This window comes from Sulfitobacter alexandrii (assembly GCF_001886735.1).
GTDB classification, from domain to species: Bacteria; Pseudomonadota; Alphaproteobacteria; order Rhodobacterales; family Rhodobacteraceae; genus Sulfitobacter; species Sulfitobacter alexandrii.
Window position 1 is genome coordinate 2248020 of record NZ_CP018076.1, and the last position, 114674, is coordinate 2362693.

The window sequence follows — 114674 nt, forward strand, 5'->3', positions numbered from 1 at the left end:
GCGGGCACAGCGGCAAGGGCACACCGTCGGTGTCGTAGAGATCGCCCAGCACGACACGCGTTCCCGGCTCCCAGCTTTGACGGATGTCGTCCCCACGCCAGCGCAGTTCCATGTCGGGCATCCCATCGCGCACCATGGCGTGCGGCGCGTCCAGCAGCAGATCCCGGTCGTAGTGCACGCCGAAGGTCGCGCGGGCAAAGCGCGTGTCATTGTCGCCGATCTTCGATCCCGGCAGGTACTTGCCGCGCGGGATCGACAGGTGGTCGACGAAGAGGGCGCGAAGTCGGTCAGTCATGGCAACCTCAGTTCAGGGTGACGCGCACGGGAAGACGCTTGATCCCGCCGACGAAATTGGATCGGACGAAGGCTTCGGGCCCCGCCGGTTCGATGCCCTTGATCCGCTTGACCAGTTCTTCGAACAAAACCCGGACCTCGAGCCGCGCCAGATGCATCCCGAGGCAGACATGCGGCCCGCCCTGCCCCCACCCCAGCTGGCGGTTCGGTTTGCGCGCGAAGGTCAGCCTGTAGGGATCCTCGAACATTTCCTCGTCCCTGTTGGCCGAAACGAACCAGTAAAGCACCTTGTCCCCGGCCCTGATCTGCTGGCCGTGGACCTCCACGTCGCGGGTTGCGGTGCGGCGGAAGTACGTCGCGGGCGATGCCCAGCGCACGATCTCGTCCGGGGCCGTGCCCCACACCTCGCCCGATTTCATCTCTTCCAGCAGACCCGGCTGACGGGCCAGCGCCTGTATTCCGGCGGCGATGGAATAACGCGTAGTATCGTTGCCCGCCGCCACCAGCAGGCAGAAGAAATTGCGGAACTCGGTTTCGGAAATCGTCTCGCCGTTCTCGTCCGGCTTCAGGATCAGGTGCAGGATGCCGCTTGTATCGCCCGCCGCGTTCTTCTTTTCCATCAGGTCGCGGGCGTACTCGTAGAGCTCCGCCCCCGCGGGAGAGTTGAAGGGCATCAGCCGGTAGGCGTCGGTGTCCAGCTTGTCGGCCACGTGGTCGGTGAAGTCGGGGTCGGTGTTGGCCATCAGCGCATCCCCCTTGTCCACCAGCCAGGGCAGATCCTCTTCGGGGGTGCCGAGGATCTGGCCCAGCATCCGCATAGGCAGTTCGCGGGCGATCTCGCGGGTGGCGCAGAATTCGCCTTTCTCAAGGGCCGCATCTAGGATCGGGTGGCAAAGGTCGCGGATCTGATCCTCGAAGCCCGCCACCACCTGCGGAGAGAATGCCTTGGCCACCTTCATGCGCACCTTGCGATGTTCGCTGCCGTCCGTTTCCTGAAAGGTGCGGCGGGCCATGTATTCTTCCGGCGTCTGATCCTCCATCCGGATGCCCTGCGCGGAGGTGAACGTTTCCGTCTCGCGGATCATCTGCACGATGTCGGCGTGCCGCGTGATCGACCAGTACCCCTTGCCCTGGTCGAAGTCCGACCAGTGGCAGGGCGCTTCCGCCCGCATCCGCGCGAAGGTGTTGTAGGGCGCGCCGAAGGCGAAGCTGTCGTGCTTGCCCAGGTCGGCGTGCCCGTCGTCTTCAGGAACCCAAATGGTCATAGCTGCGTCTGCGCCTTTGCTGTTTGGTCTTGATTTCGAAATGCCGGGTGCGGCGTCCGGCGATGCGCCGGGCGAAGCGCCCGGAGGACTTTCGCGCAAGGCTGCGCCGGTCGGTCGGCACCCAATCCCGCCAGACCCGCCACAGGGTGCCCGCGACGATCACGACGATCAGCGCGAACAGGATGAAGGCGATGGGCCGGTCGATGAAGTCGAAGGGCGTGTTGACCCGGTTCATCGACGCGCGCAGCTTCACCTCCATGATGCCGCCCAAGACCATCCCCAGCACGATGGGCACGATGGGCAGGTTCAGCCGCTTGAGCACGAAGCCGATCAGCCCGAAAACCGCCGCCACCGCGCAATCCACCGCCGAGTTGCGGATCGAATAGACACCGACGAAACTCAGCAGCAGGATGCACATGCCCAGAAAGCGGTTCGGGATCTTGGTCAGGTAGACGAGCCACCCTGTCGACACCAGCAGGAAGGCCACCACCAGCACGTTCAGCACCAGCAGGGCCAGATAGAGCGCCACGACGAAATCCATCTGGTAGAGGAACAGGCCCGGTCCCGGCACCACGTTGTGCACGTAGAAAACCGACAGCATCATCGCGGTCAGCGCCTCGCCGGGGATGCCCAGCGCCAGCAGCGGGATCATCGCGGCGGCGGGCACCGCGTTGTTGGCGGTCTCCGACGCGATGAGCCCTTCGGAAGATCCCTGCCCGAAGGCTTCCGGCGTCTTCGACAGTTTGCGCGCTGACGTGTAGGACATGAACTGCGCGGTGAACTCGCCCACGCCGGGTATCATGCCCATGACGACGCCGAAGGTGGCGGATACCGTCGCGACGCGCGGATGTCGCGCCAGTTCCCGGAAGCCCTGGAAAAGCGATCCGCGCGACTTGCTCAGGCGCACTTTCTCGTCGTCCATCGTCAGCAGCAGCAGGGCCTGGCTGAGCGCGAAAAGCCCCAGCACCACGACGATCAGGTTCACGCCGCTGGCCAGCCACGTCTGGTCGAAGGTGAAGCGGCGTGTGTATTTCACCGGTTCCAGCCCCACGGTGGACAGGAAGATGCCGAAACCCGTCAGGGCCGCCGCCATCAGCATCTGGCCGCGATGCGCCACGATCACGAGGATGATGCCCAGCAGCGCCGCAAGGAAGATCTCGCGCGAGCCGAACATCGGGGCCACCTTGGCCAGCAGCGGCGACAGCAAGATCAGGCAGACGACCGAAAAGATGCCGCCGAAGAAGCTGGCCGAATAGGCCAGCGACAGCGCGCGCCGCCCTTCGCCTCGCAGCGTCATCGGGAAGCCGTCGTAGGTGGTCAGCGCGTTCACGGCCGTCCCCGGCGTGTTGATGAGGATGGCCGGGATCGCCCCGCCGAACATCGACGATCCGTAAATGCCCAGCAGGACCGTCAGCCCCACGATCGGATCGAGGGAGAACGTCGCCGGCAGAAGGATCGCGATGGCCACCGCGGGGCCGACGCCGGGGATCGCACCGATGGCGACCCCGCCGATGGATCCGACCAGCAGGGCGACGATCACGTCCCAGCGGGCCAGCACGTCCACGGCGGAAAGAAGAAGGTCCATCACAGGTACAGGATGAAGAAGCTGCGCAAGGGAGCGGGCAGCGGTTCATAGATCATGGCGCCGGGGATCTTGACCCCGAGCAGCCCCTTGAAGAGCGCGACCATGCCGATCGCGAAGAAGAACGCGGCCCAGTAGTATCCCGCCCCCCGGTAGCCCAGTCGCCAGACCAGCGTGAAGCCGAACAGGATGCTCATCGGCAGGAAGCCCACGATGGGCACAAGGAACACGTAGGCCATGAACCACAGCACGTATTCCAGCGGCTCCAGCCAGCGCCACACCTCGACCCAGTCGAGCCTGTCGGGACGGCGTCGGCGCATCAGCCAGAAATGCAGGGCAAAGCTGCAGACCATGAGCGCGATGGCCACGCCGGGCCAGAACCGGGGCTGCGCCGCAAGCGAGTCGGAGTCGGCGATCCACTCCGTCTGGGTGGTGATCTGCGACAGCAGCAACAGGGACAGCCCCAGCGCGCCCAGGATGAACGGGGCCTGCCCAGCGACGCGGGTCCTGGCCTGCAGATCGGATTCGATGCTCACATCATGCTCCCGGAAGGAATGGGAGGGGCCGCTGCGGCCCCTCCGGCCGGATCAGTTCAGCGTTTCGCCGATGGTGCTCAACGTGGCCTTGTCCGCCTCGATGATTTCGGCACTTTCGGTGGCGTCCTTCCAGTAGACCAGCGCGCCGGTCTCTTCGGCCACCTTCTGGGCGCGCTCGCTCATGACCGTCTTCTCCGCCACGGCGGCGATCTTGGCACGCACGTCCTCGGGGGTGTCCTTCGTCACGAAGAGCCCGTTCCACAGGGCGATGTCCAGATCACCGTCGACCTCGCCGATGGTGGGGGTCTCGGGGATCTTGCTGATCCGCTCGCCGGTGATGGACACCAGCACCTTGACCTGATCGATGCAGGGCAGGATCAGCTGAAGCGTGGTGTTGATCACGTCCGCATCGCCGGAGGCCAGCGTGTTGCAATCCAGCGCGTCGAAGGCCGCGTCCGCCGCCCAGTCGAAGTCCATCTTCTTGGCCAGCGCCTTGGTCACCTGCGTGGGCGTCAGGACGTCGCCGAAGTGGCCCAGCACGACGTCGTTTTCCTTGGCGTAGGAGGCCAGTTCCTCCATCGACGAATAGGGCGCATTGCCCGAGGTCGCGATGACGAAGGGATAGGTCAGGAAGATGCCGATGGGATCGAACTTTTCCGGGGTGAGTTCCGGAATGTCGATCTCGTGCCCGATCAGCGACACCGCGGGCACGAAGGACCCGATAGTATAGCCGTCCGCCGGTGCGGTCGCCACGTCGATGGCGCCGGGGAACGGGCCACCACCGCCGCCGGGCTTGTTCACCACGGCCGCCGCCACGCCGTATTCCTTCTGGAAATCCTCGGCGATCATGCGCGTCAGCACGTCTTCGAGGTCGCCCGGAGGCCACGGTACGATGAAAGTCACGGGTTTTTCGGGGTACTCGGCAAGCGCGGGGCCAGCCAGGCCCAGCGTCAGCGCCGTGATCGTTGCGGTCAGAACCGTTTTCATGAAGTGCTCCCTGTCGATTTTCTGGATGGTTCATTATACGAACCATTGGTTTGAAATTCTTGACTTTGACGTGTCCCCTGTCAACACTTCTTTTCACGGCACCCTGGCCAAGACCCGGCCGCAGCCGAAAATCGCCCGTTTACGGGGCGCGTGCGCGCCCTGCCCGCTGCCTCAAGGAGCTTTCGATGGATCAAGGCCGAATCGCCGAACTGAGGGACCTTCCCGTGCCCCCTGCCCGCCACCTGATCGACGGTGCGCCGGTCGCCGCCTCGGACGGGGGAGAGATGGAGGTCCGCTCGCCCCTGAACGGCGCGGTGCTGACGCGCATGGCGAAAGGCACCCGTGCCGATGCCGACAGTGCCGTGGCGGCGGCGCGGCGGGCCTTCGACGGCGGTGTCTGGGCCGGGCTGGCCCCCTCGGCGCGCAAGGCGGTGATGCTGAAATGGGCAGACCTGATCGAACGGAACGCGCTGGAGCTTGCCGTGCTGGGCGTGCGCGAGAACGGCACCGAGATCGGCATGGCGCTCAAGGCCGAGCCGATGTCGGCCGCCGCGACCATCCGCTATTACGCCGAAAGCATCGACAAGCTTTACGGTGAAATCGCGCCGACCGCCCCCGGCACGCTGGGGCTTGTGCACCGCGAACCTGCGGGCGTGGTGGGCGCGATCGTGCCGTGGAACTTTCCCCTCATGATCGGGGCATGGAAACTGGGACCGGCGCTTGCGGCGGGTTGCAGCGTCGTGCTGAAACCGGCGGAAACCGCGTCGCTGACCTTGCTGCGCATCGCGGAACTGGCGCTGGAGGCGGGTCTGCCGGACGGCGTGCTGAACGTCGTGACCGGCCCCGGCAGCGACGTGGGCGCGGCGATCGCGGAGTCGATGGACGTGGACGTGCTGGTCTTTACCGGCTCGGGCCCCACGGGGCGGCGGCTGCTGGAGGCATCGGCGCGGTCGAACCTCAAGCGGGTCTATCTGGAACTGGGGGGCAAGTCGCCCAACATCGTCTTTGCCGACGCGCCGGACCTGGACGAGGCGGTCAAGGTCGCGGCGAACGGGATCTTTCGCAACGCGGGCCAGGTCTGCATCGCGGGGTCGCGCCTGCTGGTCGAGCGCAGCATCCACGACACCTTCGTCGAAAAGCTGGCCGCCTTCACCGAAACGATGAAGGTGGGCGACCCGCTCGACCCCGGCACCGCCTGCGGGGCGGTCAATTCGCAGGCGCAGCTTGAACGCAACCTCGCCTTCGTGGAGGAGGCCCGCGCGCAGGGCCGCACCATCGCCACCGGCGGGTCACGCATCCTGACGGAAACCGGCGGCTATTTCATGGCGCCCACCGTCGTGACCGGCGTGCAGCCCGACGACCGCATCGTGCGCGAAGAGGTTTTCGGCCCGGTGCTCGCCGTGCAGGCCTTCGATACGGAGGACGAGGCCGTGGCGCTGGCCAACGGCACGGACTACGGTCTTGCCGCGGCGGTCTGGACCGCCGACCTGAGCCGTGCGCATCGCATGGTCCGGCGCATCCGCGCAGGGCTGGTGCACGTGAACACCTATGGCGGCTCGGACCTCACGGTGCCGCTGGGCGGCGTGGGCCAGTCCGGCAACGGGCACGACAAGTCGCTGCATGCCTTCGACAAGTATCTCGACCTCAAGACCGCGTGGATCAAGCTATGACGGACCGCACCATTCTCGTGGTCGGCACCTACGACACCAAGGACGACGAACTGACCTACATCGCCGATGTGATCCGGGCGCAGGGCGGCGGGGTGGTGACCATGGATGTGAGCGTCCTTGGCGACCCGGCGAACCCCACCGACATCTCCAAGCACCAAGTGGCCGAGGCCGGGGGACATTCCATCGCCGAAGCCATCGACAGCGGCGACGAGAACACGGCGATGCAGATCATGGCAAAGGGCGCCGCCACAGAAGCCCTGCGGCTTCACCGGGCGGGCGAGGTGCACGGCGTGATCGTTCTGGGCGGCACGATGGGCACCGACCTCGCGCTCGATGTCTGCGCCGCGCTGCCGCTGGGGGTGCCGAAATACATCGTCTCCACCGTCAGCTTCTCGCCCCTGATCCCGCCCGAGCGGCTGGCGGCAGATGTCCAGATGATCCTCTGGGCCGGGGGGCTCTACGGGCTGAATTCCGTCTGCAAGGCGTCGCTGTCGCAGGCGGCGGGCGCGGTACTGGGCGCGGCCCGCGCGGTCGAGCCGCCCGCGCGGGACCGCCCGCTGATCGGCATGACATCCTTTGGCAAGACTGTGCTGCGCTACATGGTGGCGCTGAAACCCGCGCTGGAAGAGCGCGGTTTCGAGGTCGCCGTGTTCCACGCAACCGGCATGGGCGGACGCGCCTTCGAGAGCCTCGCGGCAGAGGGCGCCTTTGCCGCCGTGATGGATTTCGCGCCGCAAGAGGTGGGCAACCACCTGATGGGATCGACCATCAGCGCGGGGGCCGACCGCATGACGGCCGCCGGGGCCGCCGGCATCCCGCAGATCGTCTCGACCGGCTGTTACGATCTTGTCGATTTCGTGGGCTGGCAGGAGCCGCCGCCGCGCGTTGCCGGTCAGGAGGTGCACGCCCACAATCGCCTGCTGTCCTCGGTGATGATGACGGCGGAGCAGCGGCGCGAGATGGCCCGCACCCTGTGCGCCAAACTGGCGCGGGCCACCGGGCCGAGCGTGCTGATCCTGCCCGAGCAGGGCGGCAACGAATGGGACCGCCCCGGCGGCCCGCTGTCGGACCCGGAGGGGCTGGCGGCCTTCGTGGCCGAGATCGGGGCGCACTGCCCGGACGGCACGCGCCTGATCCCGCTGGATGCGCATATCAACGACGATGCCTTTGCCGCGCAGGTGCTGGAAGTCTTTGACGGCTGGATCGCTGACGGCACGGTCACACGGTAGACTCGCGCGGCGCCGGACTTATTGGCGCGTGCGGGCTGCCAGACCTTCCAGCACCTGATCCAGCAGGCGGGCGTGGACCGCGCGGCGGGCATCGGGGGAGGATGCGCAAAGCGCGGGATCGCCGCCGTCCTCGCGCAGGATCCTTGACCCGGTCTCGGTGCAGACGGCAAAGGCATCGGCGGGCGCTGCATCCGGAATGGCAGCCAGCGTCGCCCCGTCGGGCGCGGGGCCGCCCGGCGCACCCAGCCGGACGATATGTGCCGGGGCGCTCATCCGCCCCATGCCGTCCTGCCATGCCGCGCGGTATTCCGGGGCAACCGCGACGACCGAAGCGACACGCGGATCGCCACGCATCCGGTCAAGCCGGTCCCGCCGCACATCCGCGAGTGTGCGGCCCTGCCGTTCCAGCCAGCCGCAATCCGGTCCCCCTGCCCCATCGCAGGACGCAGCAAAGATCGCCGGATCGATCCGGGCGCCCCCCGCCAGCAGTGCAGCCGTTCCGCCGAGGGCGAAACCCACCACCGAGATACGGTTCGTGTCCACATGCCGGGACCAGACCGGATCCGACAGGACCCTGTCCATTGTGGCGACGATATCACGGGGGCGCTGCCATATCTCGTCCACCGCATCGCCCGCCCCGGTGACGCGCGGGCCATTGACTTCGACCGCGATCATATCCCTCCGCGCGAGCGCGGCGCTCAGCCAGGCGCCCGAGTCCGTCGCCGATCTGAGCCCCCCGTGCGAGACGATGACAAGCGGCAACCGCCCGGTGGGAAGCGGCGCAGCGGGGGCGGCAGTGGCGCCACGAAAGACCGCGTTGCCGCCGACAACCTCGGCCGCCTCGGTATCGGACGGATACCAGATCGTCAGGTCGATCTGTCGCTCCGGCCCACCGACCTGCGCCAGACGCGCGACGCCCGGTGCAGGCTCGGCCACGGCGATCAGGGGACAGAGGGCCAGCAGCAGTAAGACAAGATATTTCATGAGGCCTCCGCAAAGTGGAACCAATTGCGTCCACATGGCCCGAACGGCGCGGACAGCGCAACCGGGTGACGGCCCACCCGCAGGGGGCGCCGGGGGCGGGAATTCCTTTGACCTCCCCTTGCGCCGGGGGCACAAGGCAGCATGGCAAAACCGACCAAGACTTTCACCTGCACCGCCTGCGGCGCGTCCTACAACAAGTGGTCCGGGCGCTGCGACGCCTGCGGCGCGTGGAACACCATTCAGGAGGACACGGGCATTTCCGCAGGGCCGCCCAGCAAGTCGCTGGGCGCCCGGCGCGGATCGGCGATGACGCTGACCGATCTCGGGACGGAGGAATCGCCGCCGCCGCGCAGCAAGAGCCGGATCGAGGAACTGGACCGCGTGCTGGGCGGCGGGCTCGTACCCGCCTCGGCGATCCTCGTGGGGGGGGATCCGGGGATCGGCAAGTCCACGCTGCTGTTGCAGGCCGCGGCGCAGTTCGCCCGCAACGGTTTGTCGACGATCTATGTCAGCGGCGAAGAGGCCAGCGCACAGGTCAGGATGCGGGCGCAGCGGCTGGGGCTGGCGGACGCGCCGGTCAGACTGGCAGCCGAGACCAACCTGCGCGACATCCTGACCACGCTCGACAAGGAACGCCCGCAACTGGCGATCATCGATTCCATCCAGACCATGTGGGCCGACAACGTCGAAAGCGCGCCCGGCTCCGTCAGCCAGGTGCGCGCCGCCAGTCACGAGCTGACCGCCTTCGCCAAGCGGACCGGCACCTCCGTCATCCTCGTGGGTCACGTCACCAAGGACGGCCAGATCGCCGGCCCCCGCGTGGTCGAGCACATGGTCGATACCGTCCTCTACTTCGAGGGCGAGCGCGGCCACCAGTTCCGCATCCTGCGCGCGGTCAAGAACCGCTTCGGCCCGGCGGACGAGATCGGGGTGTTCGAGATGACGGGGCGGGGACTGGCAGAGGTCGGCAACCCCTCGGCGCTGTTCCTGTCAGAGCGCGGCCAGCCCTCAGCCGGATCGGTCGTCTTTGCCGGTATCGAGGGCACGCGGCCCGTTTTGGTCGAATTCCAGGCGCTGGTCGCACCTTCGCCGCATGCGCAGGCCCGACGCACGGTCGTGGGCTGGGACAGCGGGCGGCTCGCGATGATCCTCGCGGTGCTGGAGGCGCGCTGCGGCATCCCCTTTGCAGGGCTGGACGTCTATCTGAACGTGGCCGGCGGCATGAAGGTGTCGGAACCCGCCGCCGATCTCGCGGTTGCCGCCGCGCTCCTGAGCGCGCGCGAGGATGTCGCCCTGCCCGCCGAAACCGTGGTTTTCGGGGAAATCAGCCTCTCCGGTGCGCTGCGTCCCGCCAGCCAGACTGAAAACAGGTTGAAAGAGGCGCAAAAACTTGGTTTTACCTCCGCAATCGCGCCCGCAGGGGGCAAGGCGGTTGGAACGACGGGCATCGCGCTCAATCAACTGGGCGATCTGACCGGATTTGTCGGTGAAATATTCGGCGCGGGATAGCGCCCAGCTACGAAGGCAGGCAGCAGATGGAAGGCTTTACCATTATCGACGGCGTGGTGGCGCTGGTCATCGTGCTATCGGCGCTGTTGGCCTATGGCCGCGGGCTGGTGCGCGAATTGATGGCGATCGTCGGCTGGGTCGCCGCCGCCGTGCTCGCCTATCTCTTTGCCCCGCAGGTCGAGCCGTTGGTCCGCGAATTGCCCGTGGTGGGCGAATTCCTCGCCGACAGCTGCGAATTGTCCATCATCGGTGCCTTCGCGATCGTGTTCGCCGTGGCCCTGATCGTCGTGTCCCTGTTCACGCCGCTGTTTTCCTCGCTGGTCCAACGCTCCGTCCTTGGCGGGCTGGACCAGGGGCTGGGGTTCATCTTCGGCGTGGCGCGCGGCATCATCCTCGTGGCCATCGCCTTCTTCGTCTATGAGACCGTGATCCCCGATCAGGAATTCACCATGGTCGACGACAGCCGGTCGGCGACGGTCTTTGCCCGCTTCACCGACCGGATCGAAGAGCAGAACCCGGAGAACGCCCTGGGCTGGATCACCACCCGTTACGAAGAACTGGTGGGCAACTGCGGCGCCTGACGCTTCGCGGGCGCGCTTAACACTCTGTTAGACAGGCCGTCGTAGGGTTCTGCGGCAAAGGAGCAGCCTGATGTCAGAGTCCGACCCCTACGCCCATCTCGATCACGTCGCCGCACCGCTCTTCGTGCTGGAAATCGACACGCGCGGCCTGCCTGTCTATCGCGCGTTCAACGCCCATGCGCGTGGCATCAGCGGGCGGCCCCTTTCGGACTACCTCGGCCGGACCGCCGCCGAGGTTTACGACACCGCCTACGGTCGTACCGCGCTGGCCCGGCACTGCCAGGTGGCCGAAGCGGGCACGGCGCTGACCTACGAACTGCAACTGCCGCTGGCGGGCGAGGTGCGGCAAGTGCGGACCACGCTGTCTCCCGAGCTGGATGCACAGGGACGCGGGCAACGGCTTTTCGGTACGTCGCTGGACATCACCGACCAGACCCGCGCGCGGGAGGCCAAGGTCTCCTACGACACGGCAGCCTCCGAGATGGAGCAATTCGTCGCCATGGCGGCACACGACCTGCGCGCGCCGATGCGCAACGTCACCATGCTGGCAGAGGTGCTGCGGCAGGATTTCGTCGATCACGGAGATGGCAAGCTGGAAATGATCGACATGATGGACGGCATCGCCGAGAAGACCATGAAACTGATCGACGACATCCTCGCGCACAGTCAGTCGGTCGAGCTCGAGCAGACAGAGGCGCTGTGCGACCTGTCCGAAATGACCTGCCTGATCTGCGACATCCTCGACCCCGAAGAACGCCATCAGGTCACCGTCACGCCCGCCACCCTGCTGACCGACAAGACGGCGCTGCACATCGCGCTGCGCAACCTGATTGAGAACGCCGTGAAGCACGCCGGGCGCCTGTCGCTGATGCTGGACATCTCGGTCGAGGAACGCGCGAACGGCTGGATCGCCGTGACACTCGAGGACAACGGCAAGGGCTTCACCGAGGCGGCAACGAGGCTGATGAACGGCGGCAGCTTCCGGATCGACGGTGGATACGGGCTTTTCGGGGTGCGGCGGATCATCCGTGCGCGCGGCGGCATGATGAGCGCGCGCAATTCCGCGATCACCGGTGGCGCCATCATCAGCTTCACCCTGCCCGGACGGATCGTCGCCTGCAGCGATCTGCCCGGCGCGCCACGGGCCGAACTGAGGAACGACAACGCGGGTGAAGGGCTGCTGCGGCAGGCTTAGATCCGGCGGCGGCAAGGCCCGGTCCACAGTCACAGGTTTGAAACAATCCCGCCCGGCAAGCGGGCGGCGGGGTGACACTGGCGGTCAAGAGCCCTACATAGGCGGCAAGCCCAACCGGATTCGGAGCTGCCCGCCGTGACAAAGCCCACTTCCAAGATCATGCCTCCCGCACACCCTTTCGACACGTCCTACCTCAGGGACGGGGACGACGAGGACAAGCTGAAGGAGGAATGCGGCATCTTCGGGGTGGTCGGCGTGGCCGACGCCGCGAATTTCGTGGCGCTGGGGCTTCACGCGCTGCAACACCGGGGTCAGGAAGCGGGGGGCATTGTCTCCTACCAGCCGGAGGCGGGGTTTCAGTCCGCCCGGCGCTTTGGCTACGTCCGCGACAACTTCACCAGCCAGGCGGTGATGGAGACGCTGCCGGGCGAGCTGGCCATCGGCCACGTGCGCTATTCCACGGCCGGGTCCAAGGGCCAGACCGCGATCCGCGACGTGCAGCCGTTCTTCGGCGAATTCGCCATGGGCGGCGCCGCCATCGCGCATAACGGCAACATCACCAACGCCAACGCCCTGCGCCGCGAGCTGATCGAACGCGGCTCGATCTTCCAGTCCTCGTCGGACAGTGAATGCATCATCCACCTGATGGCCCGTTCCCTGCAACGCAACGTGCCCGAACGCATGGAAGACGCGCTACGGCGGGTCGAGGGCGCCTTTTCGGTGGTCGCGATGACCCGCACCAAGCTGATCGGCGTGCGCGATCCGCTGGGCGTGCGCCCCCTGGTGCTGGGAAAGGTGGGCGATGGCTGGGCGCTGAGTTCGGAGACCTGCGCACTGGACATCATCGGCGCCGAGTTCGTGCGCGAGATCGAGCCCGGAGAAATGGTCGTCATCACCCCGAGCGGCGTGGAAAGCCATTTCCCCTTCCGCCGCCAGCCGTCGCGGTTCTGTATCTTCGAACACGTGTATTTCAGCCGGCCCGACAGCATCCTCGGCGGTCGCTCGGTCTATGAAACCCGCGAGAACATCGGCCGGGAACTGGCCAAGGAGAGCCCGGTCGACGCCGATCTGGTCTGCCCGGTGCCGGACAGCGGCACACCGGCGGCGATCGGTTACAGTCTCGAATCCGGCATCCCCTATGCCATGGGCATCATCCGCAACCAGTACATGGGCCGCACCTTCATCGAACCGACGGAGCAGATCCGCAACATGGGCGTGCGCCTGAAGCTGAACGTGAACCGCGCCCTGATCAAGGGCAAGCGGGTGATCCTCGTCGACGACAGCGTGGTGCGCGGCACCACCAGCCGCAAGATCAAGGAAATGATCCTCGACGCCGGCGCGGCCGAGGTCCACTTCCGGATCGCCTCGCCACCGACGGCGTGGCCCTGTTTCTACGGCGTGGACACGCCCCAGCGCGAGAAGCTGCTGGCCGCGACCATGTCAGAAGACGAGATGCGCGATCACTTGCAGGTCGACAGCCTCAAGTTCATCTCGCTCGACGGTCTCTACCGCGCCGTGGGCGAGGCCGGGGGCCGCGACTCCAAGTGTCCGCAATACTGCGACGCCTGTTTCTCGGGCGAATATCCGGTCACTCCGGCGGACAAGGTGAACGAAGGCTTCAAGATGAAGACGGCAGCGGAGTAATCTGCTGCCGCTTTCTGTCAGCTGTGGCTGCCATCATGGCAGGATGCAGCACGCCCCCGCCCCTCTTCTTGCCGTTCTGAATACTTGGCCGGCGCCCGCGCGTGACGCGCTGTGGGCGTGCCGTGCGTTGTTCTTTCAGGCTGCGGACCGCGTGGGCGTTGCCCCGCTGGAGGAAAGTCTCAAGTGGGGACAGCCCGCCTGGCGGCCCTCGAAACCGCGCACCGGCAGCACGCTGCGCATGGACTGGTCGCCGCACGATCCCGACCGGATCAGCTTCCTGATCGACTGCAAGACCGATCTTGCCGCCCGGATGCGGGACATCCACCCCGACATGGGGGACAACGACGGTCGCCGCCGGATCACGTGCGACCTGGGGCGGGCGCTGCCCGAGCAGGCGGTCTCTCACCTCGCGGAAATGACCTTTTGCTACCATCTGTCGCGGCGCGGATCGCGCGGCTTCGGCTGAAGCCCGCGCAGCCTTCGGCAAGGCTTGGCTGATCCGCGCCCGGTCCCCTTCTGCCTCCGGCGCGACCTTGTTAGCTGGCCGTCTGAACAGAGAATCGGCAATCCGCGCAGAGGCACGAGATGAGCAACACGGACACACAACACCCCACCCCGCGCAACGTGGCTGACCTTGCCACCACCGAAGCACGGCTGGATCGCACCGCCCTGATCGGCATTTTCGGCAGCGAGACCGCGCCGGGCGCTCTGGTCCGGACACCCAACGGCCGGATCACCCGCGTCGGCCTCGGCGATACGGTCGCCGGCGGCACCGTCGCCGCCATCGGAGAGGGCCAGCTGGTGCTCAACGTGCGGGGCCGCGCCAAGGCATTGAAACTGCCCCAGGGCTGAGCGGCCTATTGACGGCGGGCCTGCATCAAGGCACATGGCGCGCATGACAAAGACCGCATTGATCACCGGCGCCTCGCGCGGCCTTGGGGCCGCCCTGGCGGAGGCGCTCTGCGCCAGCCACCACATCATCGCCGTGGCCCGGACCACCGGCGCGCTCGAGGAGCTGGACGACCGTATCCAGGCGCGGGGCGGTTCGGCGACGCTTGCGCCCATGGACGTGACGACAGCGGACGCGATGGCGGTGCTCTGCCGCGGCATCCACGACCGGTGGGGCAGCCTGGACCTGTGGTGTCACACGGCTGTCCATGCCGCGCCGCTGGCGCCGGCAGACCATGTCGATCCCAAGGACATGGCCAAGTCGGTGTCCTGCAACGTCACCGCGACCGCGACGCTGATCGCCTATGTCTCGCCCCTGCTGGGGCCGTCCGGACAGGCGGTGTTCTTCGACGATCCCCGCGCGGGCGCGAAGTTCTTCGGTGCCTACGGCGCGACCAAGGCGGCGCAGATCGCGATGGCGCGGTCGTGGGCGGCCGAAACGGCCAAGATCGGACCCAAGGTTCACGTGCTGACGCCGGAACCGATGCCCACCGCGACCCGCGCCCGCTTCTTTCCGGGCGAGGACCGCACGGTGCTGGCCGATCCCCATGCCCAGGCCGCTGCGGTAATCGCGCAACTCTGACGGGGGTTCCCCGGACAATATCCCCGACCCGTCCTTGCCGCTCGCGCGGGCCTCGCCTATCAAGGGCAAAAGGGCCTTTTTATGCGCATTCTCATCACCAACGACGACGGCATCGACGCACCCGGACTGGCGGTCCTCGCCCGCATCGCGGAAGATATCGCGGGCCCGGACGGCGAGGTCTGGACGGTCGCCCCGGCGTTCGAGCAATCGGGGGTCGGCCACTGCATCAACTACGTCAAGCCCACCATGATCAGCAAACTGGGCACGCGCCGCTATGCCGCCGAAGGGTCTCCGGCCGACTGCGTGCTGATCGGGGTGCACGACGTGATGAAGGACAGCCTCCCCGACCTGGTGCTGTCCGGCGTGAACAGGGGCAATAATTCGGCTGAGAACACGCTTTATTCGGGCACCATCGGTGGCGCGATGGAGGCAGCGCTTCAGGGGTTCCCGGCCATCGCCCTGTCGCAGTACTACGGCCCCGACAACCGTGACCTCGACGACCCGTTCGAGGCGGCAGCGACCTTCGGCGCCGACGTGGTCCGCCGTATTCTCGATGCGAACCCGGCCGAAGACGGCGCCTATTCGCTGTTCTACAACGTGAACTTTCCGCCCGTGCCGGCAAAGGCAGTCAAGGGAACGCGGCTCGCGCCGCAGGGCCGCCGCCCCGGTGTCGTGCACGGAACAGAGCCGCACACCTCACCTTCCGGGCGGCGGTTTTCATGGATCAAGGGGGGTGACCAGCGGGTCATGGCCGCGCCGGGAACCGATGCGGCGGTCAATCTGGACGGATATGTTTCGGTCACCCCGATGCGGGCGGACCTGACCGCGCACGAGATCATGGACCAGTTGGCAGGCATCGATACGTGACCGACGAGGAACTGTCAGAAGCCGAACGCAAGATGCAGTTCCTCTATGCGCTGCGCTCCAAGGGGGTGACGGACAACCGTGTCCTGAACGCGATGGAAACGATCGACCGGGGCCCCTTCATCAAGGGTCTTTTCGCGCAACGCGCCTACGAGGACATGCCGCTGCCGATCGCCTGCGGACAGACCATCAGCCAGCCTTCGGTCGTCGGGCTGATGACCCAGGCGCTGGAAATCTCGCCCCGGGACAAGGTGCTCGAGATCGGCACCGGCTCGGGCTACCAGGCGGCGATCCTCAGCAAGCTTGCGCGCCGGGTGTATACCATCGACCGGCACCGCCGGCTGGTGCACGACGCGCGCGCGATCTTTGAACAGATGGACCTGAACAACATCACCGCGATCACCGCCGACGGCAGCTTTGGCCTGGTCGAGCAGGCGCCGTTCGACCGGATCATCGTCACGGCCGCGGCGGAGGATCCGCCCAGTCCGCTGCTCGCACAGCTCAAGGAAGGCGGGATCATGGTCCTGCCGGTCGGCCAGTCCGACGCGGTGCAGCACCTGATCCGTGTGCGGAAAACCGCCCATGGGCTCGAATATGACGAAATGCGGGCCGTTCGCTTCGTTCCGCTGCTCGAAGGGTTGGGCAAGGACACATAATTGGGCTATAAACGGCCCAAATCCCCGGATCGACACGGGGGAGGACAGATGAGGACATGCAGATGCGCCATTCATTCATGCGCCGCCCCCTGCGGCTGAGCGTCCTGGCGGGCTCCAGCGCGGTCTTGCTGGGCGCCTGCGCGAACCAGCCGCTCGACTTCGATCTGCGGGGAAACCTGGGCAATTTCACCACCGCACAGGCTGCGACGGCGCCTCTCGCGGACCGGCCCACGCCCGACAGTCGCGGTGTCATCTCCTATCCGAACTACCAGGTGGCCGTTGCCCGCCGTGGCGACACGCTTGCCGATGTGGCTGCGCGGGTGGGCGCAAGCACCACGCAGCTGGCCAGTTACAACGGCATCGACCCCGCCGTGCCGCTGCGCAAGGACGAAATCATCGCCCTGCCCAACAGGGTGGGTGAAGCGGCCCCCGCGCCCAGCGCCTCGGGCGGCCCGGTGGACATCTCCTCGCTCGCCGGGAACGCCATCGACCGCGCACCGGCAAGCCCCGGTGTCCAGACCGCGACGCTGGCCCCCGCCAGCCCCGCACCGGCCCCCGCTGCAACCGTCCAGACGGGCAAGGAGCCGATCCGCCACCGTGTCGAACGCGGCGAGACCGCCTATACCGTCGCGCGGCTCTATTCCGTGCCGGTCAAGGCGCTGGCAGAATGGAACGGGCTCGGCGCCGATTTTGCGGTGCGCGAAGGCCAGTTCCTGCTGATCCCCGTGCCACAGCAGAACCCGCCCAAGCGCAATCCCGCGACCGGGGCGACCCAGGCCGCGGCCCCTGCACCGGCACCGGCCACCAGCATGCCGGGCGAAGGCAGCCCCACGCCGACGCCCCCTTCCGCCAAGAAGCCCCTGCCGCAGGACGATACCGCCAAGCCCCTGCCCCCCGCCGCCACGGCAGCGCCCAAGAAACCTGTCGCCGACGTGGGCGAGACCACGGTCAAGACATCGAGTGCCAAGATGGCGACACCCGTGCAGGGCAGCATCATCCGGGGCTACGCAAAGGGCAAGAACGAGGGCATCAACATCAAGGCCGCCCCCGGCGCCGCGGTCAAGGCGGCGGACAAGGGCACCGTTGCGGCGATCACCAAGAGCGCCGACGGCGTGCCGATCGTCGTGGTCCGCCACGAAGACAATCTGCTGACGGTCTATGCGAACGTGACCGACGTGAGTGTCGCGAAAGGCGATACCGTCAGCCGCGGACAGCAGATCGCCAAACTGCGCAGCGGCGACGACGCCTATGTGCATTTCGAAGTGCGCAAGGGCTTCGACAGCGTGGATCCGTCCCCCTACCTCAACTGAAGGCCCGCGCCGGGCCGCCGGCCCGGCAGGGCAAAATACCCTGAAATTGCCCCGCATTTGACTTAAACGTTCAGGTTTCGCCGCAAGCCTGCCGCGTTGCCAAACTAGACACAATCCAACGCAAAGAATTGCGATTGGATTTACGATGCCTGTCCACTACGGCTACACCAACACGATCTTCGGAACCCAGAGCACGATCAACGGCTCTGCGTTCAACTACAACTTCGCCCCACCGACGGGTGCGACCTGGCGTTACACGGGGCCGGACACCTATTTCGTCGTCGATGAAAACGACGGGGCGACGCAGTTCAACGGCGATCCCACCAACGAGATCGTGTCGCCGCAGGAACGCTTCGGCGGGATCGGGCGGCAGACCACCGACGTCAACGGAACACCACGACAGGTCATCTACGACTATACCTTCACGGTCACGGACGGCACGACGACCTGGCGGGTGGCCGTGATCGACGTCGATCTGAACAACGACAACGACGTGGAAGACGCCAACGAGGACGGGTTCTACCTCGTCTTTCCCGACGGGATGCCCCCGGCCGACACCAACCTGCGCACCGGCGGGATCGTCGACAACAGCGACCTGATACCGCACGCGTCGTTGGGCGGCACGGTTGTCTGCTTTGCCAGCGGTACGCTGATCGAAACCGACAAGGGCCCCCTGCCCGTCGAGAGCCTGTGCCCCGGCCAATTGGCCCTGACCCGTGACGGGGGCCTGCAACCGATCGCATGGATCGGCGCGACATCGGTGCCGGCGCAGGGAGATCTCGCCCCGATCGTGATCACCCGCGGCACCCTGGGCAACGACCGCGATCTGGTGGTCTCTCCGCAGCACGCGATCCTGCTTCAGGACTGGCGCGCAGATTTCTTCTTCGGACAGGAAGAAGTGCTGGTCCGCGCCAAGGATCTGCTGGGGCATGACGGCGTGTACCGGCGCCCCGGCGGGCGTGTGCGGTACTATCACGTGCTTTTCGACGCCCATCACCTGATCCGGTCCGAAGGTCTGTGGACCGAAAGCCTTTATCCCGGCGACATGACGCTGCACGCGGTCAACGAAGCGGCAGGGCAGGAAATCAGGACGCTTTTTCCCGATCTTGTCGCCTACGGGCCCAAGGTCGCGCCCTGCCTGCGTGCGTTCGAAGCCGGGCTGCTGGCGGCCTGACGTCAGGCGATGGCGACGCCCTTGCGGCCCGCCAGATCGGTGAAGTACTGCCACGCCACCCTGCCCGACCGCGCGCCCCGCGTCGCCTGCCACTCGACGGCCTCCGCGCGGAGAGTTTCATCGTCGACCGGCACGCCGTAGGCATCGCAGTAGCCGCGGATCATCGCCAGGTACTGGTCCTGATCGCAGGCATGAAAACCGAGCCAGAGCCCGAAGCGATCGGAAAGAGAGACCTTTTCCTCGACGGCCTCCGCCGGATTGATGGCGCTTCCGCGCTCGTTCTCGATCATGTCGCGCGGCATAAGGTGCCGCCGGTTCGACGTGGCATAAAGCACGACGTTGTCCGGCCGCCCTTCGATCCCGCCGTCCAGAACCGCCTTGAGCGACTTGTAGTGCGCATCGTCGTGTCCAAAGCTGAGATCGTCACAGAACAGGATGAAGCGCTGCGATGCGCCCCGCAGGAGGTTCAGCAACCGTCCGACCGAGGGCAGATCCTCCCGCTGGAGCTCGACCAGGCGCAGCGCTTCGTGCGATGCGTGAACGTCGGCGTGTATCGCCTTGACAAGGCTCGATTTTCCCATGCCCCGAGCGCCCCACAGCAGGGCGTTGTTGGCCGGCAGTCCGGCAGCGAACTGCCGCGTGTTGGCCAGCAGCGTGTCGCGCGACCGGTCGACGCCGACCAACAGGTTCAGCGCCACCCGCGAGACCTGCGCGACGGGTTCCAGCCGGTCCGGGCCGGTGTGCCAGACAAAGGCCGTCGCCGCGTCGAAATCGGGCGTGGGCATCGCGGCGGGCGCCATGCGCTCCAGCGCCGCCGCGATGCGGTCCATGGGATCGTCTATCACTTCAGGTCGTCCTCGTCGTCTTCGAGATGCTCGTCGAACGCATCATCGTCGTCGTAGTAGCCATCGGCGCGCAACTGTGCCTCACGCTTCGATTCCACGCGGCTGACAAGGAAGATCGACACCTCGTAAAGGCCGTAGACCACGACGAACAGGATCAGCTGCGTCACCACGTCGGGCGGCGTGACCAGCGCGGCCAGCAGCAGGATGCCGACGACGGCATACTTTCGCACGTTGCGAAGGCCCTCGGTGCTCACCAGCCCCGCCTTGCCCATCAGGGTCAGCAGCACCGGCAGCTGGAAACACAGGCCGAAGGCCACTATCATCTTCAGCGTGATGTCGAGGCTTTCGTTGACCTTGCCGTTGAAGACGATGTCGATCCCGCTCTTGCGCGCGTCGCCCTCGACCACCAGCGCCGTCAGGTAGGACGCGGCGTCGGAGAACCCGAGAAAGAACTGCATCGCCAGCGGCACGACGACGTAATGCGCAAAGGCCGCGCCCAGCAGGAACAGGGCGGGAGAGGCGATGAGGAACGGCAGGAAGGCGCTTTTCTCGTTCTTGTAGAGACCCGGCGCGACAAAGCGCCAGAGCTGCGTGGCGATCACGGGAAAGCTGACGGCCAGCCCCCCCACCATCGAGATGCGCACGAGGGTAAAGAAATACTCCTGCGGCGCCGTGTACTGCATCACCGGGTTCGGGTTGCCGAGATCACGCATCGTGTTCTCGATCGGCACCAGCAGGAAATCGAGGATCGTGCTGCCGAAGGAAAAGCAGATGATCATGCCCACGATGAAGGCGAGAACGGACCGGATCAGCCGGGTCCGCAACTCTGCCAGGTGTTCGATCAGCGGCGCTGCGCTGTCGTCGATATCGTCGGTGGCGCTCATCGGTTACTCTTTTTCGGCAGGCTTGGCCGCGGGTTTCTTGGCTGCGGGCTTCTTGGCGGCAGGCTTCTTCGCCGCGGGCTTCTTCGCCGCGGGCTTCTTCGCGGCGGTTTTCTTCGGGGCCGGCTTCGCCTCCTGTGTCGCCGGAGCTTTCGCGCCGGCCGGTTTCTTCGCCGTCGGGGCCTTTTCGGCGGCCGCCGGTGCTGCCGGTTTCGGCGCGGAAGCGGACGCTTCTTCCTCCAGCGCCTCGGCACGGGCCATCGCCTCGGCCGCTTCGCGCTGTTTGCGCTCCGCGGCGGCGCGGGCGGTCTGGGCCTGGATCTTCTTCACATCCTCGGCCCGCTGGGCGGCCAGCTTGCCGGTCTCGCTGTCGGGGTCGATATTGGTCAGCGACTTGGTCGCCGACTTTACCCCGTCCATCGCGGTGCCAAGCGGATTGGTCGCCGCCTTGAGCGAGGTGTTCAGGTTCGACGATATCTCGCGCATGCCGCTGCTGTCCGCGGCGTCGTTCATCGCATTGGTGAACTCGCGCGCCATGCCCTTGGCCTTGCCCACGAACTGCCCCACCTTGCGGAACAACACCGGCAGGTCCTTGGGGCCCACGACGATCAGCGCCACGATGCCCACGACCAACAGCTCGGTCCAGCTCATATCGAACATGGGTGGTTACACCTTGTCCCGGTTCACGCCCTTGTCGGCGACCCGGTCGGTCCGGGGATGGGTGCCGGTGTCGGTATGCTTGGGCAGTTCGGCACTGTCGACCTCGTCGACCTGCTTCGTCTCGTTCTCGCCCTCGCTGATACCCTTCTTGAAGCTCGTGATCCCCTTGCCGACTTCACCCATCAGGCTGGAAATCTTGCCGCGCCCGAAAAGCACGAGCACGACCACCGCGATCAGCAAAAGACCGGGCAGGCCAATATTGTTCAACATGTCATCTCTCCCGTTGTCGGGGGGAATCCCCCAGTCGCCTGCCTTGTTACGGAAAAGCCGCGTCGACGGCAAAGCGCAAAGGCCGCGCCGCGTCCGGACCACCCGGTCGCAAAACCGTGACCGCTGGGCTTGATGCGGCCTCCTGACAGGTTTATGTCAGTTGCAACCCGGAAAGACCTTTCGATGCCCCGTTCCGACCGCCTGTTCGACCTTCTGCGCCTTCTGCAGGACGGTGCGTTGCACCGGGCAGAGGATCTGGCCAGGCGGATGGGGGTTTCGGTACGGACGATATACCGGGACATGGATCGGCTGGCCGCTTCGGGCGTGCCAGTCAAGGGGTCGCGCGGGGCGGGCTACGCGCTCGAGGACGCGATCACCCTGCCGCCGCTTACCCTGACCGCAAAGGAACTGGAGGCGCTGAACCTCGGCCTTGCCATCGTGGCACAGGCGGCGGACGCGGAGTTGCAGACCGCGGCGGACAGTCTGGCCGACAGGATCGACTCGGTGCTGCCGGCACAGGCAATGGCCGCCGCCGAAGCGTGGAAAACAGCGTTGAGCCCCTTTGCGGACCCTGCGCGAAACCTGACGCATCTGTCGCTTCTGCGGCCCGCCATCCGCGCGCGCCAGAAGGTGGCGCTGACCTACACCGCCGACGACGGCTTCGTCGCCCGCCGCACCGTGCGCCCGCTGCACCTGGAATACCGGGGCCGGGTCTGGGCATTGACGGCCTGGTGCGAGGGGGTCGACCGCTTCGGCCTCTTTCGCCTCGACCGGATCGAGACGGCAGAGGCGCTGCCGGAACTTTTCGTCGATGAGCCGGGAAAGCGGCTGGCGGACTACCGACCGACGGCCGGGACGCCCTGAATCCCGTTTCCGACGGCTATTTCAGCCGCCATGCGCCGCGCTGATCCGGCAGGAAGGCCTCGACGCTGGCCTGCGCGATGACGATCACCTCGACGCCCGCGCGAACGTTCAGGCCGCCGGGGACCGCGCGGACCTTGGCCTTGCCACGCGGCAACAGGGCCGCCAGTGCATCGGTATCGACCTTGTCCGGTTCCTGCACCGCCACCGTCACCTGAACACGCATCTGCGCAGGTGACAGGCCGGTCGCCTTGAAAAGGGGCAGCGAGGAGTGTCGCATCGCATCCTCGATCGCCCTTGCGCAGGCCTTGGTGTAATCCATCCCGTGCAGGTCGTTGCCCATGCCCATTTCGATGATGATCCGCTGCTCAGTCATCGGCCCGCTCCATGTCGAAGGCGATGGACAGGGCGACATTCGCCATCATCGTCGGGTTGCCCTCTCCCTCCGGGCGCGGCACGTCCAGCCCGCCCGAATGCAGGTTCACGGTGACCTCGCCATAGGGAAAGACGGCGCGCAGCGCCTCGGGGTCGACCTTGTCGGGCTGCTGCACACCCACGTCGAGGGTGATCCGCATGTCGGTCTTGTCGAAACCGAAAAGCTCGGCCAGGTTGATCGAATTGTGCCACAGGGCATCCCTGACCGCGCGCAGCGCGGCTTCGGTGTAATCGCCCCGGCGCAGGGACGATCCCATGCCGAATTCCACCATCAGAGTCTCAGGCATCGCGGCCTCCTGTCACCGGGAAAACAAAACACTTGTCGCGCCGGACCGTCAGCCACATGACCGAGCCGGGCTGCGGCAGGAACACGTTGGGCACCGTCGCCTTGAGCCGCAGGTTGTCATGATCGAGCACGAATTCCACCAGCGACTCGTTGCCCATGAACCGGGCCCGTTCCACCACGGCGCGCGCTGCCGTGCCATCGGTGGCGGTGGGCCGCGGCCCCTGCCCGCCACGGTCGAAATCAATGCGCAGGTGCTGGGGCCGGAAAACGATGTCCACGTCCGTCCCGTCCGGCACGCCCGGCGCAAGGAACTGGCCGAAAGGGGTGTCGGCCAGCGCCCCTTCGACACGGGCGCGCAGCAGGTTGGCGTCCGAGAAAAAGGCGACCGCGGCCCGGTCCACGGGACGGGTGTAGACGTTGTAGGGCGCGCCCTGCATCACGATCCGCCCGTCTCGCATCAGGGCGATCTCGTCGGCCATGCGCATCGCCTCGTCCGGCTCGTGCGTGACCAGAAGCACCGCGGTGTCCTCTTCCTTGAGGATGCTCAGCGTTTCATCCCGGATGCCATCGCGCAGCCGGTTGTCCAGCCCCGAGAACGGTTCATCCATCAGCATGATGCGCGGGCGCGGCGCGAGGGCGCGGGCCAGTGCCACGCGCTGCTGTTCGCCGCCCGATAGCTGGTGCGGGTAGCCGTCGATGAACCGCTTCAGGTCCACGCGGTCGAGCAGTTCCTCGATCCGGGCGCGCTTTTCCGCGCGGGTCCCCTTCTTGAGGCCGAAACCCACGTTGTCCGCCACGCTGAGGTGCGGAAACAGGGCGAAATCCTGGAACATGAGGCCGATCTCGCGCCGTTCGGGGGGCACGCGAAAGACCGTGTCGCAAATCAGCGCGCCGTCCACGTGAATGGTGCCGCTGTCCTGCATCTCGACCCCGGCGATCATCCGAAGGGTGGTCGACTTGCCGCACCCGGAAGGGCCGAGCAGACAGGTGACCTGCCCCGGCATGATGCGCAATGACACGCCATCGACAACGGGGCGGCCGTTGTAGGATCGCTTCAGGTCCTTGATCTCTAGTCGGGGAACTGCGGCTGTCATGGGTATCCGATAAAATCGCTCGGAGATCAGCTATCAGCCCGGCCCGGTCCCCGCAAGCACCGCCGCGCGCCCTCACGCCGTGAGGTCGAAGTCGGCCGCCGCGACATCGGCCCCGTTGACCTGAACGGTCACGCGGTGGGGGCCGGGATGGAGGGTGAAGGTGGTCGCGTCCCCCTTCATCCTGTGGGCCTTTTGCAGGATCAGGGGCCGGCCCGCCTCGATCCGCGTCGCCCTGAGCTTGAAGACCTTCTCGGTATCGTTGCCGCCGGGGCGGGCAAATCGCAGCCGGTAATCCACCACGACGGGCAGGTCCACCGATGCGGTCAGTTCCAGCGAGAACGCGAGCTTGCCACCGATGGAAACGCTGCCGCTGTCCAGCGCCAGTACGGCGTTTACCGGAATGTCGCGCCGGTATCCCAGCAGATCGAGTGCGGCCGGATCGCCGCGCTTGATCAGGGTGCGCAGGGCGTGCCGGGTCATCCAGGCCAGTTCGCTGTCGTCCTGCTTGCCGGCTTTGCGCCAGTCGCCAAGCCGCTCCACCACCCGGTCCGGTTGCTTTTTGGCGATGTCATTCAGGTGGTTGGCGACCGATCTTGTCACGTATCGCGTCGGGTCCGTATGAAGCCGATCCAGAAGCGGCAGGGTCTGATCGGCGGTCAGATCGACGGCCCGCGCCCAAGGCAGGCGCGGCCGTGTGCCTTCGCTGACGAGGCGGCGGACGTGATAATTCGGGTCTTCGGACCAGCGCAGCAGCCGGTTCAGCGTCTGCTCCGGCCAGCGGTTCAGGAAGGGACGGATGTAGAATTCCATCGAGAACCGCTGCGTCGCCGCGTGGAGAAGATCCAATGCTCTCTCGCGGTGATGTTCCAGCCCGTGCCGCACCGCAAGGATACCGGGCACCGCATGAACGAAATGGCCGAAATCATCGTCCCGCAGGGCCGGGTCCAGCGGTGGCGGCATCATGGCCTCCAGCTGGTCGGCCATCAGCGGGAAATCTGGGGAAAGCTGCGGCTCGAGGCAATCGGCCATCCACTCCAGCCGTTCGAGCAGACCACGGTCGGCGAACCCGGCCAGCACCTCTTGTCGGAACGGGCCCGGGTCGAAACCCGGCAGGCCGGCGGCGTATTCTGCCGCCAGCCTGCCGATGCTGTCCGCGTTGAACAGGTGATCCTTGAGCGAGAACGCCTCGGCCACCGCGCTAGAGCCCGACCCCGCAGGCGCGGGTGATCGGCACGATGTCGCGTTGCAGGCGCAGACCCGCCGCCGCGTGGATGCGCGCCGCCAGACCGCCGAAATCGGCGGCAGCGCGCAGGCGTGCGGCCTTCGCCGCCCCGTTTTCGACCGCGCGCACGTAGGTCTCGGCGGCGGCGCGGCCCTTCATCCGTTCAAGCTCGCGCAGCGCACAGCCAGAGGCCGCCCGGCGCGCGGCGCTCCACCGCGCCCCGGCCGGATCGGCGCCCATCACCGTCAGCATCCGGGCATCGATCGCGCCCTGCGCCGCTTCGAGCCGCGGGAGGAGGTCGTCCGCCCGCAGGGGTTGCGTCGCGAGGCACACGACCGCGACGCAAAGCGCCAGCTTGCCCATACGCGAGGCCCCGGTCACATGGTGATGTTGGTTGCGCCGCCATCCAGCAGCAGGTTCTGACCCACGATGAAACCGGCGTGCTGCGAGCAGAGGAAGGCGCAGGCGGCACCGAATTCCTGCCGCGTGCCGTAGCGCCCTGCAGGAATGCCCGAGGCGCGTTCCTTGCGGGCCTCCTCCAGCGTGATTCCCTTGGCCTTGACCACGCTCGCGTCGAGCGAATCCGCCCGGTCCGTGGCGTGGATGCCCGGCAGCAGGTTGTTGATCGTCACCCCCGACCCGGCGACCTGCCGCGAGGTGCCCGCAACGTAGCCGGTCAGCCCCGTCCGCGCGGAATTCGACAGGCCCAGCACGCCGATGGGCGCCCGTACGGATTGCGAGGTGATGTTGACCACCCTGCCCCAGCCACGGTCCATCATGCCGGGCACCAGCGCCTTGATCAGCGCGATGGGCGCCAGCATGTTCGCGTCCAGCGCCGCGATGAAATCGGACCGGTCCCATTCGTGCCACATGCCGGGGGGCGGACCGCCCGCGTTGTTGACCAGAATGTCGATCTCGCCCGCGGCGTCGATCAGCATCTTCTGGCCGTCCTCGGTCGACACATCGGCCGCGACCGTCTTCACGGATATGCCGTGATCCGCCCGCAGGCGTTCGGCGGCAGACTCCAGCGCCTCGGCGCCCCGCGCGTTCATCACCAGGTTCACACCGGCCTCCGCCAGTGCCTCGGCACAGCCCAGCCCCAGTCCCTTGGACGATGCGCAGACCAGCGCGGTTTTTCCCTTGATCCCCAGATCCATATCCGATTCCTCCTGATTGCTCGGCACAGACCTACCACGCCCTGCGCCGGATGCCAGCAAAACACCCTGCGCTTGACCCAACCCCGTCACAATTCTAGCTTATTCCACCGGGCAGTCCGCCTGCAGTCAGAGGTAATAATGGCCCGCTCCCGTCCCGCTCCAGCGCAATCCGTTCCCGTCTACAGAGCCGACGATGTGCGGGCGACCGACGGCGCGAACATGGGCGATGCGCTTTCCTTTGCCGCCGAGCTGATGCTGGACGACATCTACGAACTCCCCTACGGGGCCGCCCCGCTCCGGCTGTCACTGCTGCCCTCCGCGGGCAGCCGGTTCACCGTCGCCGAGGACAGCGAGGTCGGCACCACCGGTTCCGCCCTGCACCTGGACAGCGCGCTGATGTTCATGTCGCCCGACGGCCAGACCCAGGAGGCGCTGCTGCTGGTCGAGGTCGACGCGGAAGGGACGGCATCGGAAATCTTCCTGCTGCCGATGGCGCAGCTTCTGCCGCAGACCGAATACCGCCTTGTCGGCATCGACACCGAACAGCAGCGCCGGAAGTTCGCCGAGGTGGGTTGCGTTTCCTTCACCCGTGGCACCCACATCACCCTCGGCAGCGGCGAACAGCGGCTGATCGAAGACCTCGTGGTCGGCGACAAGGTCCTGACCCGCGACGACGGCGTGAAGGCGGTGCGCTGGATCGGGCAGAGTACCGTGCGCGCGGTGGGCGACTTCGCCCCGATCCGCATCGCCGCCGGAACCCTGAACAACGAGAACGACCTCATCGTCAGCCCGGACCACCGGCTGTTCATCTACCAGCGCACCGACGAAGTCGGCGCCGGCCGGTCCGAATTGCTGGTCAAGGCGCGCCACCTCGTCAACGGCTACACCGTCACGCTGCTGGATGGCGGCTTTGTGGACTACTTCCAGCTGCTCTTCGACAGCCACCAGATCATCTATGCCGAAGGGATCGCGGCGGAGACCATGTTGATCGACACGCGCACCCGCGCGATCCTCCCCGACGACCTGTCCCAAGCGCTGGGTGACGTGATCCCCGGCCACTCGGACCTGCCGCACGCGGGGCTCGACGTGAACGAGAAGCTGCTGAAACGGCCCGACGCCGCCGAACTGCTGCGCAAGGCATCGACCCGCTGAGAACCATCGTCCAGGCGTGAAAAAGGGGGCCCGGACAGGCCCCCTTGTCGGTCGCGCGACGTGTCTTTCGGCGATCAGAAAATGAAATCCGTCGCATCCAGATCGTTGCGGTCGACCCCCTCCAGCAGGATCGTGTTGCCGCCGCCGGCGTCGATCAGCACGTCCTCGCCGACCTGCGTGACATGGTTTGTCAGAAGGTCGTCCAGATCGCGGATCGAAGAGACAAGCCGCAGGTCGATCCGTTCGAACACGTTGTTGGCATCGAAGTCGCCGATCGTATCCTGCCCGAAGCCACCGCCGAAGTCGGCAAAGACGAAAATATCGGCATTGAAAGCGCCGACCAGACGGTCGTCGCCGGTGCCGCCGATGATCGTGTCGAAGCCCGCGCCGCCCGTGATCTGGTCGTCGTCCGCGCCGCCATCGACCAGATCGTTGCCCTGCCCGCCAAAGATGCGGTCGTTGTCGCCTTGGCCATACAGCCGGTCATCGCCCAGCTGCCCGAACAGCGCATCGGTGCCGAACCAGCCGTAGCCCACGTCATCGTCGTCACCGCCGAACAGCCGGTCGAAACCGTTACCGCCCAGCAAGGTATCCTCGCCCTGCTCGCCGAACAGGTTGTCGGCCTGGTTCCCGCCGTTCATGAAGTCGTTGCCGGCACCACCCAGCATCAGGTCGAACCCTGCGCCGCCATCCATCGTGTCGTTGCCGGTATCGCCGAAAAGCTGATCTTCCTGGATGCCGCCCTCGATGACGTCGTCACCGGCACCGCCGCGCAGCGTGTCGTTTCCGGCGCCGCCGTCGATGGTGTCGTTCCCTGCCGCGGCGGCCACATCGTCATTCCCGGCAAAGGCAGTAATGTCATCCGCGCTTTCGCTGCCCACCATGAAATCGGAGGTTTCCTCGCCGAAGAGGTACAGCTCGCCGCTGTCGTCAGGCGTTGTCACGTCATCCGCAAGGAAATCGCTGGACAGCAGGATGACCCACATGCCGCCAAAGTTGGCGATGCCCATGGCGTTGTAGTCCAGACCGATCAGCGCCTGCGAACCCGCGGTCGAGTTGCTGAGGTACGAGAACACCTGTTCGATGGTGCCGCCGGAGTTCCATGCCGCAAGAATCTGGGTCTGCGACAGGTCGATCCCCTCGGCGTCGGCGATGGCATCCAGAGCCTCGCTGTAGCTCTGGCCGTTGGTCAGCATTTCTGCCCAGGTGGTGGCGTTCGCTGCAGAGGCCACGCCGAAGGGGGCTTCGGCGCGGTTACCGATCCAGTCCACCGCGACGCGGTTGGCCAGTGCCGAAAGCGCCGCGTTGAAGGCATATTCGCTGCCGTCGGTCCGCTGCTCGTTGATGTAGGCGGCGAGGTCGGCTTCGGGCGTGGTCACGCCATCACCGGGCCGCGACCCCAGGTCTTCGGTGAAGACGCCGATGTCGAACAGGTTCGCCGGGTTGTCGATGGTCACGTCCAGCGCGAGGTCTGCGGGCGCCACGACGGTCCCCTGATCGTTGATCTGGTGGCCCTGGTTGATCCCTGTCGAAAGGTAGTAGGCCAGTGCGCTCACGGCCGCGCCGGAGGCCACGGCGTCTGCGGCATCCGCGTAGGTCGCGAGGTAGAATTCCGCGTCGAAGATATTGGCGGAAATGTCCACGTCACCCGCCGCAGCATCTACGCCGATGAGGTCGCCCGGCTCCACGCCCGCGTTCTCGAGGTTGGCCTCGTTCAGCAGGTCGTCATACCAGCCATTGGCGGCATTGCGCACGCCGCTGCTGAGCCCGAAGGTATAGATCAGCCCGGTGACAAAACCGCCCAACACACCCGCAATCGGTGTTCCGACAAGGGAAACGCCAGCGGTGACTGCGCCCGTCGCGGCCATGCCGGTGAACATGTCCACGATCTCGATAAAGGCCTGCCGCGGCGCATCGTTGGAGTTGTAGACGTTGTCGATCCTGTTGCCGATGTCCAGAACCAGACCAAGCACGCCGAAAGCCTTGCCGATCTTGCCGAGGATCCGCGCCGCGTCGTCGGCGTTGTCCATGTTCTCGACGACCAGTTCGAACATCGCGTATTTCTTGGCGTTGAAGTCGAAAACCCCCGCGTTGGCCACGCTGGCGAAAAGATCGTCGATCAGATCATCCTCGGGCAGGCGCGTGGGCGGGTTCACGTCCACGATCACCGAATAGGGTGCCGCGTCGGTATAGCCCGGCAGCGCGCTGAGCTGGATGATGTTGACACCCTGTTCGAAGGTCACGGCCAGTTCCCGAACGTCGTTGGGATTGTTGTTCAGGAAGACCCGGATCGTCCCGGTCAACTGTTCGTTGGCGGTAAGACGGATGTAGTCTTCGGTGTCCACCTCGCTGACGGAATCCGAAAAGAAGTACTCGGTATCCGCCTCGATCACCCCAAGGTCGCGATCCACGCCCGCGGGCACGGCATCAAGCAGCGCGATGCTGGGCGGCTCCAGCACATCGACCGGCTCTCCGAAGATCACGGTATCGACCGAAAAACCGGCCGCATCGAAGCTTTCGTCGATCACCGCGATCGAGGCGATGCCGAGGTCGGAGGCGAATTCGAAATTCAGCACTCCAAGCGCGTCGTTATTCACCACGTGCACGACATTTCCCGAAGCGTCGCGAAATTCGACACGGGTACTTCCGAGATTATCGAAATATCCCACGTCCATGCTGACGTAATTGACCGGGTTCTCGAAATACAGAAACACCGGCCCCCGATAACTGGTATTGGCCGCGATCACCGGCGTATTCGGCTGCGCACCGTCGCTGACGATCTGCCCCACGGTCGTGACGGTATTGTTGTCGAATTCGAACGTCGGATTCTGGGTGAACCGGGGCTGCTCTGAAAAGGTAATGGTGGTGGTGACCGCGGGCACTTCGGTGACCGGGTCCTGTTCGAGCTGAGCTTGGGGCATGGTAGTTCCTTTATTCAATGATACTTCAGGGTGTTACCCGTGAGTTTTCGAAATGGGTTGGAAGAATACGTGGGGCGACCGATGACCCGACCCGCACATCGGGATGCGCAGGCAGAAGAATTTCCAACGAATATGTCATCAGAAATCTCCCCCCGAAGAAATCCGCATTCAAATCAACGCAGAGGGGGGATTACATCCTGCGGAAAATCGCGGGAACACCCCAGACAATAACCAACCCGATGAACCAAAAAACCGCTATCTTCATCATAACGGAAGACTGGTCATTCGATAAACCCTTTCCGCTCAGCGCCGCGACGACGAGCAGAAGACCCGAGGCCAGATACGCGAAAAGAACCAACTTATCCGCAAAAAACTGCATCGCGGTTCCATCCGGAAAATAGGCCGAAAGGCACCTCAATATTGCCAATACGACCGCGCTGATCAAGAAAAAATACAACATTTTCACCTCCCCCCGAAAGAGACGGCATCAGGGCAGAGCAATGCCGACCTGTCAACCCGTTGTTACGAGGGGAATTCTCCCGGCTGTCAGTCCTTCAGCCGGTCGACGATGGATTGCGCCGTGACCGCCCCGATGATGGCGCCCTCCTCGACCACGCCGAGGCAGGTTTCCTCGCCCCCGAGCCGTTCGATCAGGCTCGAGACCGGGGTTTCGGCGTCGACCGAGGGATGATCGCCGGGGCGCGCATCGCCCATCACGTCGCGGGCCGTCAGCACGCCCAGCGGGTTCATGTTGGCCACGAATTCGGCCACGTATTCCGACGCGGGGTTCGAGAAGATGTCGCGCGGGGTGCCCACCTGGACGATCCGCCCGCCTTCCATGATCGCGATGCGCCCCCCCAGCTTGAACGCCTCGTCCAGGTCGTGGCTGACGAAGATGATGGTACGCCTGAGGTCGCGCTGAAGCTCCAGCAGCTCGTCCTGAAGCCGTGTCCGGATCAGGGGGTCGAGCGCCGAAAAGGGTTCGTCCATCAGCAGGATAGGCGCTTCGGTGACGAAGGCACGGGCAAGGCCGACACGCTGCTGCATGCCGCCCGATAGTTCGCCCACCTTGCGGTCGGCCCAATCGGAAAGCCCTACGAGGGCGAGCTGCCGATCTGCCCGCTCCAGCCTTTCGCCGCGGGGCACGTCCGCCAGTTCAAGCGCCAGCGCCACGTTCTCGCGCACGCTGCGCCAAGGGAGCAGGCCGAACTGCTGGAACACCATCGACACGCATTCGCGCCGCACACGGCGCAGATCCTGCGCCGAGCAGCCCTGCACGTTGGCCGACCACTTGCCGTCGTCCACGGTGACCGACCCGCGCACAACCGGGTTCAGCCCGTTCACCGCGCGCAACAGCGTGGACTTGCCCGACCCGGAAAGGCCCATCAGGACGAGGATCTCGCCCTCGGCCACCGACAGGGTGCAATCGTGCACGCCCAGCACCTGCCCGGTGGCCGCCTCGATCTCCGACCGGCTCTTGCCCTCGTCCATCAGCGGCAGCGCCGCCTCCGGATCGTCCCCGAAAACGATGGAGACCCTGTCGAACTCGACCGCGTTCGTCATTTGTCACCCACCCGCAGCATCCGGTCGAGCATGATCGCCACGACAACGATGATCAGCCCGCTTTCGAAACCCAGACCCGTATTGACCTGGTTGAGCGCGCGCACCACGGGCACGCCCAACCCGTCGGCGCCCACCAGGGCGGCGATCACGACCATGGACAGCGACAGCATGATGGTCTGGTTCAGCCCGGTCATGATCTGCGGCAGGGCATAGGGCAGCTCGATCTTCCACAGGGTCTGGCTGGGCTTCGCACCAAAGGCCTGCGCGGCCTCGAGCAGGGCCTTGGGGGTGGAGGATATCCCCAGTTGCGTCAGGCGGATCGGGGCGGGAAGAACGAAAATGACGGTCGCGATCAGCCCCGGCACCATCCCGATACCGAAGAAGACGATGGCCGGGATCAGGTAGACGAACGTGGGCAAGGTCTGCATCAGGTCCAGCACGGGGCGCATCACGCGGTACAGCGCTGGCCGGTGAGCGGCGGCGATGCCGATGGGCACCCCCACCCCCATGCAGACCACGCAGGCCGACAACACCAGTGTCAGGCTTTCCGTGGTTTCTTCCCAGTAGTCCTGGTTGAGGATGAACAGGAACCCGACCACCACGAAGGCGACGGTCTTCCAGTTGCGCTGTATGAACCAGGTCAGCACCGCGAAAAGCGCCACGATGAGCAGCGGATTAGGTGTCTGCAGACACCACAGCACCACTTCGATCAGACGCTCCATGAAGCGAGACAGCCCGTCGAAGAACCAGCCGCCGTTGATCTGCAACCATTCGAACGCCGCCTCGGCGGCATCGTCGATGGGAATCTTGTTTTCCGTCAGCCAGTCCATCCGCGCCGCCCCAGAAGCCCCCGATCCATTCGCTGGAAAAGCCCACCCCGGCAGGGATGGGCCGTTTTCACGCCGTAGCCGGCCTTACTCCAGCTCGGCCTTGACGGCCGCCATGGCATCGCCGCCGTCCTTGGTGATGACGCCGTCGAGCCATCCGTCGAGAACGCCGGTGTTGGCCTTCAGCCAGGCTTCGGCCGCATCTGCGGGATCCTCGCCGTCGTCGAGGATCGCCCCCATGATCTCGTTCTCCATGGCAAGCGAGAAGGACATGTTCTGAAGCAGTTTGCCCACGTTGGGACATTCCTCGACGTAGCCGGCGCGCGTGTTGGTATAGACGGTCGCGCCGCCGAGGTTGGGACCGAAGTAGTCATCCCCGCCTTCGAGATAGGTCAGCTCGAAATTCGCGTTCATCGGGTGCGGTTCCCAGCCAAGGAACACGATCGGCTCGTCCCGGCGGGTCTGCCGCTGGACCTGTGCCAGCATCCCCTGCTCTGAGCTTTCGACCACCTCGAAGTCCTTGAGACCGAAGGCGTCCTCCTCGATCATCGACTGGATCAGGCGGTTGCCGTCGTTGCCGGGTTCGATGCCGTAGATCTTGCCGTCCAGCGCATCGGCGTTGGCGGCGATGGCATCGAACGAGGTGATGCCGAGGTCCGCCGCCGCCTTGTTCACCGCGAGGGTGTACTTGGCGCCCTCGAGGTTGGCCCGGACCGTGTCCACGCTGCCCTCCTCGCGGTACTTGGCGATATCGGCCTCCATCGTCGGCATCCAGTTGCCGAGAAAGACGTCGATGTCCCCCGAAGCCATCGAGGTATAGGTGACCGGCACCGACAGGATCTTGATGTCGGTGTCATAGCCCAGCGCTTCGAGTACGGTCGTCGCCGCGGCCGTGGTGGCGGTGATGTCGGTCCAGCCGACATCCGAGAATGTGACGGTGTCGCAGTCCGCGGCGGCGACCGACGCGCCGAAAGTCGCGGCAAGTGCCGTGCTGGCAAGCAGATGTCTCATGTGATGGAATCTCCCCTTGTGTCGTTCATGATGGCACAAGATGATGCCATAAGCCCCGAGGTTGCAACCGATCAGCGCAAGACACCCCCGTCACGCCCGCGCAACCGGGACGATTTCAGGGGCCGCGAGAGCGTTCGCCGGGATCGAGGATGGTGGCGGAGGCTTAGTCCCCATGACTGCGCCGAAACGATTTCAAAGCAGGTATGAATTTCAGCCGCATATGATTATTCCACGTCTTGTGCATTCCGACGTGGCCTCGCATAATCATAGCAATAACGGGGGCTTATTGGGTGGCTGAAATCAAAAATTTGAACTTAAGGCAACAAGTAAGCGGGCGGAAGAATCCTTGTCCACCGCTTTCATCTGAGCGGCCACCAGACGGGGCAAGCATACAGAAGGTCACGCCCAATGTCTCCGACGACATGAACCTAGAGAAACATAGCCTAACCAGCCTTGATGACGCCGGCCGCGCAGAGCTCGACCATGCTAAAGGGTCTTTGGACGAAACTTTGGCCGAGCCTTTCGGGTGGTTTGACGACCGGCGGGCGGGGGCGCTGACCGAAAACGAAAGTCTAGGCACAAAGCTAACTGACTAGCGCGCTTCAAATTCGGTCGGGCACAGGTCCATAATTCGGGCTGTAATAGGATTTGATCGCAGCAAATCACATAGCTGCTCCGGATCAAAAGCTGGATGCGATTGCAACATATATTTTGCGACGACGCGAAACCGAAGGAGATCCCAGTCTTCCAGCGTTGCCTCGGGGCAGAAGGGCCAGATCATCCAGAGCGGGGCTTCTTGGGCGACGTCTTCGTCATGCCATTTTTGGCAAAGCAAGCGTGTGCTTATGGCAGTGATATGAAGCGCAAAATAGGTCTGCATCACCCAGGAGACCTGCGACATATTCAGAGGATCGGCGCGTCTGAACAGGTGAAGATCCTTAAGTAGGTAATCTCCGTCTTCATTGCGCACCATCCAGAAATTCCCGATCAAACGATGTTTACGGGCTAGCTCCAAAGCAATCTCGCTATTTCTGATGGTCATTGCGCGATAGGTCTGCACATCTCCCTGCGGAGGTTTGACGGAGTCGATCCAGGAGGTCCTCCAACCATAAACCGTGAACCAACTGCTATGACCATTTTGGTGCACCTGCCCGTAGCCGAGGCAGGGGACCGTTGAAAAGCCGAGTTTGGTCAATAGATGGCTCATCCGATATTCGGTGACAGCCTGCTGCATTGACGATCCGCCAACATAGGCACCGTCATGGCCGCTGGCCACATCCATCATCGCCCGCCCGTCAAAATCAAAGAGAGGGGCGACAGGACCTCGTTCGAGGTAGGTGCCGAACTGGATCGCCGACCCGTTTAACCCAGCACCTTTGATCTTAATCCTGTCAAACCGCTGAAACTCATAGGGAATATAGATGGACCGTTCTCCGGTCTGTTCAAACTGCGAAATCCGTCCTGAGAACCACTTCTGACAAAGCTCGCCCACATCCTCTGGCATTTCACGGCATTGGACATAGCCCGTGTTCTGTACGGAGAGCGTTGCGGCAGTGTCCTGTTTTGGCTTTTTCGATAAAAACGGCCACATCATATAGGCGTCCTAGTGAAAGCGATACGTAGTGTTCAAGTTTCAAAAAGCGCCTGGGTAAATTCAATCAGTGCCTGATGGCATGTCAAATTGCCTGCATGACGATAGTTCTCTGCGATGGTGTCTGACGTGGATCGATCAAAGGGATCGAGAAAAAACATCCGTTGCAAGCAGTAGACCCGCATCGGGCGGTGCACATCGCCGGGAAGCGGGGCGTGCCGTGCCCAGATCTCTTTGCGCCGCGGGGCCATCAGGCAAGCCTGTTCAAGCGCGCGGGAGGCGTCTGAATCAAGGCCCATCGAAAGCTGAAAAGCCATGAGCCGATGCAAAATATCGGCGTTCCCCGGATCTATTCGGGCAGCCTTGGTAAGCATGGAAATGCTATGCATCACCTCGGTGGTAGACCGCGTGCCACTTCTAATATCGGCAAGATTACAGTATAGGCCGGGGGCCTCTGGAAATTGCTCGAGCGCATCCAGGATGAGGGCATCGGCCTGAGGTTTGTCCGTGCTTAAAGTGGCCAGCGCTTGTTTTTGCAGTTGTCGGGCTCTAAGTATTTTTTCGCCTTCTTTCAGGCTTTCCCAGCGTTCCAAATGAAGTAGAGCGGCAAGGTCATTGCGCAACTGGGGCAGGCTGTCTGGATCGAATTCCTCCTTGCGCATCGCGAGGGCTTTTTCCGTAGCGACACGACGTCCTTCAAAGGCGCTGTTGACCACCTGTCTCAGCTGTTGTGAACTACCAAAATAGGGGAAGAACAACCCTCTGACCCGTCGACGGGCCCGTTTGGCAATGTCCTGCCTCAAAGCTGTTGCACTGCCGGGGTAGCGGTGACGAATCCTTATTCGCGGGTCAGATACTATCTCGATTTGCCCAGTCAGGCTGTTTTTCAAATAGGTGTCTTCACCGATCCTCATCCCCGTCGGGAAGTAACCGAAATCCTCAAAAACGCTTCGATCCAAGGACAAGCTGTAATTTTGATCCTGAAAAACCATGGAATTTGGGCTGCGGCTGGAATGCAAAAGCAAAGCGGCAAGAGATTGATGAATGTTTTCTGGTGTTTCCGGTTCTACAAAGGCTGAAACCGCACGGGCACCCTGTCTGTGGAGTTTTTGTCGGGTTCGGATGTTTTCGGCGCACACAGTACAATCTGATGCAAGAAAACTGACATACCGCCCCTTGCTGGCATCGATGCCGACATTGCGCGCAGCGCCCGCGTAAAGACGGGTGTCCGTGGTGATCAGCCTGATGTGGTCACGGTAGGGGGCCATCAGCCCTATGATGTCACCGCCACCGGAATTCACGACAGTTATTTCTGGAACTACGGATTGCTGGAGCAAGCTTTCAACAGCGTCGATCACTTCGATCGGCGCGCCTAGGCTGAGCACGACCACAGATGTGTCACAATCCTCGATCCGACTCCCTTCAATCAAGGCTGCTGGTCCATCAATCCAACGCTGCCAGAGCGTCGAAGAACTTGAGCGACGCAGTAAACGGCGTTTTGGGAGGCTGTCCGCCAGAGTTTGGTACAGCAAGCTGCCGTTTGCCAGCGTCTCGATTTCGGCAAGGCATTTTCGAGCTTGCGTAACCAGTCCCAACTCCTTTTGCGCACGGCAAACGATCACGCGGGCCATCAGCGCTTCCGGGTCTTGCACCCTGATCGGCTGCGCCAACTCCAAAGCGCGGTCCCACAAGCCAGCGCGCGCGGCGCAATCTGCCGCCCATAAAGTGATATCCGGGTGTGTCGGGAAGTTCTTGAGAATGTCCAAGGCGACATGCATCGCATTTTCATACCCGCCCAAGCGCCACGTGTCTTGGAGGCGCTTCGTCTGGCTCCGAAGCGGGTCGGGTGCCAGAGGTCCTGGATCGTGCTGCAATTCAGGTGACGCCCAAGTTCCACCATCTTCCGTGTGAGCCGGGGAGAATGATCGGTCAGCTGGGATGGTTTCCAATACCTGACCGCGATCATCATCCAGGTAATCATAGCCTAGGGGCTGGCTGCTTCGATCTGCGTCCAGTTTGGCATAAAGATCACGACGCATTTTGCGTCGCAAAGGCGTCGCCATCCGCAAATGGTAAAAATTCAATCTGGATTGGCGCTGATGCAGGCCTAATGCGTTTCTTGTCCAGCTTCCATGGAACCGCTGTCGCTGCGGTTCCATGCCCGGCAAGCAGGGGTAGAGCCGAATGCGTTGGCGCAAGCCCCAAACCCCGTCCGTTCGATAGCTGTCAGGTGAAAACATCTCTCGGCATTCAAACGTCCATAGAACGGGTCCGAAGTCTTTGGTCATCGGGCCGATCTGGTAGGCCAATCCGTCCTCAAACCGCTCATCCGGGTCGACCGCAAAGATCCAATCCGCCCCCAAAGACCGCGCCTTATTGAATAGGGCGCTCTGACGTGAGGTCTCTTCGCTAAACAGGTCCAAAAGATCGGCCTCGCGGTCATCCCACGCAACATAGCCGTGTATCGCGGGCCCAATGTTCTCTAGCAGACCGTCGACAAGATGGGCGTCATAGCGAAAAGAGAAAGCGGCGATCACCATTGGTGAACCGGGCGAAGGCGACCGCAGCATTTGCGACTTTAGCGGGCCTTTGTCAGCTTTCACAGCCGGGGAGGACGCGGCAAGAAGCGCGGGGATGCCTTTTGCCTCCTGATAAGCGCGATCCACGAGGTCATAGACCCTGCTTTCCGCCAGCAAATCAACTCGGGCTGCGGCCCAATCAACTGAGGAAGGTCTTCGTTTCGCCTTTAGGCGCCGGGTTTCTTCGATGAGGAGATCGACCTGCTTCTCCAGTTTATAGCAATCCGGCAAAGCGCTGCTGAACGAAAGCGCCTGCTTTCGTGCCCGCGCATACCCTGCTTCAATGGCATCGGCCAGCTGCTCTGGCGATCTTTTGATCGGGTAATCGCGGCCAGAAAAATTCGCATTGGCACTTTCTGCGAAACTGGAAGTCTCTTGTTCCAGACCAAGCCATCCAGGTCCCTGAAAGTGATCATAGCAGAAAACCGGTCGGCCAGCGCGCAACCCATACTGAACAGTTTTCCCGATCGTTACGACCGCATCGTGATCCTCCAGATCATAGGGGCGCACCCGACGGAAATCGGCCTGTCTTCCGATACGATAGACCTCAATTCCGCGGTCATATAGGAGCTCGAATGCGTTTGACAGTTCTGGGGGCAGATGGCTGGAAACAGACAGAATGCGTGTCAGGCTCTTTTTCGGTTTCGAGCTTAGCGAGAATTCAGCTGGTGCAGGGTTTTCAAACAGCCTGACATCTTTTGCCCCAAGGCGCGCCAGGTCGTTTTTTGTTTCAAGACTGTTGGCGAATGTAATGTCGCCCAGCAAGCGCTGCGCCACCAGCCCGGGGGCCTCAAACGGCTCAAAGGGAGACAGGTGGAAGTAGGCAAAGATCGGACGGTTTTCGCCGAAGAGAGCTTCGGGGCTTTGAAAACACAGGAAGCGCGAAACGGCCTGATGAAAAACCAGAACCAGATCAAATTCAGCGAGATCAATCTTGTCTGGTGTTGCGATGATTGGCATCCATTCGCCGAGAGCCCGGTAGGCAAAGTTGGGGTTCAGGAATGGGGAGTAGAGACGCACGTCCATGCCGCGACGACGCAAGTCTTCAAATAGCTCAGTAACAACCAGTTCCGACCCAGCCCATTCGTGGAAATGATGTGTACAAATCAAGACACGCAAGGCTGAATTTGAAGCTGTCTCGGTCAACTCAATCGTCTTTTCCGTCAGGCGATCTGTGCAAGGTTAAAATAAGGTCAAATAAACGGTCGTTGTAAAAGCGCCCTCATCAGAAGCGTTATGGCAATGCCCGAGAGGACGGCAACACACTCTCGAGTTTCCGTGAAATCCAAAGTCGCCAGAAGACTATGAGTAACATTGCCAAAAATGCAAGCGCCGCGGAATCTTGATCGACCCGTTCTGACTGATACAGATGGGTTGCAAGCGCACCATCGCCCATTGGTCCACCGGGAGGAAAGTTTCGGGAGCTGGTCAGAAGTAGCTGAGCTTTTGTTTATACCGGTGAGACTTCACTTGGAACACTAGATCATTTGGCGCGTGCTGAATGAGGAACCGGAACGGAGTTTCGTCGGTTCGGTCAGGGATGGCCAAGGGCAACCTCTGAATCTTTGCTGAGGCCACGTCCTACGCATCGCGGGCGTCGGTCAGCCGAGAAGCTGCCGCTTGCTAAGTTCGCGAACCGCAGTGACCGCCGAAGGGCCGCTATGCGAACGAAGTCGGCTTTCGCTGTGGCAGCCCAAGGTCGGCTCTGAAATGTCCGTCATGTCAAAAGCCTCGGTTATCGTCGCGTTCAGATACTGCAAACTACGGGCAGTTGTCTGAGGGGACACCAAGAAGTCGCCAAAGCTCGGGGCGCGGCACGGAGCGTCTGTTTCTTGATCGAACCTCTTTGTTGCATCCGCATCGAAGGTCCGGAACCGGTTGTTGAGCCACAAGATCAGGGGGCTACAGCGAACGGCTGCTTTCCGTCCATTTTCGCTATTTGCACTCGATAAAGACCGTGAAAGCCGACGCTTCTTCCGCTAGTTCAACTGGGCTCTTGGGTTCGTCGGAATAGCCTAAGATTGGGTCTACCCCGTTCTGGGCCAGAAACAGCTTTGCTATCTCACCACGAACCGCGAAGTTGACGTTCTGCGGCACGTCGCCAAAGACTTCAGTTGCTTTGACCGCATCCAGTTTCGATACCACTACGCCAACAACATCTCCGTTCGGACCTAAGAGTGGGCCGCCTGAATTGCCACTTTGAACTGGTGCGGTAACCTGCATCGTCATTGCGTCTCCGCCTAGTCCTTTCAAAGAAGATACGGAGCCTCTGGTTACGTTCAGTCCACTAAGCAAACCGGCATATGGATACCCCACAGCAGTGATGTCTGAGTTCAACTTGGCCGGACTATTGGAAAACACGGCGACCTCAGCGTCTCCTTCAAAGTCCGTCCTAAGAATAGCTAGATCGAACTGGTCAGATGATGACAGTAACTCAGCAGCGTTCCCGTCGACGAAAAGGCGAGCGCACCCTTGGACTACGTGAGCATTGGTTAGAACATGCCCCTCCTCTGACACAAAGAAACCAGTACCAGAACCTTCTCGAGGGGCTGTCTGTGGTTCGGTCGCGTTCGAACCAACTGATGCACTTTGGGACTGCTCTTCGTCGTCGCTGGCATCCTGCAATATGGCGACAGTCTTGACTATTGCGTCTTCAAGACGGCCACCTTCATCGATTGAAAGTGCCGGAGTATGCCCAAGTTCAATGCTGGCTGTTACAGCGTTAAGAACTGATCTGTCGCTTCGATCTGCTGATAACATCACCGTCGACCATGCCCCGTCTATAAAGTTGGAGCGCGTGTAGAGTGTCGAGCCATCGCTCTTTGTTCCCGAAGAAACCGCAAAGTTGGTTTTTCTTACCGTATAGGGCTCTGTCGAAAGCGCGTGGCTGTTGATTGTGAATTCATGGAGGCTCCGGGTCTGCTTGTTGTTGTGTCGACCAATGGAAATCGAAACCGAGCTCCCGTAGTGCCTGAAGTTCAAGAAGTGCTCCGTAGGAGGGTCTTGGATCACCGTCTTTTCAGGCCACAACAGAGACAGCCGAAGAGCAGGAAAATATCTCATGCTCCAGCCATCTGTTTCATATCGATCTAGCAAGGACATCGCGAGGAAGGCCAGATGCCATTCTTCGTAAGGAGTTCCAAACTCACGTCTGGAGTACTGCTCCAAGGCCCGTTGGCTTATCTTGCCCCAGGCTCCGTCCAAAAGGCCATTGTAGTCACCCTGAAAAGCCAAAGCCGCCTGAATGAAACGCTTCTCGGAGCGTGAGAGAGCATTTGTGTCGAAGTCGCGAAGCAGCGTTTGGTACTGCTGCGCAGATACAGTTTGAGGGGCGACCACAAGTGAGGTCACTGTCAAGATGATGCAAATAATGCGCTTCATGATAGGCACTCCAACTACCGCTTAAGCTGACACACTACCGACCGTTCTGGCAATCGCGAGAAGAAGGTTGGACTATTTGAAGACGCTTGGTTGAAGGCACTTGGAAACGCGCAGACTTGGTAGAGGCAACGCTGCATTTGGGTTCAAGCTCCACCGTCCAGCAATGCAGTTCAAGTGTGTTGAAGTGAGGCTTTTTGTTATCGGATGCTTCGGTGGAGCCAAAAGGCTCAACAAAACAAAAAGTTTTCAGGCTTTGGTTTTTAGGTGTGGCGAACGTGTGTGGTAACCGTGTGTGGTTCGGCGTTACGCGATCGGAAGAAACCGTAGCATTAACAAAACCTTATGCGCCACTGAACGTATTGGCGGAGGCTCAGGGATTCGAACCCTGGGGACGCTCTCACGCCCGCCGGTTTTCAAGACCGGTGCAATCGACCACTCTGCCAAACCTCCGCGATGCCCTCTCCTAGTCTGCCGCATTCGATTCGGCAAATGCCCAGAGGGGCCGCGATCCCACGGGGAAATTTGCCGATCCTTGCAGCCCAGCCTTTTCAGGCTGCCGCTTGCACGTTAGAGTGCGCAAAACCCCCGCAAAGGGGGTGTTGAGCGTTGCCGCGCGCGCGGCAGGAAATGACCTACGAAGGTCGGCAGGCAAGGACCAACACAGATGAGCAGGCTTCACTTTCGCTCCGACATTCGCGCAGGTCGCGCCACCCTGATGGCGGGGCTGGCCCTGTCGATGGGACTGCTGGCAGGATGCGAAGACACGGGCCAGTTCGGATTCCTCAAACCCAAGGCGGAGGCCGGCGCGACGGGGGCGCCCCGCTCTACCCGGCTGGTCGAGCGCGATGTGGAGGCCCCCGAGGTCTTCAACGTGACCGATCAGGGTCTCTGGGACGGGCGGCCGTCGCTCGGCGGTGTCTGGGTGGCGCATCCCGACGTGACCGAGCCGGAGCGGGTGATCATCCGCAACGAGGCGAACGGCAAGTTCGTGATCGGCGCCCTGTTCCGCCGCGAACGCGAATTGCCGGGGCCCAAGCTGCAGATGTCCTCGGATGCCGCGGCGGCCCTGGGCGTGCTGGCCGGCGCGCCTGCACAGCTGAACGTCGTGGCGCTGCGCCGCGAGGAAGCGGAGGAAGCCGCCGAGGCCGAAGCCGCGGCGCAGAGCGTTCAGGCGCCCGCCGAGGTGACGGAAACCACTCTGGCGCCCACCGCGTCCGAGGGCCAGGCGGGTGCACCTGCCGAGGTACCGGCCGCCGCGCAGCCCGTGCCGCCCGCGCCCAAGCCCGCCCCTGCCCCGAAACCTGCGTCCAGCCTGGGCAAACCTTTCGTCCAGATCGGCATCTTCAGCGTCGAGGACAACGCGGAGCGCGCGGCCAAGCAGATGCGCGGGGCCGGGCTGCTCCCGACTGTCAAGAAATCGGAAATCAACGGCAAGCCGTTCTGGCGCGTCGTCGTCGGCCCGGCCTCCAGCCAGTCCGAACTCAACACCCTGATCGACAAGATCAAGGGCGAGGGTTTCTCGGACGCCTACGCCGTGTCGAGCTAACACAGGAGTCAAAAAAGACCATGATCCGCCATATCGCTGCCTGCCTGGCGCTGATCCTGTTCAGCCTTCCCGCCCAAGCCTTCGAAACCAAGGCGAGCGCGGCCTATGTCTATGACCTGACGACCGGCACGGTGTTGCTGGCCAAGAATGCCGACCAGCCGCTGCCGCCCGCGTCGATGTCCAAGCTGATGACGCTCTACATGGCGTTCGAGGCACTGGAGAACGGCCGGCTGGAACTGGACGACGAGCTGCTGGTCTCCGCCGAGGCGGCGGCCTACGGCGGTTCCACCATGTTCCTGCAGCAGGGGGAGCGCGTCTCGGTCGAGGATCTGCTGCGCGGCATCATCGTCCTTTCCGGCAACGACGCCTGCGTGGTCCTGGCCGAGGCGCTGTCCGGCACCGAAGCCCGGTTCGCCCGCGACATGACCACCCGCGCCCAGCAACTGGGCATGACGAATTCGACCTTCATGAACTCCAACGGCTGGCCCAAACCGGGGCACCGCATGTCCATGCGCGACCTGGGGCTGGTGGCCACCCGGCTGATCACGGACTTCCCCCAGTTCTACCCGATGTTCGCGGAGAAGGAGTTTCTCTTCGACGAGAACGAGGCCGCCAATCGCTACAACCGCAACCCGCTGCTGTCGCTCGGCATCGGCGCCGACGGGCTCAAGACCGGGCACACCACCGAAGCGGGCTACGGCCTTGTCGGTTCGGCCAAGCAGGGTGACCGCCGTGTGGTCTTCGTGATCTCGGGGCTGGACACCGCGGAAGCCCGCGCGCAGGAATCCGAGGCCATCGTGAACTGGGCCTTCCGGCAGTTCTCCGAACGCACGCTGGGCGAGGCCGGCACCCGCATCACCGAAGTGCCCGTCGCCCTGGGCGCCGTCCAGACCGTGGGGCTGGAGCTGAAGGACACCCTGACGATGCTCACGCCCTACACCGGCAGTGCCGAGGTCAAGGCCGAGGCGATCTATCAGGGGCCCTTCAAGGCGCCGATCGAGAAAGGCGCGGAAATGGGTGAACTTGTAATCACCCGCGATGGCCTGCCCGAGGTACGGGTGCCGCTTGTCGCGGCCGATGACGTGGCGCCCGGCGGCTTCATGATCAAGCTGGCCGCTGCGGCCCAACACCTTCTGGCGCGCCTCAACGCAGGTCCGCAGGAAGCCTCGTGAGCGGCCAGGGGCTGTTCATCAGCTTTGAAGGGATCGACGGGTCGGGCAAGTCCACCCAGGCCAGGCTGCTGGCCGAGAACCTGCGCGAGCTGGGCCACGAGGTGGTTCTGACGCGCGAGCCGGGCGGTTCGCCGGGCGCCGAGGAAATCCGCGCGCTGGTGCTGCAGGGCGATCCCGACCGCTGGTCGGCGGAAACCGAGATCCTGCTGTTCACGGCGGCGCGCCGCGACCACGTCGAACGCACGATCCGCCCGGCACTGGCGGCGGGCAAGGTGGTCGTCTGCGACCGGTTCGCGGACTCCACCCGCATGTACCAGGGCATGTCGCGCGGCGACCTGCGGGGCGTGGTGGACAGCCTGCACGACCTGATGATCGGCATGGAGCCCGACCTGACCATCCTGATCGACATGGACCCCACCGAGGGGCTGAGCCGGGCCCTGTCCCGAAAGGGACTGGAAGAGCGGTTCGAGGATTTCGGGGAAACGCTGCAACAGGCCATGCGCGCGGGATTCCTGGCACTGGCCGAAGAGTACGCCCAACGCTACCGCGTGATCGACGGCGCGCGCGGCATCGACGCGGTGGCCGCCGACGTCCTGTCCGTCGCGACCGATTTCGCAGCGTCCCGGCAGGGCTGATCCCCGCCAGTCGTTGAAAAGGCAAAAGGCCCCGCGTGCGGGGCCTTTCCTTTTGTCCTGTATGCCTGAGCTCAGTCGCGTTCCAGCACGAAGGTGCCGCCGCCACCGATCACGATCGGTGCGCCGCCGGGCTGTTCGGTCACCACGACCGTGGCAGGGCCGACCGCCGCCTGCGCCTGACCACCGCCGATCGGGCCGAGGAACGATCCGCCGAGGCCCAGATACACGTTGCCGATGCTGCCGCTGACCGGGTCGGCGAGCTGACCGCCCATGTTCAATGTGAAGGTGTTGGTGACCACTTCGGTGGGCGCGCCGGGGATCGGCGGTACGCCGGGGGGCAGAATGATCGGCTGGACCTGTTCGCTCAGGACCGAAGGGGCGATCCCGTTCGCGCTGTCCAGCGTGCCATCGAGGGTAAAGGCATTGCCGCCGATTTCACCGCGGAAGTTGGTCGCGGTGCCGGCGATGGTTTCGTTGTCGAAGTCCGCCTGCACTTCCAGATCGCCGAGCGCGTAGCCCTGGGTGGCCGCCTGGTCATTGGTGGTGACGTTCAACAGCGTGTTGCCGCGGAAGGTGCCCTGCCCCACGAGTTCCACGCTGGTCGGCGCAAGGCTGGTGGTGTTCTGAAGCTGGTCGAACTTGGCGTCGTATTCCGCGCGTGTCGTGGCCGGGCCACCGCCGCCGCCACCACCGCCGCCGCCGATCGCGGCGCCATTGCCGTTGCCCAGGCAGGCGGCCAACGACAGACAGGACGCACCCAACAGACCTGCCCGCAATATACTTTGATACTTCACTGGAAATTCCCCTTTGTGGCTCTTGAACACAATCAGATGGACGCCGCGCTGACCTGCACTGAATACGCGGAGGACTGGCGAAACCATGGCATCAATAGCCCTGTGAAGCGGCTTGCGGTCACTCCCCTAATCGGGGGAGAAACCGCCCTATTCGCCCATTGCAACTTCCCGGCCTGTCGGCATTTCCTACCGCAGGTTGCAGGGTCGCCGCCCCACCCCCTTCCAACCGCCGTGATCCGTGCTAAACGGAAGCCATGAGCGACGATGCCCTTCCTCCCGATCAGCTGGCCGGTGCGCCGCACCCGCGCGAGACGCGCGTGCTGGTCGGCCAGTCGGAGGCCGAGGCCGGGTTTCTCGACGCCTGGAACAGCGGCAAGCTGCACCATGCGTGGCTGCTGACCGGTCCGCGCGGGGTCGGCAAGGCGACGCTCGCCTGGCGCATCGCCCGGTTCCTTCTGGCCACGCCCGATCCCGATACGGACGGCATGTTCGCACCCGAGGTGCCCGACACGCTGGAGATCCCCGCCGACCACCCCGTCGCGCGCCGTGTGGCCTCGGGCGGTGAAGGCAGCCTGAAATCCGTGATCCGGACGGTGAACCCGGAAACGAAACGGATGCGCAAGCAGATTGTCGTGGACGACATTCGCGCGCTGAACGGTTTTTTCCAGTTGTCCGCGGCCGACGGCGGTCGCCGGGTCGTCATCATCGACGCCGCGGACGAGATGAACGTGAACGCCGCCAACGCGCTGCTCAAGATGCTCGAGGAACCGCCCGCCCGTGCGACGCTCCTGCTGATCAGTCACCAGCCGTCGGGCCTTCTGCCGACGATCCGGTCCCGCTGCCGCACCCTGCGGCTGGGCACGCTGACACCGGACGAGATGGCGACGGCCCTGTCCGCCTCTGACGTGGCGGTCGAGGGCGACCCGGCGGCGCTGGCGGAGCTTTCGGGCGGGTCGGTCGGCGGCGCGCTGCGACTGTCGCTGATGGGCGGCCTGACGATCTACGCGGAACTGGTGGCGTTGCTGTCCTCGGTGCCCCGGCTGGACCGCGCCCGCGCGATCAAGCTGGCCGAAGCGGCGGCCCAGCGCGGCGCCGAGGAAAAGCTGCTGCTGCTGTTCACGCTTGTCGACCTGATGCTGGCGCGCCTTGCCCGCACCGGCGCAACCGGCGCCCCCCCGCGGTCGAGGCCGCACGGGGCGAGGCCGAAGCGCTGGCCCGGCTGGCCCCCACCCCGCAGCAGGGCCGGATCTGGGCCGATCTCGCACAGGAGGTATCGGACCGGGCGCGGCACGGGCTGGCAGTCAACCTTGACCCTGCCGCCCTGGTCCTAGATACCCTCCACAGGATCGCAGAACACGCGCCCCGATAGGAAGACACGCATGACCCCCCAGATCACCGACAGCCACTGCCACCTCGATTTCCCCGATTTCGCAGGCCAGTTGCCGCAGGTCGTCGAACGCGCGGCAGAGGCCGGCGTGACCCGCATGGTCACGATCTGCACCCGGCTGCGCAACGAACCCGCCGTCCGGGCCATCGCGGAAAGCCACGCGCCCGTGTTCTACGCCGCCGGAACGCACCCGATGTCAGCCGCCGAAGAACCGCTGGCCAGCGTGGACGATCTGCTGGCGCTGACCCGCCATCCCAAGATGGTCGGCATCGGCGAGACCGGGCTCGACTACCACTACACCTCCGACAGCGCCGAGATACAGAAGACATCGCTGCGCGTGCACATCGCCGCGGCCCGTGAGAGCGGCCTGCCCCTGATCATCCATGCGCGCGATGCCGACGACGACATGGCCACGATCCTGTCCGAAGAATACGCCAACGGGCCCTTCGGCTGCGTGATGCACTGCTTCTCCTCGTCGGCGGCGCTCGCCCGTACCGCGCTGGACCTCGGCTTTTATCTCAGCATGTCGGGGATTACCGCGTTCCCGAAATCGGATGCCTTGCGCGACATCTTCGCGGAGGCGCCGCTGGACCGGATACTGGTGGAGACCGACGCGCCCTACCTCGCGCCGCCGCCGCACCGGGGCAAGACGAACGAACCGGCCTTCACCGCCCATACCGCGCGGCGCGCGGCCGACACCTTCGGCCTCGACTACGCCGAATTCGCCGCCCGCACGCAGGCAAACTTCGACCGGCTGTTCAGCAAGGCCGCGCGCTACGAACGGGCTGCCTGATGGCCGAGATGCGCGTGACCATCCTCGGCTGCGGATCGTCCGGCGGCGTCCCGCGCCTCGGCGGCCAGTGGGGTGACTGCGATCCGGCCGAACCGCGCAACCACCGCCGCCGGTGTTCGGCACTGGTCGAACGGATCACCGACGCGGGCACCACGACCGTGCTGATCGACACTTCGCCCGACATGCGCAGCCAGCTTCTGGATGCCGGCGTGGGACGGCTCGACGCGGTGCTCTATACCCATTCCCACGCCGATCACGTGCACGGCCTCGACGATCTGCGGATGATCGTCATCAACATGCGCGCGCGCCTGCCGGTGTGGGCGGACGCCCCGACGCGCGCGGCCTTGATGGAACGCTTCGGCTATGCCTTCATCCGGCCCGAAGGCTCGATGTATCCGCCCATCCTCGAGATGAACGACATCGCGGGCGACGTGACCATCGACGGCCCCGGCGGCGCGCTGACATTCGCCTCCTTCGAGGTGAACCACGGCGGCATGGACGCCCTAGGCTTTCGCGTGAACGACGTGGCGTACCTGCCCGACGTGGTGCGCATTCCCGAGGCGGCGTGGACGCAACTTGACGGGCTGACGTGCTGGATCGTCGACGCCCTGCGCCGCGATCCCCATCCGACCCACAGCCACCTCGCGCAGACCCTCGACTGGATCGACCAGCTGAAGCCGCGACGGGCGGTCCTGACCAACATGCACAACGATCTCGACTACCGCACCCTGGCCGCCGAGACACCCGACCATATCGACCCGGCCTACGACGGCATGGTGCTGACCTTTCCGCTCGGCTGATCCGCCTTCCGGGCCTTGACCCATTCCAAAGGGGTGCCGGGGCCCGAGCCCGCGGCTGACCCGCAATGCGAAAGCCCTGCACGTGCAGAACCTCCTCGATGTCATCCTGCCCGTCTTCCTGGTGATCGGGTTCGGCTACGTGGCCGTCTGGCGCGGCCTGTTCCCGGTGGGGGGCATAAGCGGCGTGATGCGGTTCACGACGAACATCGCGATTCCCTGCCTGCTGTTCCAGGCGATCTCGAGACTCGATCTCGGCAATGATTTCGACCCGGCGCTGCTGATCAGCTTCTACGCGGGGGCGACGATCTGTTTCGCGCTCGGCCTGTTCGGGTCGCGCCTGCTGCTGGGCCGCCCTTGGGAGGACTGCGTCGCGATCGGGTTCTGCTGCCTGTTTTCCAACTCCGTCCTGCTCGGCCTGCCCATCTCCGAGCGCGCCTACGGCGCGGACTCCCTGACCGGCAACTATGCGATCATCGCGTTTCATTCGCCGTTCTGCTACGGGGTCGGGATCACGGTGATGGAGGTGGTGCGCAACCGGGGGCAATCCTTGACCCGCCTTGCGGCCTCGGTCGGGCGCGCGATGTTCCGCAACGCGCTGGTGGTGGCGATCCTGGCAGGGTTCGTGGTCAATGCCACCGGTCTGCCGATCCCCGGCGTGGTGGACGACGCGCTGTCGCTGGTGGTGCGCGCCGCGCTGCCCGCGGCCCTGTTCGCGCTTGGCGGCGTGCTGATCCAGTACAAGCCCGAAGGCGACAAGATCGCCATCGCGATGGTCTGCGCGATCACGCTGCTGGTGCATCCCGCGCTGGTCTGGAGCTTTGGCAGTGCCCTGTCGCTGCCGCAGGACGCCTTCCGTTCCGGCGTGCTGACGGCAGCCATGGCGCCGGGCATCAACGCCTACATCTTCGCTGACATGTACGGCAGGGGCCGCCGCGTGGCGGCGTCCTCGGTGCTCATCGCGACGGCCAGCTCGCTTCTGACGATCTGGCTATGGCTCGAGGTTCTGGCCTGACCGCCTGCCCCGTCAGCCTGCCCACTGGCCCCCGCCATCCATGTCGACCACCGTGCCGGAAAGGTAATGCACCTTCGGGCTTGCCAGCAGGACGGCCAGTGCCGCGACCTCCCGTGCGTGGGCCGGCCTGCCGAAAGGAAACCTGTCCGGGTCGAGCAGTTCCTCCCAGCGGTCCGCGTCGCCGAAGCGGTCGCGCGCGGCGGCGCGCAGCCGATCGGTCATCCGGTCGGTCCGCGTGGCCGAGGGGTTGATCCCGAAAACCCGAACACCGTCCTGCGGCGTTTCCGCCCCCAGCGCATTGGTAAAGCCGATCAGCGCCGCGTTGCCCGCCGCCCCGATGATGTAGGAAGGCCGCACCGCCCGGCCGCCCATGCCGATGATGTTGATGATCGTCCCCGCGCCCCGCGCTCGCATCCGGGGCGCGTAGAGCATGCAAAGATGTATGTAGCCCCAGACCTTGAGATCGAACCCCACGCGCCAGTCGTCCATCGTGCGCTCGGACAGCGGGCCGGACTTGATAGCCCCCGCGTTGTTCACGAGGATATCGACGTCCGGCAGGTCGTCGAACAACGCAGCGCGCGCGGCATCGTCGGAAAGGTCGGCGGCGTGGCAATCCACCACCGCGCCGCTGTCTGCGACCAAGGCCTCCCGTGCCGCACTGAGGGCGTCCCGGCTTCGCGATACGAGCGTCACGCGCGCGCCCTCCGCCGCGAAGGCCCGCGCGGTTTCCAGCCCGATCCCCTTTGACGCGCCGGTCACCAGCACGTGCCGTCCCTTCAGTTCAAGATCCATGCGGCCCTCCTCTCGGTCCTTACACATAGCTGTGACCTATTGCCGCTCTTGTGTCCATCGGGGCCTCGCGACCTAGGTCTTCGTGTCAAGCGGCGCCGCGACATCGACACAAGTGCGTGCCGGATTGAAAGGGAGCGACCTGCCGGTGGCAAAGATAGTCAAGATCGTTCTGGGCCTGTGCCTCGTGGCCGCTTTCGCGGCCGGCGGCGTCTGGGGCACCCGCCTGCTTCTGGCCGAGGACGGCAACGAGGACAGCGGCCAACCCGGGTCGCAGCTGACACGTGTCGGCGTCGCAACCCCGCAGGAACGCACAATCGATCGGGACATATCGGGCGTCGGCACGCTGCGCGCCGTCCGCGCGGTGGAGCTGATGCCCGTCGCCTCGGGACGGGTGACCGAGGTCGCGATCGTCTCCGGCGCGTCCGTGACCGAGGGCGAGGTGCTGCTGCGCCTGGACGACCGCGCCGCCCAGGCGGCGGTCATGGAAGCGGAGGCGACACTGGGCCAGACCCGCAGCGATTTCCAGCGTTTCGAGGAACTGGGCGAAAGCAACGCGGCCGCGGAAGCGCGGGTGGAAGAAGCCCGCGCCGCCTATCTGCGAGCCGAAGCCGCGCTCGCCTCGGCCCGCGCGACACTGGAAGACCGCACGCTCCGCGCGCCTTTCAGCGGCATGCTGGGGCTGGTGGACGTGGAACCGGGCAGTTTTCTCGGGCCGGACAGCGTCATCACGACGCTTTACGACCTGAGCGCGGTCGAGGTGCGCCTGTCCCTGCCCGAGCGCTACTTCGATCAGGTGCAGGCGGGACAGGCCGTCACGCTGCGCACCCCCGCCTACCCGGATGACACCTTCGAGGGCACCGTCGCGGTCCGCGCCCCCGAGATCGACCTGTCGGCGCGGAGTTTCGACGTGCGCGCGCGGCTCGACAATCCCGACGGGCGGCTTGTGGGCGGCATGTTCGCAAACGCGCGCCTTGTGCTCGATACCTACGAGGCGCTGGCGATCCCGGACGATGCGATCATCAGCGAAGGCATGACGACCTTCGTCTATACCATCGCGGAGGACACCGCGAAACGGACGGAGGTGGTGGCCGGCGGGTCGGTCGACGGGCTCACCGAGGTGCGCGAGGGGCTGTCTGCGGACGACCGCGTGGTCGTGGCGGGCTGGGACAACCTGACCGACGGGGCGCAGGTCGAGATCGACGAACAGACCTCGCAGGAAGCATTGAATTGACGCTCTCGGACCTCTCCATCCGCCGCCCCGTTCTGGCCACGGTGATGTCGATCCTGATCGTCGTGATCGGCGTGGCCGGGCTGATGCGAATGCCGGTGCGCGAACTGCCCAACACCTCCACCGCGCAGATCACCGTCAGCGTCCCCTACATCGGCGCCGGACCCGGCGTGGTGGACAGCGAACTGGCCACCGTGATCGAGGGTGCGATCTCCTCCGTGGCGGGGATCGACAGTATCTCCACCGAATCCGAACTGGGGGGATTGCGTACTGTCATCACGTTCGAGCAAGGCCGGGACATCGACCAGGCCGCCTCGGACATCCGCGCCGCCGTCCAGTCGGTCACGGGCGACCTGCCCGCCGAAGCGGAGGAGCCGCAGGTCGAGAAGAACAACAGCCAGGGCGACCCGATCATCTGGATGACCATGACGTCGGACAGCCTGTCGGCGCCGGAGCTTACGGATTACGCGGACCGCTTCATCACCGACCGGCTGGAAACCCTGTCCGGCGTCGCGGCGGTTCAGATCTACGGCGACCGGCCCTATGCCATGCGGGTCTGGCTCGACCCCGATGCCATGGCGGCCCGTGGCGTGACCGCGAACGAGATCGCGGCGGCGCTGCGTGCCAACAACCTCGAACTACCCGCGGGGCAGCTCGAAAGCGACTCGCGGACCTATCTGCTGCGGACCCAGACCCGGCTGACGAGCGTGGCGGAGTTCGAACAGCTGATCGTCCGGTCCGATGACGGTGGCCGCGTGCTCTTGGGCGACGTGACGCGGGTCGAGATCGGCACCGAAAGCGACAACAGCGAATTTCGCGCCAACGGTGAAACCGCCATCGGGTTGGGCGTTCTGCGGCAATCCTCGGCGAACACGCTGTCGATCTCCAGCGCGGTTCGGGCCGAGGTCGAGGACATCGCCACCCAGCTGCCCGGCGGCACCGAGTTGAACATCAGCTCCGACGACGCTGATTTCATACGAAATTCCATCCGGCAGGTGCTGACCACGCTGGCGATTTCCGTCGCCATCGTCGTCGCGGTAATCTACCTGTTCCTGACGTCGATCCGGGCCACCATCGTGCCCGCGGTGTGCATCCCCATCGCGCTCGTGGGGGCCTGCGCCGGCATCGCCATCGCGGGTTTTTCCATCAACACCCTCACGCTCTTTGCGCTGATCCTCGCCATCGGGCTGGTGGTGGACGACGCCATCGTGGTGCTGGAAAACATCGAGCGCCGGATCGAGGAAGGCGACACCCCCGGCGAAGCCGCGCGGTCCGGCGCGAACCAGGTCTTCTTTGCCGTCGTCTCCACGTCGGCGGTGCTGATCTCGGTTTTCGTGCCGCTTTCCTTTCTGCAAGGTGAGCTCGGCAAGCTGTTCCGCGAATTCGGCGTGACGCTGGCCATCGCGGTGGCTTTGTCCACCTTCGTGGCACTTACCCTCTGTCCCGTGATCGCGTCGCGGGTGCTGACCAAGGGCATGAACAAGAGCCGCTTCTCGCGGCTGGTCCAAAAGGTGACCAAGAGCACCTCGAACGGCTATCGAAACCTGCTGACGCGGGCCATCGGCGCGCCCCTGGCCGTCCTCGCCATCGCCGCCGCCCTCTCGGGGATGTCCTGGACGCTGTACCAGCAGCTTCCGTCACAGCTGACACCCGATTCCGACAGGGGCATCTTCTTTGTCTCCGTGCAGGCCCCGCCCGGTTCCGCACTCGGGCTGACGGACGCGGCGGTGGATAGGGTCGAAGAGCTGATCGCGCCCTATCGCGACCGGGGCGTGGTGGCCGATACCATCGCCATCGTCGGCCAGTACGGCGAAACCGGCCGCGCATTCGTCGTGACCATCATGACCCCCTGGGGCGAGCGCGACATGGGCCCGCGCGATGTTCTGGCCGAGTTGCGGCCGAAATTCGCCCAGATCACGACCGCCAACGTGCGCAGTTTCGCCCCGTCCGGCTTTGATGCGGGCGGCGGTTCGGGCCTTGAACTGATCGTGACGGCCCCCAGTTTCGAGGAAGCCGCCGACTATTCCGGCCGAATGGCGGATGCCCTGCGGAGCGACCCGGATTTCGTCGGCGTCCGCCGCAACTACGAGGTCAACACGCCGGGGTACGACATCGACGTGAACCGCGAAATGGCGCGCGAGATCGGCGTCGACGTGCGCACCATCTCTGACGCGGTGCGCACCTTCTTCGCCTCCGCCGAGGTGACCGAGTTCATCTCGCGCGACCGCCAGTACCCGGTGATCCTGCAGGCCCCGGACGCGCGCCGCGCCGACACGGACGACCTGCGCAATGTCAACGTGCGGGTCTCGAGCGGTGCGCTGGTCCCGCTGGACGGGCTTGTCACCCTCGAACGGCGCGCCTCGGTCGCGGCCTACAACCGGTACAACCGCCAACCCAGCGTGGAAATCTCGGCCTCGCTGGCCGACGGGGTGGACCTCGGCTCCGCAATATCCAAGGTCGAAAGCCTCGCAGGCGACCTGCCCCCCCAGATGCAGATCTCCTACGCCGGTCAGGCGCAGAGTTTTCAGGAAACGTCCGGCGGGATCGCGGTGACCTTTGCGCTGGCGCTGCTGATCGTGTTCCTTGTCCTCGCGGCGCAGTTCGAAAGCTTCATCCAGCCCGTCGTGATCCTGTTGTCGGTGCCGCTGGCAGCGGCGGGGGCGCTGGTGACATTGTTCCTGCTGGGCGAGGCGATCAACATCTACACGCAGGTCGGCATGGTCATGCTGATCGGGCTGATGGCCAAGAACGGGATCCTCATCGTCGAATTCGCCAACCAGCTGCGCCGCGAGGGGTGCGACGTGCGCGACGCGGTCATCGAGGCGGCGGCTGTACGGCTGCGGCCGATCCTGATGACCGTCATGTCCACGGTGCTTGGCGCAGTGCCGCTCGTCCTGTCCAGCGGTGCCGGGGCCGCCAGCCGGTTTTCCATCGGCATCGTGATCATCGGCGGGTTTCTCTTCGCCTCGATCCTGACCCTGTTCCTGACGCCGGTCCTCTACGATCTGCTGCAATGGAACCGGAACACGGAAGATACCGATGCGGCGACCGACGCGGAACCGGCCGCGAACTGAACGGTGTGCCGCCGGCGCCTGCAGGTCAGGGGGTCGTTTCGCGCCACAGGATTTCGTAGGGAAACCGCGTGACCGGGTCGTCGATATCCGACAGGACCTGCCGTGCCAGCAGTTTCTGGCCCGCGGCAACCCCCATGGCGCGTGTATCCATCTTGATGGTCGTCAGCCGGGTATCGAGGATCGACGACAGTTCGAGGTTGTCGAACCCCGTGATGGCAACATCCGCGGGAACCGACAGGTTCATGCGCCTGCATTGCAACTGTACCCCCAGCCCGAGGATATCGTTGGACACGATCGCATCGATGCCGGGTGAACGCCTGTACATCTCGTCGAAGGCGCGCGCGCCGTTCTCGATGGCGAACTGCCCGTGCGCGATGTGCTGATGCAGGATCGGCAGGCCCGCATCGCTCAGCGCGGCCGAGTAGCCCTTCAACCGCTGCCTGACGCGGTCGTTGCCATCGGTCGGGGCGGAAATGAAGCCGATGTTGCACCTGCCCCTGTCGATGAGACCCTTGGTGATTTCGTAGGAAGCCGTGAAATTGGACAGCCCGACCGCCATGTCGATGGGTGGCGCATCGCATTCAAGCAACTCGACCGTCGGCGTTCCCGATCTTTGCAGCATCTCCCTTGTCCGGTCGCTGTGAAGCTGACCGACAAGGGCAATGCCGGAAACGTTGTAGGCGAGGAAACGCTCGACAAGCTGTTCTTCTTTCTCGACCGAGTAGCCGTTGTGGGCGATCAGAAGCATCTGGTTCGCCGCTTCGGTCACCGACGTCAGCCCGGCGACGATCTCGGAAAAGATGGAGTGGTCGATCGTCGGCACGATGACCGCGACGAGGTTGGTCCGGTTGGCCGAAAGGCTGCTGGCCGCAGGGTTGGGGAAATATCCCGTTTCCGCGACGGCGCGCGAGATACGCTCCCGATTTTCCGCCGTGATCGTGTCGGGCGTTCTGAAATACCGCGAGACGGTCTGGGTCGACACGCCGGCCATCCGCGCGACGTCACGCATCAGGACCTTGGCCTGCCGCTGCTTCGGCCGACGGTAGCGGATGCCGTCTTCTTCCATCTCTTTCCCCGGCGAAACGACCGCACCCCAAAGGGGAAAAGGTCATCAACACTGATGTTGACAATAGCAAAGTTACCGGTAACTTCAATAATCAATGCCCTTCCCCGCGCGTCCCCAGGGCCCGGGCACATCGGCGGACAGACTGCCTGAACGTTCCACAAAGACGAGAGAGGTCAGAACTTGCGCGTCGCCATCGCCAGCTTTGAATATGAAGGAAACAGCCTGTCGCTCCGGATCGACCGGAGGGAGGACTTCGAACGCAAGGGATTCCCGAAAGGCGCGGACGTGCTTGAATTCGCATCGGGCAAACGGACCGCCCTGGCCGGAGGCATCGGCATCCTGCAGGAGGCCAACTGCGACCTTGCGCCGATACTGGCGTGCAAGGGCGGTGCCGGCGGTCACGTGGACGAGACGTTCTTTCAGGAAACATTGTCCGAGATCCTCGATGGCATCTCCGCGCAGATGCCCCTCGACGGGGTTTACCTCGCGCTGCATGGCGCCATGATCTGCGGTGTCGAAAAGGATCCCGAGGGTGCCATCCTGCAGGGGGTCCGGAAAATCGTCGGGCCGAAGGTGCCGATCGCGGCAAGTCTTGATCTTCATGCCCATGTGACGGATCGGATGGCCGCCAACGCGGATATCATCGTCGGATACGAAACCTACCCCCACGTGGACGCCTTTGAAACCGGTCAGAAAGCGGCAAGGCTGCTCGTCGGGGCGCTGCGGGGCGAAATCGCGCCGGTCACACGCATCCGCAAGTACAATGCCATCCTGCCCGTGCTGGGCGGCGCAACGCTCGACGGTGCCCCCATGGCCGAGGTTGCCGCGGCGGCGCGGCGGTTCGAAGAGGATGGGAAGGCCCTGAGTGTCAGCTATTTTCCGGTCCAGCCCTGGCTGGACATGGCCGACGTCGGCATCACCGGCCTCGCCGTGACGGACGGGAACCCGGAAGCGGCAGACACCATCGCGCAGAACATTCTGGACGAGATGTGGGACCGCCGGAGGGACTTCGAGCTTGAGGCGATGACGGCGGACGAGGCGGTGCAAGCTGCCTTGCGGTCGGACGCCAAGACAACGCTGCTGGTGGATGCGCCCGACAGTATCGGCGGCGGCGCAGCGGGCGACGCCCCTGCCCTGCTCTCGGCCATCCTGAAACTTGCGCCCGATACGCCGTCCGCGGTCTGCATCTACGACCCCGCAGCAGCACGGCAGGCTTTCGAGTTGGGAGAAGGCGGCGAAGCCGAGTTCCGCATCGGCGCCTGGCTGGATGACCGCTGGCATCAGCCGGTCAGCGTCACCGCACGTGTCGAAAGCCTGCACGACGGGTCATTCACCTACAGCGGCGGCCCCGCGGCGAACCTCACGACCACCCTGGGGCCTTCCGCCGTCCTGCGGGTCGGCGGCCTGCGCATCCTGTGCGTCAGCCATGCCATCTACGAGCACACGGACGAACATTACGCCGCCTGCGGCATCAACGTGTCGGAGTGTCGCCTGATCAGCTTCAAGAACCTCATGAACTTCCGCAAACTCTTGTCCGAGGATGTCGATTTCATTGCCATCCACGGCCCCGGCGGCACGCCGTTGCGGCTGGAGGACGTCGCATGGGAAAATCGCACGCGACCGTTCTGGCCAGCCGACGACGAGGCCGCGCCAAAACCAATCTAATCAGCCGACAGCACGCCGAAAGGCGTGGAAAAGAGCATAAAACAGAGAGGAAATCCAATGATCAAACGTCGTACCCTGCTCGGCGCCGCCGCAGCTTCACCGTTGCTTTCACTGCCGGCGTTCGGCCAGTCCGCCGGCAGCTCCGTTCTGAAATACGTCCCCGCATCGAACCTGACGATACTCGATCCGGTGTTCACGCCGGCAGCCGTGTCCGTGACCCACGGATACTGCGTGTTCGATACGCTCTACGGCGTCGACGCCGACCAGAACCCCCAGCCCCAGATGGCCGAAGGCCACAGTGTCTCGGATGACGGTCTGGAATGGCGGATCACGCTGCGGGACGGGCTGAAGTTCCACGACGGCGAACCGGTGCGGGCCCAGGACTGCGCGGCCAGCCTCGCCCGCTGGGCCAAGCTCGACCCCTTCGGTCAGGCGCTTGGCGCGGCGACCGAAAGCTTCGGTCACGCGGACGACAAGACCATCGTGATCAAGCTGACTCGCCCCTTCGGTCCGGTGCTCGACGCCATCGGCAAGCCGCATTCGCGGCCCGCCTTCATGATGCCCGAACGGCTGGCGACCACCGATCCGCAGACCCAGATCACCGAGATGGTGGGCTCGGGCCCCTTCCGCTTCGTGGCGGACGAATATGTTTCGGGCGATCGCGTGGTCTACGAGAAATTCGCCGACTACATCCCGCGCGAAGGCGAGGCCGAATGGACATCGGGCGGCAAGCAGGTCAACTTCGACCGGCTCGAGTGGCAGATCATCCCCGACGATGCGACGGCGATCGCCGCGATCCAGGCGGGCGAGGTCGATTGGCTGGGCGCGGTGCTCACGGACCTGCAACCGGTCATCGAGGCAAGCCCGGACGTCAACCTCCACCGCACCGACCCCTACGGCATCATGCATGTGGTCCGCTTCAATCACCTGATCCCGCCTTTCGACAACGTCGAACTGCGGCGCGCGGTGCTCAAGGCGGTGGACCAGGTGCCGTTCCTGCAGTCGGTGGCGGCCAATCCCGACGACCGCGAAGAATGCCTCGCCTTGTTCCCCTGCGGCACGCCGGGGGTCGAACAGGTCGGCGAAGGCATCATGGGCAGCCTCGACGTCGAGGCCGCGAAACAGGCTGTGATGGATGCGGGCTACAACAACGAACCGGTTGTCATCCTGAATCCCACCGACATTTCCTCGATCCACCCGCATGGTCTGCTGATCGCGGATCTTCTGGAAAAGATCGGCTTCAACGTGGATCTGGTCGACACCGACTGGGGCACCGTCGTGCAGCGGCGGGTGTCCAAGGAAACCGTCGAAAACGGAGGCTGGAACCTCGCCGCGACGAACTGGCCGGCAATTTCGATCAACAACCCCGCCACCAATGCCACGACCCGCGGCCTGGGTGAATCCGGCTGGTGGGGCTGGTACGAGGACGCCGAGATGGAACAGCTCGTGGTGGACTGGCTCGCGGCGGAAGACCCGGACACGGCGGCCAAGCTCTATCTCGATATCCAGAACCGCGCGATCGACCAGGTTCCGACACTGCCGCTGGGTCTGTCCTACAGGTCTGGCGCGGTCCGTGCCGATCTGCAAGGCGCCCTGCAGGGGTCGGTGGACATGTTCTGGAACATCCGCCGCGGCTGACGCGGTGACGAAAGTGGCACCGGCGGAACCCTCCGCCGGTGCCGGCCACTAGTCCCACCTCGACGCCCCCGAACGGACGGGGCCCAGGAGCACCATGACCGGCTATATCCTGCGACGCATTCTTGCGACCGTTCCGGTCGTGGCCTTCGTGATGCTCTTCGTCTTCTCGCTTCTCTACATCACGCCGGGCGACCCGGCGGCGATCCTCGCCGGCGACCAGGCGACACAGGCCGAGATCGAGGCCATCCGAACCGATCTCGGTCTTGACCGGAGCTTTCCCGTCCGCTTTCTCGAATGGTCCGGAGGCGTCTTCCGGGGCGATTTCGGCACGTCGATCTTCACGCAACTGCCCGTCTCGACCATGATCCTGCAAAGGGTCGAGCCGACATTGTCGCTGATGATCGTCACCATGATCATCGCGATCACCGTGGCAGTTCCGCTCGGCGTGCTGGCCGCCTGGAAACACGGCAGCCTGCTGGACCGGGCCATCATGCTTTTCGCGGTGCTCGGATTTTCGGTCCCCGTCTTCGTCATCGGCTACGTGCTGGCCTGGACCCTCGCACTGCAACTGGGGCTGCTGCCCGTGCAAGGATACACGCCCTTCGCCGAAGGCCCGTGGCCCTGGCTGCGCAGCCTGCTGCTTCCGTCGTTCACGCTTGCGACCTTCTACATCGCGATCATCGCCCGCATCACGCGCGCCACGATGCTGGAAACCCTGCAACAGGATTACATCCGCACCGCGCGGGGCAAGGGCGCTTCGGATTTCGCCGTGCTTTTCATCCATGCCCTGCGCAATGCATCGGTCCCGATCGTCACGGTGATCGGCATCGGCATCACGCTGGTCATCAGTGGCGCCGTGGTGATCGAAAGCGTGTTCGCGCTTCCCGGTCTTGGCCGGCTGATCGTGGATTCGATCCTGCGCCGCGACTATCCGGTGATCCAGGCGGTGATCCTGCTGTTCAGCTTCGTCTACGTGATCATCAACCTGCTGATCGACCTGAGCTATACCGTCATCGACCCGAGGATCAGATATTGACCCGCCCTTCTTCGACCCCGGAAAACTTCGTCGCCGCCCGGCAGATGCCTGTCGTGATCCCGGTGCGGCCCGCGCGCAGCGCGTTCATGCGAACGCTGCGACGTCATCCGACGATGTGGCTGGGCGGCGCCCTGCTGGGCCTCATCGTCGTCATGGCGGTCTTCGCGCCGCTGATCGCCACGACGGACCCGGCCGCCCTGAACCCTGCCCTGCGGGTGCAGTCGCCCTCGCCCGAAGCGTACTTCGGGACCGACATGCTCGGCCGCGACATCTTTTCGCGCACCGTCTACGGCGCGCGGGTATCGCTGATCGTCGGGCTTGGCGTGGCTGTTCTGGCCTCCGCCATCGGCATGGCCATCGGCCTGCTCGCGGGCTTTACCCGCTGGGCGGACGGCGTCATCATGCGGATCATGGACGGGATGATGTCCATCCCCGCCATCCTGCTGGCCATCGCCCTGATGACGCTGATGCGCGGGGGCTCCATCTTCAACGTGATCCTCGCCATCACCCTTGCGGAAATACCCCGTGTCGCCCGGCTCACCCGTTCGGCGGTGCTGTCGGTGCGGGAACTGGCCTACGTCGAAGCGGCGGTGGCCTGCGGCACGTCGAAACTGGGCATCATCCGGCAACACATCCTGCCCAACACGATTGCCCCGATCACGGTGCAGGCGACCTACATCTGCGCCTCTGCGATGATCACCGAAGCGATCCTGTCCTTCATCGGCGCGGGGCTGCCCACCTCCATACCGTCGTGGGGGAACATCATGGCCGAAGGCCGCGCCCTGTGGCAGGTGAAACCCAACATCGTCTTCTTCCCCGCCATCTTCCTGTCCATCACGGTTCTGGCGGTAAATCTTCTGGGGGACGGTCTGCGGGACGCGGTCGATCCCCGCCTCGCAAAGCGGGTGTGAGCATGGCCCTTCTCGATGTCACCGATCTTCAGGTTCATTTCCAGACGGATCGCGGCGTGAACCGCGCGGTCGATGGGCTGTCCTTCTCCATCGACCAGGGCGAAGCGCTGGCGATCGTCGGGGAATCGGGCTGCGGCAAGTCCGTCACGTCGATGTCGGTGCTGCGCCTGCTGCCCATGCCGCCCGGCAGGATCGCCGGTGACATCCGGTTCCGCGGTGAAAGCCTTGCCAACAGATCGGAACGCGAAATGCGCCGCCTGCGCGGCGGCGAGATCAGCATGATCTTCCAGGAGCCCATGTCATCGCTCAACCCCGTCTACACCATCGGGCGCCAGATCGGCGAGTCGGTGCGCCTGCACACCGGGGCCAGCCAACGCGAGGCGCGCGAACGCGCCATCGAGATGCTTGGCCTCGTGGGCATTCCGTCGCCCGAAAAACGGGTCGACGAATACCCTCATCAGTTGTCGGGCGGCATGCGGCAGCGCGTGATAATCGCGATGGCCCTCGCCTGCGATCCTGCCCTGCTCATCGCGGACGAGCCGACAACAGCACTCGACGTCACCATTCAGGCACAGATACTCGACCTCCTGCGTGACCTGCGGGAACGCACCGGCACCGCGATCCTGCTGATCACCCATGACCTCGGCGTCGTCGCGGAATTCGCTGAGCGCGTGCTGGTGATGTACGCGGGCCGAAAGGTCGAGGAAGCGAGCGTCGCCGACATCTTTGCCCGGCCCCGCCACCCCTATACCCAGGGCCTGATGAATGCCGTGCCCAAGCTGGGCCGGGCCCGGCGTGACGGCACGCCGGAGAAACTGAGCGAGATTCCGGGCCGGGTTCCCGACCTCACCCAAGATATCCCCGGCTGCGTCTTCGCGCCCCGCTGTCCCCGGGCCGAGGCCGTCTGTTCCCGGATCGATCCGGCGCTCGAGCAGAAGGCGAAAGGCCACTTCGCCGCCTGTCACTTCGCGCCGCGGGAAACGGAGAAAACCGATGCGTGATCTGCAGGAACCCGCGGCGCCGCTTGTCGAGGTGGAAAAGCTGATCAAGCACTTCCCGATCCGGGGCGGTCTTCTCGGCCGGCAGGTGAATGCCGTCAAGGCGGTCGACGGCGTCAGCTTTTCCGTCCGTCAGGGCGAGACCCTGTCGCTCGTGGGGGAATCCGGTTGCGGCAAATCGACGGTAGGGCGCTGCGTGGCCCGGCTTCTCGATCCCACTTCGGGCGAACTGCGGCTGGACGGCGCGCGTATCGACCGCCTGCCGGAGGCCCGGCTGAAGCCTTTCCGCAAGCGGCTGAACATGGTTTTTCAGGATCCCTTCTCCAGCCTCAATCCCCGCATGAACGTAGAGGCGCTCGTCTCCGAACCGTTGCGCAGCCACGGCATCCTCTCGGGCCGCGCGAACCGCAGGGCGCGGGTTTCCGAGCTCCTGGAGCTCGTGGGGCTTTCACCCGACATCATGGACCGGATGCCGCACCAGTTCTCGGGCGGTCAGAGACAACGCATCTGCATTGCCCGCGCGCTCGCCTCGGAGCCGGATTTCATCGTCTGCGACGAGGCGGTTTCGGCGCTGGACGTGTCCGTTCAGGCGCAGATCATCAACCTGCTGATGCGGCTTCAGGCGGAGCTCGGCGTTGCGATCCTGTTCATTTCGCACGACCTCGCCGTCGTCGAACATCTCAGCGACCGCGTCGCGGTCATGTACCTGGGACGCATCATGGAAATCGCCGGGCGCGACCAGCTGTTCAGCGCGCCGGCGCATCCCTACACCAAGGCGCTGCTGTCCGCCGTGCCCCTGCCCGATCCCGCCGCGCGCCGGGAAAGGGTGATCCTGAAGGGCGAGGTGCCGAGCCCGATCAATCCGCCGAGCGGCTGCCCGTTCCGGACGCGGTGCCCGATCGCGCAGGACATCTGCGCCCGCGACCGGCCCGAGCCCGTAGAATTCCGGCCCGGACAGCGCGTCGCCTGCCATTTTCCGGGCTGACGGTCCGGACCGCCGTCAGGCGCTGGTGTCGAGGCAGGTGTGGATCCCGGCCACGACGAAGCGGACGTAGGTCTCTATCAGTTCGGGCTCGAGCGGGTGAAAGTCCGAGTCGTCCTCGCAGAACCGCATGAAGAGAAAGGACCGCGCGCCCATCATCATCGCGGCGATGGCCTCGACCTGACGGGCGTTTGGCACCCCATCGCCCAGGATCCGCCGGAAAGACCGCATGTACCCGCGGATCAGCAGTTCCACGTGGCGCTTGTAGGCGGCCGGCGCGTGCTGGGTCGCCTCGTACATCACCCGGTAGATATGCGGATGGCGCACGAGGTAGTCGATGTTGGCCGTGATCCCGCGGCGCTCGACCTCTTCCAGCGTTTCGGCGCCGCGCACCGCGATCGCGATCTGGGCGACCATCTCCATGCCCAGTTCGGGCAGCAGGACGTCGAACAGTTCCTGCCGGTTCTTGAAATGCAGGTAGAACGCCCCGTGAGAGATGTTGGCAAGCTCGGTCACCTTGGCGATCGAACAGCCGGCATAGCCTTTGGTGCCGACCAGATGACCGGCACTGTGGATGATCGCAAGGCGCGTTTCCTCGTTGCGCTTCTGCTGCGCTGCCGAGATGGCGCGCGGCTTTGTCCTAGTTGCCTTCGTCACTGCGTCTTCGCTTCCAGACTTCCTGCTTGCGTTCCGGATCGGACAGCCAGTCTATGCGAGAGCCCGCATCAAGGCCAGCCACCATCACGACCCCGGGCCGGCAACCTGTTGCGATATGCGCTTGCGCAGGATGTCCTTGCGCACCTTTCCCGAAGCCGTGCGCGGCAGGTCGTCGACGTATTCGACCCTTTCGGGGCATTTCTGACGGGCAAGCCCCAGCTCGCCCAGGAACGCGGCAAAGGCCGGAACATCGGGGCGCGCATCGCCGGCGGGGATCACGTAGGCGCAGACGGTCTCGCCCAGCCTGTCATGCGGCATGGACACGACGGCGGCCTCCGTCACCGCGTCGTGCTGGTGCATCGCGTCCTCGATCTCCTTGGCGGACAGGTTTTCGCCGCCCCGGATGATCAGGTCCTTCTTGCGGCCGGTGATGAGCAGACCGGCATGGTCCACGCGCCGCCCGATGTCCCCGGTCAGGAAGTATCCGTCGGCGCTGAAGGCGCCCTCGCGGTCCTCCGGGCGCAGATAGCCCAGGAACTGGGCCGGCCCCCGGGCAAGCACTTCGCCCTCCCCTTCGGACACGCTGTGGCCGGCATCGTCGACAAGCTTGACCTCGTAGTCGACGACCTCGCCATCCGTGTCACTGGCCAGCTCCGCGTTGCGGTCGCCCATGTAGCCAAGCGTCACCACGGGCACCTCGGTGGACCCGTAGACCCTGAAGGCGCAGGTGTTGGCAAAGGTCTTGTTGGCCTTGCGGATCAGCCCGGGCGGCACAGCGGCACCGCCGCAGCCGAAGATGCGCAGGCTGGGCAGCCGCGACCCCGCCCGTTCCGCCGCGCCGACCAGTTCGGCCAGAAAAGGCGTGGCGCCGATGGTCGAGGCGACACCGTAGGTATCGATGATCCCGACCGCGCGATCGGCATCCCACTGGTCCATGAACACGGTCCTCGTCCGCTGTGTCAGCGGCCACTCGATCCCGTAGCTGAAGCCGGTGACGTGGGTGACCGGAGACGGCATCAGGGTCCAGTCGTCCGGCGCCAAACCCCAATGGTCGAAACAGGCCAGAAGGGCGCGGGCGACGGTCTCGTGACTGTGCAGCACGCCCTTCGGCCTGCCCGTGGTCCCCGAGGTATAGAGGATCATCTTGGCCGCCTCGGGGCGCTGTTCCGGCCAAGCCACATCGTTTCCGGCAGGTTCCAGCAAAGCGTCGAAGGACAGCATCCCGTCGCGCGGCGTCCCGCGCACTACGACGACATGTTCCAGCGCCGGCAGGTCGGGGCGCAGGTCGGCCACCATCCCGGCATAGTCGATACTGCGGAATTTTTCCGGGATGAACAGTGCCTTGGCTTCGCAATCGGCCAGGATCAGCGCCAGTTCCGCGTTGCGATAGATCGGCACGACCGGGTTCACCACGAGGCCCAGAAGCACGCAGGCGATGTCCAGCACCACCGTCTCGGTCCAGTTCGGCAGCTGGAAGCTGACCACGTCGCCTGCCCGCAACCCCATGTCGTGCAGATTGCTCGCGAGCGCCTCTGCCTGCTTCAGGGCGGCACCCGCCGTCAGCCGCGTGTCGCCTTCGACCCAGAGCACCTTGTCGGGAGAAGCCGAGGCGATCTCGCGTATGTCGTCGGCGATGGTCCGGTTGCGCCAGATGCCGGCCTCGCGAAAGCGGGCGATCCGGTCGGCGGAGGGTTCGACGCTGGTCAGGTTTTCCTTGATCGTCATGTCTGTCTCCCTAAAGCACGAGATATCGGTCGACGAGATCGCCGTTGCGGTCGAAATCTCCCCAAGAGCCGGAAAAGACCACAGATCCCACATCCAGAAGATACAGCCGGTCCGTCGTCTCGCGGGCGAAGTCGATGTTCTGCTCGGTCACGATCAGGGACCGCCCCTCCGCCTTGCGGATCGCGTTGATGGTATCGGCCAGTTCATCCACGATCACGGGGGCAAGCCCCTCTGCCGGTTCATCCAGCATCAGCAGGCGTGGCCGCGCGATCAGCCCGCGTGCGATGGCGACCATCTGCTGCTGCCCGCCCGACAACTGGAAGCCCAGCCGGGACAGCAGCGGCCCCACCATCGGCAGAAGGTCCACCACCTCGTCCAGCGTGTAGGGTTTGCGACCGTCACGCGCGGCGAAAGCGCCCATCTCGATGTTCTGGGCCACGGTGAGCATGGGAAAGATGCGCCGGTCCTCGGGCACCAGCGCCATGCCCATCCGCGACCGGGCAAAGGCCGGCTGCGCGCCCAGCGGGGTCTCGGCAAAGCGGATGCTGCCCTCGGTCCGGGGATCGGCGTTCAGCAGCGACTTGAGACAGGTGCTCTTGCCCGCGCCGTTGCGTCCCAGCAGGGCGATGCTCTCGCCCGCCGCGAGGTCGAGGTCGATCCCGTGGAGGATGTGGCTCTCGCCGTAGAAGGCGTTCAGATTGCGCACTTCAAGCATGGGCATTCCGTCCCAGGTAGATTTCCCGCACCATCGGATTACGGCGCACTTCCTCCGGCGTGCCGGACACGACAAGTTCGCCGTAGTTGAGTACCGACAACCGGGTGCCGAGCTGGAACACGACGCCCATGTCGTGTTCTGTCAGGATCAGGCTGATGCCGTTTTCCCGGATGATCCGGTCGATCAGCTTTACCGCGGCGGTGCGGTCGGTCGGCGACATGCCGGCGGTGGGTTCGTCCAGCATGAGGATGCGGGGCCGCAGCGCGAGGCTCATCGCCAGTTCAAGCCGCTTGCGGTCGCCGTGGCTGATGGCCGAGGCGGGCGTATCGCGCAGGTTGGCAAGCCCCAGTTCGTCCAGCATCCGCGTCGCTTCCCCGATGACCTCGGGCGTGGCCGAGATGCGCCAGAACCCCGGCTTGCGCCCTTCGAAGGACTGCCGCGCCTCCACCGCGACCGCGACATTGTCGAGCGCGGTCATCTCGTGGAACACCCGCGCCACCTGAAAGGACCGACCGACACCGCGCCGCACGCGCTGGTAGCCCGCCGTCCGGCTGATGTCGTCTCCCTCCATCACGATCCGGCCCGCCGTCGGGCGCAATTCACCCGAAAGCACCTTGAACAGCGTGGTCTTGCCCGCGCCGTTGGGGCCGATGATCACGTGCCGCTCGCCTTCCTCCAGCGTGAGGGAAACGTCCTTGAGCACCTTGATCTGCCCGTAGTCGAGGTGGATCCTCTCGGCGGACAGGAACGGTCCCGTCATGGCTTTTCCTCCTGTCGGCTGCGCGTCGCGGCGGCCCTGCCCCCCAGATAGATCGTGCGCAGCAGGCCGAGGACGCCGCCCGGCACCGCCAGCACGACCGCGAGCAGCAGGCCGCCGACCATCAGGTCGGAAATGCCGACCAGCGCGCGCGTGTTGTATTCCAGCAGGCTGAACAGGATCGCGCCGACCACGGGGCCAAAGAAGAACGCGGTGCCGCCCAGCAGGGCAAAGAGCAGCGGCTTGGTGGACTGGCTCCAGTGGGCGAGATCCGGGGTCACGATCTGCGCCCAAGGCGCGAACAGCGCGCCCGCCAGTGCCGTCGCCGCCCCCGAGAGGACAAGCGCCTGCAACCGCTTGGTGTTCACGTCCGTGCCCAGGAAGTCCGCGCGCATCGCGTCGGACTTGACGGTTTGCATGGCCCGGCCGAAGCGGTTGGACCACAGCACCCAGAGCACCGAAATCAGCAGGGCGCAGAACACGATGATGAAGCAGTAGTAGGCGTCCCCCTCGCCGAGGTCGATGGCGAACACGCCGAAGTCGAGACTGGGTCGGAAGACCCCGACCATCCCGTCATTGCGCCCCAGAAAGCTCATCTTGGTAATCAGGACATGGATCAGCTCGCCCACCGCCAGCGTGATGACGGCAAAGTAGACCCCGCTGGACCGGCGCAGCGCGAGCAGGCCGGTGACAAGCGCCAGCAATGCCCCCGCAAGCCCGCTGAGCGCGATCATCAGCAGGAAAGGAACCTGCGGGAAGGTCGTGATCATGTAGCCGGTCGCATAGGCGCCTGTCGCAAAGAACATGGCATTGCCGAAAGACAGGATGCCCGCCTTCTGGAAGGCGATGTTGAAGGCGATGCCGAAGACCATGTTGATCGCCACGACACCGCCCAGAAATACGATCCCGCGGTTGGCGACGTGCGGCAGGACGAAGCCGCCGAGGACGAGAACCGCCATGATCGCGAAGAACTGCGCCGGGTTGATGCGGGTGATGCTCATGCCGTGGCCCTTCCCAGCAATCCCTCGGGCCGGATGATCAGCACCGCCGCGATCGTGGCGAAGAAAAGCACGCCCGGGTATCCCGGCAGGTAGGTGGCGCTGATCGCCTCGACAAAGCCCAGAAGGATCGACGCGATGAATGCCCCCCGGATCGAGCCCATGCCGCCCACGATCACGACACCGAAGGCCTGCAGGATGAAGATGCCCGCAAGGTCGGGCGAAAGGCTCTGGTTCGCGACCAGCAGCCCACCCGCCAGACCCGCCAGCGCAAAGCCCACGATCATGGTCCAGCGGTAGACCGAGGATACGTTGATACCCAGCACCTGCGCCATCCACGGATCGGCTGCGATGGCCTGAAGCGTACGGCCGACGGTGGTATGGTTAAGCACGAGCTCGAGCACGATGAACGCCACGACGCCCGACACCACCACGAAGATCGAGAAATGCGGCAGGATCGCCCCGCCGGCGAACAGCACGCCCAGCAGGCTTTCGGGCGGCGACACGCTGAGGTAGTTGAGCCCCCAGACCAGCTTGACGAACCCGTCGCACACCAGCAACAGCGCGTAGGTGGCGATCAGCACGTAGACACCTTCGAAATTCTTCAGCCTTCGGAAGATCACCTGATCCACGACCGCGCCCGCCGTCCCCATGGCGGCAGCGGCGGCGATGGCCGCCATCAGGTACGCCCAGAGCGGAATCGAGACGCCGAACTGCTCGAGGATCGTGTAGGCCACGTAGGCCCCTATCATGAAGAACCCGCCGTGCGAGAAGTTGAGCACGTGCAGGATGCCGAATACCAGTGTCAGGCCCGAAGCGATGAGAAATGTCGCCATCGACCAGATGAGCGCGTTGAAGACAATGGTGATCAGATCGCCGGTCATGGCAGCCCCTGTTGAACGGATTGCGGAACGGCGGCCGCCCGGAACGGGCGGTCGCCGCGCCTTGGGGAGATCAGTTGGCCGTGCGCAACTGCACCGCCTCGCCGGGAGACGCCGGTTCGATCACGGTATTGCCGTCGACCTTGACGTAGTCGGTGACCGCGTAGCCTTTCTCGGTATCCGGCTTCGGCTCGATATAGATCAGCTCCACGTCCTTGATCGCCTGGTTGTCCTCGGCGCGCATGGTGCGTTCGCCCGTGACCGTCTGCCACGTCAGACCCTTCAGGCCCGAAATCACCGCCTCGGTGTCGGCGGAACCCGCCTTCTCGATCGCCTTGGCATAGGCATAGATCCCGGAGTGGGCCTCGGCCAGCCAGCCCATCGGGGTGGTGTCGCCGGTCAGCTCCACGTAGTCGGCATAAAGCTGATCGCTCATCTCGTTGCCCTTGTTGGTCTCGTGGTACCAGTGGATGCCGGTCCAGTGCGGCGGCGTCTGCGCGCCCAATGCCCCGGCCACGATGAATTCATTGGCGGAATCCATCAGGATACGGTCCTCGAAAAGCCTGTAGGGTTTGGCCTGCTGGAACAGCGTGACGGAATCCCCCCCGTAGGTGGAATTGTAGATCCCCTTGGCCGGCGTCCGTGCCGCTTGGGTGATGAAGCTGCGGTAGTCGCCCGCGCCGTAGGGCACGATGATCGGGTCGATGATCTCGGGCTCGACACCGGCGAACTGGGGGTAGAATTCCAGCAGACCGTCGACGAAGACCGCCCAGGTGGTCCGCCCGTACTCGTGGTCCGGCACGATGCCGGTCCAGCTCGTGACCTCGGGCTGACGTTCTGCCATCAGCTGGGCCTGGGCGCGCATCCGCATGTAGGGCCCGTCGCCCGGGCGGAACACGTGCCGATTGTAGTTCTCGTGGTTGATCTTTTCCGACCCCGCGCCGCAGGTGATGACGACGCCGCCTTCCTGCTCCATCAGCGGGCCCATCGCCAGCGCCACCGCGGACGAGATGGTGCCGATCTGCAAATGCGCCCCGAGACCGATCAACTCGCGGGCGGCCGCCGTGGCGTCGGCGGGATTGGCCCTGCTGTCGCGGGTTTCGAGGACCAGTTCGCGCCCCATCACGCCGCCTTGCGCATTGATCTGGTCCACCGCGATCTTGCAGCCGTTCAGGACGAAACTGCCGATGAACTCCTGCGGCCCGCTCAGCGCGGTGACGACGCCGATGCGGATCGGATCGCCGGATTGCGCCCAGGCCGCCCGACCAAGGAACGGCGCGGTCAGCGCCGTTGCCCCCAGCCCGCCGATGACGGTTCTTCTTTTCAACTGTGTCATGTCTTCCTCCCTGTGAATGGTTGCACCGCCGCTGCGCGACGGCCCGTCCCCGCACCCCTCCCCGGTGCGCGGCCCGGTTATTGCCCGGTAAATTTCGGCTCTCTCTTGTTGCGGTAGGCATCCACCGCCTCGCGGTGGTCCGCGCTGACGTTTGACACGGTCTCATAGGCGATGCCTGCGTCGAACGATGCATGCATCGCCTGCTTGAGCTGCAGGTTGGTCGCGACCTTGGTCCAGACGATGGCCTTGAGCGGCCCGTTGGCGAAGCGGTCGGCCAGTCCATAGACCTCGTCTTCAAGCGTCTCTGGCGGCACCGCCTTGGTGATGAGCCCGATCCGTTCGGCCTCTGCGGCGGTCATCAGCTCGCCGGTCATGAGATAGTACTTGGCCTTGGCATAGCCGATGTTCTGCGGCCAGAGCACGGCACCGCCGTCGCCCGCGACCAGCCCCATGACCACATGCGGATCGCCGATCTTGGCCCGGTCGCTGGCGATGATGACGTCGCACAGCAGCGCGATGGTGGCCCCGAGACCGACCGCATGACCGTTCATCATGCAGATCACCGGCTTGTCGAGATCCAGAAGGCTGAACACGATGTCGCGCGCCTCGCGCCCGGTTTTTTCGAACTGGGACGGATCGTCGATCCCCTCCTGCATCCAGTTGATGTCCCCGCCGGCGGAAAAGGCCTTGCCCGCACCCGTCAGCACGATCACGTCCACGTCGTCGTCCTGACGCAGATCATAGAAGATGCGGGACACTTCGCGGTGCAGGACCGCATCGGTCGCGTTCATCTGGTCGGGTCGGTTCAGCGTCACGGTCATGACGCGGCCCTTCAGGCCGCAGCTGATCGTCTTGTAATGGTCGTAGTTCATCCCAGTCTCCCAATCATTCCGCTTCCTCGGGCCGCAACCGCCGATACCTTTCCTGGTACCAGTCGGCGTCCCCGAACATCGTTTCACTCAGCATCAGGCGGCGAAAATACCGGCTGACCTTGAGATCGTCAGTCATCCCGATTCCGCCGTGAAGCTGAACCGCTTCGCGTGCCACGAACTGCGCGGCACGGGCACAGACGACCTTGGCCAGCGCGGTCGCCCGCGCCTGCCCCGCCGTCCCCCGCGCATCGAGCGCCGCTTCGAGGGTGGCCTGCGCTTCCTCGTAGTGCATCAGCATGTCGACCATGCGATGCTGCAACACCTGGAATGCCGACAGCGGCTGGCCGAATTGCTTGCGTGTCTTCAGATAGGCCTCCGTCTCGGGCACCAGCACGCCCATGGCCCCGATCGCCTCGGCACAGACCAGCAGCGCCGCATCGTCCAGCACCGCGGCCACGTGATCGGTCGCATCCGCGCCCCCGGTCAGGTCCGCGTCGGGGTCGAGCCGGCAGTCATCGATGTCGACGGTGCACAGCCGCCTCTGATCCACGGCGCGATGCTGGGTCCGGGTCAGCCCGTCCGCATCGGGCCGGACGGCGAGAACCGCCATCCGCCCGGTGTCGTCGCAGGCCGTGACCAGCAGGACATCCGCACCCGATGCATCCAGAACGGGCGCCTTGGCCGCGCTCAGGAACAAGCCACCGTCGCGCCGGGCCACCGTACTGGCCCCGAGCGCACGTTCGAACCCCGCGCCCTGCTCGAAGTGACACAGGACCGCCGTCTTCCGGCCGCCGACCACTTCCGCAAGCAGGGCATCGGCCGCCGGCGTCTGCAGGCGCGCCAGAAGCGGCGCGGCGATCCCGCCGACGGACAGCACCGGCTCCGAGATGACACCGCGGCCCACCGCTTCCATGATGCCTGCCATCTCGGCCAGATCGCCGCCGATACCGCCCTTGTCCTCGGGCACCATGGCCCCCAGCCAGCCCAGCCCGGCGATGTCCTCGTGGCGCGCCGCAACGTAACCGGTTTCAGTGTCCCGGCCCGCCTTCTCGCGGTCCTCGCCATAGGTTTCATCCACCCATTTGAAAGCATGATCCCGCAGGACCTCGGCATCTGTCAGTTCCGTCATCGTCAAAACCCGAACCTCGCCTTCGATACGATGTTGCGTTGAATCTCGTTCGACCCGCCATAGATGCTGGCCGCGCGCTGGGTCAGGTATTCGCGCAACAGCCCCGACATCTCGGCGTTCGGGTCGGGCGCGCGATTGCCCCGGTCCATGTCGTCGATCCCTTCGAGCGGCATGCCCGAACGGGCCGCGACACGCGTGGCCAGCGCGGTGATGGATTGCAGAAGTTCCGAGCCACGGATCTTGAGCAGCGATGCCTCGAACCCCGGTTGCTGGCCTTGGGCCGCCCGCTTGAGCAGCCGCGTGCACGAGGCCTCCAGTGTCTCAAGCGCGATTTCCGTCTCGGTGAAGGCATTGGCGAAGTGCGGCACGTCCAGCAGCGGTTTCCCGCCTTCGCGAGCCTCGGAAGCGATGCTGCGGACCTGGTCCAGCAGACGCCGCGACTTTCCCGTTTCCGCAACGATCAGCCGTTCGGTGGACAGCAGGAACTTCGCGATCTCCCAGCCGACGCCTTCGGCCCCGACAAGGTTCTCCACCGGCACCTCGACGTTCTCGAGGAAGACCTCGTTCACGTGGTGGCGCATGTCCATCGTCATGATCGGCCGCACGCTCACACCGGGCTGGTGCATGTCGAGAAGCAGGAACGAAATGCCCTTTTGCGGACGATCCTCGTCCGAGGTACGCGCAAGGCAGAACATCATGTCCGCCCAGTGCGCGTAGCTGGTCCAGAGCTTCTGGCCATTCACGACATAGGTGTCGCCCTGCCGTGTCGCGCGGGTCTTGAGCCCGGCGAGATCGGACCCTGCCCCCGGCTCCGAGTAGCCCTGACACCATGCCGTCCGTGACGCGATGATGTCGGGCAGAAACCGCTGTTTCTGCGCGTCGGTGCCGTATTCGGCGATCACCGGGCCGACGTAGGCGGGACCGAAAGGCAGGATCCATGGTGCCCCCGCCTCGGCCAGCGCCTGTTCGAAGGCGTACCGCTTGAGCGGCGACCATCCCGCGCCGCCGTCCCGCTCGGCCCAATGCGCGCAATACCACCCCTTCTCTTCGAGGATCTTCTGCCAGCGGACATAGTCGTCCTTCTGCAGTTCGGCGTTCAGGTGAACCTTCTCGGCGATATCAGCGGGCAGGTGACCCTCGACGAAGGAGATGACTTCCTTCCTGAAATCCGCAAGCGACTGAAGCGTTTCCATCGTTGCGCCCTCCCAAACACAATAATGATTCATGAATCAGTAATCACGACAACGCGCGATCTGTCAACCGCCTTGCGAGCCTTGCGGCTCCGAGCCAAGGGCGCGATCCCGACGCGCGTCAGTGCCGGCGCCGCACCCGGACCCGCCCCGAGGTCAGACGCAAGCGCCCGTCGACACCCGCGCTGGCCGCGAGGTCGCAATGCTTCAAATCAAGGAAATCAAAGTGGTGCGGGTGAAGGGACTCGAACCCCCACGCCAAAGGCGCCAGAACCTAAATCTGGTGCGTCTACCAATTCCGCCACACCCGCACACGGCCGGATTTCGGCCTGAGGCGCTGATTACCAAACCCCACCCCGATAGGCGAGAGGAAAAACCCGGCGCGCCGGTCCAAAAAAAGGCAAGACATTAACAAGTTGTTGTCATATGTTCGGGATAACCTGAGGCAGGTACAGATAAGAAAGAGACGCCCATGAAACCGAACACGGTCGGGCGCGTAGGCGACAATGATCGCCATGCGGGCCAGTATTCCCCCTATGCCGTCCTGGATACAGGACTGGTCCAAGGTGCCATGTTGCTTACCCTCGACGGTGAGATACCAGTCGAATTCCTGTCCATCGGGGACAAGATCATCACCCGCGACACCGGCATTTCCAAGGTCATGCACATCCAGCGCAGCACGCGCGTCGTTCATCAGATCGGGCTGTCCGCGGGGTCGCTGGGCCATACACGGCCTGAACGCGACGCGATCCTCGCCGGGGACCAGATGGTGCTGATCCGCGACTGGCGCGCGCGGGCGCTGTTCAACTCGGAACGTGCGCTGGTGGCGGCACGGGCGCTGGTGGACAACGAATTCATCACCGACCTGGGCACGTCGGAGACGACCCTGTTCCAGATCTTCTGCGACAGCCCGCATATTCTTTATGCCGACGGGCTGGAACTGGGCACGGCCGACGCCGCCAAGGCGCGCGGCGCGGTCCTGCACGCCGCCTAAAGTCCCAGTTCGCAAAACACCTGCGGCAACTGCTCCGGCAGATCTTCCGAGATCAACCCGGGACCGAAGCGGCGCGCACATTCCACATGCAGGTAAACGGCCAGTTCGGCGACAGAAAGCAGGCCCGCGCTTGCCTGTGTTGCCGCGAGACCAGCGATCATGCCCGCCAGCACATCCCCTGCCCCGGCGGTCGCGAGCCACGGCGCTTCGCGCCCGTAGGCCGCCACATGCACCGATGCGCCCCCTTCAGGGTTGGCGATGACCGTATCCACACCTTTCAGCAGGATGATGCAGCCCGCGCGTCTTGCCGCCTCACGCACCACGTCGACCTTGGACCTGCCCTGCCGCTGCGAAGAGCCAAGATCGGGAAACAGCCTCTCGAACTCCCCTTCATGGGGCGTCAGGATGGTGCGGGCATGGGTACGGGGAAACAGCGAGGCGGGGTCTTCGGCGAAACTGCTCAGCGCATCGGCATCCAGCACCACGACCGGATCGCGCCGATGCCGGGGCCCTGCGCGGCGGGCCAACGCCTCCTGCACCAATTTCCGCGTGCGCGGCGTCACGCCCATCCCAGGACCCATGCAAAAACCTGTCACCCGCGCGTCGGCAACATCGTCCAGCGGCACATCCTCTTTCAGGGCGCGCAGCATGATCGCGTCCAGTTGGCAGGCGTTTTCGATCAGCGCCGCGGGCGGGCAGAGCACTGTCACCAGACCCGCCCCGGTCCGCAGGGCGGCACGGGCGGCCAGACGTCCCGCACCGCCCTGCCCGACACCCCCCGCAAACACCATCACATGACCGAAATCGAACTTGTGGCCCGCTTTACCGGGCTTGGCCATGACTGACTTCAACCACGTGCGCGGCTCGATCGCGCGCCCGCGAAAGACCGGTTCGACCAGCCGGATCCGCTCCGGATCAGGTTCCTCCATGATGGATCGCCGCTCCGGCGCCGTATCGCTCAGGCCTATGTCCACGGCGCGCACCTCGCCACACAGGATCGGTCCCTTGGCAAGGTAATGGCCCGGCTTGGGGCTGTGGAAGGTCACGGTCAGATCGACCGTGTTCATGGTTGCGCGCCCTGCCTTGCCCGACGGTTCCGGGGCGTCAGTATCGCTGGCAATCATGCCGGTATCGAGGTTCAGCCCCGAAGGGCAATCGACTGCGACGCGCCTGATCCCGTGCGACTGTTCCCACGCCGCCATCGCGTCTGCGTCCAGTACCTGCGCGACCTCACCGGGGACCGGGCGCGACAGACCGATACCAAAGACCGCATCGATCCAGACATCCGGGCGCGGGCCGGTGAAAACGGTCGCGGCGTCCAGCGCAAGCACCGGATCCTCCGCCGCCCAGAGGTCGTGATTGTGCCGCGCGTCCTCGGGCATCCGCGCGGGATCGCCGAAAAGGTGCAGCCGCACCGTCCAGCCCATCGCCCGCAACAGCCGCGCGATGACAAAGCCGTCGCCGCCGTTGTTGCCCGGCCCGCATAAAACCACGGCGCGGTGCGGGTCGGCGGCAAGCGCTGGCCATGCGGCCAGAACCGCGTCCACCACGCCCTTGCCCGCCCGTTCCATCAGGTCAAGCCCGGTTGCGGCACCCGACTGGATCGCCTCTTGTTCGATCGCACGCATCTGTGCGCTGCTGAGAAGTTCGGTCATGCTGCGCCCTCGCCTTGCACCCCGGGATTTCAAAAGTGCCCGGAATTTAATCTCTTTGCCTGTTTTAACGCCACGCCCTGCGGATTACCCTGCATCCGTGCCGTTCGGGTCGGACCTGTTATGGATTCCCCCGGGCAAAATGAAATGCCTTTGCAGGCCAAAGCTTTCCTCGAAAAGGGACCGTCATGAAAAAGATCGAAGCGATCATCAAGCCTTTCAAGCTCGACGAAGTGAAGGAGGCGTTGCAGGACGTCGGCGTCCAGGGTCTCTCCGTGATCGAGGTAAAGGGCTTCGGGCGCCAGAAAGGGCACACCGAACTCTATCGTGGCGCCGAATATGTCGTCGATTTCCTGCCCAAGGTGAAGGTCGAGGTCGTTCTGGACGACGACCAGGTCGACGCGGCCATCGCGGCCATCGTCGAGGCCGCCAAGACCGAGAAGATCGGCGACGGCAAGATCTTCGTCACGCCCGTCGAACAAACCATTCGCATCCGCACCGGCGAGACCGGCTCGGACGCGTTGTAAACTGCACTACCTGCCAAAAGGATTACAGCCCATGAGCACCAAAGACTTCCTCAAGAAGATCAAGGACGAGGACATCGAATATGTCGACGTCCGGTTCACCGACACGCGCGGCAAGCTGCAGCACGTCACCGTCGTCAGCGACGAGGTGGACGAGGACTTCATCGAAGAGGGTTTCATGTTCGACGGCTCCTCCATCGCGGGCTGGAAAAGCATCGAAGCGTCCGACATGAAGCTGATGCTCGACGTCGACAGCGCCTACGTCGATCCCTTCTACGCGGAAAAGACGATCTGCGTGCACTGCTCCATCGTGGAGCCGGACACCGGCGAAAGCTACGAGCGTGACCCGCGCGGCACCGCGGAGAAGGCCGAGGCCTACCTCGTGTCCTCCGGCATCGGCGATTCGGCGTTCTTCGGCCCCGAGGCCGAATTCTTCCTGTTCGACAATGTCCGGTTCTCCAACTCGATCAACAAGGTCTCCTACGAGGTCGACGCCTCCGACGCCTCCTGGAACACCGATACCGACTACGAGATGGGCAACATGGGCCACCGCCCCGGCCTCAAGGGCGGCTACTTCCCGGTGAACCCGGTTGACGAAGCGCAGGACCTGCGCGCCGAGATGCTGTCCACCATGAAGCGTCTGGGAATGAAGGTGGACAAGCACCACCACGAGGTCGCCTCGTGCCAGCACGAACTCGGCCTGATCTTCGGCACCCTGACAAAGCAGGCGGACGAACTGCAGAAATACAAGTACGTGATCCACAACGTGGCCCACGCCTACGGCAAATCCGCGACCTTCATGCCCAAACCGATCTCGGGCGACAACGGGTCGGGCATGCACGTGAACATGTCGATCTGGAAGGACGGCAAGCCGCTCTTCGCCGGTGACAAATACGCCGACCTGAGCCAGGAAGCCCTGTGGTACATCGGCGGCATCCTGCGCCACGCCAAGGCGCTGAACGCCTTCACCAACCCGTCGACCAACTCCTACAAGCGCCTGATCCCGGGCTTCGAAGCGCCCGTGCTGCGTGCATACTCCGCGCGCAACCGGTCGGGCTGCGTGCGTATTCCGTGGACGGAATCGCCCAAGGCAAAGCGGGTCGAGGCCCGTTTCCCCGATCCGGCGGCGAACCCCTACCTGTGCTTCTCCGCGCTGCTGATGGCCGGTCTCGACGGCATCAAGAACAAGATCGATCCGGGCGAAGCGATGGACAAGAACCTCTACGACCTGCCCGCCGAGGAACTCGCCGACATCCCGACCGTCTGCGGCAGCCTGCGCGAGGCGCTGGAGGAACTGCAGGCCGACATGGACTTCCTGCTGGCCGGTGACGTGTTCACCCGTGACCAGATCGAAGGCTACATCGAGCTGAAGATGGACGAAGTGCACAAGTACGAGCACACGCCCCATCCGGTCGAATTCGGCATGTACTATAGCTGCTGATCGCGCCCGCGTTTCAGTGCGACATCCGGGCATCCCTTCGGGGGTGCCCTTTTTCGTGACAAGTCTTCCAGAATTGACCCGAAGCCGGTCACAATTCGACCCCAATTGATCCCGATACCGTCAAGCAACGGTTAACGGCGACGGGGATACCTCCGGTATGAGCAACGCAGCAAACGAAGCGGCCTTCGCCAGCCGGATCGGCCGTATCGAGAAACAGGCCCGCAGGACGGCACGGTCCCGGCGCACACGCCGCTCCCGCAGTCTCGGCAGCTATCTCGTCACCCCGCTGATGCTGTGCTTCTTCATGGCGGGCGGCACCGTTTATGCTTGGGACGCGATGGACCGGCCCACCGACACGCCTCTCGAGATGGCGAGCCTGCTGACCGCGCGCATGCTCTCCTACTAGGCCGGCTACGGCGCCGCCGCTTGCCCTTTCCATGACGGCCCTGCCGGGCTAAGCTTCGGATCAAGTCAATTGCATCTGAACGACACCAACCGGCCGAGGATCATCATGCGCCCATTCCGAACACTTGTCATTTCCCTGAGCGCCGCGGCCGTTTTCGCCGTACCGGGCATCGCCGCGACCTGCGGCAACAACGCCGGCGGCTTCAACGCGTGGAAGGCCGCCTTCGCCAACGAGGCCCGAGCGGCGGGCGTCGGGCAGCGCGGGCTCGATGCGCTGGCCGCGGCGAGCTATGCATCCAGCACCATCGCGGCCGATCGCAACCAGAAATCCTTCAAGTACTCGCTGTCCAAGTTCATGCAGGTGCGCGGGGCCGACACGATCGTCGCGCAAGGGCGCAAGCGCAAGGCGCAGAACCCCGGTTTCTACCAGTCGCTCGAACGGGTCTACGGCGTGCCTGCCGGGGTGCTGCTCGCGATCCACGGCATGGAAACGGGCTTCGGCGGCTTCATGGGCAACTCCTCGGTCGTCTCCGCCATCACCACCCTCGCCTACGACTGCCGCCGCTCCGCCTTCTTCGTGCCGCATGCCATCGGCGCGCTGAAACTGGTGGACCGCGGGGCCATCACCATCAACACCCAGGGTGCCAAGCACGGTGAGCTCGGCCATACCCAGTTCCTGCCGGGCAACGCGCTGCAATATGGCGTGGACGGCAACGGCGACGGCCGGGTCGATTTCTACAATCAAGCGGATGCCATGGCGTCGACCGCGAACTTCCTCCGCCGCAAGGGCTGGCAGCCCGGCCAGGGCTACCAGGAAGGCCAGCCGAACTTCCGCGTCATCAAGCAGTGGAACGCCGCCACCGTCTACCAGCAGGCCATCGCGATCATGGGCGCCCGCATCGACGGCTGACAAGATGCCACACCGCGCGCCACGGGCCCGACATCGGCCGTGGCGCGCCCCTGATTTCTTTTTGCCAAAAATACTCAAAAGCCACAGTGCCCACAGGTGCTGCGCGCAGGCACTTGCGCAGGGCGGTCCCGCCCCCTATCTGGGCATCAGGGTCAGGCCCCTGCCGTCCGCATTCCGGTGAAGTCCTGAGTTTCGATCTACCTTCCTTCAATCTCGCAGGATTGATGGGCAACGCGGACCCCCAGATCACCAGGCGAGACGGAGTGTAGAGATGAATACCCCTTCCCGTGACGTCCTCAAGGCGCAGGCCAAACGCCTGCGCGCCGACATGGCCGCGCGCGGCCAGGCCCTCAGCCACGCCGAGGCGCTGGAAACCGTGGCCCACCAATGGGGCGCGCGCGACTGGAACACGCTGGCCGCCCGCACCGCCAACAGCCACCCCGGCTGGGCGCCGGGCCAGCGCGTGACCGGCCGCTACCTCGGCCACCCCTTCGTGGGCGAGGTCAAGGCCGCGCGACAGTCCTCGTCGGGCTATTGGGCGCTGACCCTGCGGTTCGACAGGCCGATCGACGTGGTGACGTCGGACCTGTTCAGCTCGTTTCGGCGGCAGGTCAACACGACGGTGAACGCCCACGGCCAGTCACCGCAGAAAACTTCTGACGGGCAGCCGCACATGGTGCTCGATCCGATCTGAGACCGTCGCGGCGCGCGGGTTCAGCCCCCGCGCCGCACGACATGCGTGTGGATCGCAAAGACGACCGCCCGGCTTTTGGGCATGCGCACCACGCACTGCCGCTCCGCCCGCACGAACAGGCGTGGCAGGTCCGCGTCCTTGCGGGCGGGCTGGTGCAGGTCGCTGTCGCCGTAGGGCAGCCGGTTGAACCGCCACAGCGGGCGGCCGGGCTGTACCCCGTCGAAAAGGCGCTGCACCCGCCGCGCCAGGGCCGTATCGTAGGCCGCCACCGGCGCATGGATCTCGACCAGGGGGCGGCCGGCCTTTTCCGCCAGCCGCCAGTTCGCCGGAAAGCACAGGACCGCCGCGATCAGGACATGCGCGTCACCGCACTTGTCCAGCACGCAGATGTCCTGCTGCAAGAGCCGGCCCAGCGTCAGCAGCGGCGCGTCCCGATCCACCAGAACCAGGCGCCCGTCTGGGCAACGCACACGGTCGCGGTCCAGCACGAAACCCAGCCCCGGCAGCAGCGCCAGCGCCTCGTCCAGCACCTCGCGCGTGGGCACGCGGGCCTCCGGCGGATCCCACAGCACCGCGTCCGGACGCTCCGCCAGCAGGGCCACCCGATAGGCCATCTGCTCGGCATAGCGCTCGTCCACACGCAGCCAGTCGTCCGCGCCGCAGGGCGCCACGCCGGGCAGCGGCCGGTCCCGGTCCATTTCCGGCGGCAGGCGGGTGTGCAGGATCTCTCTCATGTCCGCGCAACCTAGCCGCAGCCCCCGCCCCTGTCCTGCGAAAACGACACGGCAGGGCGTCGGAAACCGGCAAACCCGGTGGGCGCGCCTGCCGCATCATGCCGCAAACAGGAGGGTCAACCGATGAACCTGCATTTCCGCGACACCCGCAAGATCGATCCCGCACAGGGGCTGATGCTCGGCGATGGCACGCCCAACGACGGTGACCGCGTCGAGATCGGCCCGACCCGCCTCGCCTTCGACGAATGGGCCGCGGCGGGCCTCGACCTTCCCGATCTCGACGCGATGCGCCGGTTCCGCTGGGAACGGCTGACCGCGCAGGTGGCGGCGCGCGGCCTTGCCGGACTGCTCCTGTTTGATCCCCTGAACATCCGCTACGCCACCGACAGCACCAACATGCAGCTCTGGAACACCCACAACCCGTTCCGGGCGGTCCTGCTCTGCGCCGATGGGTACATGGTGATCTGGGACTACAAGAACGGCATGTTCCTCAGCGCCTTCAATCCGCTGGTGCGCGAGCGGCGATCGGGGGCGGACCTTTTCTATTTCGACCGGGGGGACAAGGTGGACGTGGCCGCCGACACCTTCGCGAACGAGGTGCGGATCCTCTGCGCGGAACACGCCGGCGCGGGGAACAGGCGTATCGCGGTGGACAAGGTCATGCTGCACGGCCTTCGCGCGCTCGAAGCGCAGGGATTCACCGTCGTCGACGGCGAGGAGATCACCGAGAAGACCCGCGCGGTCAAGGGCCCCGACGAGATCCGCGCGATGCGCTGCGCGAGCCACGCCTGCGAAGTGTCGGTCCGCGCGATGGAGGATTTCGCCCGGACCCATGTGCCCGGCGGCGCCGTGACGGAGAACGACATCTGGGCGGTCCTGCACGCGGAGAACATCCGCCGGGGCGGCGAATGGATCGAAACCCGGCTGCTTTCCTCCGGTCCGCGCACCAACCCGTGGTTCCAGGAATGCGGCCCCCGCGTGGTCCAGAACAACGAGATCGTCGCCTTCGATACGGACCTCGTCGGCAGCTACGGGATCTGCGTCGACATCAGCCGCAGCTGGTGGATCGGCGACGCCAAGCCGCGACCCGACATGATCTACGCGATGCAGCACGGCGTCGACCACATCATGCAGAACATGCAGATGCTCAAGCCCGGCGTGATGATACCGGAACTCACCGCCGGCACCCATGTGCTGGATCCGCAGTACCAGAAACAGAAGTACGGCTGCCTGATGCACGGGGTGGGTCTCTGCGACGAGTGGCCCCTTGTCGCCTATCCCGACAGCGCCGTCGCGGGGGCCTACGATTACCCCCTCGAAGCCGGCATGACCCTTTGCGTAGAGGCGCTCGTCTCGCCGGAGGGGGTCGATTTCTCGATCAAGCTCGAGGACCAGGTGCTGATCACCGAGGACGGTTTCGAACGGTTGACCCAATACCCCTGGGACGCTGCCCTGATGGGCATGTAGGGGGCCCGCGCACGGGCGAGACCTACTGGCCGAGCGCCTGCGCCAGATCGTCCTTGAGGTCGCCCACGTCCTCGATTCCCACGGACAGACGCAGCAGACCTTCGGGAATGCCGGTGTGCGGCTCAATCGTGTGCCGATGCTCGACCAGGCTCTCGACCCCGCCAAGCGACGTTGCCCGGTGGAACAGCTTCAACCGTCCTGCCACGCGCAGGGCCGGCTGCGCGCCGCCCTTGACGACGAAGGACAAGAGCCCGCCGAAGCCGCCCCGCATCTGGCGCGCGGCCAGTGCGTGACCGGGATGGCCGGGCAGCCCCGGATACATCACTGTCTCCACCTGCGGGTGATCCGCCAGGTATTCGGCCAGCGCCATCGCGTTGCGCGACATCTCCCGCATCCTCAGCGGCAGCGTGCGCATGCCCCGCGTCAGCAGCCAGGCTTCCATCGGTGCCATCACCGCGCCCGCCATGTCGCGGTCCTCTCGGATCATCCGCCAGGTCTCGCTCTGCGGACCCGAGGCGCACAGCGCCCCTGACAGGACATCGGAATGCCCGTTGATGCCCTTGGTGGCGGAATGCATCACGATGTCCGCGCCAAAGGACAGGGGGTGGCTCAGAACCGGGCTGGCCGCCGTGCCGTCAACAACCAGCTGCGCGCCGACGGCATGCGCCGCCTCGGACGCGGCGGCGATGTCCACGATCCGCAACCACGGGTTCGACGGGGTCTCCACCCAGGCGATGGCGGGCCGATGTTTCGCGCAGGCGGCGGCAAAGGCCTCCGTATCGGACGCCTCGACCTCGTGCAGCGCAATGTCCCGCCGCGCGCAGAACGCCCGGATCCAGGCGGTGGTGCCCCAGTAGATCTGGCTCTGCACCAGCACGCTCGCCCCGTTGGGTACGGTGCGGAACACCGCCGCGACCGCGGCCATGCCCGATGGAAAAAGCAGCGTGTCCGCCGCGCCCTCCAGCCGGCTCAGCAACCGCTCGGCCACGCGCACGTTCTCATTGTGCGACCGAAGGTAGACATTGCCGGGCACCATCGGCGCATAATCCGCGTCGCGCGCAAAGGTGGTGGACAGGTGCACCGCCGGCACCACGCCGCCGGTTTCCGCGTCCGTCGCCCCCGCCGCCTGCGCCGCCAAGGTGGCCGGTTGCAATTCTTTGTCTGGCGAGTCGGCCATCGGGTGCCCCTTCGGTTGGATTGCGTGGCCCCTTGCTACACGGCACCTTGCGCCCCCGCCAGCCCCGTTCACGGCGGGGCGCGGCGCGTCACAGCGGCGTGACACGGGCTTGCGCCGACGGCGGCGGAGCGCCAATCTCGACACGACAGTCAGGAGCACGCATGGCCACAGAACGCATCACCTTCCCCGGCCATGACGGCAACACCCTCGCCGCCCGTCTGGACCTGCCCGAGGGGCCCCACCTCGCCACCGCGCTCTTTGCCCACTGCTTTACCTGCGGCAAGGACATCCCGGCCGCCCGCCGGATCGCCGCGCGGCTCGCGGGCATGGGAATCGCGGTGCTGCGTTTCGATTTCACCGGGCTCGGGCATTCCGAAGGGGAATTCGCGAACACCTCCTTCACGTCGAACGTCGCGGACATCGCTGCCGCCGCCCGCTACCTCGACGGGCGCGGGATGGCCCCCGCCCTGATGATCGGGCATTCGTTGGGGGGTGCCGCCGTGCTCAAGGCAGCACCGGACCTGCCCGAGGTCAAGGCGGTGGCAACCATCGGCGCCCCCTTCGACCCCGGCCATGTCACCCATAACTTCGCCGAGGCGCTGCCGAAAATTCGCGCCGAAGGCTCCGCCGAAGTGACCCTGGGCGGCCGCCCGTTCCGCATCGGCCGCACCCTGGTCGACGACCTGGACCAGGGCGCGCTGGGGCCGACGCTGGACCGGATGACCGCGGCCCTGCTGGTGCTGCACGCACCCACCGACGACATCGTCGGCATCGACAGCGCCAGCCGGATCTTTCTTGCCGCCCGGCACCCCAAGAGCTTTGTCAGCCTCGACGGGGCCGATCACCTGGTGTCGCGCGCGCGCGACGCGGAATACGTGGCGGGGGTCATTGCGGCATGGGCGGCGCGCTACCTGTCCCTGACCCCGCCTGCGCCCCCCCGGGCGCGCCCGAGGGCATCGTGCGCGTGGCCGAGGCGGACGCGAACGGCTTCCTTCAGGACATCAACAGCGGCCCCTACCACCATGTTCTCGCCGACGAACCGCATGCCTACGGCGGTACCAACAAGGGAATGACGCCCTACGGGTTCCTGTCTGCCGGGCTGGGCGCCTGCACCTCCATGACCATCCGCATGTATGCCCGGCGCAAGGGCTGGGCCCTCGATCACGTCAGCGTCGACGTCAGCCACAACAAGGTGCACGCGCAGGACGCCGAAACCGGGTCGGGCGACAAGATCGACACCTGGCAGCGCCGGATCCGCCTGACCGGAGACCTCGACGCGGAACAGCGACAGCGGCTTCTGGAAATCGCCGACAGATGCCCGGTGCACCGGACGCTCGAACGGACCTCCCGCGTAGTGACGCAACTGGTCGACTGACCGGCCCCGCCGCTTGTCCTTGCTGCCCTGTCGGTCTATGGACCGCGCAAACGTCTTCTCTCCGGACAGGTGCCCCATGATCCCACGCTATTCCCGCCCCGAAATGGTCTCCATCTGGTCGCCCGAGACCAAGTTCCGCATCTGGTTCGAGATCGAAGCCCATGCCTGCGATGCGATGGCGGACCTCGGCGTGATCCCGCGCGAGAACGCCGAAGCGGTGTGGAAGGCGAAAGACGTGGAATTCGACGTGGCCCGCATCGACGAGATCGAGGCGGTGACCAAGCACGACGTGATCGCCTTTCTCACGCATCTGGCCGAACACGTGGGCAGCGACGAGGCGCGCTTCGTCCACCAGGGGATGACCTCTTCGGACGTGCTGGATACCTGCCTGAACGTGCAGCTCGTCCGCGCCGCCGATCTTCTGATCGCGGATGTCGAGGCGCTGCTGGCCGCGCTCAAGCGCCGTGCGATCGAACACAAGGACACCCTGCGCGTGGGTCGCAGCCACGGCATCCATGCGGAACCGACGACCATGGGCCTGACCTTTGCCCGCTTCTACGCCGAGATGGACCGCAACCTGCGCCGCCTGCGCACCGCGCGCGAAGAGGTGGCGACGGGCGCGATCTCCGGGGCGGTGGGCACCTTCGCCAACATCGACCCGCGCGTCGAGGCGCATGTCTGCGACAAGCTGGGACTGATACCGGAGCCGATCAGCACGCAGGTGATTCCCCGCGACCGGCACGCAGCCTTCTTCGCGGCCCTCGGCGTCGTTGCCTCCTCGATCGAGAACGTCGCGATCGAAATCCGCCACATGCAGCGCACCGAAGTGCTGGAAGGGGCCGAATTCTTCTCCATCGGGCAGAAAGGGTCGTCGGCCATGCCCCACAAGAAGAACCCGGTCCTGACCGAGAACCTGACCGGCCTCGCCCGTCTGGTGCGGATGTCGGTGATCCCGGCGATGGAAAACGTCGCGCTCTGGCACGAGCGTGACATCTCCCACTCCTCGGTCGAGCGGATGATCGGCCCGGATGCCACCGTGACGCTCGACTTCGCGCTCGCGCGGCTGACCGGCGTGATCGACAAGATGATCATCTTCCCCGAGAACATGCTGGAAAACATGAACAAGTTCCCCGGCCTCGTGATGTCGCAGCGCGTGCTGCTGGCACTGACGCAAGCCGGCGTGAGCCGCGAGGACGCCTATGCCATGGTCCAGCGCAACGCGCTGAAGGTCTGGGAACAGCGCACGGATTTCAAGGAAGAGCTGCTGGCGGATGCCGACGTGGTCGCGGCGCTTGGCAAGGACCAGATCGAAGAGAAATTCGACATGGGTTATCACACCAAGCACGTGGACACGATCTTTGCCCGCGTGTTCGGCGACCCGGCCTGAGGGGGGGTAATCCCCCACCCCGCGCCCGGCAAGTGGGCAGAACCGCTCCGAATTGACGCAGCGGCACCGTAATTCTTTGAAATGTTGCGCGCTCGGTGTAGATTTGAGCAATCAACCAAAAGGAGACGGACCATGAAGATCAAGACCCTTGCGATTGCCCTTGCCCTCACCGCCGCGCCGAGCCTCGCGCTCGCCTCCGGCTGCATGTACGGCAAGGAGAAACAGGCGATGTCCTGCGCCGCCGGCACGGCTTACGACAGCGCCACCAAGACCTGCCTGCCGCTCAGCACCTGAAAAGCGGCCACTTGAAAGACCAGCGGGCGCCGTCGCGTGCGGCGCTCTTTTCGACGGGCGCGGGTCGGCCGCCCGGACGTTCACGCAACAGTGTTCGGGGGCCCTGCGCTTTTTGCTCGCCCCGTCACGCTTTCCATCGTGTTAATCAGTATGACAGTCACAGAATACGCGGAGTTTCTTCCATGAAGGCCCTGATCCTATCCACCGCCCTTGCCCTTCCCCTCGCCACCACTGCCGCGCATGCCGCCGGCGGCGGCAACGAGACGGCACCGAAGAAGCCGAAATGCGAGACCGGACAGGTCTACGACAAGGCGACCAAAACCTGCATCGTCGCCAAGGACAGCCAGCTCGACACCGACACCCTGTACGAGACGGTCCGCGAACTGGCCTACGCCGGCCGCTACGCGGATGCCCAGGTGATCCTTGCCGAGATGCCGCAAGACGATGACCGCACGCTCACCTATCTCGGCTTCACGCACCGCAAGATGGGCCATGCAGAAGCGGCGATGGGCTATTACCGCGAGGCGCTCGTGGTCAACCCGGACAACGTGCTGGCGCGTTCCTACATGGGCCAGGGGTTCGTCGAGGCGGGCAATGTCTCTGCGGCGCTGGCGCAACTCAGGGCGATCCGGGCTCACGGCGGCACCGGCACATGGGCCGAGGCGTCGCTGCGGCAGGCCATCGCCACAGGGCGCACTTTCAGCTACTGATTTCAGGCTTCCTTCACTCTTTGCTGTCACAAGCGCCCCGTGACAGAAAGGGACAGCCAGATGAACGACATGGTGCCGATCGGCTCCATTTCTCCGCTCGCGACCTCCTCGGAAACGACGGGCGCGCCGGTCACTCTCAGCCGGCGCGCCAAGGCCGCCGTCGTCGTGCGGCTGCTGTTGAACGAGGGCGCGGAACTTCCGCTCGAGGATCTGCCGGACGACCTGCAGGTGGCACTCACCCAGCAGATGGGGGAAATGCGGTCCGTGGACCGTGACACGCTGGCCGCCGTGGCCGCCGAATTCGCCGCCGAGATCGAGCGCATCGGCCTGTCCTTCCCGGCCGGCATCGCCGGCGCGCTCGAGGTGCTCGACGGCAGGATCAGCCAGCAGACCGCACTCCGCCTGCGCAAGGAAGCCGGTGTGCGCCAATGGGGCGATCCCTGGGCCCGCCTGCGCGAACTGGGGGCGGACCGTCTCCTGCCCGTCCTGCAGAACGAAAGCGTGGAAGTCGCGGCCGTGATGCTGGCCAAGCTGCCGGTTCCCCTTGCCGCCGACCTGCTGGGCCGGCTGCCCGGCCCCCAGGCGCGGCGGATTACCTACGCGGTGTCCCTGACCAGCGCGGTGACCCCCGACGCGGTGGACCGGATCGGCGTCGCACTGGCGATGCAGCTTGACGCCCAGCCCCCCCGCGCCTTCGACAGCGACCCCGTGGCGCGGGTCGGGGCGATCCTGAACTCATCCAGCACGCTGACGCGCGACGACGTGCTGACCGGGCTCGACGAAACCGACCAGGGCTTTGCCAACGCCGTCCGCAAGGCGATCTTCACCTTCGCCAACATCCCCACCCGCGTGGCCCGACGGGACGTGCCGCGCCTCCTGCGGGAGGTGCCGCCAGACAGTCTGCTGACCGCCCTTGCAGGCGCGGAGGCGGCCGGTTTCGCCGCGACAAGGGACTTCATCCTCGACAACATGTCGGGCCGCATGGCCGACCAGTTGCGCGAGGAGATCGCCGAGGCCGGCAAGATCAAACCGGCGGACGCAGAGGCGGCGATGACCGAGGTCGTGGGCACCATCCGCCGGATGGAAGCGGCGGGGGATCTGCTCTTGCTGACGGAGGAAGACGCCGAGGACGCCGACTGAGCTTGCGGGCTGCCGGTCTTGTTGTGCCGCGTCGCGCGGGCTATGTCAGACCGACCCGTCCCAAAGACCCGGATCCATGCCCGCCTCCTCTCCCGCCCCCTCCAGCTTCATGCGCAAGCTCGGTCACTACATGACCAACGCCCTCGCGGTGGGGATCATCCGTTGTGCGCTTGCCCTGCCCTACGAGACCCGGGTGCGCTTTGTCGGGGCGCTGATGCGCCGGGTGCTCGGGCCGGTGGCCGGATACCGCCGGCGCGCGCTCGACAATCTCGGCCGGATCTGCCCGGACCTTTCGCCGGAACGGCGGCGCGAGATCGCGGCGGGCTGTCTCGACAATGCCGGCCGCACCTTCATCGAGAATTATTCGGCGGCCGACTTTCCGGCGCGCATGTCCGGGATCACACCCGAAGGACCGGGCCTCGCCGCACTGGAAGAGGCCGCCGCACGCGGCCAGCCGGTGATCCTGGTCACCGGCCACTTCGGCAACTACGAGGCCACCCGTGCCGCGCTCGTCGCCCGTGGCCACGCGATCGGCGGTCTCTACCGGGACATGAAGAACCCGTATTTCAACGCGCATTACGTCAAGACGATGGAAGCCTTCGGCGGGCCGGTCTTTCCACAGGGGCGGCGCGGCACGGCGGGTTTCGTGCGCCACCTGCGCGACGGCGGTCAGCTTGTCTTGCTGTTCGACCAGCACGTGCAGTTCGCGCCGATCCTCGACTTCATGGGCGCGCCCGCGCGCACGGCCGTCTCGGCGGCGGAACTCGCCCTTCGCTACGATGCGCTGCTGATCCCTTTCTACAGCATCCGGCAGCCCGATGGCGTCAGCTTTCGCAGCGTGATGGAATCGCCCGTGCCGCACAGCGACCCGGAAACGATGACGCAAGCGCTGAACGACAGCCTGAGCGCGCGGGTGCGCGCCAACCCCGAGCAGTGGTTCTGGGTCCACCGGCGCTGGCGCCCCGACGAATAGCCGCCCGTCCGACCTCAGCGAAGCCGCTGGGCCGCGAGGATCGGGCCGGCCTCGGCACCTTGAAGGATCACGACCAACGGCTTGTCGCCGGTGACATCCGCCGTCATCGAAAGCGGCGCCTGACCGTCCCACTGCCCCAGTACCTGCCAGCCCTCGACGATATTGGCATAGGTCAGCGTCTTGCCCCGGTTCTCGCCCCGCTCAATGGCCGTGGTCCGCGTGGGCGTGTACCGCAGCATGTGAACCTGCACCGGCCCGGTCAGGGCACCACGCGCCTGCGCCTCGATGCGCAGGGTGTCGCCGTCGCGCGCGATTTGAAGCGCCGCGGGCGCGGGGCGCTGGCTGTGGTCCGCGATGGCCTTGCTCAACTTCATCGGTTTGGCACCCACGATATCGGTCTGGCCCTGCACGATCATCTCGGGCGTGTAGACGGACTTGCGCCCTGCCTGATGCGCGTATGTGCGCTGCCGCTCCGCGTGCGCCGGATCGCCGAAGGGATCCTCCCAGCCGATGTAGTCCCAGTAGTCCACATGCAACGCCAGCGCGATCACGTCCTCGCGCTCCGCCAGTTCCTCGAGGATCGCATCGGCCGGCGGGCAGCTCGAACACCCCTGCGAGGTGAAGAGTTCCACCACCACCGGGCTCTCCTGCGCGGCGGCGTGCTGCGCGGCGGCCAGACACAACGCGGTGACGAGGGGCAGCAGGTGTTTCATCTGATTCCATTCGGCAGGTAAGCGACCCGGCCAGTAGTATCCACGCCCTCCTGAAATAACCAATCAATGTTTCTTGAAACGGAGAAGCGCCGGGAAAGCGCGCTCCAGTATACAATAGTATACAATTTATGGCCGACGCCGGGGATTATCATTGAAACGCGGACGGCAATAGGCCATCTAGGCGTCAAGCACTGCCACCTTTCACAGCCAAGGGAGCCCCTCCATGACGATTCACGTCGGTCAGGACACCGCCAAGACCCGCAAGACCCTCAGCGCGGGCGATCAGAAGATCGCCTATTATTCCATTCCGGCGGCACAGGAGGCCGGGCTGGGCGATTTCACCAAGCTGCCCGCCGCGCTCAAGGTCGTGCTGGAGAACATGCTGCGCTTCGAGGATGGCAAGACCGTCACGGTTGACGATATCAAGGCGTTTGCCGAATGGGCGGCCAAGGGCGGCAAGAACCCGCGCGAGATCGCCTATCGCCCCGCCCGCGTGCTGATGCAGGATTTCACCGGCGTTCCGGCCGTGGTGGACCTTGCGGCGATGCGTGACGGGCTCGTGGCGCTGGGGGGCGACGCGGACAAGATCAACCCGCTGAACCCTGTCGACCTCGTCATCGACCACTCGGTCATGATCGACGAATTCGGCAACCCGCGTGCCTTCCAGATGAACGTGGACCGCGAGTACGAGCGCAACATCGAACGCTATACCTTCCTCAAGTGGGGCCAGAAGGCGTTCAACAACTTCCGCGTGGTGCCGCCCGGCACCGGCATCTGCCACCAGGTGAACCTTGAATACCTCGCGCAGACGATCTGGTCGGACAAGGACCAGAACGGCGAAGAGGTCGCCTATCCCGACACGCTGGTCGGCACCGACAGCCACACCACCATGGTGAACGGCATGGCCGTTCTGGGCTGGGGCGTCGGCGGGATCGAGGCCGAGGCGGCGATGCTCGGCCAGCCGATCTCGATGCTGATCCCCGAGGTCGTCGGCTTCGAGCTGACCGGCAAGATGATCGAAGGCACCACCGGCACCGACCTCGTGCTGAAGGTCGTGGAAATGCTGCGTGAAAAGGGCGTGGTGGGCAAGTTCGTCGAATTCTACGGTGACGGTCTCGACTCCCTGCCGCTGGCCGACCGGGCGACCATCGCCAACATGGCACCCGAATACGGCGCCACCTGCGGCTTTTTCCCGATCGACAACGAAACCCTGCGCTACATGCGCACCACGGGCCGGGACGAAGACCGCATCGCGCTGGTCGAAGCCTATGCGCGCGAGAACGGCATGTGGCGCGACGAGACCTATGCGCCGGTCTATTCCGACACGCTGAAGCTCGACATGGGCACCATCGTTCCCGCGATCTCGGGCCCCAAGCGCCCGCAGGATTTCATCGCGCTGACCGAGGCGCACACGGCGTTCAGGGACTACGTCAAGGGGGTACGCTCCGGCAAGGACGCGTCGGCCAAGGAGGAAGTCCGCTGGGAAGGCGAAGGCGGCCAGCCCGAACCGCGCGAGATCCCCGGTGACGAGGGCAACCACCAGCGCGGCTACGTGGCGACCGAGGACGGCAACTACCAGATCCACGACGGCTCCATCGTGATCGCTTCGATCACGTCGTGCACCAACACCTCGAACCCCTATGTCATGATCGGGGCCGGCCTGGTGGCGCGCAAGGCGCGGGAGCTGGGCCTGACCCGCAAGCCCTGGGTCAAGACGTCCCTCGCACCCGGCAGCCAGGTCGTCAGCGCCTACCTAGAGGCCGCGGGCCTGCAGGAAGACCTCGACGCGATCGGGTTCAACCTCGTGGGGTACGGCTGCACCACCTGCATCGGCAACTCCGGCCCGCTGGAGCCCGCGATCAGCAAGGCGATCAACGACTACGACCTGATCGGCACATCGGTGCTGTCCGGCAACCGCAACTTCGAAGGGCGGATTTCGCCGGACGTGCGCGCCAACTACCTCGCCTCTCCGCCGCTGGTGGTGGCCTATGCACTGGTGGGCGACATGAACGTGGACCTCGCCGGTGGTGTCATCGGGCAGGACAAGGACGGCAACGACGTCTATCTCAAGGACATCTGGCCCTCGACACAGGAAATCGCGGAGCTGGTGGAACAGACCGTCACGCGCGAAAGCTTCCAGGAGAAGTACGCCGACGTCTTCAAGGGCGACGAGAAGTGGCAGTCGGTCGAAACCACGGATGCCAAGACCTACGACTGGCCGCCGCAGTCCACCTACGTGCAGAACCCGCCCTACTTCCAGGACATGTCGCCGGAGCCGGGCAAGATCACCAACATCGAGAACGCCCGCGTCCTCGCCGTGCTGGGTGACATGATCACCACCGACCACATCAGCCCGGCGGGATCGTTCAAGGAAAGCACCCCCGCCGGCCAGTACTTGGTCGAACGCCAGGTGCCGGTGCGGGAGTTCAACTCCTACGGCTCGCGCCGCGGCAACCACGAGGTGATGATGCGCGGCACCTTCGCGAACATCCGCATCAAGAACGAGATGCTGGACGGCGTCGAGGGCGGTTACACCAAGGGCCCCGACGGCGAACAGACCTCGATCTTCGACGCCGCGATGGCCTGGCAGGAAAAGGACACTCCGCTGGTCATCTTCGGCGGCGAACAGTACGGCGCGGGCTCGTCCCGCGACTGGGCGGCCAAGGGGACGGCCCTGCTGGGCGTCAAGGCGGTCATCGCGGAAAGCTTCGAGCGGATTCACCGGTCCAACCTCGTCGGGATGGGCGTCATCCCCTTCGAGTTCACGAACGGCGACACCCGCAAGACACTGGGTCTGACCGGCGAGGAAACCGTGAGCATTTCCGGGCTGGACACCATCAAGCCGCTCCAAGAAGTGCCCTGCGAGATCACCATGGCCGACGGGTCCAAGAAGGAGATCAAGATCAAGTGCCGCATCGATACGGCGATCGAGATCGAATACATCGAGCACGGCGGCGTGCTGCACTACGTGCTGCGCGATCTTGCCAAGGATGATGCCATCGCGGCGGAGTAATTGCCGCTAAGGAGCGATCCTGTTCTGGCCCGCCGCGTTAGTCGCGGCGGGCCTTTTCGTGGGCGGGAATGCCCGCGTGCCGACCCATCCGCGGATCGGCTATTGCTTAATTCGGGTAAATTTCATGGGAGGCGTGCCGGATGAAAGTGGCCCTTGTCACCGGGGCGGCGCGGGGGATCGGCCGGGCCATCGCCCATGATCTGGCGACCGATCATGCCGTCGCCATCACCCATCACGGCACGCCGCCGGATGCGCTGCTGTCCCAAAGGCCGGCGGTGCAGGCGATCCGGGCCGATCTGAGCGACCCTGCGAGCGCGGACCGGATCATCGACGCGGTCATCGCCCAATTCGGGCAGCTTGACGTCATCGTCAACAACGCGGGCGCGATCGAGATGGACGACGGCGATCCGGCGCTGAACCACGCGGTCAACGTGGCGGCCCCCATGGCCCTTCTGCGGGCTGCCCTGCCCCACCTGTCGCCGGGGGCCTGCGTGGTGAACATCTCGTCGGTGAACGCGGTCTTTCCCGCGCGGGGCGCGGCCGCCTATTCCGCCAGCAAGGCCGCGCTCAATACCTGGACCCGTGCCATGGCCAAGGAACTGGGCCCGCGCGGGATCAGGGTGAACGGCGTGGCACCCGGCGCCATCGAGCGGCCGGAGCCCCCCCGCCCGCCTGATCTGATCGCCGCTTTCGTCAACGAGACTGCGCTGGGGCGCATCGGCGTGCCGGAGGACGTGGCGCGCGTTGTCCGTTTTCTGGTGTCGGATGCCGCGGGCTTCATCACCGGCGAGACGATCACGGTTTCCGGCGGATACAGGCTCTGACCCGACGCGCGGCGCGACCTGCCGATGACGGCAGGCGTCAGCCCCCCTCGCGCGCAGCGTTCAGCGCGGGCAGGAACCGCTGCTCGTAGTCGCTGCCGACCAACGGCCCCGCAAATCGGAACAGCACCGTGCCGTCGCCATCAAGGATGAAGGTCTCGGGCGGGGCCGTCACGCCCCAGTCGATCGCCGTGCGCCCCTGCGGATCGAACCCCACCCCGACAAAGGGGTTGCCGTCGTCCTGCAGGTAGTCCCGCGCGTTGCCTTCCTGATCCTTGAAGTTGATGCCGACGATGGGCATGCCGTCCTCCGCCATCTGCAACAGCTTGGGATGTTCGGCCCGGCAGGGCGGACACCAGCTGGCCCAGAAGTTGACAAGCGTGACCTCGCCGGAGGCGAGCATGTCGGCGGTGGCGGGCGTGAAGCCCTCCAGCGGGGCCTCCGGCACGCCGGGCGCGGCCTGTCCGACAAGCGTGGAGGGCAGCCCCTCAGGATCGTCGCGGAACATGCCGACGGCGGCGAGGGCCACGAAGCCGGCAAAGACCAGCGGCGGCGCGATCATCAGGGGTTTAACCATGGCGTCCGGTCTCCCTTTCGGCGGCGTCGAGCGTGGCGCGGGCGGCGCGGCCCCGGCGCAGCGTCCACAGCACGAGCACGAGCAGCAGCAGCAGCGACACCGCGTAGGCCGAGAGCACCTCGACCGCGTATTTTCCCAGATCAGGCATCATGCGGCCCTGCCCACCCGTGCGCGCAGCGCGGCCGCGCGGCGCAGCCGGATCTCGGTGCCTGTCCGGTAGAACACAAGCGCCACGAACAGCAGGCCGAAGCCCACCATGCTCAGCACCAGCGGGTAGAAGAAAACGTCATCGACGCTGCGCCCGCCGGTGGCCACCGGCACCGAGGTGCCCTGGTGCAGGCCTTGGTTCCAGAACCGCACGGCATAGCGGCTGAGAACGGCGAATACCGAGCCGACGAGGCACAGGATGGAGGTCAGGTCGGCGGCGGTGTCGGGATCCTCTATCGCCTCCCAGAGGGCGATGTAGCCGAGGTAGAACAGGAACAGGATCAGGAAGGACGTGAGCCGCGGATCCCAGGCCCACCAGGTGCCCCACATGGGCTGGCCCCAGATCGCGCCGGTCAGCAGCGCGATGACCGTCATCACCACGCCCACGGGGGCGGCGGCCTTGGCGGCCAGCGCGCTGACATGGTGCCGGCGGATCAGCCAGATCAGCGAGGTCACCAGCATCATGAACCACGCGTTGATCGCCATCAGGGCCGACGGGACGTGAAGGTAGATGATCTTGACCGTCGATCCCTGCCGGTAATCGTCGGGCGTGCCGAAGAAGCCCCAGGCCAGCCCGACGGCGACGCAGGACAGCGACACGACCCAGAGCACGGGCTGGACCCGCGCGCTGAGGGTGAGGAACTTCACCGGATTTGCATAGCTCCAGATCGACATGCGGTACTCCTACTCTGCCGCGCGGCGCTGCTCAATACACGACGGCGCGACGGATTGACCGGTGCCACGCATCCTCAGCGCAGCCCGATGCGCAGCACCGCCGCCGAGGCGAAAGGCATCAGGGCGATGGTGGCGCAGGTGATCCCGGCCAGCATCAGCAAGGGGGTGCCGACCTCCTGCCCTGCGGCACCGCGCCGGGCGACCTCGGCCCCGAAGATCAGCGTCGGCACGTAGAGCGGCAGCACCAGCAGCGACAGCAGCAACCCGCCGCGCTTGATCCCCACGGTCAGCGCCGCGCCGAAGCAGCCGATGACCGACAGCGCGGGGGTGCCCAGAAACAGCGAGACCACCAGCCAGAGGTAGCCCGCCGGCGCGAGGTTCAGCAGGATCCCCAGCACGGGCGCCAGCAGCACCAGCGGCAGGCCGGTGGTCAGCCAGTGGGCCAGCGCCTTGACGCTCAGCGCGGCTTCGAGCGGGAGGGGCGCCGTGGCGAGCAGATCGAGGGTGCCGTCCTCGAAGTCCAGCGCGAGGAGACGGTCGAGCGACAGAAGGCAGGCGAGCAAGGCCCCCAGCCACAGGACACCCGGCGCGATGGCCTGCAAGAGGTCGGGCTGGGGGCCGACGCTGAAGGGGACCAGAACCGTGACGATCAGGAAGAAGGCGAGCCCGAGGCCGAAGCCGCCCCCGGCACGGAGCGCGAGCGCCAGATCACGCCAGAGCAGCGCCCTCACAGGAAGGCCTCGTCGCTGGCCCCGGCACGGGTGGTGGCATTGGCCCGGAAGGGCGCGATGTCGAGCACCGTCGCCTCCAGTCCGAGGTCGATGTGGGTGGCGATCAACGCCGATCCGCCGCGGCGCAGGTGGGCGCGCACCGCATCCGCAAAGAGCGCCACCGCGCCGGTGTCCAGCGATACGGTCGGTTCGTCGAGCACCCATACGGGCCGCCCGGTGACGAGCAGCCGCGCTAGGCCCAGCCGGCGTTTCTGACCGGCGGACAGCGTACCGGCAAGGCGGTCGGCCAGCCCGTGCAGGTCGAAAGCGTCCAGCGCGGCGCCGATGTCCTTTGTGCCGAAGACACGCGCCCAGAACGCGAGGTTCTCGGTCACCGTCAGCATGGCCTTCAGGCCGTCGGCATGGGCGGCATAGGCCACCCGGTCCTCCGCCCCTTCGATACGGCCCGCCAGCACCGGTTGCAGCCCGGCGACGGCGCGCAGCAATGTCGTCTTGCCGGCGCCATTCGGTCCGCGCAGGATCAGGGCCTGCCCCGGTTCCAGCGCAAAGCCGACGCCGGTGAGCACCGGCAGACCGCCCCGTGCAACGGCAAGATCGGTGGCGCGCAGGGTCATGGGGTGCGGGTCAGACCGGCAACAGCGCGAGGGCGATGCGGCGCCCCTCGCTCAGCAGGACGTTGTAGGTGCGGCACGCGGCGGGAGAGGCCATCGCCTCGACCCCGATGCCCACCGCATCCAGCGGGCCGGTCAGCGTTTCCGGCAGGTGGTCGATGTCCGCCCCGGTCCCTACGAAAAGCACGTCGATCTGCCCGCGCAGGGCCAGCAGCGGCTCGAGATCCTCGAGCCCGTTCCACGCGCGGATGCCCTCCGGACCCACGATCAGCGGTCCGTGTATCACCTCGCCGCCGATGCGGAAGAATCCGGGGCCGTAGCCTTCGACGGGTTTGGCATCGTTAAAGACGATCTCGTTCAGGCGCATGTCACATCCCTTTCCATATCGGCAGCCCGATGATAGCCGATGCGGCAATGACGATATAGGCCACCAGCCGAAAAACCCGTTCGGCCGCCGGATCGAACAGCATGGCCCCGAGGCGGTTGGCGATCAGGTTGGGAATGCCGATGAGCAGGCCAAGGACTATGATCTCCCATACCATGAGGCCGGTGAGCCAGAGCACGGCGAACAGCAGGATGTCCACCGCCAGCAAGTAGAGCAGGAAATTCGCCCGGATGGTGGCGATCGGCAGGCTGCTGGCCATGTAGAGCATGATGACCGGCGGACCGGGGATACCGGAGAAGCCCGTCATGAAACCGCCGAGCGCCCCGGTGGCCACGGTCAGGCGACGGGTTAGCGTGCCGCGGTAGCGCCAGCCGGAAACCAGCAGCGCCAGCAGAAGCAGCACGACGCCCGAGATGAACCAGCCGAACCCCTCGGGCGAGATGCGCGACAGGCACCACAGGCCCAGCGGCAGGGCCAGAACGACCCCGATCATCAGGAGCCCCACGTCGCGCGGCGCGCCGTCACGCCATGCGGCGCGCAGGTTCGGCAGCGGACCCAGCAATTCCGTGGCGGCCAGAAAGATGACCGCCTGCACGGGGCTGAGGACGGAGGCCGCGACCGGCATGATGATCATCGCGGATCCGAAGCCGGTGAAGCCCCGGATCAGGCCCGCGACGATGACCGCCGCCACCAGCCAGACCAGACCCGCGGTCGATCCGGCGGCGGCGAGGACATCAGGCATCTATGTTGGCGTATTGGTTGCCCGCGTTGGCGTCCGGCTTCGACCAGTCCCGCTTGACCCCGAGATAGAGCACGACGTTCTTGGCCACGTAGACGGAGGAATAGGTGCCGACGACGACGCCCCAGGTGATGGCAAAGACGAAGCCGCGGATCACGTCGCCGCCCAGCACCAGCAGGGCGATCAGCGCAAGCAGCGTCGTGCCCGAGGTCATGATCGTCCGGCTCAGGGTCTCGTTGACGGACAGGTTCATGACCTCGCGCAGCGGGCGCTTCTTGTATTTTCTCAGGTTCTCCCGCAGGCGGTCGAAGATCACGACGGTATCGTTGATCGAATACCCGATGATGGTCAGGATCGCCGCGATCACCGGCAGGTCGAAGCGGATCTGCAGAAGCGAGAATATCCCGACCGTCAGGATGACGTCATGGAACAGCGCCGCGACCGCCCCGACCGAGAACTGCCACTCGAAGCGAAGCCAGATGTAGATCAGGATCGCGCCGAGGGACGCAGCCACCGCGATCAGCGCGGTGGTGATCAGCTCTCCCGAGACCTTGGGGCCGACGGATTCGACCGAGGTGAACTGGATGTCGGGAGCCACCGTCTGCAGGGCGGATTCGATGCTGGCGATCAGCTCGGGGGTGGCCGATTCCTGGCCTTCCTGCGACTGGATCCGCACCATGGCCACGTGGCGGGTGCCGTCGCTCGTGGGGTCGTAGACTTCGGAGATCGTCACATCGCCCAGTTGAAGCGGGTCGAGCGCGGCGCGGTATTCCGCCACATCCACCGGCGCGTCGCTGGCGGTGCGCAGGCTGGTGCCGCCCTGGAAGTCGATGCCGTAGTTCAGGCCCATGACGAACCAGACCACCAGCGCCAGGACCATGGCCACGCAGGACGCGCCGAAGGTCGCTGGCGCGTACTTGAAGAAGTCGATGCTCGTGTCGTCGGGAATCAGTCTCAGGCGCATGTCAGACCTCTATCGTCTTGGGACGGCGGCGTTCGAACCACATGACCACCATGAGGCGCGTCACGAAATAGGCGGTGAAGACCGATGTCACGATCCCGAGGCCGAGTGTCACCGCGAACCCCCGCACCGGGCCGGAGCCGAGCGCGAAAAGGATCGTGGCAATGATGAACGTGGTGATGTTGGCGTCGAGGATGGCGCTGAGCGCGCGTTCGTAGCCCAGCGAAATCGCCCGCGCGGGCCCCTTTGCCGTTTTCAGTTCTTCGCGGATGCGTTCGAAGATCAGCACGTTGGCGTCCACCGCCATGCCCACGGTCAGCACGATCCCGGCGATGCCCGGCAGTGTCAGGGTCGCGCCGATCAGGCTGAGCAGGCCGAAGATCAGGCCCACGTTGATGATGAGCGCGAGGTTCGCGAAGAGACCGAAGAGGCCATAGGTCACGCCCATGAACAGCAGCACGGCCGCAAAGGCCACCGCCGTGGCGAGCTTGCCCGCATCGATGCTGTCCTGTCCGAGTTCCGGGCCGATCGTGCGCTCCTCGACGAAGGTGAGCCCCGCGGGCAAGGCGCCCGCGCGCAGCAGCACCGCGAGATTGGTGGATTCCTCGACCGTGAAGTTGCCGGTGATGATGCCGGACCCGCCGGGAATGTGGCTCTGGATGACCGGGGCGCTGATCACCTCGTTGTCGAGCACGATCGCGAAAGGCGAGCCGATGTTCTCGGCCGTGTAGTTGCCGAACTTGCGCGCGCCGGTGGTGTCGAACCGGAAGCTGACGGCGGGCGATCCATTCTGGTCGAAGGACGGCTGCGCATCCACCAGTTCCTCGCCGGTGACGACGGGGGCGGTTTCGACGGTGTAGTATTCGCCCTCGTTGTCCAGCGACGGAAGCAGCGAATTGCCGATGCCGGGGCTGGCGTTGGCGTCCGTGCCGCGGCTGATCACGGGGTTGAAGGTGAGCTGCGCGGTGGTGCCGATGATGTCCTTCAGCTCGGAAGCCGAGCCGATGCCGGGCACCTGGATCAGGATGCGGTCCGCGCCCTGCCGCTGGATGGTGGGTTCGCGGGTGCCGACCTCGTCGATGCGGCGGCGGATGATCTCGAGGCTCTGCTGCATCGTGCGCTCGTCGGTGGCCTGCTTTTCGGCCTCGGACAGCGTGATGGTGATCAGCCCGTCGTTGCCCGACACCTCGATGTCGCTGGCCCCCGCGCCGGTCAGGGTCTGGACCGGGCGCGACAGGTCACGGACGATCTGCAGCGCCTCGGGCATGACGGAGGGGTCCTGCAGCCGCACCTGCAACTGGCCGTCCGGCGCCTCCTGCCGGCGGACCGGCGTCAGATCGCGCAGGGCATCGCGCACCTCGGGCCATGTGGCTTCCATCCGGCTCTTGTAGACGTCCTGCACCTGCACCTCGGCCAGCAGATGCGCACCGCCCCGCAGGTCGAGACCGAGGTTGACGAGGCCCGACGGCATCCATTCGGGCCAGAGCGCCAGCTGCGCGTCGAGTTCGGGGGTCGCCCCGCCCTGTTCGATCGCGCGGGCGGCATCGTTGTGCTGCTCCACGGGGCCGTAGAACGCGTTCGGAAGAGCCACCCAAAGTCCCGCCACGCAGGTCAGGATGATGAGTATGCGCTTCCACAGATCAATCTGGAGCATGGTTTGGCCTTTGCGTCTCGGCGTGGGCCGGCGGAATTACTTCGCCGGTTCGGTTTTGGACACCACGGTGGCGATGGTGGACTGGACCACGCGGACCTTGACGCCGTCCGCGATTTCCACCTCGATCTCGCCGTCTTCCTTGACCTTGACGACCTTGCCGATCAGCCCGCCCTGCGTCACCACCTGGTCGCCGCGCCGCAGGCCCGCGACCATCGCCTGATGTTCCTTGGCCTTTTTCTGCTGCGGACGGATCAGCAGGAAATACATGATCGCGAAGATCAGGATCAGCGGCACGAATTGCTCAAAACCTTGCATGGAGATGGTCCTTCTGGGTGGGGCCGGCCGACCCCAAAGGCGCGACCGCGAATTTGGCCGGAACCTAAGCGCGGCACAGCATATGTGCAAGGCGGAAAGGGCAATGAATGGGTGGACAGATGGGCGCAGGGCGGGTGATCCTGCGTGAGGTTGTTAGGGAACGCGCTCTTGGACAGGAAAGAAATCAGCGTGCGGGCGTGGTTCGGCCTCGCCGATAAGTTCGACTGGCACAAGGCCCGCGCAATCGGGCCGCTGATAACGGTCGCGGGAACCCTGATCGTCGGCGGGCTTTTCTGCCTCGCGATTGCGGCTGCGTTCAAGCTGCTGGGCATGGCTGTCTTTGGCGAAGTGCCGCAGGACGGTTTCGCGAAATTCGGTCTGACCGGGATCATCGTGGCGATGATCGGCGCGCCATTTGTGGTCTGGCGGTCGGTGGTGGCACAGAAACAGGTCGATGTAGCTGAACAAGGGCTAATCACCGATCGCTTAAACAAAGCCATTGAAGGTCTGGGAACAGAAAAAACGCTCAATAAGCTGGGAAGAGATATTAGCTATCAAGTTAGTGGTAAGCTGTTCCGGAAATTCGAGTTTCAAGGCGATAACTTCGAGGTGCCCGAGCATGCGCAAGACTTGCAACCTACAGCTTGGACAAATTACCCCGTAAATGTAGTCAACCTAGAAGTCAGGTTGGGCGCAATTTATGCAATGGAGCGGATCGCTCAAGATAGCCTGCGAGACCATGTGCAAATCATGGAAATTCTCTGTGCATATGTACGCGAGAACGCACCAGTTAGAATGGCGAGACGAAGCCCTCATGAGGTTTTCGACGAACTGACTGAGGACACTTCAGACGGTCAGGGGTTAAGCGCGGAAGCCGCGTTTCAGCACTCAAAATACAAGGACGCCGACACTCTTGGAATTAAACCGACCGAGTTCGATCAAGAAAATTTGGAACGTTGGGCGAGACAGCTTCCAAAACCAAGGTTGGATATACAAGCGGTTCTCATTGTCATCGGGCGGAGGAACGCTGCTCAAGCAGATCTGGAAAGTCAACAGGGATACAAAATCGACCTTCGCGATAGCAATCTACAATTCTGCCAGTTAATTGGAAAGTTTGACGACGCCGATTTTACACAGAGCCGTATGGATGGAGCGGAGCTTCAAGGATCGTTTAGAGACTGCGAATTTGTCAGGTCATCATTGCAGGCTACAAGAGCTGCGGCCATAGACTTGTCATTCTCTGACCTAAGTGCCGCTAACCTTTCAGCCGCATTCTTCGGAGCGAGTGACCTTTCTTGGTGCAGGCTATGGTCGTCGAAAATGCGATGGACCAATTTTAACGGGGCAAATTTAACAGCTACCGATTGGTACCGTGCCTCCCCCTACCATGTATACTTCCACCAAGATGCAGATGCTACTCACGCGAGATTTCAGAATACAGACGTAACTGAACTCAAAGGGATTGCCGAAGGCCCATCCAAGCAACTATGGGGAGGTCGGCCGACCAAGATCGACCAAGAGCTTCAAGATCGCTTTACGAAGTTGTCCACATCGTTAGAACCAGAGCTTGAATTCAGAAGAGAGTGGTTGTCTTCACTCAAAGAACTCGGTCTAAAGCCACCAACCTTTTGGGAAGTATAGCAAGCTAAGGACGCATCCCATGCACGACATCCGCGCCATCCGCGAGAACCCCGACGCCCTTGACGCCGCGCTGGCCCGGCGCGGCGAGGCGCCCATGTCCGCGGCGGTGCTGGAGCTGGACCAGGCCCGCCGCGCGCGCATCTCGGCCGCAGAGACGGCGCAGGCGGAGCAGAACAAGGCGTCGAAGGAAGTCGGCGCCGCCAAGGCCAAGGGCGACGAGGCCGAATTCGAGCGCCTGCGCGCTCTGGTGGGCGAGAAGAAGGCCGAGGTGGCCGCCATGCAGGCCGAGGCCAAGGAACTGGACGCGCAGCTGACCGACATGCTGGCGCGCATCCCGAACACGCCCGCCGATGACGTTCCCGACGGCGCGGACGAGGCCGACAACGTCGAGGTGAACCGCTGGGGCGAGATACCCGCGTTCGATTTCACCCCGAAGGAACATTTCGAGATCGACGGCGTCGCGGCGGCGATGGATTTCGACACGGCGGCCAAGATTTCCGGCAGCCGTTTCGTGCTGCTGTCGGGGGCGGTGGCGCGCATCCACCGGGCGCTGGCGCAGTTCATGATCAACACCCACGTGGACGAGAACGGGCTGACCGAGGTGAACCCGCCGGTGCTGGTCAAGGACGACGCGATGTACGGCACCGACAAGCTGCCGAAGTTCGGGGAGGACAGCTATCGCACCGAGGACGGCATGTGGCTGGTGCCGACCTCCGAGGTGCCGCTGACCTACATCGTGGCCGACCACGTGGTCGAGGAAAGCTACCTGCCGCGCCGCTACACCGCGCATACCCTGTGCTTCCGCTCCGAGGCGGGCAGCGCGGGGCGCGACACGGCCGGCATGCTGCGCCAGCACCAGTTCGAGAAGGTCGAGATGGTGAGCATCACCCACCCCGATGAAAGCGATGCGGAACAGAAGCGCATGCTGCGCTGCGCGGAAGGCATACTGGAGGCGCTGGGGATCCCCTATCGCACCGTCATCCTGTGCACCGGCGACATGGGGTTCGGCGCGCGGCGCACCTATGATATCGAGGCATGGGTGCCGGGGCAGAACACCTACCGCGAGATTTCCTCGGTTTCGACCACCGGCGATTTCCAGGCGCGGCGCATGAACGCGCGGTTCAAGCCCAAGGACGGCGGGAAGCCGCAGTTCCTGCACACGCTGAACGGATCGGGCCTTGCCGTGGGGCGCTGCCTGATCGCGGTGCTGGAGAACGGCCAGCGGGCGGACGGCTCCGTCCAGCTTCCCGAAGCGCTGGCGCCCTATCTGGGCGGCAAGACGCTGCTTGGGGCGGACGGCACCCTGCGCTGAGCCGGCGCTGGGGCCCGTTGCCTTGGGGCGGCGGGCCGCTATCTGTGGGGAACGATCCCGAACGGAAGGCCCCTTGATGACCCCTGCCCTGCGCCCTGCCATTGCCGTCCTGTGTTTCCTGCTGGCCGTCGCCTTTGCCGTCTCTCCGTTTCTCGTCGACGGCTTCGCGGGGTTCGATCCCGACCAGTTTCCGATCCCGCAGGAAGATCCCCCGGTCCAGCCGGCGGGCTATGCCTTTGCCATCTGGAGCGTGATCTACGTCTGGCTGATCCTCGGCCTCGGCTGGGGGATGCTGCGCGCCCCGCGCGATGGGCAGTGGCATGACATGCGTCTGCCGCTGTGCCTGTCTCTCGCGGTGGGCAGCTTCTGGCTGGCCGTCGCGGTGGCCAGCCCGGTCTGGGCGACGGTGCTGATCTGGGTGATGCTGCTGAGCGCGCTGGCCGCGCTGTTCATGGCCCCCGTCGCGGACACGCCCTGGGCCGCGCTGCCGGTAGGGCTGTACGCCGGGTGGCTTTCGGCGGCGTCCTGCGTCTCGCTGGGGTTGCTGGCGGGAGGCTACGGCTGGCTCGATACCCAGGTGGCGGCGCTGGTATTCGTGGCGCTGGCCATATTCCTCGCCTGTTTCGTGCAGGCGTCGTTGCGCCGTGCGCCGACCTACGGGATCGCGGTGATCTGGGCGCTGATCGCGGTGGCGGTGGCGGACTGGGGCACGGCGCCCTCGGTCGCCTACCTCGCGATCGGCGGGATCGTGATCCTGTCGGTGCCCACGATCCGCGCCGCGCGGCGGCCCTGACCGACGCCGGTCCTGCTGCCCGGCAGCTCCGGTTCAGTCCTTGCGGCGGCCCTCGGTATGCTTGCGCAGTTTCGATGGTCCGGCCTTCTTGCGCCCCTTGTAGGGGTTCGCGTCGTTCTGGCCGCGCATCCAGAGGCGGATGGGCGTACCCGGCATGTCGAAGTCGATCCGCAGCCCGTTGACCAGATAGCGGTTGTAGCTGTCCGGCACCTTGTCCGGGTGGCTGCACATCACGACGAAGCCGGGCGGCCGCGTCTTGGCCTGCGTCATGTAGCGCAGCTTGATCCGCTTGCCCTGCGGCGCGGGGGGCGGATGCGCCTCCATCATGCCCGACAGCCAGCGGTTGAGCTGCGCGGTCGTCACTCGGCGGTTCCAGACCTCGTAGGCGCGCATGATGGCGTCGTGCAGGCGGTCGAGACCCCGGCCCGTCTTGGCGCTGACGGTAATCAGAGGCGCCCCGCGCAGCTGGGGCAGCAGACGCTCGAACGCCTCCTTCAGCGCCTTGAGCTTGGCCTGCCGGTCTTCCTCGATGTCCCATTTGTTCACGGCGACGACCACCGCCCGGCCCTCGCGCTCGGCCAGGTCGGCAATGCGCAGGTCCTGCTGTTCAAAGGGGATCTCGGCGTCCAGCAGCACCACGACGACCTCGGCGAACTTGACCGCGCGCAGCCCGTCGGAGACGCTGAGTTTCTCCAGCTTTTCCTGTACCTTGGCCTTCTTGCGCATCCCGGCGGTATCGAAGATGCGCATCGGCACGCCGTTCCAGTCGGTGCGCAGAGAGATCGCGTCGCGGGTGATCCCGGCCTCGGGGCCGGTCAGCAGCCGGTCCTCGCCGAGGATCTGGTTGATCAGCGTCGACTTGCCCGCGTTGGGCCGCCCCACCACCGCGACCTGAAGCGGCTTGGCCTCGGTCGGCTGGGGCACGGTGTCGGTGATCTCGTCGTCGTCCTCGGGCAGTTCCACATCCGTTTCCGGGGCGTCCTCCGTGGCCCGCTCCGCGTAGGAATCGGCCAGCGGCATCAGCGCGGAATAGAGATCGTTCAGCCCTTCGCCGTGTTCGGCGGACAGGCGGATCGGCTCGCCCAGACCCAGCGAATAGGCTTCGATCACACCGGCATCCGCCGCTTTGCCTTCCGCCTTGTTGGCCGCAAGGATCACGTGCCCGGCCCGCTTGCGCAGGATGTCGGCGAAGACGAGGTCGGAAGGCGTGACGCCGACGCGGGCGTCGATCATGAAGAGGCAGATGTCGGCCATGTCGACGGCGCGCTCGGTCAGCCGGCGCATCCGGCCCTGCAGGCTGTCGTCGGTGACTTCCTCGAGCCCCGCGGTGTCGATCACGGTAAACCGCAGGTCGGCAAGCCGCGCCGCACCCTCGCGCAGGTCGCGGGTCACGCCGGGCTGGTCATCCACCAGCGCAAGGCGTTTGCCCACCAGACGGTTGAACAAAGTGGACTTGCCCACATTGGGTCGGCCCACGATGGCAAGGGTAAAGGACATGGCTCACAACGCTCCGCCGGGGCCGGTGCGGCCCCTGAACTTCGCGCTTTAGACCATTAGCGGTAGGCGTGCAATTGCCCCTTGGTCGACACGACATAGAGCGTGCCACCGGCGACCACGGGAGCGGTTGTCGCCCCGCCGGGAATTTCGACCGTCCCGACGAGGCGGCCATCGGTCGGATCGAAGTTGCGCAGCAGGCCGTCGTTGGAGGCGATGATTACCCGCCCCCCGCGACGACGGGGCCATGGTGGGCCACGACCTCGGACTGGCGCAGCGGCTTTTCCTTGACGAAGTTGGGCAAGGGGATGCCCCAGACCCGGCGGCCATCGGCGGCGTCGAGCCGTACGAGTTCGTTGAGGTCGGTGATCGCGAATACCGAATCCCCGATGGGCCAGACCGGCCCGATGGCGCCGTCCCGCGCGGTCCACCTGCGCTGGCCGCTTTCGGCGTCGAGCGCGGCAAGACGCCCGGAGTGATTGCCGACGTAGACCGTGCCGCCCGACACCACGGGGGCCGATGTCACGTCTGAGACGGAGGACAGCGCCCGGCCCGGCCGTTTGCCGACGACGGAGGCGTTCCAGCGCGGCAGGCCGCCCCGGCGGAACACGCCCTGAACCTCGCCCGTACCGTAGGCGAAGATGACGAACTGGTCGGTGACGGCGGGGGCCGGGGCGCCCAGCACGTTGTTCACGCTGCTGCTGCCGCCCACCTGCCATTCGATGCGGCCGTTGCTCTTGTCGAGCGCCCAGCCGGTGTCGTCCCCCGACGTGACATAGACAAGGTCACCGTAGATCGTGGGCGTGCCGGAGCCGGAAGCCTCGAGCTTTTGCGACCAGCGTTCGCCGCCGGTGGTCACGTCGAGCGCCGCCAGCACGCCGTAGCCGACGGAGACATAAAGCGTGTCGCCGTCCACGGCGAGACCGCCGCCGGTGCCCTGCCCCGAGCGGTCGTTGACGGGCGTGAGGTCGCGGGTCCAGAGCGTCTGGCCCGAGGTGGAGGTCGCGGTCACATGCGCGTCGGCGTCGAGCGTGAAGACACGCCCGCCCGCGACGACGGGGTCGGCGGTGATCCGCTGCTTGCGGCTGTCGCCCGCGCCGATGTCCACCGACCACACGGGCTGCAGCGTGCCGCGCAGCGCGGGATGCGTCGTGCGGTACTGCGCCGTACCGATGCTGTGGGTCCACGAGGCGTTGTTCGTCGCAGCGCCGAGCGCGATCGGACGGCTGGTGTTGACGGTGTCTTCCTCGCCGTCGAGGGGGGCGGCGAGTTCGGGATCCTGCAGGATGGACCGGACCGGCTCACGCTTGCCCGGCAGATAGATTTCCTCTTCGGCGCAGGCGGTCAGCAGCAGCAGCGCCGTCACGGCACCGCCCAGCATCAGGGCCGTGCCGCGGTTTCGATCTTGGATCATGGTTCTGCCCATCTTCGTGCCCTCGCCTCAAACCGGTTTGCCGGTTCTGATCAGTTTCCGACCTGCTGCCCGCCGACCGCGCCATCCGCCGCGACCGCGTCGACATCCAGCTCGGGTTCTCCACCCAGCGCCACAATCACCTGTAGGGCGCGCTGTTGCAAGTCCGAGGTGATTTCGGCGTCCTGCAAAATCGACTGGTAGCGCGCGATAGCGGCGTCCGGCTGATCCTGTTCGATGTCCAGCAGCGCAAGCTGTTCGCTGGCCAGCAGGCGCAGCGGGTTGCCCGGCTGTGCCATCGCCTCGAACGCCTGGCGGCGGTCCTCCACCGACATGTCGGTGTCCGGCAGGGTCAGCGCCTTGAAGTTCGCGAGCTGGCGGTAGATCTGGGGCACCTCGCCATCGGTCGCGACCGTCTCAAGCGTGTCGGCGGCGGCGGCGGTCTCGCCGGCCTCGACCTGTTCGGCGGCCGTCAGCAGGCGCAGCACCGCACCAGCGTCCGGTGACTGGGGCGACACGGCGGAAAGCTGTTCGGCGCGTTGGGCCGCGTCATCGGTGGACAGGGCCGCCAGCATGGCATCGCCCAGTGCCTCGGCCTCCGCCCGCGCCTGGGCCTTGCGGTACTCGTTCCAGGCCGCCCCCGCCACGACCAGCACGATGGCCAGGGCCGCGATCCAGCCATAGCGGCGCAACAAGTGGTACAGCCGGTCGCGGCGCACCTCTTCGTTGACTTCGTCGATAAAGCTGTCTGTGTCGCTCATGCGGCTGCCTCTGATCCCGGGTTTTTCACCTCTTAACGCGCACAAGGGACCAAGCCAAGGGCTAGCGGACTGCCTCAAAAGCGGCATTTCGGGCAATTACCACCAGAAAACCGGCAAAAATGACATAACTAAACTAGTCAGTTCACTTTGAAAGTATTAAATAGCGCAAAACGCGGTTGGCCGGTCTCCGGCCTTCCGCTCCAAGCAAGAGGCCGCGTGATGCGTTTTTTCTCCATCCTTGCTGCAGTCGCCGTGACTGCGATCCTTGCCCTGTCCATTCTCGCCCGTCCCCAGCTCATGGCGCTGGTAGGCATGGATGAACCCCCTGCCCCGGCCGCCTCTGCCGCATCGGAAGAGACCGAAACGCCCGCCGACTCGGCGGCACCCGCGCAGGAAATCCGCCGGGTGAAGGTCAGCGTCAGGCGATTCGATGCCCAGCAGGTGGACAGCGCGGTCGTGTTGCGCGGCCAGACCGAAGCGATCCGGCAGGTCGACGTGCGGGCCGAGACCTCCGCCGTGGTCGCCTCGGCCCCGTTGCGCAAGGGGGCCAAGGTGTCGGAAGGCGATCCTTTGTGCGAACTTGATCCCGGCACGCGGGGCGCGGCCCTGCAGGAGGCGCGTGCCCGCCTGAGCGAGGCGGAAAGCCGCGTTCCCGAGGCCGAGGCGCGGGTCGAACAGGCCCGTGCGCAGCTGGAGGAGGCCCAGATCAACCAGAACGCCGCCTCGCGGCTGAGCGAGGACGGCTTTGCGTCGCAGACGCGCGTGGCCTCGTCGGACGCGGCGGTGGCCACGGCGCGGGCGGCGGTCACATCCGCCACCGCGGGCCTCAGCGCCGCGCAATCCGGCATCGAGGCGGCAACCGCCGCCGTCGCCAGCGCCGAGAAGGAGATCGAGCGCCTGACCATCCTCGCCCCCTTCGAGGGCCTGCTGGAGAGCGACACGGCCGAACTGGGAAGCCTGCTGCAACCCGGCGGGCTGTGCGCGACCATCATCCAGCTCGATCCGATCAAGCTGGTGGGCTTCGTGCCTGAAACCGAAGTGAACCGCGTGAGCCTCGGCGCCCGGGCCGGGGCACGGCTGGCCGCGGGCGGCAACCAGGTGACGGGCGAAGTGATCTTCCTGTCGCGTTCCGCCGATCCGCAGACCCGGACCTTCCGGGTCGAGATCGAGGTGCCGAACCCCGATCTGGAGATCCGCGATGGCCAGACCGCCGAGATCGCCATCGCGTCGGCCGGCGTGCAGGCGCACCTGATCCCGCAAAGCGCGATGACCCTGAACGACGAAGGCGCCCTCGGCGTGCGGACGGTGGACGCGGACGACGTGGTGTCCTTTGTCCCGGTGAGCATCATGCGCGATGCCGCAAACGGCGTCTGGGTGACCGGCCTGCCTGAGACCGCCAACGTGATCGTGGTGGGTCAGGAATACGTGACCGAAGGCGTCACGGTCGATCCGACCTACGAGGAGGTCACCCAATGAGCGGCATCGTCGACTGGGCCGCCGGGCGGGCCAGGATGGTCCTGGCCTTCATCCTGCTGAGCCTTGTTGTCGGCGGCTATGCCTATTCGACCCTGCCCAAGGAAGGCGAGCCCGACATCGAGGTGCCGGCGCTTTTCGTATCGGTGCAGTTCCCCGGCATCTCGGCGGCGGACAGCGAGACGCTGCTGGTCAAGCCGATGGAAACCGAGCTGGCGGATCTCGACGGGTTGAAGACCATGACCGGCACCGCCGCCGAGAACTATGCCGGCGTGGCGCTGGAGTTTGAATTCGGCTGGGACAAGACCAAGATCATGGCCGATGTCCGGGATGCCATGGGCACGGCGCAGGCGGATTTCCCGGAAGGGGCGGAAACCTACACCATCAACGAGATCAACTTCTCGGAATTTCCCATCATCATCGTCAACCTGACCGGGCCGGTGCCAGAACGCACCATGGCCCGCGTGGCCCGCGATCTGCAGGAGGATCTCGAAGGGCTGGACGCGGTGCTGGAAGCCGGGCTGGCGGGCGACCGGGACGAGATGCTCGAAGTGCTGATCGACCCGCTCCGGCTGGAAGCCTACAACGTGACCGCGGGCGAGCTGATCAACGTCGTGCAGAACAACAACCAGCTGATCGCGGCGGGCGAGATCGAGACCGATCAGGGCACCTTCTCGGTCAAGATCCCGTCGTCGTTCGACGATCCGTCCGACATCTACAGCCTGCCGGTCAAGACCAACGGGGACCGGGTCGTCACGCTGGGCGACCTGGCACAGATCAACCTGACCTTCGAGGATCGCAAGGGCACGGCGCGGTTCAACGGGGAAAAGACGCTTGCGCTGCAGGTGGTCAAGCGCAAGGGCTACAACCTGATCGACACCGCCGCGCAGGTCAAGGAGATCGTCGCGCAACGCGCCGCCGACTGGCCGGACGAACTGCGCGCGGCTGTCACGGTGGGGACATCGAACGACCAGAGCCGGATCGTGGACAGCATGGTCCAGCAGCTTCTGGGCAGCGTGTTCACCGCCGTGGCGCTGGTGATGATCGTGGTTCTGGCCGCGCTCGGGATCCGCGCGGCCCTGCTGGTGGGTTTCGCCATCCCCACGTCCTTTCTGCTGTGCTTTGCGTTCCTCGCACTGATGGGGATCTCGATCTCGAACATCGTGATGTTCGGGCTGATCCTGGCGGTGGGGATGCTCGTGGACGGCGCCATCGTGGTGGTCGAATACGCCGACAAGCGCCAGCAGGAGGGCGAGGGCCCGATGCGCGCCTACGTGGAAGCCGCCAAGCGCATGTTCTGGCCGGTGATCTCCTCGACCGCGACAACGCTCTGCGCGTTCCTGCCGATGCTGTTCTGGCCCGGCATCGCGGGGGAGTTCATGGGCATGCTGCCGGTAACGCTCATCTTCGTGCTGTCGGCGTCGCTGCTGGTGGCGCTGATCTACCTGCCCGTGATGGGCGGCGTGACCGGGCGGCTCGAAGTCTGGATGGCCCGCCGGATGCGGGCGGTGGCCGGCCTGCCGTTGCTGCTGCACCTTCTTCTGTTCGTCGGCGCTGCGATCCTCTTCGTGCCCGCGGCGCTGCTGCTGGGGCCTCCGGAACCGGGCCAGCCCGGCCTGCTGTTCCAGTGGATGACGTCCGCGTTCGAGGCCATGGATTCCCTTTCCATCCTTTCGGTTGTCATCACCTTCGCGACGGTCTTTGCGCTGGTGGTGGTGGCGGCGGCGGTCGGCGCGCTGGCCCTGGGCGGCTTTCTGCTGGCGCTCATCAGCCTTTTCGCGCTGATGACGCGGCTGGGCCGTGCGGGCCGCTGGCTGGCCACGCGCATGTTCCGCCGCGAACCCGATCGGATCCACGCCGGCTATCGCCGCAACGGCTTTGGCTACCTGATGGCGTTCATCGCCGGCAACCCGCTGATGCCGCTGGTGATGGCGGGGGCCGTGTTTGTCTTCGTGGGCACGGTGCTGATCTACTTCACCAACAATTCCAAGGGTGTGGAATTCTTCGTGGAGTCCGAACCGGAACAGGCCATCGTGTATGTCCTCGCGCGCGGCAACCTGTCGCTGGAGGAAAAGGATGCGCTGCTGGAACGGGCCGAAAAGGTCGTGCTGGAGAATCCCGGCGTGCAGACCGCCTTTGCCTTTGCTGGGGAAGGCGGGCTCGACAGCAACACCGGCGGCGCGCAGGCGCCCAAGGACAGCATCGGGCAGATCCAGCTTGAAACCATCCCGTGGGAGGACCGCCCCGAGACGGTGGAGCCCTGGTTCACCATTCCGTTTCTGGGGGCGACCGTCACCCGCCACACCCAGGATCCCGCCTATGACGGCGATGTCATCATCGACGATCTGACCGAGCGGCTGCAACAGATCCCCGGGATCCAGACCGAGATCCTTGCGCAGTCGCGCGGCCCCGCGTCGGGCAAACCGGTGCACCTGCGGCTCAAGTCCGACAGCTACACCGATCTTGTCGCCGCTACCGAATCCGTGCGGGCCCAGTACGAGCGGACCCCCGGCCTGACCCTGATCGAGGACACGCGCCCCCTGCCCGGCATCGACTGGCGGATCGATGTCGACGTGGAAAAGGCCGGACGCTACGGCGCCGACGTGGTCACCGTGGGCGCGATGGTGCAACTGGTCACGCGTGGCCTGCTGCTGGACACCATGCGGGTGGACAGTTCCGACGAGGAGATCGAGATCCGCGTGCGCCTGCCCGAGCAGGACCGCGTTCTGTCCACGCTCGATACGCTCAAGGTCCGCACGACCGACGGGCTGGTGCCGCTGTCCAACTTTATCACCCGGACCCCGGTGCCGAAACTGGCCGAGATCAACAGGATCGACCAGAAACGCTATCTCGACGTGAAGGCGGACGTGGCCCCCGGCCTGATGAAGATCGTCGAGGGCGACACCACAAGCGGAACCACCATGGCGACCCTAGAGGCTGCCCCGGCGGGCACCGCGCCGGAGGTGACGGCACTGGACGGTACAGGATACGTCGTGATCGACCGGACCGAGGCGGCCGCGGGCAAGGACCTGCAGGCGAACCTGGCCAGCGGCGACTTCCGGCTCGTGCCGATCAACGCCAACGAACGGATCGCCGAGATCACCAAGTGGCTCGACACCGACCCCCTGCCCGACAGCATCAGCACGGAATGGACCGGCGACCAGGAAGAGCAGGCCGAAAGCGAGGCCTTCCTTTCCTCGGCCTTCACCGCGGCGCTCGGGCTGATGTTCATCATCCTGCTGGCGCAGTTCAACAGCTTCTACAACTCGGTGCTGGTGCTGCTCGCGGTGGTGCTGTCCACCACGGGCGTGCTGATCGGGATGCTGGTGATGGACCAGACCTTCAGCATCATCATGACCGGGACGGGCATCGTGGCGCTGGCGGGGATCGTGGTGAACAACAACATCATCCTGATCGACACCTACCAAGAATTCGAACGCTACATGCCCCGGATCGAGGCGATCATCCGCACCGCGCAGGCGCGCATCCGTCCGGTGCTGCTGACAACGATCACCACGATGGCGGGGCTTGCACCGATGATGTTCGGCCTCAGTCTCGACTTCGCGGCGGGCGGCTATACCATCGACAGCCCTACCGCGCTGTGGTGGAAACAGCTGGCGACGGCGGTGGTCTTCGGGCTGGGGATCGCGACGGTCCTGACGCTTCTGGTGACGCCGTCGATGCTGGCGATCCGGGTCTGGGCCACGACCTACGTCCGCTGGTTCGCCCGGCTTCTGGCGCGGATGTCGCTGGGACGGGCCAGCCGCGCCGCGCAGGACTGGGCGCTCGCCCGGGATGCCCGCCGCACCAAGTTGCAGGAAATCATCTGGGACGACGTGAGCGCGCCGATCGCGGTGGTGCCCCCGCGCCTGTCGGCGGCGGAGTAGAGCGGCCCGAAGCGCCGTCCCGGCGGAAATCGGCAAGGGCGCGCATCGGACCCTCGCTTCGGGGCGTGGCCGGGCTATCCTCTGGTCAGGCCCACAGACAGGAGACCGCCATGATCCGTTCCTTCCTTGCCGCCCCGATCGCGCTGGCCGTGCTTGCGCTGCCCGCCGCTGCCCAGATGATCGACACGCTCAGCCCCCACGCGGTGCACGTGACGATGGACCGGCTGGAGGCAGCGGTGCAGGAGGCAGGGGCCACAGTCTTTGCCCGCGTCGATCATGCCGCCGGCGCGGCAGACGCGGACATGGAACTGCGCCCCACCGAACTGCTGATCTTCGGCAACCCGGCGCTGGGAACCCCGGCGATGCAGGATGGCCAGACGGCCGGCCTCGACCTTCCGATGCGGGTGCTTGCCTTTGCGGATTCCGAAGGGGTGGTGCATGTCACCTACCACGATCCCGCCGCGCTGGCGCTGGCACATGGCCTGCCCGAGGATGCCGCGTACCTGCAGAAGATGACCGACGCGCTGGCGCAGCTGACCGGCAAGGCCACCGCCGAGGAGTAGTTACGACCGGCCTCCGCCGGTTCCCGCGGCGCGGGCCGCTTCGGACAGGTCGTGCCACCACGCGGCGTAGCTGGAATTCTTCGGGTGCTTGCCGCCTTCGTCGGGGCTGCCGTCGTCCCATCATACCGGGCCGCGTTCGCCCAGCCTGCGCTTGGCGGCATCCACGGCCGCACGGGCCTCGGCAGTCTGGGCCTCGCTTTCGGCCTGACCCACGGCGCGGCGTGCCTGCATCAGCGCCTTGACCGCGGCGCGGCGTTCGGTGTCGGACAGCGCCGGGTCGGTGCAGCGCCACAGCCGCGCCTTCGACACGAAATAGCGGCCATCCGGCGTGTGCGGATACTCCTTGCGCGGCATCAGTCCTCTTCCGACTGCTGCCGCTGCCAGAGCTGGGCGTAGCGCCCCTGCCGGGCGAGGAGCGTCTCGTGACTGCCCTGCTCGACGATCTCGCCTTTCTCCAGCACGATGATCCGGTCCGCTTCGGCCACCGTGGACAGGCGGTGTGCGATGGTCAGCACGGTGCGCCC

At 65.3% G+C, this 114674-nt stretch carries 105 protein-coding genes, 2 tRNA genes and 3 pseudogenes (2 of these 110 cut by a window edge); 51 read left to right on the plus strand and 59 right to left on the minus strand.

Annotation, left to right across the window (positions count from 1 at the left end; all coding sequences use genetic code 11):
• The 5 genes in view from BOO69_RS11085 to BOO69_RS11105 are tightly spaced (at most 51 nt apart) and all read right to left on the minus strand, a layout consistent with a single transcriptional unit that may run on beyond the window.
• Nucleotides 1–295 carry the 5' end (the start) of a type I glutamate--ammonia ligase gene (locus BOO69_RS11085; RefSeq protein WP_071972220.1) on the minus strand. 998 nt of this gene lie to the left of the window's left edge, so only the first 295 of its 1293 coding nucleotides appear in the window; its start codon is at nt 293–295; its stop codon lies off the left edge, out of view.
• Nucleotides 296–302: 7 nt separating this feature from the next.
• The gene (locus tag BOO69_RS11090) at nt 303–1559 is read right to left on the minus strand and encodes a cytochrome P450 (protein WP_071972221.1); all 1257 of its coding nucleotides are present in this window, start codon (nt 1557–1559) and stop codon (nt 303–305) included.
• Complete coding sequence (locus BOO69_RS11095) at nt 1540–3144, minus strand: tripartite tricarboxylate transporter permease (protein ID WP_071972222.1); 1605 nt, start codon at nt 3142–3144, stop codon at nt 1540–1542. Before BOO69_RS11095 ends, BOO69_RS11090 begins: the two co-directional genes overlap by 20 nt.
• Entirely contained in the window at nt 3144–3677 is a 534-nt protein-coding gene (locus BOO69_RS11100) for a tripartite tricarboxylate transporter TctB family protein (RefSeq protein ID WP_083545503.1), read from the minus strand. The genes BOO69_RS11095 and BOO69_RS11100 overlap by 1 nt, the downstream gene beginning before the upstream one ends.
• Before the next feature lie 51 nt (nt 3678–3728).
• The gene (locus BOO69_RS11105; RefSeq protein ID WP_071972223.1) at nt 3729–4664 is read right to left on the minus strand and encodes a tripartite tricarboxylate transporter substrate-binding protein; all 936 of its coding nucleotides are present in this window, start codon (nt 4662–4664) and stop codon (nt 3729–3731) included.
• A 185-nt stretch (nt 4665–4849) separates the two neighbouring features.
• Between BOO69_RS11105 and BOO69_RS11110 the strand changes: the two genes are divergently transcribed.
• Together BOO69_RS11110 and BOO69_RS11115 are read left to right on the plus strand one after the other, a co-directional pair.
• Nucleotides 4850–6334: an aldehyde dehydrogenase gene (locus tag BOO69_RS11110; RefSeq protein WP_071972224.1), complete on the plus strand. Its 1485-nt coding sequence runs from the start codon at nt 4850–4852 to the stop codon at nt 6332–6334.
• Nucleotides 6331–7563: a Tm-1-like ATP-binding domain-containing protein gene (locus tag BOO69_RS11115; protein WP_071972225.1), complete on the plus strand. Its 1233-nt coding sequence runs from the start codon at nt 6331–6333 to the stop codon at nt 7561–7563. The genes BOO69_RS11110 and BOO69_RS11115 overlap by 4 nt, the downstream gene beginning before the upstream one ends.
• Before the next feature lie 18 nt (nt 7564–7581).
• On the opposite strand, the gene BOO69_RS11120 is transcribed toward BOO69_RS11115, so the two are convergent.
• Nucleotides 7582–8547 (minus strand): alpha/beta hydrolase family protein, encoded by a 966-nt coding sequence (locus tag BOO69_RS11120; RefSeq protein WP_071972226.1) that lies wholly within the window; start codon nt 8545–8547, stop codon nt 7582–7584.
• Between the two features lie 141 nt (nt 8548–8688).
• Between BOO69_RS11120 and radA the strand changes: the two genes are divergently transcribed.
• The 11 genes from radA (at nt 8689) to BOO69_RS11175 (ending at nt 19011) form a co-directional block, all read left to right on the plus strand.
• Nucleotides 8689–10056 (plus strand): DNA repair protein RadA, encoded by a 1368-nt coding sequence (gene radA, locus BOO69_RS11125; protein ID WP_071972227.1) that lies wholly within the window; start codon nt 8689–8691, stop codon nt 10054–10056.
• 26 nt (nt 10057–10082) lie between these two features.
• A complete protein-coding gene (locus BOO69_RS11130; protein WP_071972228.1) occupies nt 10083–10637 on the plus strand; it encodes a CvpA family protein in 555 nt (184 codons plus the stop codon).
• 70 nt (nt 10638–10707) lie between these two features.
• Nucleotides 10708–11832, plus strand: a complete 1125-nt coding sequence (locus BOO69_RS11135; RefSeq protein ID WP_071972229.1) for a PAS domain-containing sensor histidine kinase — start codon at nt 10708–10710, stop codon at nt 11830–11832.
• Between the two features lie 159 nt (nt 11833–11991).
• Nucleotides 11992–13476, plus strand: a complete 1485-nt coding sequence (gene purF, locus BOO69_RS11140) for an amidophosphoribosyltransferase (RefSeq protein WP_071972230.1) — start codon at nt 11992–11994, stop codon at nt 13474–13476.
• A 43-nt stretch (nt 13477–13519) separates the two neighbouring features.
• Nucleotides 13520–13942, plus strand: a complete 423-nt coding sequence (locus BOO69_RS11145) for a DUF1801 domain-containing protein (protein ID WP_156874911.1) — start codon at nt 13520–13522, stop codon at nt 13940–13942.
• A 119-nt stretch (nt 13943–14061) separates the two neighbouring features.
• Nucleotides 14062–14328 (plus strand): pilus assembly protein PilZ, encoded by a 267-nt coding sequence (locus BOO69_RS11150; protein WP_071972232.1) that lies wholly within the window; start codon nt 14062–14064, stop codon nt 14326–14328.
• A gap of 43 nt (nt 14329–14371) precedes the next feature.
• Nucleotides 14372–15007, plus strand: a complete 636-nt coding sequence (locus BOO69_RS11155; protein WP_071973779.1) for an SDR family NAD(P)-dependent oxidoreductase — start codon at nt 14372–14374, stop codon at nt 15005–15007.
• Nucleotides 15008–15088: 81 nt separating this feature from the next.
• Nucleotides 15089–15874, plus strand: coding sequence for a 5'/3'-nucleotidase SurE (gene surE / locus BOO69_RS11160; protein WP_071972233.1), 786 nt, complete (start codon nt 15089–15091; stop codon nt 15872–15874).
• Complete coding sequence (locus BOO69_RS11165; protein WP_071972234.1) at nt 15871–16527, plus strand: protein-L-isoaspartate(D-aspartate) O-methyltransferase; 657 nt, start codon at nt 15871–15873, stop codon at nt 16525–16527. The genes surE and BOO69_RS11165 overlap by 4 nt, the downstream gene beginning before the upstream one ends.
• A gap of 62 nt (nt 16528–16589) precedes the next feature.
• Complete coding sequence (locus BOO69_RS11170; protein ID WP_071973780.1) at nt 16590–17837, plus strand: LysM peptidoglycan-binding domain-containing M23 family metallopeptidase; 1248 nt, start codon at nt 16590–16592, stop codon at nt 17835–17837.
• Between the two features lie 145 nt (nt 17838–17982).
• Nucleotides 17983–19011: a Hint domain-containing protein gene (locus tag BOO69_RS11175; RefSeq protein ID WP_071972235.1), complete on the plus strand. Its 1029-nt coding sequence runs from the start codon at nt 17983–17985 to the stop codon at nt 19009–19011.
• A 2-nt stretch (nt 19012–19013) separates the two neighbouring features.
• On the opposite strand, the gene BOO69_RS11180 is transcribed toward BOO69_RS11175, so the two are convergent.
• Genes BOO69_RS11180 through BOO69_RS11195 form a run of 4 tightly spaced genes read right to left on the minus strand, consistent with a single transcriptional unit; the run spans nt 19014 to nt 21667 of the window.
• A complete protein-coding gene (locus BOO69_RS11180) occupies nt 19014–19856 on the minus strand; it encodes an ATP-binding protein (RefSeq protein WP_156874912.1) in 843 nt (280 codons plus the stop codon).
• The gene (gene tatC, locus BOO69_RS11185) at nt 19853–20740 is read right to left on the minus strand and encodes a twin-arginine translocase subunit TatC (protein ID WP_071972237.1); all 888 of its coding nucleotides are present in this window, start codon (nt 20738–20740) and stop codon (nt 19853–19855) included. The genes BOO69_RS11180 and tatC overlap by 4 nt, the downstream gene beginning before the upstream one ends.
• 3 nt (nt 20741–20743) lie before the next feature.
• A complete protein-coding gene (tatB, locus tag BOO69_RS11190) occupies nt 20744–21397 on the minus strand; it encodes a Sec-independent protein translocase protein TatB (RefSeq protein ID WP_071972238.1) in 654 nt (217 codons plus the stop codon).
• Between the two features lie 6 nt (nt 21398–21403).
• The gene (locus BOO69_RS11195) at nt 21404–21667 is read right to left on the minus strand and encodes a twin-arginine translocase TatA/TatE family subunit (protein ID WP_071972239.1); all 264 of its coding nucleotides are present in this window, start codon (nt 21665–21667) and stop codon (nt 21404–21406) included.
• 183 nt (nt 21668–21850) lie between these two features.
• Here BOO69_RS11195 and BOO69_RS11200 point away from each other — a divergent pair, with 183 nt between their 5' ends.
• Nucleotides 21851–22531 (plus strand): helix-turn-helix transcriptional regulator, encoded by a 681-nt coding sequence (locus BOO69_RS11200; RefSeq protein ID WP_071972240.1) that lies wholly within the window; start codon nt 21851–21853, stop codon nt 22529–22531.
• A gap of 16 nt (nt 22532–22547) precedes the next feature.
• Here BOO69_RS11200 and BOO69_RS11205 read toward each other — a convergent pair whose 3' ends face one another.
• The 6 genes from BOO69_RS11205 to BOO69_RS11230 all read right to left on the minus strand — a co-directional run bounded on the left by BOO69_RS11205 (nt 22548) and on the right by BOO69_RS11230 (nt 26722).
• Complete coding sequence (locus tag BOO69_RS11205) at nt 22548–22904, minus strand: Lin0512 family protein (protein WP_071972241.1); 357 nt, start codon at nt 22902–22904, stop codon at nt 22548–22550.
• Nucleotides 22897–23250 carry a Lin0512 family protein gene (locus BOO69_RS11210; protein WP_071972242.1) on the minus strand — a complete coding sequence of 118 codons (354 nt, stop codon included), beginning with the start codon at nt 23248–23250 and terminating at the stop codon, nt 22897–22899. The genes BOO69_RS11205 and BOO69_RS11210 overlap by 8 nt, the downstream gene beginning before the upstream one ends.
• The gene (locus BOO69_RS11215; RefSeq protein ID WP_071972243.1) at nt 23243–24343 is read right to left on the minus strand and encodes an ABC transporter ATP-binding protein; all 1101 of its coding nucleotides are present in this window, start codon (nt 24341–24343) and stop codon (nt 23243–23245) included. The genes BOO69_RS11210 and BOO69_RS11215 overlap by 8 nt, the downstream gene beginning before the upstream one ends.
• Before the next feature lie 72 nt (nt 24344–24415).
• Entirely contained in the window at nt 24416–25537 is a 1122-nt protein-coding gene (locus BOO69_RS11220) for a DNA alkylation repair protein (protein ID WP_071972244.1), read from the minus strand.
• A gap of 4 nt (nt 25538–25541) precedes the next feature.
• The gene (locus BOO69_RS11225) at nt 25542–25928 is read right to left on the minus strand and encodes a hypothetical protein (protein WP_071972245.1); all 387 of its coding nucleotides are present in this window, start codon (nt 25926–25928) and stop codon (nt 25542–25544) included.
• A 14-nt stretch (nt 25929–25942) separates the two neighbouring features.
• Entirely contained in the window at nt 25943–26722 is a 780-nt protein-coding gene (locus BOO69_RS11230) for an SDR family oxidoreductase (protein WP_071972246.1), read from the minus strand.
• Nucleotides 26723–26860: 138 nt separating this feature from the next.
• Here BOO69_RS11230 and BOO69_RS11235 point away from each other — a divergent pair, with 138 nt between their 5' ends.
• A complete protein-coding gene (locus BOO69_RS11235; RefSeq protein WP_071972247.1) occupies nt 26861–27874 on the plus strand; it encodes a Hint domain-containing protein in 1014 nt (337 codons plus the stop codon).
• A 74-nt stretch (nt 27875–27948) separates the two neighbouring features.
• On the opposite strand, the gene BOO69_RS11240 is transcribed toward BOO69_RS11235, so the two are convergent.
• From BOO69_RS11240 to BOO69_RS11280, 9 genes are all read right to left on the minus strand, one after another.
• A complete protein-coding gene (locus BOO69_RS11240) occupies nt 27949–30795 on the minus strand; it encodes a calcium-binding protein (protein WP_071972248.1) in 2847 nt (948 codons plus the stop codon).
• Nucleotides 30796–30985: 190 nt separating this feature from the next.
• Complete coding sequence (locus tag BOO69_RS11245) at nt 30986–31255, minus strand: hypothetical protein (RefSeq protein ID WP_071972249.1); 270 nt, start codon at nt 31253–31255, stop codon at nt 30986–30988.
• A gap of 86 nt (nt 31256–31341) precedes the next feature.
• Complete coding sequence (choV, locus tag BOO69_RS11250) at nt 31342–32358, minus strand: choline ABC transporter ATP-binding protein (RefSeq protein WP_071972250.1); 1017 nt, start codon at nt 32356–32358, stop codon at nt 31342–31344.
• Entirely contained in the window at nt 32355–33188 is an 834-nt protein-coding gene (choW, locus tag BOO69_RS11255; RefSeq protein ID WP_071972251.1) for a choline ABC transporter permease subunit, read from the minus strand. Before choW ends, choV begins: the two co-directional genes overlap by 4 nt.
• A gap of 84 nt (nt 33189–33272) precedes the next feature.
• Nucleotides 33273–34196 (minus strand): choline ABC transporter substrate-binding protein, encoded by a 924-nt coding sequence (locus BOO69_RS11260; RefSeq protein ID WP_071972252.1) that lies wholly within the window; start codon nt 34194–34196, stop codon nt 33273–33275.
• 592 nt (nt 34197–34788) lie between these two features.
• Nucleotides 34789–35790 (minus strand): hypothetical protein, encoded by a 1002-nt coding sequence (locus BOO69_RS11265; RefSeq protein ID WP_071972253.1) that lies wholly within the window; start codon nt 35788–35790, stop codon nt 34789–34791.
• Between the two features lie 32 nt (nt 35791–35822).
• Nucleotides 35823–39512, minus strand: coding sequence for a glycosyltransferase (locus BOO69_RS11270; RefSeq protein ID WP_156874914.1), 3690 nt, complete (start codon nt 39510–39512; stop codon nt 35823–35825).
• Between the two features lie 789 nt (nt 39513–40301).
• Nucleotides 40302–41747 (minus strand): S1C family serine protease, encoded by a 1446-nt coding sequence (locus BOO69_RS11275; protein ID WP_071972255.1) that lies wholly within the window; start codon nt 41745–41747, stop codon nt 40302–40304.
• Between the two features lie 360 nt (nt 41748–42107).
• Nucleotides 42108–42197, minus strand: a tRNA-Ser gene (locus BOO69_RS11280).
• A gap of 214 nt (nt 42198–42411) precedes the next feature.
• Here BOO69_RS11280 and BOO69_RS11285 point away from each other — a divergent pair.
• From BOO69_RS11285 to tmk, 3 genes are read left to right on the plus strand one after another with little or no spacing between them, the layout of a single operon-like run.
• Entirely contained in the window at nt 42412–43293 is an 882-nt protein-coding gene (locus tag BOO69_RS11285) for an SPOR domain-containing protein (protein ID WP_071972256.1), read from the plus strand.
• 20 nt (nt 43294–43313) lie between these two features.
• Entirely contained in the window at nt 43314–44465 is a 1152-nt protein-coding gene (locus BOO69_RS11290; protein ID WP_071972257.1) for a D-alanyl-D-alanine carboxypeptidase family protein, read from the plus strand.
• Nucleotides 44462–45100 carry a dTMP kinase gene (gene tmk, locus BOO69_RS11295; RefSeq protein WP_071972258.1) on the plus strand — a complete coding sequence of 213 codons (639 nt, stop codon included), beginning with the start codon at nt 44462–44464 and terminating at the stop codon, nt 45098–45100. The genes BOO69_RS11290 and tmk overlap by 4 nt, the downstream gene beginning before the upstream one ends.
• A gap of 71 nt (nt 45101–45171) precedes the next feature.
• On the opposite strand, the gene BOO69_RS11300 is transcribed toward tmk, so the two are convergent.
• Nucleotides 45172–45840, minus strand: a complete 669-nt coding sequence (locus tag BOO69_RS11300; protein ID WP_156874915.1) for a hypothetical protein — start codon at nt 45838–45840, stop codon at nt 45172–45174.
• A gap of 308 nt (nt 45841–46148) precedes the next feature.
• Between BOO69_RS11300 and BOO69_RS11305 the strand changes: the two are divergent.
• The 4 genes and pseudogenes from BOO69_RS11305 to BOO69_RS11320 all read left to right on the plus strand — a co-directional run bounded on the left by BOO69_RS11305 (nt 46149) and on the right by BOO69_RS11320 (nt 49886).
• Nucleotides 46149–47263 (plus strand): annotated as a pseudogene (locus tag BOO69_RS11305) (DNA polymerase III subunit delta').
• A gap of 10 nt (nt 47264–47273) precedes the next feature.
• Nucleotides 47274–48074: a TatD family hydrolase gene (locus tag BOO69_RS11310; protein ID WP_071972260.1), complete on the plus strand. Its 801-nt coding sequence runs from the start codon at nt 47274–47276 to the stop codon at nt 48072–48074.
• On the plus strand, nt 48074–48874 hold the full coding sequence (locus BOO69_RS11315) for an MBL fold metallo-hydrolase (protein ID WP_071972261.1): 801 nt from the start codon (nt 48074–48076) through the stop codon (nt 48872–48874). The genes BOO69_RS11310 and BOO69_RS11315 overlap by 1 nt, the downstream gene beginning before the upstream one ends.
• A gap of 82 nt (nt 48875–48956) precedes the next feature.
• The gene (locus tag BOO69_RS11320) at nt 48957–49886 is read left to right on the plus strand and encodes an AEC family transporter (protein ID WP_071972262.1); all 930 of its coding nucleotides are present in this window, start codon (nt 48957–48959) and stop codon (nt 49884–49886) included.
• A gap of 12 nt (nt 49887–49898) precedes the next feature.
• On the opposite strand, the gene BOO69_RS11325 is transcribed toward BOO69_RS11320, so the two are convergent.
• A complete protein-coding gene (locus BOO69_RS11325; protein ID WP_071972263.1) occupies nt 49899–50678 on the minus strand; it encodes a short-chain dehydrogenase/reductase in 780 nt (259 codons plus the stop codon).
• A gap of 145 nt (nt 50679–50823) precedes the next feature.
• Here BOO69_RS11325 and BOO69_RS11330 point away from each other — a divergent pair, with 145 nt between their 5' ends.
• Both BOO69_RS11330 and BOO69_RS11335 read left to right on the plus strand, forming a co-directional pair.
• Nucleotides 50824–51909: an efflux RND transporter periplasmic adaptor subunit gene (locus BOO69_RS11330; protein ID WP_071972264.1), complete on the plus strand. Its 1086-nt coding sequence runs from the start codon at nt 50824–50826 to the stop codon at nt 51907–51909.
• Nucleotides 51906–54980: an efflux RND transporter permease subunit gene (locus BOO69_RS11335; protein WP_071972265.1), complete on the plus strand. Its 3075-nt coding sequence runs from the start codon at nt 51906–51908 to the stop codon at nt 54978–54980. The genes BOO69_RS11330 and BOO69_RS11335 overlap by 4 nt, the downstream gene beginning before the upstream one ends.
• A 25-nt stretch (nt 54981–55005) precedes the next feature.
• Here BOO69_RS11335 and BOO69_RS11340 read toward each other — a convergent pair whose 3' ends face one another.
• Nucleotides 55006–56046 carry a LacI family DNA-binding transcriptional regulator gene (locus BOO69_RS11340; protein ID WP_071972266.1) on the minus strand — a complete coding sequence of 347 codons (1041 nt, stop codon included), beginning with the start codon at nt 56044–56046 and terminating at the stop codon, nt 55006–55008.
• A 180-nt stretch (nt 56047–56226) separates the two neighbouring features.
• On the opposite strand from BOO69_RS11340, the gene BOO69_RS11345 reads away from it, so the two are divergent.
• The 6 genes from BOO69_RS11345 to BOO69_RS11370 all read left to right on the plus strand — a co-directional run bounded on the left by BOO69_RS11345 (nt 56227) and on the right by BOO69_RS11370 (nt 63279).
• A complete protein-coding gene (locus BOO69_RS11345; RefSeq protein ID WP_071972267.1) occupies nt 56227–57711 on the plus strand; it encodes a M81 family metallopeptidase in 1485 nt (494 codons plus the stop codon).
• A 57-nt stretch (nt 57712–57768) separates the two neighbouring features.
• A complete protein-coding gene (locus BOO69_RS11350; RefSeq protein WP_071972268.1) occupies nt 57769–59349 on the plus strand; it encodes an ABC transporter substrate-binding protein in 1581 nt (526 codons plus the stop codon).
• 94 nt (nt 59350–59443) lie between these two features.
• On the plus strand, nt 59444–60385 hold the full coding sequence (locus BOO69_RS11355) for an ABC transporter permease (protein ID WP_071972269.1): 942 nt from the start codon (nt 59444–59446) through the stop codon (nt 60383–60385).
• Nucleotides 60382–61296: an ABC transporter permease gene (locus tag BOO69_RS11360; RefSeq protein ID WP_237267444.1), complete on the plus strand. Its 915-nt coding sequence runs from the start codon at nt 60382–60384 to the stop codon at nt 61294–61296. The genes BOO69_RS11355 and BOO69_RS11360 overlap by 4 nt, the downstream gene beginning before the upstream one ends.
• Nucleotides 61297–61298: 2 nt before the next feature.
• Nucleotides 61299–62297, plus strand: a complete 999-nt coding sequence (locus BOO69_RS11365) for an ABC transporter ATP-binding protein (RefSeq protein WP_071972270.1) — start codon at nt 61299–61301, stop codon at nt 62295–62297.
• Nucleotides 62290–63279: an ABC transporter ATP-binding protein gene (locus tag BOO69_RS11370; protein ID WP_071972271.1), complete on the plus strand. Its 990-nt coding sequence runs from the start codon at nt 62290–62292 to the stop codon at nt 63277–63279. The genes BOO69_RS11365 and BOO69_RS11370 overlap by 8 nt, the downstream gene beginning before the upstream one ends.
• Before the next feature lie 15 nt (nt 63280–63294).
• Here BOO69_RS11370 and BOO69_RS11375 read toward each other — a convergent pair whose 3' ends face one another.
• The 12 genes and pseudogenes from BOO69_RS11375 to BOO69_RS11425 form a co-directional block, all read right to left on the minus strand.
• Nucleotides 63295–63933: a TetR/AcrR family transcriptional regulator gene (locus BOO69_RS11375; protein WP_071972272.1), complete on the minus strand. Its 639-nt coding sequence runs from the start codon at nt 63931–63933 to the stop codon at nt 63295–63297.
• Nucleotides 63934–64017: 84 nt separating this feature from the next.
• On the minus strand, nt 64018–65658 hold the full coding sequence (locus BOO69_RS11380; protein WP_083545506.1) for an AMP-binding protein: 1641 nt from the start codon (nt 65656–65658) through the stop codon (nt 64018–64020).
• Nucleotides 65659–65668: 10 nt separating this feature from the next.
• Complete coding sequence (locus BOO69_RS11385; protein WP_071972273.1) at nt 65669–66373, minus strand: ABC transporter ATP-binding protein; 705 nt, start codon at nt 66371–66373, stop codon at nt 65669–65671.
• The gene (locus BOO69_RS23685) at nt 66366–66617 is read right to left on the minus strand and encodes an ABC transporter ATP-binding protein C-terminal domain-containing protein (protein ID WP_418361307.1); all 252 of its coding nucleotides are present in this window, start codon (nt 66615–66617) and stop codon (nt 66366–66368) included. Before BOO69_RS23685 ends, BOO69_RS11385 begins: the two co-directional genes overlap by 8 nt.
• Nucleotides 66609–67061, minus strand: a pseudogene (locus BOO69_RS23690) (ATP-binding cassette domain-containing protein); the annotation flags it as partial. The gene BOO69_RS23685 and the pseudogene BOO69_RS23690, both read right to left, overlap by 9 nt.
• 68 nt (nt 67062–67129) lie before the next feature.
• On the minus strand, nt 67130–68131 hold the full coding sequence (locus tag BOO69_RS11395) for a branched-chain amino acid ABC transporter permease (protein WP_083545507.1): 1002 nt from the start codon (nt 68129–68131) through the stop codon (nt 67130–67132).
• The gene (locus tag BOO69_RS11400; protein WP_071972275.1) at nt 68128–69012 is read right to left on the minus strand and encodes a branched-chain amino acid ABC transporter permease; all 885 of its coding nucleotides are present in this window, start codon (nt 69010–69012) and stop codon (nt 68128–68130) included. The genes BOO69_RS11395 and BOO69_RS11400 overlap by 4 nt, the downstream gene beginning before the upstream one ends.
• A gap of 70 nt (nt 69013–69082) precedes the next feature.
• Nucleotides 69083–70345: an ABC transporter substrate-binding protein gene (locus BOO69_RS11405; RefSeq protein ID WP_071972276.1), complete on the minus strand. Its 1263-nt coding sequence runs from the start codon at nt 70343–70345 to the stop codon at nt 69083–69085.
• Nucleotides 70346–70422: 77 nt separating this feature from the next.
• Nucleotides 70423–71217 carry an enoyl-CoA hydratase-related protein gene (locus tag BOO69_RS11410; RefSeq protein ID WP_071972277.1) on the minus strand — a complete coding sequence of 265 codons (795 nt, stop codon included), beginning with the start codon at nt 71215–71217 and terminating at the stop codon, nt 70423–70425.
• 13 nt (nt 71218–71230) lie between these two features.
• Nucleotides 71231–72346: an acyl-CoA dehydrogenase family protein gene (locus BOO69_RS11415; protein ID WP_071972278.1), complete on the minus strand. Its 1116-nt coding sequence runs from the start codon at nt 72344–72346 to the stop codon at nt 71231–71233.
• A 2-nt stretch (nt 72347–72348) separates the two neighbouring features.
• On the minus strand, nt 72349–73539 hold the full coding sequence (locus tag BOO69_RS11420; protein ID WP_071972279.1) for an acyl-CoA dehydrogenase family protein: 1191 nt from the start codon (nt 73537–73539) through the stop codon (nt 72349–72351).
• Between the two features lie 224 nt (nt 73540–73763).
• Nucleotides 73764–73847 (minus strand) — tRNA-Leu (locus tag BOO69_RS11425).
• A gap of 161 nt (nt 73848–74008) precedes the next feature.
• Between BOO69_RS11425 and BOO69_RS11430 the strand changes: the two genes are divergently transcribed.
• Entirely contained in the window at nt 74009–74530 is a 522-nt protein-coding gene (locus BOO69_RS11430; protein WP_071972280.1) for a Hint domain-containing protein, read from the plus strand.
• Here BOO69_RS11430 and BOO69_RS11435 read toward each other — a convergent pair.
• Nucleotides 74527–76185, minus strand: coding sequence for a bifunctional ADP-dependent NAD(P)H-hydrate dehydratase/NAD(P)H-hydrate epimerase (locus tag BOO69_RS11435; protein WP_071972281.1), 1659 nt, complete (start codon nt 76183–76185; stop codon nt 74527–74529). The genes BOO69_RS11430 and BOO69_RS11435 overlap by 4 nt on opposite strands.
• A gap of 185 nt (nt 76186–76370) precedes the next feature.
• Between BOO69_RS11435 and BOO69_RS11440 the strand changes: the two genes are divergently transcribed.
• The 5 genes from BOO69_RS11440 to BOO69_RS11460 all read left to right on the plus strand — a co-directional run bounded on the left by BOO69_RS11440 (nt 76371) and on the right by BOO69_RS11460 (nt 80156).
• The gene (locus tag BOO69_RS11440) at nt 76371–76709 is read left to right on the plus strand and encodes a P-II family nitrogen regulator (protein ID WP_067289351.1); all 339 of its coding nucleotides are present in this window, start codon (nt 76371–76373) and stop codon (nt 76707–76709) included.
• Nucleotides 76710–76740: 31 nt separating this feature from the next.
• Nucleotides 76741–78147 carry a type I glutamate--ammonia ligase gene (glnA, locus tag BOO69_RS11445; RefSeq protein ID WP_071972282.1) on the plus strand — a complete coding sequence of 469 codons (1407 nt, stop codon included), beginning with the start codon at nt 76741–76743 and terminating at the stop codon, nt 78145–78147.
• A 157-nt stretch (nt 78148–78304) separates the two neighbouring features.
• On the plus strand, nt 78305–78553 hold the full coding sequence (locus tag BOO69_RS11450; protein ID WP_071972283.1) for a hypothetical protein: 249 nt from the start codon (nt 78305–78307) through the stop codon (nt 78551–78553).
• A 105-nt stretch (nt 78554–78658) separates the two neighbouring features.
• Nucleotides 78659–79462, plus strand: a complete 804-nt coding sequence (locus tag BOO69_RS11455; protein ID WP_071973783.1) for a lytic murein transglycosylase — start codon at nt 78659–78661, stop codon at nt 79460–79462.
• Between the two features lie 271 nt (nt 79463–79733).
• Entirely contained in the window at nt 79734–80156 is a 423-nt protein-coding gene (locus BOO69_RS11460) for a glyoxalase superfamily protein (RefSeq protein WP_071972284.1), read from the plus strand.
• 20 nt (nt 80157–80176) lie between these two features.
• On the opposite strand, the gene BOO69_RS11465 is transcribed toward BOO69_RS11460, so the two are convergent.
• Nucleotides 80177–80890: a heme-dependent oxidative N-demethylase family protein gene (locus BOO69_RS11465; protein WP_071972285.1), complete on the minus strand. Its 714-nt coding sequence runs from the start codon at nt 80888–80890 to the stop codon at nt 80177–80179.
• A gap of 123 nt (nt 80891–81013) precedes the next feature.
• Here BOO69_RS11465 and dddP point away from each other — a divergent pair, with 123 nt between their 5' ends.
• Nucleotides 81014–82357: a dimethylsulfonioproprionate lyase DddP gene (gene dddP / locus BOO69_RS11470; RefSeq protein WP_071972286.1), complete on the plus strand. Its 1344-nt coding sequence runs from the start codon at nt 81014–81016 to the stop codon at nt 82355–82357.
• Nucleotides 82358–82379: 22 nt separating this feature from the next.
• On the opposite strand, the gene BOO69_RS11475 is transcribed toward dddP, so the two are convergent.
• Complete coding sequence (locus BOO69_RS11475) at nt 82380–83534, minus strand: trans-sulfuration enzyme family protein (RefSeq protein ID WP_071972287.1); 1155 nt, start codon at nt 83532–83534, stop codon at nt 82380–82382.
• 161 nt (nt 83535–83695) lie between these two features.
• Here BOO69_RS11475 and BOO69_RS11480 point away from each other — a divergent pair.
• From BOO69_RS11480 to BOO69_RS11500, 6 genes and pseudogenes are all read left to right on the plus strand, one after another.
• A pseudogene (locus BOO69_RS11480) lies at nt 83696–84909 on the plus strand (bifunctional alpha/beta hydrolase/OsmC family protein).
• Nucleotides 84910–84985: 76 nt separating this feature from the next.
• Complete coding sequence (gene purB / locus BOO69_RS11485; RefSeq protein ID WP_071972288.1) at nt 84986–86296, plus strand: adenylosuccinate lyase; 1311 nt, start codon at nt 84986–84988, stop codon at nt 86294–86296.
• 132 nt (nt 86297–86428) lie between these two features.
• Complete coding sequence (locus BOO69_RS23250) at nt 86429–86590, plus strand: hypothetical protein (RefSeq protein ID WP_172839531.1); 162 nt, start codon at nt 86429–86431, stop codon at nt 86588–86590.
• Between the two features lie 182 nt (nt 86591–86772).
• A complete protein-coding gene (locus BOO69_RS11490) occupies nt 86773–87300 on the plus strand; it encodes a hypothetical protein (RefSeq protein WP_071972289.1) in 528 nt (175 codons plus the stop codon).
• Between the two features lie 60 nt (nt 87301–87360).
• Nucleotides 87361–88440, plus strand: a complete 1080-nt coding sequence (locus BOO69_RS11495; protein WP_071972290.1) for a FliG C-terminal domain-containing protein — start codon at nt 87361–87363, stop codon at nt 88438–88440.
• A 76-nt stretch (nt 88441–88516) separates the two neighbouring features.
• Nucleotides 88517–89413 (plus strand): lysophospholipid acyltransferase family protein, encoded by an 897-nt coding sequence (locus BOO69_RS11500; protein ID WP_071972291.1) that lies wholly within the window; start codon nt 88517–88519, stop codon nt 89411–89413.
• Between the two features lie 14 nt (nt 89414–89427).
• Here the strand turns inward: BOO69_RS11500 and BOO69_RS11505 are convergent, their stop codons facing one another.
• A complete protein-coding gene (locus BOO69_RS11505) occupies nt 89428–90126 on the minus strand; it encodes a DUF1223 domain-containing protein (RefSeq protein ID WP_071972292.1) in 699 nt (232 codons plus the stop codon).
• Nucleotides 90127–90349: 223 nt separating this feature from the next.
• Here BOO69_RS11505 and acnA point away from each other — a divergent pair, with 223 nt between their 5' ends.
• Together acnA and BOO69_RS11515 are read left to right on the plus strand one after the other, a co-directional pair.
• Nucleotides 90350–93139, plus strand: coding sequence for an aconitate hydratase AcnA (gene acnA, locus BOO69_RS11510; protein WP_071972293.1), 2790 nt, complete (start codon nt 90350–90352; stop codon nt 93137–93139).
• Between the two features lie 140 nt (nt 93140–93279).
• Nucleotides 93280–93963: an SDR family NAD(P)-dependent oxidoreductase gene (locus BOO69_RS11515; RefSeq protein ID WP_071972294.1), complete on the plus strand. Its 684-nt coding sequence runs from the start codon at nt 93280–93282 to the stop codon at nt 93961–93963.
• Nucleotides 93964–94000: 37 nt separating this feature from the next.
• Here BOO69_RS11515 and BOO69_RS11520 read toward each other — a convergent pair whose 3' ends face one another.
• The 10 genes from BOO69_RS11520 to yajC all read right to left on the minus strand — a co-directional run bounded on the left by BOO69_RS11520 (nt 94001) and on the right by yajC (nt 100815).
• Nucleotides 94001–94537, minus strand: coding sequence for a DsbE family thiol:disulfide interchange protein (locus BOO69_RS11520; protein ID WP_237267445.1), 537 nt, complete (start codon nt 94535–94537; stop codon nt 94001–94003).
• Nucleotides 94530–94688 carry a heme exporter protein CcmD gene (ccmD, locus tag BOO69_RS11525; RefSeq protein WP_071972296.1) on the minus strand — a complete coding sequence of 53 codons (159 nt, stop codon included), beginning with the start codon at nt 94686–94688 and terminating at the stop codon, nt 94530–94532. Before ccmD ends, BOO69_RS11520 begins: the two co-directional genes overlap by 8 nt.
• Nucleotides 94685–95419: a heme ABC transporter permease gene (locus BOO69_RS11530; protein ID WP_071972297.1), complete on the minus strand. Its 735-nt coding sequence runs from the start codon at nt 95417–95419 to the stop codon at nt 94685–94687. Before BOO69_RS11530 ends, ccmD begins: the two co-directional genes overlap by 4 nt.
• Before the next feature lie 74 nt (nt 95420–95493).
• A complete protein-coding gene (gene ccmB / locus BOO69_RS11535; protein WP_071972298.1) occupies nt 95494–96150 on the minus strand; it encodes a heme exporter protein CcmB in 657 nt (218 codons plus the stop codon).
• Nucleotides 96147–96764: a heme ABC exporter ATP-binding protein CcmA gene (ccmA, locus tag BOO69_RS11540; RefSeq protein WP_071972299.1), complete on the minus strand. Its 618-nt coding sequence runs from the start codon at nt 96762–96764 to the stop codon at nt 96147–96149. The genes ccmB and ccmA overlap by 4 nt, the downstream gene beginning before the upstream one ends.
• A gap of 10 nt (nt 96765–96774) precedes the next feature.
• Nucleotides 96775–97128, minus strand: coding sequence for an Mth938-like domain-containing protein (locus BOO69_RS11545; RefSeq protein WP_071972300.1), 354 nt, complete (start codon nt 97126–97128; stop codon nt 96775–96777).
• Between the two features lies 1 nt (nt 97129).
• Nucleotides 97130–97888 carry a sulfite exporter TauE/SafE family protein gene (locus BOO69_RS11550; protein WP_071972301.1) on the minus strand — a complete coding sequence of 253 codons (759 nt, stop codon included), beginning with the start codon at nt 97886–97888 and terminating at the stop codon, nt 97130–97132.
• Nucleotides 97881–98849: a protein translocase subunit SecF gene (gene secF, locus BOO69_RS11555; protein WP_071972302.1), complete on the minus strand. Its 969-nt coding sequence runs from the start codon at nt 98847–98849 to the stop codon at nt 97881–97883. The genes BOO69_RS11550 and secF overlap by 8 nt, the downstream gene beginning before the upstream one ends.
• Before the next feature lies 1 nt (nt 98850).
• A complete protein-coding gene (secD, locus tag BOO69_RS11560) occupies nt 98851–100500 on the minus strand; it encodes a protein translocase subunit SecD (RefSeq protein ID WP_071972303.1) in 1650 nt (549 codons plus the stop codon).
• A 36-nt stretch (nt 100501–100536) separates the two neighbouring features.
• Nucleotides 100537–100815: a preprotein translocase subunit YajC gene (yajC, locus tag BOO69_RS11565; protein WP_071972304.1), complete on the minus strand. Its 279-nt coding sequence runs from the start codon at nt 100813–100815 to the stop codon at nt 100537–100539.
• Between the two features lie 168 nt (nt 100816–100983).
• Here yajC and BOO69_RS23045 point away from each other — a divergent pair, with 168 nt between their 5' ends.
• The 3 genes from BOO69_RS23045 (at nt 100984) to BOO69_RS11580 (ending at nt 104561) form a co-directional block, all read left to right on the plus strand.
• Nucleotides 100984–102456, plus strand: a complete 1473-nt coding sequence (locus BOO69_RS23045; RefSeq protein WP_156874916.1) for a pentapeptide repeat-containing protein — start codon at nt 100984–100986, stop codon at nt 102454–102456.
• Between the two features lie 19 nt (nt 102457–102475).
• Nucleotides 102476–103768 carry a serine--tRNA ligase gene (gene serS / locus BOO69_RS11575; protein WP_071972306.1) on the plus strand — a complete coding sequence of 431 codons (1293 nt, stop codon included), beginning with the start codon at nt 102476–102478 and terminating at the stop codon, nt 103766–103768.
• Nucleotides 103769–103844: 76 nt separating this feature from the next.
• Complete coding sequence (locus BOO69_RS11580) at nt 103845–104561, plus strand: tryptophan-rich sensory protein (RefSeq protein WP_071972307.1); 717 nt, start codon at nt 103845–103847, stop codon at nt 104559–104561.
• A gap of 33 nt (nt 104562–104594) precedes the next feature.
• Here the strand turns inward: BOO69_RS11580 and der are convergent, their stop codons facing one another.
• From der to BOO69_RS11595, 3 genes are all read right to left on the minus strand, one after another.
• Nucleotides 104595–106058 (minus strand): ribosome biogenesis GTPase Der, encoded by a 1464-nt coding sequence (gene der / locus BOO69_RS11585; protein ID WP_071972308.1) that lies wholly within the window; start codon nt 106056–106058, stop codon nt 104595–104597.
• A gap of 217 nt (nt 106059–106275) precedes the next feature.
• Entirely contained in the window at nt 106276–107469 is a 1194-nt protein-coding gene (locus tag BOO69_RS11590; RefSeq protein ID WP_418361291.1) for a PQQ-binding-like beta-propeller repeat protein, read from the minus strand.
• A 50-nt stretch (nt 107470–107519) separates the two neighbouring features.
• The gene (locus BOO69_RS11595) at nt 107520–108227 is read right to left on the minus strand and encodes a tetratricopeptide repeat protein (protein WP_071972309.1); all 708 of its coding nucleotides are present in this window, start codon (nt 108225–108227) and stop codon (nt 107520–107522) included.
• Nucleotides 108228–108446: 219 nt separating this feature from the next.
• On the opposite strand from BOO69_RS11595, the gene BOO69_RS11600 reads away from it, so the two are divergent.
• The 3 genes from BOO69_RS11600 to BOO69_RS11610 all read left to right on the plus strand — a co-directional run bounded on the left by BOO69_RS11600 (nt 108447) and on the right by BOO69_RS11610 (nt 114150).
• On the plus strand, nt 108447–109703 hold the full coding sequence (locus BOO69_RS11600) for an efflux RND transporter periplasmic adaptor subunit (RefSeq protein ID WP_071972310.1): 1257 nt from the start codon (nt 108447–108449) through the stop codon (nt 109701–109703).
• Nucleotides 109700–113587: an efflux RND transporter permease subunit gene (locus BOO69_RS11605; RefSeq protein WP_071972311.1), complete on the plus strand. Its 3888-nt coding sequence runs from the start codon at nt 109700–109702 to the stop codon at nt 113585–113587. The genes BOO69_RS11600 and BOO69_RS11605 overlap by 4 nt, the downstream gene beginning before the upstream one ends.
• Nucleotides 113588–113697: 110 nt before the next feature.
• Nucleotides 113698–114150, plus strand: coding sequence for a DUF302 domain-containing protein (locus tag BOO69_RS11610; RefSeq protein ID WP_071972312.1), 453 nt, complete (start codon nt 113698–113700; stop codon nt 114148–114150).
• Between the two features lie 120 nt (nt 114151–114270).
• Here BOO69_RS11610 and BOO69_RS11615 read toward each other — a convergent pair whose 3' ends face one another.
• Together BOO69_RS11615 and BOO69_RS11620 are read right to left on the minus strand one after the other, a co-directional pair.
• A complete protein-coding gene (locus BOO69_RS11615) occupies nt 114271–114504 on the minus strand; it encodes a hypothetical protein (RefSeq protein WP_237267446.1) in 234 nt (77 codons plus the stop codon).
• Nucleotides 114504–114674 carry the end of an ABCB family ABC transporter ATP-binding protein/permease gene (locus tag BOO69_RS11620; RefSeq protein WP_083545508.1) on the minus strand. It continues 1686 nt past the right edge of the window, so the window shows 171 of its 1857 coding nt (coding positions 1687–1857); its start codon lies off the right edge, out of view; it ends in the stop codon at nt 114504–114506. Before BOO69_RS11620 ends, BOO69_RS11615 begins: the two co-directional genes overlap by 1 nt.

Bases quoted from the DNA above. Each gene is read 5' to 3' on its own strand.
- BOO69_RS11610 (WP_071972312.1), top strand. From the start codon at position 113,698: ATGATCCGTTCCTTCCTTGCCGCCCCGATCGCGCTGGCCGTGCTTGCG.
- purF (WP_071972230.1), top strand. From the start codon at position 11,992: ATGCCTCCCGCACACCCTTTCGACACGTCCTACCTCAGGGACGGGGAC.
- BOO69_RS11580 (WP_071972307.1), top strand. From the start codon at position 103,845: ATGACCCCTGCCCTGCGCCCTGCCATTGCCGTCCTGTGTTTCCTGCTG.
- choV (WP_071972250.1), bottom strand. From the start codon at position 32,358: ATGACGAACGCGGTCGAGTTCGACAGGGTCTCCATCGTTTTCGGGGAC.
- secF (WP_071972302.1), bottom strand. From the start codon at position 98,849: ATGCGCCTGAGACTGATTCCCGACGACACGAGCATCGACTTCTTCAAG.
- BOO69_RS11115 (WP_071972225.1), top strand. From the start codon at position 6,331: ATGACGGACCGCACCATTCTCGTGGTCGGCACCTACGACACCAAGGAC.
- BOO69_RS11465 (WP_071972285.1), bottom strand. From the start codon at position 80,890: ATGAGAGAGATCCTGCACACCCGCCTGCCGCCGGAAATGGACCGGGAC.
- BOO69_RS11405 (WP_071972276.1), bottom strand. From the start codon at position 70,345: ATGACACAGTTGAAAAGAAGAACCGTCATCGGCGGGCTGGGGGCAACG.
- BOO69_RS11265 (WP_071972253.1), bottom strand. From the start codon at position 35,790: ATGATGTGGCCGTTTTTATCGAAAAAGCCAAAACAGGACACTGCCGCA.
- BOO69_RS11400 (WP_071972275.1), bottom strand. From the start codon at position 69,012: ATGACCGGCGATCTGATCACCATTGTCTTCAACGCGCTCATCTGGTCG.
- BOO69_RS11435 (WP_071972281.1), bottom strand. From the start codon at position 76,185: ATGACCGAACTTCTCAGCAGCGCACAGATGCGTGCGATCGAACAAGAG.
- BOO69_RS11120 (WP_071972226.1), bottom strand. From the start codon at position 8,547: ATGAAATATCTTGTCTTACTGCTGCTGGCCCTCTGTCCCCTGATCGCC.
- BOO69_RS11450 (WP_071972283.1), top strand. From the start codon at position 78,305: ATGAGCAACGCAGCAAACGAAGCGGCCTTCGCCAGCCGGATCGGCCGT.
- BOO69_RS23685 (WP_418361307.1), bottom strand. From the start codon at position 66,617: ATGCTGGACGAACCCACCGCCGGCATGTCGCCGACCGACCGCACCGCC.
- BOO69_RS11290 (WP_071972257.1), top strand. From the start codon at position 43,314: ATGATCCGCCATATCGCTGCCTGCCTGGCGCTGATCCTGTTCAGCCTT.
- BOO69_RS11110 (WP_071972224.1), top strand. From the start codon at position 4,850: ATGGATCAAGGCCGAATCGCCGAACTGAGGGACCTTCCCGTGCCCCCT.
- BOO69_RS11175 (WP_071972235.1), top strand. From the start codon at position 17,983: ATGCCTGTCCACTACGGCTACACCAACACGATCTTCGGAACCCAGAGC.
- BOO69_RS11550 (WP_071972301.1), bottom strand. From the start codon at position 97,888: ATGCCTGATGTCCTCGCCGCCGCCGGATCGACCGCGGGTCTGGTCTGG.
- BOO69_RS11455 (WP_071973783.1), top strand. From the start codon at position 78,659: ATGCGCCCATTCCGAACACTTGTCATTTCCCTGAGCGCCGCGGCCGTT.
- BOO69_RS11325 (WP_071972263.1), bottom strand. From the start codon at position 50,678: ATGGATCTTGAACTGAAGGGACGGCACGTGCTGGTGACCGGCGCGTCA.
- BOO69_RS11105 (WP_071972223.1), bottom strand. From the start codon at position 4,664: ATGAAAACGGTTCTGACCGCAACGATCACGGCGCTGACGCTGGGCCTG.
- serS (WP_071972306.1), top strand. From the start codon at position 102,476: ATGCACGACATCCGCGCCATCCGCGAGAACCCCGACGCCCTTGACGCC.
- BOO69_RS11200 (WP_071972240.1), top strand. From the start codon at position 21,851: ATGCCCCGTTCCGACCGCCTGTTCGACCTTCTGCGCCTTCTGCAGGAC.
- BOO69_RS11135 (WP_071972229.1), top strand. From the start codon at position 10,708: ATGTCAGAGTCCGACCCCTACGCCCATCTCGATCACGTCGCCGCACCG.
- BOO69_RS11415 (WP_071972278.1), bottom strand. From the start codon at position 72,346: ATGACGGAACTGACAGATGCCGAGGTCCTGCGGGATCATGCTTTCAAA.
- yajC (WP_071972304.1), bottom strand. From the start codon at position 100,815: ATGCAAGGTTTTGAGCAATTCGTGCCGCTGATCCTGATCTTCGCGATC.
- tatC (WP_071972237.1), bottom strand. From the start codon at position 20,740: ATGAGCGCCACCGACGATATCGACGACAGCGCAGCGCCGCTGATCGAA.
- BOO69_RS11430 (WP_071972280.1), top strand. From the start codon at position 74,009: ATGAAACCGAACACGGTCGGGCGCGTAGGCGACAATGATCGCCATGCG.
- BOO69_RS11130 (WP_071972228.1), top strand. From the start codon at position 10,083: ATGGAAGGCTTTACCATTATCGACGGCGTGGTGGCGCTGGTCATCGTG.
- BOO69_RS11420 (WP_071972279.1), bottom strand. From the start codon at position 73,539: ATGGAAACGCTTCAGTCGCTTGCGGATTTCAGGAAGGAAGTCATCTCC.
- BOO69_RS11350 (WP_071972268.1), top strand. From the start codon at position 57,769: ATGATCAAACGTCGTACCCTGCTCGGCGCCGCCGCAGCTTCACCGTTG.
- tatB (WP_071972238.1), bottom strand. From the start codon at position 21,397: ATGTTCGATATGAGCTGGACCGAGCTGTTGGTCGTGGGCATCGTGGCG.
- BOO69_RS11600 (WP_071972310.1), top strand. From the start codon at position 108,447: ATGCGTTTTTTCTCCATCCTTGCTGCAGTCGCCGTGACTGCGATCCTT.
- BOO69_RS11310 (WP_071972260.1), top strand. From the start codon at position 47,274: ATGACCCCCCAGATCACCGACAGCCACTGCCACCTCGATTTCCCCGAT.
- BOO69_RS11490 (WP_071972289.1), top strand. From the start codon at position 86,773: ATGAAGGCCCTGATCCTATCCACCGCCCTTGCCCTTCCCCTCGCCACC.
- BOO69_RS11340 (WP_071972266.1), bottom strand. From the start codon at position 56,046: ATGGAAGAAGACGGCATCCGCTACCGTCGGCCGAAGCAGCGGCAGGCC.
- BOO69_RS11380 (WP_083545506.1), bottom strand. From the start codon at position 65,658: ATGACGATCAAGGAAAACCTGACCAGCGTCGAACCCTCCGCCGACCGG.
- BOO69_RS11370 (WP_071972271.1), top strand. From the start codon at position 62,290: ATGCGTGATCTGCAGGAACCCGCGGCGCCGCTTGTCGAGGTGGAAAAG.
- purB (WP_071972288.1), top strand. From the start codon at position 84,986: ATGATCCCACGCTATTCCCGCCCCGAAATGGTCTCCATCTGGTCGCCC.
- BOO69_RS11195 (WP_071972239.1), bottom strand. From the start codon at position 21,667: ATGTTGAACAATATTGGCCTGCCCGGTCTTTTGCTGATCGCGGTGGTC.
- ccmD (WP_071972296.1), bottom strand. From the start codon at position 94,688: ATGATGCCTGATCTGGGAAAATACGCGGTCGAGGTGCTCTCGGCCTAC.
- BOO69_RS11225 (WP_071972245.1), bottom strand. From the start codon at position 25,928: ATGGGCAAGCTGGCGCTTTGCGTCGCGGTCGTGTGCCTCGCGACGCAA.
- BOO69_RS11545 (WP_071972300.1), bottom strand. From the start codon at position 97,128: ATGCGCCTGAACGAGATCGTCTTTAACGATGCCAAACCCGTCGAAGGC.
- BOO69_RS11355 (WP_071972269.1), top strand. From the start codon at position 59,444: ATGACCGGCTATATCCTGCGACGCATTCTTGCGACCGTTCCGGTCGTG.
- surE (WP_071972233.1), top strand. From the start codon at position 15,089: ATGCGCATTCTCATCACCAACGACGACGGCATCGACGCACCCGGACTG.
- BOO69_RS11145 (WP_156874911.1), top strand. From the start codon at position 13,520: ATGCAGCACGCCCCCGCCCCTCTTCTTGCCGTTCTGAATACTTGGCCG.
- BOO69_RS11595 (WP_071972309.1), bottom strand. From the start codon at position 108,227: ATGAGCGACACAGACAGCTTTATCGACGAAGTCAACGAAGAGGTGCGC.
- dddP (WP_071972286.1), top strand. From the start codon at position 81,014: ATGAACCTGCATTTCCGCGACACCCGCAAGATCGATCCCGCACAGGGG.
- BOO69_RS11235 (WP_071972247.1), top strand. From the start codon at position 26,861: ATGGCCCGCTCCCGTCCCGCTCCAGCGCAATCCGTTCCCGTCTACAGA.
- BOO69_RS11275 (WP_071972255.1), bottom strand. From the start codon at position 41,747: ATGAAGCGCATTATTTGCATCATCTTGACAGTGACCTCACTTGTGGTC.
- BOO69_RS11515 (WP_071972294.1), top strand. From the start codon at position 93,280: ATGAAAGTGGCCCTTGTCACCGGGGCGGCGCGGGGGATCGGCCGGGCC.
- BOO69_RS11500 (WP_071972291.1), top strand. From the start codon at position 88,517: ATGCCCGCCTCCTCTCCCGCCCCCTCCAGCTTCATGCGCAAGCTCGGT.
- BOO69_RS11365 (WP_071972270.1), top strand. From the start codon at position 61,299: ATGGCCCTTCTCGATGTCACCGATCTTCAGGTTCATTTCCAGACGGAT.
- BOO69_RS11505 (WP_071972292.1), bottom strand. From the start codon at position 90,126: ATGAAACACCTGCTGCCCCTCGTCACCGCGTTGTGTCTGGCCGCCGCG.
- BOO69_RS23250 (WP_172839531.1), top strand. From the start codon at position 86,429: ATGAAGATCAAGACCCTTGCGATTGCCCTTGCCCTCACCGCCGCGCCG.
- BOO69_RS11260 (WP_071972252.1), bottom strand. From the start codon at position 34,196: ATGAGACATCTGCTTGCCAGCACGGCACTTGCCGCGACTTTCGGCGCG.
- BOO69_RS11590 (WP_418361291.1), bottom strand. From the start codon at position 107,469: ATGATCCAAGATCGAAACCGCGGCACGGCCCTGATGCTGGGCGGTGCC.
- BOO69_RS11615 (WP_237267446.1), bottom strand. From the start codon at position 114,504: ATGCCGCGCAAGGAGTATCCGCACACGCCGGATGGCCGCTATTTCGTG.
- acnA (WP_071972293.1), top strand. From the start codon at position 90,350: ATGACGATTCACGTCGGTCAGGACACCGCCAAGACCCGCAAGACCCTC.
- ccmA (WP_071972299.1), bottom strand. From the start codon at position 96,764: ATGACCCTGCGCGCCACCGATCTTGCCGTTGCACGGGGCGGTCTGCCG.
- BOO69_RS11495 (WP_071972290.1), top strand. From the start codon at position 87,361: ATGAACGACATGGTGCCGATCGGCTCCATTTCTCCGCTCGCGACCTCC.
- choW (WP_071972251.1), bottom strand. From the start codon at position 33,188: ATGGACTGGCTGACGGAAAACAAGATTCCCATCGACGATGCCGCCGAG.
- BOO69_RS11155 (WP_071973779.1), top strand. From the start codon at position 14,372: ATGACAAAGACCGCATTGATCACCGGCGCCTCGCGCGGCCTTGGGGCC.
- BOO69_RS11520 (WP_237267445.1), bottom strand. From the start codon at position 94,537: ATGGTTAAACCCCTGATGATCGCGCCGCCGCTGGTCTTTGCCGGCTTC.
- BOO69_RS11215 (WP_071972243.1), bottom strand. From the start codon at position 24,343: ATGACAGCCGCAGTTCCCCGACTAGAGATCAAGGACCTGAAGCGATCC.
- BOO69_RS11170 (WP_071973780.1), top strand. From the start codon at position 16,590: ATGCGCCATTCATTCATGCGCCGCCCCCTGCGGCTGAGCGTCCTGGCG.
- secD (WP_071972303.1), bottom strand. From the start codon at position 100,500: ATGCTCCAGATTGATCTGTGGAAGCGCATACTCATCATCCTGACCTGC.
- BOO69_RS11315 (WP_071972261.1), top strand. From the start codon at position 48,074: ATGGCCGAGATGCGCGTGACCATCCTCGGCTGCGGATCGTCCGGCGGC.
- BOO69_RS11605 (WP_071972311.1), top strand. From the start codon at position 109,700: ATGAGCGGCATCGTCGACTGGGCCGCCGGGCGGGCCAGGATGGTCCTG.
- BOO69_RS11240 (WP_071972248.1), bottom strand. From the start codon at position 30,795: ATGCCCCAAGCTCAGCTCGAACAGGACCCGGTCACCGAAGTGCCCGCG.
- BOO69_RS11095 (WP_071972222.1), bottom strand. From the start codon at position 3,144: ATGGACCTTCTTCTTTCCGCCGTGGACGTGCTGGCCCGCTGGGACGTG.
- BOO69_RS11285 (WP_071972256.1), top strand. From the start codon at position 42,412: ATGAGCAGGCTTCACTTTCGCTCCGACATTCGCGCAGGTCGCGCCACC.
- BOO69_RS11410 (WP_071972277.1), bottom strand. From the start codon at position 71,217: ATGAACTACGACCATTACAAGACGATCAGCTGCGGCCTGAAGGGCCGC.
- BOO69_RS11090 (WP_071972221.1), bottom strand. From the start codon at position 1,559: ATGACCATTTGGGTTCCTGAAGACGACGGGCACGCCGACCTGGGCAAG.
- der (WP_071972308.1), bottom strand. From the start codon at position 106,058: ATGTCCTTTACCCTTGCCATCGTGGGCCGACCCAATGTGGGCAAGTCC.
- BOO69_RS11440 (WP_067289351.1), top strand. From the start codon at position 76,371: ATGAAAAAGATCGAAGCGATCATCAAGCCTTTCAAGCTCGACGAAGTG.
- BOO69_RS11475 (WP_071972287.1), bottom strand. From the start codon at position 83,534: ATGGCCGACTCGCCAGACAAAGAATTGCAACCGGCCACCTTGGCGGCG.
- BOO69_RS11205 (WP_071972241.1), bottom strand. From the start codon at position 22,904: ATGACTGAGCAGCGGATCATCATCGAAATGGGCATGGGCAACGACCTG.
- BOO69_RS11230 (WP_071972246.1), bottom strand. From the start codon at position 26,722: ATGGATCTGGGGATCAAGGGAAAAACCGCGCTGGTCTGCGCATCGTCC.
- BOO69_RS11385 (WP_071972273.1), bottom strand. From the start codon at position 66,373: ATGCTTGAAGTGCGCAATCTGAACGCCTTCTACGGCGAGAGCCACATC.
- BOO69_RS11395 (WP_083545507.1), bottom strand. From the start codon at position 68,131: ATGAGCATCACCCGCATCAACCCGGCGCAGTTCTTCGCGATCATGGCG.
- BOO69_RS11245 (WP_071972249.1), bottom strand. From the start codon at position 31,255: ATGTTGTATTTTTTCTTGATCAGCGCGGTCGTATTGGCAATATTGAGG.
- BOO69_RS11210 (WP_071972242.1), bottom strand. From the start codon at position 23,250: ATGCCTGAGACTCTGATGGTGGAATTCGGCATGGGATCGTCCCTGCGC.
- radA (WP_071972227.1), top strand. From the start codon at position 8,689: ATGGCAAAACCGACCAAGACTTTCACCTGCACCGCCTGCGGCGCGTCC.
- BOO69_RS11530 (WP_071972297.1), bottom strand. From the start codon at position 95,419: ATGTCGATCTGGAGCTATGCAAATCCGGTGAAGTTCCTCACCCTCAGC.
- BOO69_RS11150 (WP_071972232.1), top strand. From the start codon at position 14,062: ATGAGCAACACGGACACACAACACCCCACCCCGCGCAACGTGGCTGAC.
- BOO69_RS11460 (WP_071972284.1), top strand. From the start codon at position 79,734: ATGAATACCCCTTCCCGTGACGTCCTCAAGGCGCAGGCCAAACGCCTG.
- glnA (WP_071972282.1), top strand. From the start codon at position 76,741: ATGAGCACCAAAGACTTCCTCAAGAAGATCAAGGACGAGGACATCGAA.